The sequence below is a fragment of the Enterobacter sp. BNK-18 genome, from assembly GCF_047456135.1.
Lineage (GTDB): Bacteria > Pseudomonadota > Gammaproteobacteria > Enterobacterales > Enterobacteriaceae > Enterobacter > Enterobacter ludwigii.
In genome coordinates this window covers 3257630-3370845 of sequence record NZ_CP179899.1, presented here as the reverse complement: position 1 = coordinate 3370845, position 113216 = coordinate 3257630, and the positions used below count along the sequence as shown (strand labels likewise).

The window sequence follows — 113216 nt, the reverse complement described above, 5'->3', positions numbered from 1 at the left end:
CACTTACACTTTGCGCATATTTTGAACGGGAGTCTTTATGTACGTTTGTTTATGTAATGGTGTAAGCGACAAAAAAATACGTCAGGCCGTTCGCCAGTTTCAGCCACAGTCCTTCCAGCAGCTTCGCAAATTTGTTCCAGTGGGAAATCAATGCGGTAAATGTGTACGTGCTGCACGTGAGATCATGCAGGACGAATTGATGCAGATCCCGGAATACAAAGAGATTGCGTAAGCGCCCATCTTTTTTTTGACATCCCTGTAGCCCGATCTACGCTTCAATGAGTGGAAGCGGAGGGACTATATAATGAAAGGTGATGTTAAAATCATAAGTTATCTCAATAAATTATTGGGAAATGAGCTTGTCGCGATCAATCAGTATTTTCTCCATGCGAGAATGTTCAAAAACTGGGGCCTGATGCGCCTCAACGATGTTGAATACCATGAATCCATCGATGAGATGAAACATGCCGATAAATACATCGAGCGTATTTTATTCCTTGAAGGCATTCCTAACCTGCAGGATCTCGGCAAACTCGGCATCGGTGAAGATGTTGAAGAGATGCTTCGGTCCGACCTCAGGCTCGAGCTTGAAGGCGCAAAAGATCTCCGCGAAGCCATTGCCTATGCGGACAGTGTTCATGACTACGTCAGCCGCGATATGATGATCCAGATTCTGGCCGATGAAGAAGGGCATATCGACTGGCTTGAAACTGAGCTGGATCTCATCAGTAAAATTGGTCTGCAGAATTATCTTCAATCCCAGATTAAAGTGGCTGACTAAACAGCGTCTGCCAGCCAACGCTTAAACCCGCTGCCGCCAGAAATGGCCCAAAAGGCAGTGGGTTTTTTAATGCCTGTTTATCAGGAGCCGGTAAAGCGAGAATGAGCTGATAAAGAAGCGCCACCAATGCGGCGGTTAACACCAGTGCGGGCAATATGTGCCAACCGTGCCACGCCCCCAGTGCCGAAAGATATTTCACATCGCCATAGCCCATCCCTTCACGTCCAGTCAGAAGCCGGTAGCCCCAGTAGATAATCGCAAAGCTCACATACCCTGCCATCGCGCCAGTCACTGCGTTCGAAAGAAAGTCAGGATGAAGGCAACGCTGGAAGAGCAGGCCGGTCCATAAGAGGGGACAGAGGTATTTATCCGGGAGAAGGCCGGAACGAATATCTTCACGTACCAGTAAACCGGAGAGTGTGAAGTAAACGAGCAGAAAGGGGAGGGGAGTCAGCATACGCAAAGCCTCAAAGATGTTTGGTGCATACTCTTCTCATGATGCAAGGCCAGCAACGTCCGAACACAGGAATTGCGTGAGGGGTTCATAAGAAGAGATGAAAGCAGACAGGTTGCTGCAAATAATGGAATGCCCTACGCATCGCATGTCTTTGGCGCTTAATTTCTAAACGGCACTTGCGTCTTGCTCAGATTTACGTATAATGCGCGGGCTTGTCGTAGTTGACGGCGGGTTCAATCTGAACCGGAGTAGCTAATTTTGTTACTCAACAATGCTCCCAATCGGGGAGCTACGTAAGAACGGTTACACTCTCCCATCAATCGTAATGGGTTTGAGGAGTAATCATTTTCGTTTATAAAATAATTGGAGCTCTGGTCTCATGCAGAACCAAAGAATCCGTATCCGCCTTAAAGCGTTTGATCATCGTCTGATCGATCAATCAACCGCGGAAATCGTCGAGACTGCTAAGCGCACTGGTGCGCAAGTCCGTGGTCCGATCCCGCTGCCGACCCGCAAAGAGCGCTTTACCGTTCTGATCTCTCCGCACGTTAACAAAGATGCGCGTGATCAGTACGAAATCCGCACTCACAAGCGTCTGGTTGACATCGTTGAGCCAACTGAGAAAACCGTTGATGCTCTGATGCGTCTGGATCTGGCTGCCGGTGTAGACGTGCAGATCAGCCTGGGTTAATCAGGTCATCGAGCGATTGAGAGGTTGAAACAATGATTGGTTTAGTCGGTAAAAAAGTGGGAATGACCCGCATCTTCACTGAAGATGGCGTTTCTATCCCAGTAACCGTAATCGAAGTTGAAGCAAACCGCGTTACTCAGGTTAAAGATCTGGCTAACGATGGCTACCGCGCTGTTCAAGTTACCACCGGTGCTAAAAAAGCTAACCGTGTAACCAAACCAGAAGCGGGTCACTTCGCTAAAGCTGGCGTTGAAGCTGGCCGTGGTCTGTGGGAATTCCGTCTTGCTGAAGGCGAAGAGTTCACCGTAGGTCAAGACATTAGCGTTGAGCTGTTTGCTGACGTTAAAAAAGTTGACGTAACCGGTACCTCTAAAGGTAAAGGTTTTGCTGGTACCGTTAAGCGCTGGAACTTCCGTACCCAGGACGCTACTCACGGTAACTCCTTGTCTCACCGCGTTCCGGGTTCTATCGGTCAGAACCAGACTCCGGGCAAAGTGTTCAAAGGCAAGAAAATGGCAGGTCAGCTGGGTAACGAACGTGTAACCGTTCAGAGCCTGGACGTAGTACGTGTTGACGCTGAGCGCAACCTGCTGCTGGTTAAGGGTGCTGTTCCGGGTGCTACCGGTAGCGACCTGATCGTTAAACCAGCTGTGAAGGCGTAAGGGGATAGCAATGGAATTAGTATTGAAAGACGCGCAGAGCGCGCTGACTGTTTCCGAAACTACCTTCGGTCGTGATTTCAACGAAGCGCTGGTTCACCAGGTTGTTGTTGCTTATGCAGCTGGTGCTCGTCAGGGTACTCGTGCTCAGAAGACTCGTGCTGAAGTAACTGGTTCTGGCAAAAAGCCATGGCGCCAGAAAGGTACCGGCCGTGCGCGTTCAGGTTCTATCAAGAGCCCGATCTGGCGTTCAGGTGGCGTGACCTTCGCTGCGCGTCCACAGGACCACAGTCAAAAAGTTAACAAAAAGATGTACCGCGGCGCGCTGAAAAGCATTCTGTCCGAACTGGTACGTCAGGATCGTCTGATCGTTGTCGAGAAGTTCTCTGTAGAAGCGCCTAAAACTAAGCTGCTGGCACAGAAACTGAAAGACATGGCTCTGGAAGATGTGCTGATCATCACCGGTGAGCTGGACGAGAACCTGTTCCTGGCCGCACGTAACCTGCACAAGGTTGACGTACGCGATGCGACTGGTATCGACCCGGTTAGCCTGATCGCCTTCGACAAAGTCGTAATGACTGCTGATGCTGTTAAGCAAGTTGAGGAGATGCTGGCATGATTCGTGAAGAACGTCTGCTGAAGGTGCTTCGCGCACCGCACGTTTCTGAAAAAGCGTCTACTGCGATGGAAAAAACAAACACCATCGTTCTCAAAGTTGCTAAAGACGCGACCAAAGCAGAGATCAAAGCTGCTGTGCAGAAACTGTTTGAAGTCGAAGTCGAAGTCGTTAACACCCTGGTTGTTAAAGGGAAAGTTAAACGTCACGGACAGCGTATCGGTCGTCGTAGCGACTGGAAAAAAGCTTACGTCACCCTTAAAGAAGGCCAGAACCTGGACTTCGTTGGCGGCGCTGAGTAAGTCGGAGGAGTAATACAATGGCAGTTGTTAAATGTAAACCGACATCTCCGGGTCGTCGCCACGTAGTTAAAGTGGTTAACCCTGAGCTGCACAAGGGCAAACCTTTTGCTCCGTTGCTGGAAAAAAACAGCAAATCCGGTGGTCGTAACAACAATGGCCGTATCACCACTCGTCACATCGGTGGTGGCCACAAGCAGGCTTATCGTATTGTTGACTTCAAACGCAACAAAGACGGTATCCCAGCAGTTGTTGAACGTCTTGAGTACGATCCGAACCGTTCCGCGAACATCGCGCTGGTTCTGTACAAAGACGGTGAACGCCGTTACATCCTGGCCCCTAAAGGCCTGAAAGCTGGCGACCAGATTCAGTCTGGCGTTGATGCTGCAATCAAAGCAGGCAACACCCTGCCGATGCGCAATATCCCGGTTGGTTCTACCGTTCATAACGTAGAAATGAAACCAGGTAAAGGCGGTCAGCTGGCGCGTTCCGCGGGTACTTACGTTCAGATCGTTGCTCGTGACGGTGCTTATGTCACCCTGCGTCTGCGTTCTGGTGAAATGCGTAAAGTCGAAGCAGATTGCCGCGCTACTCTGGGCGAAGTTGGCAATGCTGAGCATATGCTGCGCGTTCTGGGTAAAGCTGGTGCTGCACGCTGGCGTGGTGTTCGTCCTACCGTTCGCGGTACTGCGATGAACCCAGTAGACCACCCACATGGTGGTGGTGAAGGTCGTAACTTTGGTAAGCACCCGGTAACTCCGTGGGGCGTTCAGACCAAAGGTAAGAAGACCCGCAGCAACAAGCGTACTGATAAATTTATCGTACGTCGCCGTAGCAAATAATTTTAGAGGATAAGCCATGCCACGTTCTCTCAAGAAAGGTCCTTTTATTGACCTGCACTTGCTGAAGAAGGTAGAGAAAGCGGTGGAAAGCGGAGACAAGAAGCCCCTGCGCACTTGGTCCCGTCGTTCAACGATCTTTCCTAACATGATCGGTTTGACCATCGCTGTCCATAATGGTCGTCAGCACGTTCCAGTCTTTGTTACCGACGAAATGGTTGGTCACAAACTGGGTGAATTCGCACCGACTCGTACTTATCGCGGCCACGCTGCTGATAAAAAAGCGAAGAAGAAATAAGGTAGGAGGAAGAGATGGAAACTTTAGCTCAACATCGCCATGCTCGTTCTTCTGCTCAGAAGGTTCGCCTTGTTGCTGACCTGATTCGCGGTAAGAAAGTGTCGCAGGCCCTGGACATCCTGACCTATACCAACAAGAAAGCTGCGGTATTGGTCAAGAAAGTACTGGAATCTGCCATTGCTAACGCTGAACACAACGATGGCGCTGACATCGACGATCTGAAAGTCGCGAAAATTTTCGTAGATGAAGGCCCAAGCATGAAGCGCATTATGCCGCGTGCGAAAGGTCGTGCAGATCGCATCCTGAAGCGCACCAGCCACATTACTGTGGTTGTGTCCGATCGCTGAGACTCTGGAGACTAGCAATGGGTCAGAAAGTACATCCTAATGGTATTCGCCTGGGTATTGTAAAACCATGGAACTCTACCTGGTTTGCGAACACCAAAGAATTCGCTGACAACCTGGACAGCGATTTTAAAGTACGTCAGTACCTGACTAAGGAACTGGCTAAAGCGTCTGTATCTCGTATCGTTATCGAGCGTCCAGCTAAGAGCATTCGTGTAACCATTCACACTGCTCGTCCTGGCATCGTTATCGGTAAGAAAGGCGAAGACGTAGAAAAACTGCGCAAGGTCGTAGCGGATATCGCTGGCGTTCCTGCACAGATCAATATCGCTGAAGTTCGTAAGCCTGAACTGGACGCTAAATTGGTTGCTGACAGCATCACTTCACAGCTGGAACGTCGTGTTATGTTCCGTCGTGCTATGAAGCGTGCTGTACAGAACGCAATGCGTCTGGGCGCTAAGGGTATCAAAGTTGAAGTTAGCGGCCGTCTGGGCGGCGCGGAAATCGCACGTACCGAATGGTACCGCGAAGGTCGCGTACCGCTGCACACTCTGCGTGCTGACATCGACTACAACACCTCTGAAGCGCACACCACTTACGGTGTAATCGGCGTTAAGGTATGGATCTTCAAAGGTGAGATCCTGGGTGGTATGGCTGCTGTTGAACAACCGGAAAAACCGGCTGCTCAACCTAAAAAGCAGCAGCGTAAAGGCCGTAAATAAGGAGCGTCGCTGATGTTACAACCAAAGCGTACAAAATTCCGTAAAGTGCACAAAGGCCGCAACCGTGGTCTGGCGCAGGGTACGGATGTTAGCTTCGGCACTTTCGGTCTGAAAGCTGTTGGCCGTGGTCGTCTGACTGCACGTCAGATCGAAGCAGCACGTCGTGCAATGACCCGTGCAGTTAAGCGTCAAGGTAAGATCTGGATCCGTGTATTCCCGGACAAACCGATCACCGAGAAGCCGCTGGAAGTTCGTATGGGTAAAGGTAAAGGTAACGTGGAGTACTGGGTTGCCTTGATCCAACCGGGCAAAGTCCTTTATGAAATGGACGGCGTTCCGGAAGAGCTGGCCCGTGAAGCCTTCGGCCTGGCAGCAGCGAAACTGCCTATCAAAACCACCTTTGTAACTAAGACGGTGATGTAATGAAAGCAAAAGAGCTGCGTGAAAAAAGCGTTGAAGAGCTGAACGCTGAGCTGCTGAACCTGCTGCGTGAGCAGTTCAACCTGCGTATGCAGGCTGCAAGTGGCCAGCTGCAACAGACTCACCTGCTGAAGCAAGTGCGTCGCAATGTTGCGCGCGTTAAGACTTTACTGACTCAGAAGGCGGGTGCGTAATGACCGATAAAATCCGTACTCTGCAAGGTCGTGTTGTTAGCGACAAAATGGAGAAATCCATCGTTGTAGCTATCGAACGTATTGTGAAACACCCGATCTACGGTAAATTCATCAAACGTACGACCAAACTGCACGTACATGACGAGAACAACGAATGTGGTATCGGCGACAAGGTTGAAATCCGTGAATGCCGTCCACTGTCCAAGACTAAGTCCTGGACGCTGGTTCGCGTTGTAGAGAAAGCGGTTCTGTAATAGAGTACGCATTCTCAATACGAATAAACGGCTCAGCGATGAGCCGTTTATTTTTTCTACCCATATTGTAGAAGCGGTGTTATAATGCCGCGCCCTCGATATGGGGCTTTTTAACGGCTCTGATTTTAGAGTCTCAGGTAGTAGTTGACATTAGCGGAGCACTAAAATGATCCAAGAACAGACTATGCTGAACGTCGCCGACAACTCCGGTGCACGTCGCGTAATGTGTATCAAGGTTCTGGGTGGCTCGCACCGTCGCTACGCAGGCGTAGGCGACATCATCAAGATCACCATCAAAGAAGCAATTCCACGTGGTAAGGTCAAAAAAGGTGATGTGCTGAAAGCGGTAGTGGTGCGCACCAAGAAGGGTGTTCGTCGCCCTGACGGTTCTGTCATTCGCTTCGATGGTAATGCATGCGTTATTTTGAACAATAACAGTGAGCAGCCAATCGGCACGCGTATCTTTGGGCCGGTAACTCGTGAACTTCGTACTGAAAAGTTCATGAAAATTATCTCTCTGGCACCAGAAGTACTCTAAGGAGCGAATCATGGCAGCGAAAATCCGTCGTGATGACGAAGTTATCGTGTTAACCGGTAAAGATAAAGGTAAACGCGGTAAAGTAAAAAATGTCCTGTCTTCCGGCAAGGTCATTGTTGAAGGTATCAACCTGGTTAAGAAACATCAGAAGCCGGTTCCGGCCCTGAACCAACCAGGCGGCATCGTTGAAAAAGAAGCTGCTATTCAGGTTTCTAACGTTGCAATCTTCAATGCGGCAACCGGCAAGGCTGACCGTGTAGGCTTTAGATTCGAAGACGGGAAAAAAGTCCGTTTCTTCAAGTCTAACAGCGAAACTATCAAGTAATTTGGAGTAGTACGATGGCGAAACTGCATGATTACTACAAAGACGAAGTAGTTAACAAACTCATGACTGAGTTTAACTACAATTCTGTCATGCAAGTCCCTCGGGTCGAGAAGATCACCCTGAACATGGGTGTTGGTGAAGCGATCGCTGACAAGAAACTGCTGGATAACGCAGCAGCTGACCTGACAGCAATCTCCGGTCAAAAACCGCTGATCACCAAAGCACGCAAATCTGTTGCAGGCTTCAAAATCCGTCAGGGCTATCCGATCGGCTGTAAAGTAACTCTGCGTGGCGAACGCATGTGGGAGTTCTTTGAGCGCCTGATCACTATTGCTGTACCACGTATCCGTGACTTCCGTGGCTTGTCCGCTAAGTCTTTCGACGGTCGTGGTAACTACAGCATGGGTGTCCGTGAGCAGATCATCTTCCCAGAGATCGACTACGATAAAGTCGACCGCGTGCGTGGTTTGGATATTACCATTACCACTACTGCGAAATCTGATGAAGAAGGCCGTGCTCTGCTGGCTGCCTTTGACTTCCCGTTCCGCAAGTAAGGTAGGGTTACTGAATGGCTAAGCAATCAATGAAAGCACGCGAAGTAAAACGCGTAGCTTTAGCTGATAAATTCTTCGCTAAACGCGCTGAACTGAAAGCGATCATTTCTGATGTGAACGCTTCCGACGAAGATCGTTGGAATGCGGTTCTCAAGCTGCAGTCTCTGCCGCGTGATTCCAGCCCGTCTCGTCAGCGTAACCGCTGTCGTCAAACAGGTCGTCCACATGGTTATGTGGGCAAGTTTGGGTTGAGCCGTATCAAACTGCGTGAAGCCGCCATGCGCGGTGAAGTACCAGGCTTGAAAAAGGCTAGCTGGTAATTACCAATTGAATCACGGGAGTAAAGACAGATGAGCATGCAAGATCCGATCGCGGATATGCTGACCCGTATCCGTAACGGTCAGGCCGCGAACAAAGTTGCGGTCACCATGCCTTCCGCCAAGCTGAAAGTGGCAATTGCCAACGTGCTGAAGGAAGAAGGTTTTATCGAAGATTTTAAAGTTGAAGGCGACACCAAGCCGGAACTGGAACTTACTCTCAAGTATTTCCAGGGTAAAGCTGTTGTAGAAAGCATTCAGCGTGTCAGCCGCCCAGGTCTGCGCATCTATAAGAAAAAAGATGAGCTGCCTAAAGTAATGGCTGGTCTTGGTATCGCAGTTGTTTCTACCTCTAAAGGTGTTATGACTGATCGTGCAGCGCGCCAGGCTGGTCTTGGTGGCGAAATTATCTGCTACGTAGCCTAATCGGAGGAAAGAATGTCTCGTGTTGCTAAAGCACCGGTCGTTATTCCTGCCGGCGTTGATGTAAAAATCGACGGTCAGGTTATTACGATCAAAGGTAAAAACGGCGAGCTGACTCGTACCCTCAACAAAGCTGTTGAAGTTAAACATGCAGATAATGCTCTGACCTTCGGTCCACGTGATGGTTTCGTGGATGGATGGGCTCAGGCTGGTACCGCGCGTGCCCTGCTGAACTCAATGGTTGTTGGTGTTACCGAAGGCTTCACTAAAAAGCTTCAACTGGTTGGTGTAGGTTATCGTGCAGCTATCAAAGGGAATGCAGTAGGCCTGTCTCTGGGCTTCTCACACCCTGTTGAGCATCCGCTGCCGGCCGGTATCACTGCAGAATGTCCGACCCAGACTGAAATCGTGCTGAAAGGCGCTGATAAACAGCTGATCGGTCAGGTTGCAGCAGATCTGCGCGCCTACCGTCGTCCTGAGCCTTATAAAGGCAAGGGTGTTCGTTACGCCGACGAAGTCGTGCGTACCAAAGAGGCTAAGAAGAAGTAAGGTAACACTATGGATAAGAAATCTGCTCGTATCCGTCGTGCGACCCGCGCACGCCGCAAGCTCAAAGAGCTGGGTGCAACTCGCCTGGTGGTACATCGTACCCCGCGTCATATTTACGCACAGGTCATTGCACCAAACGGTTCTGAAGTTCTGGTAGCTGCTTCTACTGTAGAAAAAGCTATTGCAGAGCAATTGAAGTACACCGGTAACAAAGACGCCGCTGCAGCTGTAGGTAAAGCTGTTGCAGAACGCGCTCTGGAAAAAGGCATCAGCAATGTTTCCTTTGACCGTTCCGGGTTCCAATATCATGGTCGTGTCCAGGCACTGGCAGATGCTGCCCGTGAAGCTGGCCTTCAGTTCTAAGGTAGAGGTGTAAGATGGCTCACATCGAAAAACAGGCTGGCGAACTGCAGGAAAAGCTGATCGCGGTTAACCGCGTATCTAAAACCGTTAAAGGTGGTCGTATTTTCTCCTTCACAGCTCTGACTGTAGTTGGCGATGGTAACGGTCGCGTTGGTTTTGGTTACGGTAAAGCGCGTGAAGTTCCAGCAGCGATCCAGAAAGCGATGGAAAAAGCCCGTCGCAATATGATTAACGTCGCGCTGAACAACGGTACCCTGCAGCACCCAGTTAAAGGTGTTCACACGGGTTCTCGTGTATTCATGCAGCCAGCTTCAGAAGGTACCGGTATCATCGCCGGTGGTGCAATGCGCGCCGTTCTGGAAGTTGCTGGGGTTCATAACGTTCTGGCTAAAGCATACGGTTCCACCAACCCGATTAACGTGGTTCGTGCAACTATTGATGGCCTGGAAAATATGAATTCTCCAGAAATGGTCGCTGCCAAGCGTGGTAAATCCGTTGAAGAAATTCTGGGGTAATTGACCATGGCAAAGACTATTAAAATCACTCAAACCCGCAGTGCAATCGGTCGTCTGCCGAAACACAAGGCAACGCTGCTTGGCCTGGGTCTGCGTCGTATTGGTCATACCGTTGAGCGCGAGGATACTCCCGCTGTTCGTGGTATGGTCAACGCGGTTTACTTCATGGTTAAAGTTGAGGAGTAAGAGATGCGTTTAAATACTCTGTCTCCGGCCGAAGGCTCTAAAAAGGCGGGTAAACGCCTGGGTCGTGGTATCGGTTCTGGCCTCGGCAAAACCGGTGGTCGTGGTCACAAAGGTCAGAACTCTCGTTCTGGCGGTGGCGTACGTCGCGGTTTCGAGGGTGGCCAGATGCCACTGTACCGTCGTCTGCCGAAGTTCGGCTTCACTTCTCGCAAAGCAGCGATTACAGCGGAAATCCGTCTGTCTGACCTGGCGAAAGTTGAAGGCGGCGTTGTAGACCTGAACACGCTGAAAGCGGCAAACATTATCGGTATCCAGATCGAGTTCGCGAAAGTGATCCTGGCTGGTGAAGTTTCTACTCCGGTAACTGTTCGTGGCCTGCGTGTTACTAAAGGTGCTCGTGCTGCTATCGAAGCCGCTGGCGGTAAAATTGAGGAATAAGTAGCAGATGGCTAAGCAACCGGGATTAGATTTTCAAAGTGCCAAAGGTGGATTTGGCGAGCTGAAACGCAGACTGCTGTTTGTTATCGGCGCGCTGATTGTGTTCCGTGTTGGCTCTTTTATTCCGATCCCTGGTATCGATGCCGCTGTACTTGCCAAACTGCTTGAGCAACAGCGAGGCACCATCATTGAAATGTTTAACATGTTCTCTGGTGGTGCTCTCAGCCGTGCTTCTATCTTCGCTCTGGGTATCATGCCGTATATTTCGGCATCGATTATTATCCAGCTGCTGACGGTCGTTCATCCGGCCCTGGCAGAACTGAAGAAAGAAGGGGAGTCTGGACGTCGTAAGATAAGCCAGTACACCCGTTACGGCACTCTGGTGCTGGCAATATTCCAGTCGATCGGTATTGCTACCGGTCTTCCGAATATGCCTGGTATGCAGGGCCTGGTATTAAACCCAGGCTTTGCATTCTATTTCACCGCTGTTGTAAGTCTGGTCACAGGAACAATGTTCCTGATGTGGCTCGGCGAACAGATTACTGAGCGTGGTATCGGTAACGGTATCTCAATCATTATCTTCGCTGGTATCGTTGCGGGTCTCCCGCCAGCCATTGCCCACACTATCGAGCAAGCGCGTCAAGGCGACCTGCACTTCCTCCTGTTGCTGTTGGTTGCAGTATTAGTATTTGCAGTGACGTTCTTTGTTGTCTTCGTTGAACGTGGTCAACGCCGCATTGTGGTGAACTACGCTAAGCGTCAACAAGGTCGTCGTGTCTATGCTGCACAGAGCACACATTTACCGCTGAAAGTGAACATGGCGGGGGTTATCCCGGCTATCTTCGCTTCCAGTATTATTCTGTTCCCGGCAACCATCGCGTCATGGTTCGGGGGCGGTACTGGTTGGAACTGGCTGACAACAATTTCGCTGTATTTGCAGCCTGGGCAACCACTTTATGTGTTACTCTATGCGTCTGCGATCATCTTCTTCTGTTTCTTCTACACGGCGTTGGTTTTCAACCCGCGTGAAACAGCAGATAACCTGAAGAAGTCCGGTGCATTTGTACCAGGAATTCGTCCGGGAGAGCAAACGGCGAAGTATATCGATAAAGTAATGACTCGCCTGACTTTGGTTGGTGCGCTTTATATTACTTTTATCTGCCTGATCCCGGAGTTCATGCGTGATGCAATGAAGGTACCGTTCTACTTCGGTGGGACCTCACTGCTTATCGTTGTTGTCGTGATTATGGACTTTATGGCTCAAGTGCAAACTCTGATGATGTCCAGTCAGTATGAGTCTGCATTGAAGAAGGCGAACCTGAAAGGCTACGGCCGCTAAATGGTCGCCTGAGAAGTTACGGAGAGTAAAAATGAAAGTTCGTGCTTCCGTCAAGAAATTATGCCGTAACTGCAAAATCGTTAAGCGTGATGGTGTCATCCGTGTGATTTGCAGTGCCGAGCCGAAGCATAAACAGCGCCAAGGCTGATTATTTCGCATATTTTTCTTGCAAAGTTGGGTTGAGCTGGCTAGATTAGCCAGCCAATCTTTTGTATGTCTGTACGTTTCCATTTGAGTATCCTGAAAACGGGCTTTTCAGCATGGTGCGTACATATTAAATAGTAGGAGTGCATAGTGGCCCGTATAGCAGGCATTAACATTCCTGATCAGAAACATGCTGTGATCGCATTAACTTCGATCTATGGCGTCGGCAAGACCCGTTCCAAAGCCATTCTGGCTGCAGCGGGTATCGCTGAAGATGTTAAGATCAGTGAGCTGTCTGAAGAACAAATCGACACGCTGCGTGACGAAGTTGCCAAATTTGTCGTTGAAGGTGATCTGCGCCGTGAAATCAGCATGAGCATCAAGCGCCTGATGGATCTTGGTTGCTATCGCGGTTTGCGTCATCGTCGTGGTCTGCCAGTGCGCGGTCAGCGTACTAAGACCAACGCACGTACCCGTAAGGGTCCGCGCAAACCGATCAAGAAATAATCGGGGTGATTGAATAATGGCAAAGGCACCAGTTCGTGCACGTAAACGTGTAAGAAAACAAGTCTCTGACGGCGTGGCTCATATCCATGCTTCTTTCAACAACACCATCGTTACTATTACTGATCGTCAGGGTAACGCTTTGGGTTGGGCAACAGCCGGTGGTTCCGGTTTCCGTGGTTCTCGCAAATCCACTCCGTTTGCAGCTCAGGTTGCAGCAGAGCGTTGCGCAGAAGCCGTAAAAGAATACGGCATCAAGAATCTGGAAGTTATGGTTAAAGGTCCGGGTCCGGGTCGTGAATCTACTGTTCGCGCTCTGAACGCCGCTGGTTTCCGCATCACGAATATTACTGATGTGACTCCGATCCCTCATAACGGTTGTCGTCCGCCGAAAAAACGTCGCGTATAACGCTCGTTTTTTAGGTTAGTTGGAGATAGAAAATGGCAAGATATTTGGGTCCTAAGCTCAAGCTGAGCCGTCGTGAGGGCACCGACTTATTCCTTAAGTCTGGCGTTCGCGCGATCGATACCAAGTGTAAAATTGAACAAGCTCCTGGCCAGCACGGTGCGCGTAAACCGCGTCTGTCTGACTATGGTGTGCAGTTGCGTGAAAAGCAAAAAGTTCGCCGTATGTACGGTGTGCTGGAGCGTCAGTTCCGTAACTACTATAAAGAAGCAGCACGTCTGAAAGGCAACACAGGTGAAAACCTGCTGGCTCTGCTGGAAGGTCGTCTGGACAACGTTGTTTACCGTATGGGCTTCGGCGCGACTCGTGCTGAATCACGCCAGTTGGTTAGCCATAAAGCAATCATGGTAAACGGTCGTGTTGTTAACATCGCTTCTTATCAGGTTAAAGCGAATGACGTTGTTAGCATTCGTGAGAAAGCGAAAAAGCAATCTCGCGTGAAAGCCGCTCTGGAGCTGGCTGAGCAGCGTGAAAAGCCAACCTGGCTGGAAGTTGATGCTGGCAAGATGGAAGGTACGTTCAAGCGTCAGCCAGAACGTTCTGATCTGTCTGCGGACATTAACGAACACCTGATCGTCGAGCTTTACTCCAAGTAAAGCTTAGTACCAAAGAGAGGACACAATGCAGGGTTCTGTGACAGAGTTTCTAAAACCGCGCCTGGTAGATATCGAGCAAGTGAGTTCGACGCACGCCAAGGTGACCCTTGAGCCTTTAGAGCGTGGCTTTGGCCATACTCTGGGTAACGCACTGCGCCGTATTCTGCTCTCATCGATGCCGGGTTGCGCGGTGACCGAGGTTGAGATTGATGGTGTACTTCATGAGTACAGCACCAAAGAAGGCGTTCAGGAAGATATCCTTGAAATCCTGCTCAACCTGAAAGGGCTGGCGGTGAGAGTTCAGGGTAAAGATGAAGTTATTCTTACTCTGAATAAATCTGGCATTGGCCCTGTGACTGCAGCCGACATCACCCACGACGGTGATGTTGAAATCGTCAAGCCGCAGCACGTGATCTGCCACCTGACCGATGAGAACGCAGCGATTAGCATGCGTATCAAAGTTCAGCGCGGTCGTGGTTATGTGCCGGCTTCTGCCCGAATTCATTCGGAAGAAGATGAGCGCCCAATCGGCCGTCTGCTGGTCGACGCATGCTACAGCCCTGTAGAGCGTATTGCCTACAATGTTGAAGCAGCGCGTGTAGAACAGCGTACCGACCTGGACAAGCTGGTCATCGAAATGGAAACCAACGGCACAATCGATCCTGAAGAGGCGATTCGTCGTGCGGCAACCATCCTGGCAGAACAACTGGAAGCTTTCGTTGACTTACGTGATGTTCGTCAGCCGGAAGTGAAAGAAGAGAAACCAGAATTCGATCCGATCCTGCTGCGCCCTGTTGACGATCTCGAATTGACTGTCCGCTCTGCTAACTGCCTCAAGGCAGAAGCTATCCACTATATCGGTGATCTGGTACAGCGTACCGAGGTTGAGTTGCTGAAAACGCCGAACCTGGGTAAAAAATCTCTTACCGAGATTAAAGACGTGCTGGCTTCACGTGGTCTGTCTCTGGGCATGCGCCTGGAAAACTGGCCACCAGCAAGCATTGCTGACGAGTAACCGGATCACAGGTTAAGGTTTTACTGAGAAGGATAAGGTCATGCGCCATCGTAAGAGTGGTCGTCAACTGAACCGCAACAGCAGCCATCGCCAGGCTATGTTCCGCAACATGGCAGGTTCACTGGTTCGTCATGAAATCATCAAGACGACCCTGCCTAAAGCGAAAGAGCTGCGTCGCGTAGTTGAGCCGCTGATTACTCTTGCCAAGACTGACAGCGTTGCAAATCGTCGTCTGGCATTCGCCCGTACTCGTGATAACGAGATCGTGGCAAAACTGTTTAACGAACTGGGTCCGCGTTTCGCGAGCCGTGCCGGTGGTTACACTCGTATTCTGAAGTGTGGCTTCCGTGCAGGCGACAACGCTCCGATGGCTTACATCGAGCTGGTTGATCGTTCAGAATCTAAAGCAGAAGCTGCTGCAGAGTAATCTGTAGTAACGTAAAAAAACCCGCTTCGGCGGGTTTTTTTATATCCGCTGAATCCCCACTTCTCTACAATATCTGTATCTTTTCTGTTCATCTTCTGGAGTTATTCATGTGGTTGCTCGACCAGTGGGCAGAACGCCATATCAGCGATGCTCAGCGAAAAGGCGAATTTGATAACCTTGCGGGACGCGGTGAGCCGTTAGTGCTTGATGATGATTCGCATGTTGCCCCTGAATTACGGGCCGGATATCGCTTACTCAAAAATGCCGGTTGTTTACCACCGGAACTGGAGCAGCGTAAAGAGGCCATGCAACTGGCTGACCTGCTGAAAGGGATTCGCAAGAATGATCCCAGCTACCGTGAAATTAGCCGTCGACTGGCTCTCATCGAACTCAAAATGCGTCAGGCCGGAATGAGCACTGACTTTCTGCACGGTGAGTACAGTGACAGGCTAATGCAGAAAATAAATGAGGAATAACCATGTACCGTATCGGTGAACTTGCCAGGCTTGCTAACGTAACGCCGGACACTATCCGCTATTACGAAAAGCAGCAGATGATTGATCACGAGGTTCGTACTGAAGGTGGATTTCGACTCTATACCGATCATGACCTGCAGCGCTTACGGTTTATCCGCTACGCTCGCCAGCTTGGTTTCACGCTGGACTCGATCCGCGAGTTACTTTCGATCCGCATCGATCCTGAACACCATACTTGCCAGGAGTCGAAGAGCATCGTACAGGCAAGGCTTGATGAAGTTGAAGCGCGTATACAGGAACTGCAGACCATGCAGCGTTCTCTGCAACGGTTGAATGACGCCTGCTGCGGTACAGCTCATAGCAGTATTTATTGTTCAATTCTTGAAGCCCTTGAACAGGGGGCCAGTGGAACCCAGGGCTGTTGATTTTTACTTCATCCGGGACTAGACTCCCGTCGACATACACCATGCTCAGGAGAAATTATGAGCCGCTATCAGCATACGAAAGGGCAAATTCAGGACAATGCCATTGAGGCACTGCTCCACGACCCGCTTTTCAGGCAGCGTATTGAGAAGAATAAAAAAGGAAAAGGGAGTTATTTACGAAAAGGGAAACATGCAAAACGGGGTAACTGGGAGGCCAGTGGCAAGCAAGCGAATCGCTTTTTTACCACTGGCCTTCCTTTTTTCAACGTCTGATTAAGAGCGGTTATTTTGCTCTTTCAACAGATCGCGAATTTCAGTCAATAACACTTCTTCTTTTGTCGGAGCAGGCGGCGCAGCCGGCTCTTCAGCCTTTTTACGGTTAAGCTTATTGATAAGCTTGATAGCCATAAAAATGGCGAACGCCACGATCACGAAATCAAATATGTTCTGAATGAAAACGCCATAATGCATAACAACGGCAGGGACATCACCCTGTGCATCCCGAAGCGTCACGGCAAACTGTTTAAAATCAATGCCCCCGATTAACAGCCCGAGGGGAGGCATAATAATGTCGGCTACCAGTGATGAAACGATCTTACCGAACGCTGCACCGATAATGACACCCACTGCCAGATCCACCACATTCCCGCGCATCGCAAATTCGCGAAATTCTTTAACTAAACTCATTTTCTTCTCCTTGAGCCAACTGACGATTATAAGTTTAACAAATGATTAGTTAATTTCCATTGGGGATAATTAATCGTTATGAAAAATAAAAGGCATGGGAATAAGAGGGTTAATAATCAGGTGCTCTTTTATAAGCACCTGATTGATTACAGGAAGAATGGACTTGGCTGGAATAAACGTTCGACGTCGGTAATAAACTTTTTATCGGTAAGGAACATAATGACGTGGTCGCCTTGCTCGATACGTAAATTATCATTCGCAATCATCACGTCGTTTCCACGCACCACGGCACCAATAATTGTTCCCGGTGGCAGTTTAATTTCATCGATAGCGCGGCCCACAACGCGTGATGTGGTTTCATCACCATGAGCAACGGCCTCAATGGCTTCAGCCACACCGCGGCGAAGGGAGGATACGCCAACAATATCCGCTTTACGGACATGGCTCAGCAGGGCTGAAATGGTTGCTTGCTGTGGTGATATCGCGATATCAATAACGCTTCCCTGCACGAGGTCAACGTAGGCGCGGCGTTGAATAAGCACCATGACCTTTTTTGCCCCCATACGTTTGGCGAGCATGGCGGACATAATGTTCGCCTCGTCGTCGTTAGTAACGGCAATAAACAGATCAACTTGATCAATATGCTCTTCTGCCAGCAGCTCTTGATCTGAGGCATCACCATAAAACACGATGGTGTTTTGCAGCTTTTCAGCCAGCTCAGCCGCGCGCTGTTGATCGCGCTCGATCAGCTTCACGCTGTAGTCTTTTTCCAGCCGGTGCGCCAGTCCCGCGCCGATATTACCACCGCCAACGAGCATAATGCGTTTATACGGTTTTTCGAGACGCTGCAGTTCGCTCATTACCGCGCGAATATGCTGAGATGCCGCGATGAAGAAGACTTCATCACCTGCCTCGACTATGGTTGAACCCTGTGGGCGAATTGGTCTGTCATGGCGAAAAATGGCTGCAACGCGGGTATCAATATGCGGCATATGCTCACGCATGGTGGAGAGCGCATTACCGATCAATGGGCCGCCGTAATAGGCCTTAACGACCGCCAGGCTCACTTTACCTTCGGCGAAGTTCACCACCTGCAGCGCACCAGGATATTCGATCAGGCGGTAGATATTGTCGATAACCAGCTGTTCTGGAGCGATAAGATGGTCGATAGGGACCGCTTCGGAATTAAACAGCTTCTCTGCATCCCGGACATAGTCCGGGGAGCGGATGCGCGCGATCCGGTTCGGTGTGTTGAACAGCGAATAGGCCACCTGACATGCCACCATGTTGGTTTCGTCAGAACTGGTCACCGCAACCAGCATGTCAGCATCGTCGGCGCCCGCTTCACGCAGGACACGCGGGTGCGAGCCATGACCTTGCACGACGCGAAGGTCAAATTTGTCCTGTAAAACACGCAGCCGATCGCCATTGGTATCGACAATCGTGATGTCATTATTTTCGCCAACAAGGTTTTCAGCCAGCGTCCCACCAACCTGTCCGGCGCCCAGAATGATTATCTTCATATCTCGTGACCTGTTCTCAACATCACTCTTTGATTAGCTTAGCGTAAAAGAAGCCATCACCTTCTTCAGCGGCCGGCAGATTCTGCAGGCCTGGGCGTTCAGGCGTGCCCGTGTCGTGTAGCACTGCATCCGGGGTACGTTTAAGGAAGGCTGCAATCTGCTGACTGTTTTCTTCCGGAAGGACCGAACAGGTTGCATAGACCAGCGTGCCTCCTGGCTTCAGGTGTGGCCAAATGGCATCAAGAATGTCGGATTGCAGTTGAGTCAGTTCCTTGATATCGCGATCGCGACGCAACCACTTAATATCCGGGTGGCGACGAATAACGCCGGTTGCCGAGCAGGGAGCATCCAGCAAGATGCGATCGAATTGCGTTTCACCACACCATTCTGCGGGTTTGCGGCCATCGCCTTGCTTAACCTGCGCTTTCATTCCCAGGCGCTTAAGGTTGTCATAGACGCGTGAAAGACGCTGCTCATCGACATCCACGGCCATGACGTTTGCCTGAGGGGCCACTTCCAGAATATGCGTCGTCTTACCGCCTGGCGCAGCGCAGAGATCGAGGATGTGCTCGCCGTTTTTAGGTTCCAGCCAGGCCATGCAGCCCTGCGCGGAAGCATCTTGTACGGTCACCCAGCCTTCATCAAAACCGGGTAAAGCATGTACCGGAGCAGGAGAGGCTAAACGCACAGCGTCAGGATATGCTTCATGTGTGAAGCCGCTCATTCCAGCCTCTTCCAGTAAAGCCAGCCAGGCGTCGCGCGTATGGTGATTACGGTTGACGCGTAACCACATCGGCGGACGCTGATTATTCGCGTCGGCAATTGCCTGCCACTGCTCTGGCCAGGCTTTTTTAAGGCGATTCAGGAGCCAGTCAGGATGCAGATAACGTGCTTCACTTTGCCCGAACTCAGCCAGAAGCTCTTCCTGCTGTCGCTGGAACTGGCGCAGAACGCCATTAATCAACCCTTTCAGCATAGGACGTTTAATCACAACGGCACCTTCCACTGTCTCAGCCAGTGCGGCATGAGGCGGGATACGCGTGTGAAGAAGCTGATAGAAGCCAACCATAATCAAATAATGCACGGTGCGCTGCTTGCCGGCCATTGGACGTGACATCAGCTTATTAACCAGCCACTCGAGCTGAGAAAGCGTGCGCAGGACGCCAAAACAGAGCTCCTGAAGCAGGGCTTTGTCTTTGTCGGACACTTTTTGCTGCAAAGCTGGCAGGATATTGCTCAATGACTGGCCCTGCTCGACAACCTGCTCAACGGCCTGAGCCGCCATACTGCGTAAATTTTGTTTTTTCATAACCGTAAAAATAAAAATGCCCGGAAACACCGGGCGCTAAAATTAAATGAGGTCAGGCAAGGCGATTGCCCGGGATAAACCATTCGCGACGAGAATTTAACAAATCCTGTGCGCTCATCGCCTTCTTACCCGCAGGTTGTAGCGATTCCAGATTCAGGATCCCTTGTGCGGTAGCAACCTGAATACCGTTCTTGCTGGCGTCGATAATCGTACCAGGCTCAGCCGTTGTGTGACCGTCAATAAGGGAGGCTTTCCAGACTTTCACCGGCTGCTCGTCGATAACCATCCAGCTCATCGGCCATGGATTAAAGGCGCGAATGCAGCGTTCAAGTTGAGCCGCAGACAGAGACCAGTCAATCCGGGCTTCTTCTTTACTCAGTTTTTCAGCGTAAGTGACCAGCGCTTCATCCTGAACTTCAGGTTTCGCCGTATTATTCGCAATCTGCTGGAGGGTTTCAATCAGCCCTTGCGGGCCAAGCTCTGCCAGCTTGTCATACAAGGTGGCACTGGTATCCTCGGCCGTGATGGGGCAGGCCAGTTTATAAAGCATGTCACCGGTGTCTAAACCTACATCCATCTTCATGATTGTGACGCCCGTTTCAGCATCACCCGCCCATAAAGAGCGCTGAATAGGTGCTGCCCCACGCCAGCGTGGAAGCAGAGAACCATGCACGTTAATGCAACCCAGGCGAGGCATATCAAGCACAGCTTTTGGCAGAATTAAACCGTAAGCCACCACCACCATTACATCGGCATTCAGGTCAGCGACAAGCTGCTGGTTTTCCTGAGGGCGCAAGGATGCTGGCTGGAAAACAGGTAACCCATGCTCTTCTGCCAGCACCTTAACAGGACCTGGCATCAGTTTTTTACCACGGCCAGCCGGGCGATCCGGTTGGGTAAACACACCAACAACCTGGTGGCCAGAAGATAACAGCGCGTCAAGATGACGCGCTGCAAAATCAGGGGTTCCCGCGAAGATAATACGTAGTGATTTAGACACGATGATCCTTGTATCCGGGGGGACGTTATGCGCGAGAACGCAAACGATCCAGTTTCTCTACTTTCTGACGAATTCGTTGCTGCTTCAGCGGCGAGAGATAATCGATAAACAGTTTACCGACCAGATGATCCATCTCATGCTGAATACAGATCGCCAGCAGGTCGTCAGCTTCCAGTTCGAACGGATTGCCGTCACGATCCAGGGCGCGAATTTTCACTTTTTCGGCACGCGGCACTAAAGCACGCTGTTCCGGAATAGATAGACAACCTTCCTCAATACCTGTTTCGCCACTCTTCTCGAGCAGCTCAGGATTGATTAACACCAGGCGGCCATCGCGATTTTCAGATACGTCGATCACGATAATACGCTTGTGAATGTCGACCTGAGTGGCCGCAAGACCAATACCTTCTTCGGCGTACATGGTATCGAACATATCATCAACGATACGCTGAATTTCTGCATTCACTTCTTTTACCGGTTCAGCGACGATGCGAAGGCGCTCGTCCGGAATATGTAACACTTGCAAAACTGCCATAAATTTCCAGAGTCGTGTTCAGGAGTTGATAAGAATATTATCTCCTATTCTAGACAAAACCCCCATCGATTGACAGCATCAGTGACCAATCGCAATGATTGCGGAGGCCGCTTATGGCAGGGGAAAGGATGACGTCGACTGAGTTATGGCTACGGTTAATACACACCGGTTCTCTTTATGGCGATGTGATGCTGGAAGCGGCAGCACGATTGCACAACCAGACAACCATTGATGGTCCTGTTGTCAGAGACGCCGGTCTGTCTGTCAAACAGGCTGCACGGTTCTTTGCGCTCAGAGAAAGTGAGCTGGAAAGTAGCCTGCTCTGGCTTGAGCAGCCGGGTAACTATCTGATCACGGCGGATCACCCCCTTTATCCCCCCTTACTCCGGACGATCCCGGATTATCCAGGCGCAGTCTTTGTTAAAGGCAACCCTAATGTACTGAATGCAGTTCAACTGGCGGTTGTTGGCAGCCGTGCGCCGTCATGGTACGGCGAGCGATGGGGAAAAATTCTCTGTGAACAGCTTTCTCAAAGTGGTTTAACGATCACCAGCGGGCTGGCCTGCGGTATTGACGGTGTCGCCCACAACGCTGCGCTATCGGCAAAAGGGCGTAGCGTTGCGGTGCTGGGTAACGGTCTCTTTAGTATTTATCCTCGTCGGCATCAGGCGCTGGCTGCGCGGCTTATCGATTCTGGTGGCGCGATAGTGTCTGAGTTTCCGCTATCAGCGCAGCCCCGGCCGGGACACTTTCCCCGGCGTAATCGAATTATCAGCGGGCTAAGTCAGGGGGTGTTCGTGGTTGAAGCAGCGGTACGCAGCGGTTCGCTTGTGACCGCACGGTGCGCGCTTGAGCAGGGGCGAGACGTGTTTGCCTTACCCGGCCCAATTGGTAACCCGGGATGCGAAGGGCCGCACTGGCTGATAAAGCAGGGTGCAACACCGGTAACGGAAGTCAGGGACATTCTTGAAAATTTGCAATATGGATTGCAATGGCTGCAGGAAGATCCCGAAAAGCGACATTATTCATCAGATCAGGGAAAGGTGGCATTGCCATTTCCCAAGCTCCTGGCTAACGTAGGAGATGAGGTAACACCTGTTGACGTTGTCGCTGAACGTGCCGGCCAACCTGTGCCAGTTACGGTAGCACAGCTACTCGAACTGGAGTTAGCAGGATGGATCGCAGCTGTACCCGGCGGCTATGTCCGATTAAGGAGGGCAAGCCATGTTCGACGTACTGATGTATTTGTTTGAGACTTACATCCATAACGAAGCAGAAATGCGAGTGGATCAGGACAAATTGACACAGGATCTTACCGATGCGGGGTTTGAGCGGGAAGATATCTATAATGCGTTGATGTGGCTGGAAAAACTGGCTGATTATCAGGAAGGCCTCGCCGAACCGATGCAGTTAGCTTCTGACCCATTGTCTGTGCGCATCTACACAGCTGAAGAGTGTGAAAGGCTGGACGCGAGCTGCCGGGGATTCATTTTATTCCTTGAGCAGATTCAGGTGCTAAACCTCGAAACGAGAGAGATGGTGATAGAGCGCGTTATGGCGCTGGATACGGCAGACTTCGAACTGGAAGACCTCAAGTGGGTCATCCTGATGGTTCTGTTTAATATTCCAGGCTGTGAAAATGCCTATCAGCAAATGGAAGAATTACTCTTTGAAGTGAATGAAGGTATGCTGCATTAATTCAATGTGTAGCACCAAGAGTTGTTATGGCCAAATCAGCACTATTCACGGTGCATAAAAATGAGCCCTGCCCGCAGTGCGGGGCTGAACTTGTTATTCGGTCCGGGAAACACGGCCCGTTTCTCGGTTGTTCCCACTATCCGGAATGTGATTATGTCCGTCCCCTGAAAAGCCAGGCGGATGGACATATCGTTAAAATTCTGGAGGGACAGCTTTGCCCTCTTTGCGGCAGCGAGTTAGCGCTACGTCAGGGGCGTTTCGGCATGTTTATTGGCTGTAGCCACTATCCTGAATGTGAACATACAGAACAAATTGATAAACCCGATGAAACGGCTATTGCCTGTCCTCAATGCCAGCGTGGACAACTGGTGCAGCGCCGTTCTCGTTTTGGTAAGACCTTTCATTCCTGCGATCGCTATCCTGAATGTCAGTTTGTTATCAATTTCAAACCGGTAGCGGGTGTCTGCTCTCATTGCAATTATCCGCTACTTATAGAGAAAAAAACGGCGCAAGGTTTGAAACGCTTCTGCGCCAGTAAACAATGTGGAAAGCCGGTTCCGGCGGATCAAAACAGTGAAGAATAACCTGCCATCAGGCTCCATTGCTCATGCGGTGGATGTCCTGAAAAATGAAGAAGTCATCGCCTATCCAACTGAAGCTGTTTTTGGGGTCGGTTGCGATCCTGACAGCGAAACGGCCGTTGCCCGACTGCTCACACTTAAACAGAGGCCAGTCGAAAAAGGGCTTATTTTAATCGCTGCTAACTATGAGCAGCTTAAGCCTTATATCGATGATTCCATGCTAACGCCGGAGCAGCGGGAGACTATTTTCTCAGCATGGCCCGGCCCCGTGACCTTTGTTTTCCCGGCGAAGCCGACAACGCCGCGCTGGTTGACCGGGCGCTTTGATTCCCTCGCCGTGCGCGTGACGGACCATCCGCTGGTGGTCGAACTTTGCCTGGCCTTTGGAAAACCACTGGTCTCAACCAGCGCGAATCTGACCGGGCAGCCACCTTGCCGCACAACCGACGAAGTAAGGGCGCAGTTTGGGAATGATTTCCCGGTTGCCGTCGGTGAGACGGGAGGGCGCCTCAATCCGTCTGAAATCCGCGACGCCTTGACCGGCGAACGTTTTCGCCAGGGGTAATCCAATGGAAACCTATGCTGTTTTTGGTAATCCGATAGCGCACAGCAAGTCACCGTTAATCCATCAACTGTTTGCCGAGCAACTGCAAATAAATCATCCCTATGGCCGCGTGCTGGCACCTGTTGATGCATTTATTCCTGCGCTGGAGGGTTTCTTCAACGCGGGTGGCAAAGGTGCGAATGTAACGGTACCGTTTAAAGAGGAAGCCTTCGAACGTGCGGATGAACTCACAGAGCGTGCTTCCCTTGCGGGTGCAGTGAATACCTTAAAACGGCTTGAGGATGGACGCCTGCTGGGAGATAACACTGACGGAATTGGGTTACTGAGCGATCTGGAAAGGCTCTCGTTTATTAAACCTGGTTTCAGGGTTCTGCTGATTGGTGCGGGCGGAGCGTCGCGGGGAGTATTGCTGCCTCTGCTGTCACTGGATTGCGCGGTGACCATTACAAACAGGACCTTCTCGCGGGCAGAAGCGCTGGCTGCGTTGTTCGCACATACCGGCAGCGTGAGCGCGGTCGCCCTGGATGAACTTGCCGATCGTGAGTTTGATCTGATCATCAACGCCACCTCCAGCGGTATCGGTGGTGACGTGCCGGCGATCCCTGCTTCGCTGGTAAGTGCCCATATTTACTTCTACGACATGTTCTATCAGAAAGGGAAGACACCTTTTTTGAACTGGTGTGAACAGCACGGCGGAAAACACGTAGCCGATGGGCTGGGAATGCTGGTGGGGCAGGCGGCACACGCGGTGCTGCTCTGGCACGGTGTATTGCCTTCGGTCGAACCGGTCATTGAAAAGCTGAAAAGGGAGCTCACGGTGTGAATCAGGCAATTCATTTTCCGGACAGGGAAAGCTGGGACGAGAGTAAACAGGCGGTCTGTTTCCCGGTGCTGGTGCATGGAATGCAACTTACCTGCGCCATTCGTGGGGAAACGCTGTTGCGTCGCTTTGGTGGTTCAGACCCGTTAGAGGTGTTTTGTGAAAATCGCTGGGATCTTGAAGAGGAAGCCAGCGATTTAATCCGCGATCAGCAGGAAGACGATCAGGGCTGGGTCTGGGTATCCTGACTCAGATAGTCATTCTTCCATTTAACGTAGTTATTCGCCGAGTATTTTAATCCTTCGATCTCTGCCTCCTTCAGGGGGCGGATCTGTTTTACCGGGCTTCCCAAATAGAGATAGCCGCTCTCCAGTCTTTTGTTCTGGGGAACAAGGCTGCCTGCGCCAATCATCACGTCATCTTCTACAATGACGCCATCCAGCAAAATCGACCCCATGCCAACAAGAACCCGATTACCAATAGTGCAGCCGTGAAGCATCACTTTATGGCCGACGGTGACATCTTCTCCAATGATGAGTGGATTGCCCTGGGGGTTATAGGAGGATTTGTGGGTTACGTGCAGAACGCTACCGTCCTGAATATTGGTGCGTGCGCCAATGGCTACATGGTTTACATCCCCCCGAATAGCGACGAGCGGCCAGATACTGACGTCATCGGCCATTCGAACATCGCCGATGACCACGCTGCTGGCATCGATCATCACGCGATCGCCTTTTTGGGGGAGAAGATCTTTATAAGGACGTAACACTGCGGACATATCTACCTCGAACGATGAGCACTATATAGAAGACTTGATCATATTATTGGATCGAGGCAAGGCAAAAAGCGTCAATATTTAAGCATATTGGGTGGGATTTCAGCGAAAAGCGCGGAAAATCGACAGTTGGAAAAAAAGATCCAAAAAGTACTTGTGCTAAAAATTGGGATCCCTATAATGCGCCTCCATCGACACGGCAGATGTGAATCACTTCACAGTTAACCCGGTCGGTTGAAGAGAAAAAATCCTGAATTTCAGGGTTGACTCTGAAAGAGGAAAGCGTAATATACGCCACCTCGCGACGGTGAGCTGTAAGCCGCGTCGCAACTGCTCTTTAACAATTTATCAGACAATCTGTGTGGGCACTCAAAGTGACATGGATTCTTAACGTCCTCGGACGAAAAATGAATACCAAGTCTCTGAGTGAACATACGTAATTCATTACGAAGTTTAATTCACGAGCATCAAACTTAAATTGAAGAGTTTGATCATGGCTCAGATTGAACGCTGGCGGCAGGCCTAACACATGCAAGTCGAACGGTAGCACAGAGAGCTTGCTCTCGGGTGACGAGTGGCGGACGGGTGAGTAATGTCTGGGAAACTGCCTGATGGAGGGGGATAACTACTGGAAACGGTAGCTAATACCGCATAACGTCGCAAGACCAAAGAGGGGGACCTTCGGGCCTCTTGCCATCAGATGTGCCCAGATGGGATTAGCTAGTAGGTGGGGTAATGGCTCACCTAGGCGACGATCCCTAGCTGGTCTGAGAGGATGACCAGCCACACTGGAACTGAGACACGGTCCAGACTCCTACGGGAGGCAGCAGTGGGGAATATTGCACAATGGGCGCAAGCCTGATGCAGCCATGCCGCGTGTATGAAGAAGGCCTTCGGGTTGTAAAGTACTTTCAGCGGGGAGGAAGGTGTTGTGGCTAATAACCACAGCAATTGACGTTACCCGCAGAAGAAGCACCGGCTAACTCCGTGCCAGCAGCCGCGGTAATACGGAGGGTGCAAGCGTTAATCGGAATTACTGGGCGTAAAGCGCACGCAGGCGGTCTGTCAAGTCGGATGTGAAATCCCCGGGCTCAACCTGGGAACTGCATTCGAAACTGGCAGGCTAGAGTCTTGTAGAGGGGGGTAGAATTCCAGGTGTAGCGGTGAAATGCGTAGAGATCTGGAGGAATACCGGTGGCGAAGGCGGCCCCCTGGACAAAGACTGACGCTCAGGTGCGAAAGCGTGGGGAGCAAACAGGATTAGATACCCTGGTAGTCCACGCCGTAAACGATGTCGACTTGGAGGTTGTGCCCTTGAGGCGTGGCTTCCGGAGCTAACGCGTTAAGTCGACCGCCTGGGGAGTACGGCCGCAAGGTTAAAACTCAAATGAATTGACGGGGGCCCGCACAAGCGGTGGAGCATGTGGTTTAATTCGATGCAACGCGAAGAACCTTACCTACTCTTGACATCCAGAGAACTTTACAGAGATGGATTGGTGCCTTCGGGAACTCTGAGACAGGTGCTGCATGGCTGTCGTCAGCTCGTGTTGTGAAATGTTGGGTTAAGTCCCGCAACGAGCGCAACCCTTATCCTTTGTTGCCAGCGGTCCGGCCGGGAACTCAAAGGAGACTGCCAGTGATAAACTGGAGGAAGGTGGGGATGACGTCAAGTCATCATGGCCCTTACGAGTAGGGCTACACACGTGCTACAATGGCGCATACAAAGAGAAGCGAACTCGCGAGAGCAAGCGGACCTCATAAAGTGCGTCGTAGTCCGGATTGGAGTCTGCAACTCGACTCCATGAAGTCGGAATCGCTAGTAATCGTAGATCAGAATGCTACGGTGAATACGTTCCCGGGCCTTGTACACACCGCCCGTCACACCATGGGAGTGGGTTGCAAAAGAAGTAGGTAGCTTAACCTTCGGGAGGGCGCTTACCACTTTGTGATTCATGACTGGGGTGAAGTCGTAACAAGGTAACCGTAGGGGAACCTGCGGTTGGATCACCTCCTTACCTTAAAGAACCTGCCTTTGTAGTGCTCACACAGATTGTCTGATGAAAAGTAAATAGCAAGGCGTCTTGCGATTGAGACTTCAGTGTCCCCTTCGTCTAGAGGCCCAGGACACCGCCCTTTCACGGCGGTAACAGGGGTTCGAATCCCCTAGGGGACGCCACTTGCTGGTTCGTGAGTGAAAGTCACCTGCCGACATATCTCAAAACTCATCTTCGGGTGACGTTTGAGATATTTGCTCTTTAAAAATCTGGATCAAGCTGAAAATTGAAACGACACACATGTTATGTGTGTTCGAGTCTCTCAAATTTTCGCAAACCGGTGATGAATCGAAAGAAACATCTTCGGGTTGTGAGGTTAAGCGACTAAGCGTACACGGTGGATGCCCTGGCAGTCAGAGGCGATGAAGGACGTGCTAATCTGCGAAAAGCGCCGGCGAGGTGATATGAACCTTTGACCCGGCGATGTCCGAATGGGGAAACCCAGTGTGTTCCGACACACTATCGTTAACTGAATACATAGGTTAACGAGGCGAACCGGGGGAACTGAAACATCTAAGTACCCCGAGGAAAAGAAATCAACCGAGATTCCCCCAGTAGCGGCGAGCGAACGGGGAGCAGCCCAGAGTCTGAATCAGCTTGTGTGTTAGTGGAAGCGTCTGGAAAGTCGCACGGTACAGGGTGAAAGTCCCGTACACGAAAGCACACAGGCTGTGAACTCGAAGAGTAGGGCGGGACACGTGGTATCCTGTCTGAATATGGGGGGACCATCCTCCAAGGCTAAATACTCCTGACTGACCGATAGTGAACCAGTACCGTGAGGGAAAGGCGAAAAGAACCCCGGCGAGGGGAGTGAAAAAGAACCTGAAACCGTGTACGTACAAGCAGTGGGAGCCTCTTTATGGGGTGACTGCGTACCTTTTGTATAATGGGTCAGCGACTTATATTCTGTAGCAAGGTTAACCGTATAGGGGAGCCGAAGGGAAACCGAGTCTTAACTGGGCGTTAAGTTGCAGGGTATAGACCCGAAACCCGGTGATCTAGCCATGGGCAGGTTGAAGGTTGGGTAACACTAACTGGAGGACCGAACCGACTAATGTTGAAAAATTAGCGGATGACTTGTGGCTGGGGGTGAAAGGCCAATCAAACCGGGAGATAGCTGGTTCTCCCCGAAAGCTATTTAGGTAGCGCCTCGTGAACTCATCTTCGGGGGTAGAGCACTGTTTCGGCTAGGGGGCCATCCCGGCTTACCAACCCGATGCAAACTACGAATACCGAAGAATGTTATCACGGGAGACACACGGCGGGTGCTAACGTCCGTCGTGAAGAGGGAAACAACCCAGACCGCCAGCTAAGGTCCCAAAGTCATGGTTAAGTGGGAAACGATGTGGGAAGGCACAGACAGCCAGGATGTTGGCTTAGAAGCAGCCATCATTTAAAGAAAGCGTAATAGCTCACTGGTCGAGTCGGCCTGCGCGGAAGATGTAACGGGGCTAAACCATGCACCGAAGCTGCGGCAGCGACGCTTATGCGTTGTTGGGTAGGGGAGCGTTCTGTAAGCCGTTGAAGGTGTCCTGTGAGGGGTGCTGGAGGTATCAGAAGTGCGAATGCTGACATAAGTAACGATAAAGCGGGTGAAAAGCCCGCTCGCCGGAAGACCAAGGGTTCCTGTCCAACGTTAATCGGGGCAGGGTGAGTCGACCCCTAAGGCGAGGCCGAAAGGCGTAGTCGATGGGAAACAGGTTAATATTCCTGTACTTGGTGTTACTGCGAAGGGGGGACGGAGAAGGCTATGTTAGCCGGGCGACGGTTGTCCCGGTTTAAGCATGTAGGCGGAACGATTAGGTAAATCCGGTCGTTTATTAACGCTGAGGTGTGATGACGAGGCACTACGGTGCTGAAGTAACAAATGCCCTGCTTCCAGGAAAAGCCTCTAAGCATCAGGTAACATCAAATCGTACCCCAAACCGACACAGGTGGTCAGGTAGAGAATACCAAGGCGCTTGAGAGAACTCGGGTGAAGGAACTAGGCAAAATGGTGCCGTAACTTCGGGAGAAGGCACGCTGATATGTAGGTGAAGTCCCTGCGGATGGAGCTGAAATCAGTCGAAGATACCAGCTGGCTGCAACTGTTTATTAAAAACACAGCACTGTGCAAACACGAAAGTGGACGTATACGGTGTGACGCCTGCCCGGTGCCGGAAGGTTAATTGATGGGGTTAGCGGCAACGCGAAGCTCTTGATCGAAGCCCCGGTAAACGGCGGCCGTAACTATAACGGTCCTAAGGTAGCGAAATTCCTTGTCGGGTAAGTTCCGACCTGCACGAATGGCGTAATGATGGCCAGGCTGTCTCCACCCGAGACTCAGTGAAATTGAACTCGCTGTGAAGATGCAGTGTACCCGCGGCAAGACGGAAAGACCCCGTGAACCTTTACTATAGCTTGACACTGAACACTGGTCCTTGATGTGTAGGATAGGTGGGAGGCTTTGAAGCGTGGACGCCAGTCTGCGTGGAGCCAACCTTGAAATACCACCCTTTAATGGCTGGTGTTCTAACGTAGACCCGTAATCCGGGTTGCGGACAGTGTCTGGTGGGTAGTTTGACTGGGGCGGTCTCCTCCCAAAGAGTAACGGAGGAGCACGAAGGTTAGCTAATCCTGGTCGGACATCAGGAGGTTAGTGCAATGGCATAAGCTAGCTTGACTGCGAGAGTGACGGCTCGAGCAGGTGCGAAAGCAGGTCATAGTGATCCGGTGGTTCTGAATGGAAGGGCCATCGCTCAACGGATAAAAGGTACTCCGGGGATAACAGGCTGATACCGCCCAAGAGTTCATATCGACGGCGGTGTTTGGCACCTCGATGTCGGCTCATCACATCCTGGGGCTGAAGTAGGTCCCAAGGGTATGGCTGTTCGCCATTTAAAGTGGTACGCGAGCTGGGTTTAGAACGTCGTGAGACAGTTCGGTCCCTATCTGCCGTGGGCGCTGGAGAATTGAGGGGGGCTGCTCCTAGTACGAGAGGACCGGAGTGGACGCATCACTGGTGTTCGGGTTGTCATGCCAATGGCACTGCCCGGTAGCTAAATGCGGAAGAGATAAGTGCTGAAAGCATCTAAGCACGAAACTTGCCCCGAGATGAGTTCTCCCTGAGACTTTAAGTCTCCTGAAGGAACGTTGAAGACTACGACGTTGATAGGTCGGGTGTGTAAGCGCAGCGATGCGTTGAGCTAACCGATACTAATGAACCGTGAGGCTTAACCTTACAACGCCGAAGATGTTTTGGCGGTGAGAGAGACGATTTTCAGCTGATACAGATTACAGAATTTGCCTGGCGGCTTTAGCGCGGTGGTCCCACCTGACCCCATGCCGAACTCAGAAGTGAAACGCCGTAGCGCCGATGGTAGTGTGGGGTCTCCCCATGTGAGAGTAGGGAACTGCCAGGCATCAAATTTAGCGTGCTGATATGGCTCAGTTGGTAGAGCGCACCCTTGGTAAGGGTGAGGTCCCCAGTTCGACTCTGGGTATCAGCACCACTTTATACTTAGGTTAAAGTTCGGCAAGAAGTAAAAGAATTTGTCTGGCGGCTTTAGCGCGGTGGTCCCACCTGACCCCATGCCGAACTCAGAAGTGAAACGCCGTAGCGCCGATGGTAGTGTGGGGTCTCCCCATGTGAGAGTAGGGAACTGCCAGACATCAAACAAGTGAAGAGGCCATCCGAAAGGATGGCCTTTTTGCGTTATGTTTCCCGGAAAAAGTCAGACCCGGTAAGCGAAACGCCACCGGGCTAAGACACGCTTAATGGATCACTTGTGACAGGAAAGCCCGCGTACGTTCAGATTTAGGTTGTGCGAAGAACTCATCCGGCGGTGCCTGCTCAACGATTTCCCCACGATCCATAAAGATCACCCGATCGGCCACGGTTCTGGCAAACCCCATTTCGTGCGTCACACACAGCATGGTCATCCCGGACTGCGCCAGTCCAATCATGGTATCCAGTACCTCTTTCACCATTTCCGGATCCAGGGCGGATGTCGGTTCATCAAAAAGCATAATTTTCGGTTTCATACAGAGCGAACGGGCGATAGCCACGCGCTGCTGCTGACCGCCTGATATCTGGCCGGGAAATTTATTGGCGTGCTCTGCGATTCGTACCCGTTCCAGGTAGTGCATCGCCAGTGCTTCAGCCTCCTTTTTAGGCATCTTTCGTACCCAAATTGGCGCAAGCGTACAGTTCTGCAGAACGGTCAGATGGGGAAACAGGTTAAAGTGCTGGAACACCATTCCCACTTCCTGGCGCACCCGTTCGATGTTACGAATATCTTCATTCAGCTCGATGCCATCAACAACAATACGCCCCTGCTGATGTTCTTCAAGGTGGTTAATACAGCGAATGGTCGTGGATTTTCCGGACCCGGAAGGGCCACAAAGAACGATCCGTTCTCCCTGCTTAACCTTGAGGTTAATGTCTTTCAAAACATGAAACTGCCCGTACCATTTATTCACGTTTTCCAGCGTAATCATCGCGTCGGCAGGTGTCATAGTAATCTGGCTCATAATTTCCTCAGTGCGGTGTACGCCCGGTGTTAAAGCGCTTTTCCAGATGCTGGCTATAGCGCGACATGCTAAAACAAAAGATCCAGTAGATCAGAGCAGCAAAGACATATCCCTCGGTGGACATACCCAGCCAGGCAGGGTCAACGGTCGCCTGTTGCACGCTGCTAAAGAGATCGAACAGCCCGATGATGATCACCAGGCTGGTATCTTTGAAGAGGGCAATGATGGTATTGACCAGGCCCGGGATAACCAGCTTGAGTGCTTGTGGCAATATCACCAGTCCCTGCGTTTTCCAGTAGCCAAGCGCCAGTGATTCCGCCGCTTCGTACTGACCTTTAGGCAGAGCCTGCAGGCCCCCACGCACCACTTCCGCAACGTAAGCGGACTGGAAAAGGATGACCCCGACCAGGGCACGGATCAGTTTGTCTATCGTTGTCCCTTCTGCCATAAACAGCGGCAACATGACCGAAGACATAAACAGAACGGTGATAAGCGGTACGCCACGCCAGAATTCAATGAAAATAACGGAAAGCACACGTACGACAGGCATTTTTGAGCGCCGCCCAAGCGCGAGCAAAATACCCCATGGCAGTGCGCCGGCTATCCCAACGGACGCGATAATCAGCGTCAGCGTTAACCCACCCCACTGACGTGTTTCAACACGTTCCAGCCCCAGGAAGCCGCCATACAACAGCACCCAAACAATAATGGGATACACCACTGCCCAACAGGCAATATAACGCCCCCGATGAGGCAGTTTTTTCCAGAACATTACGGCGATGGAGAGCAGCCCGATGGCCAGTGCCAGATTAATCCGCCAGCGCTGTTCATGCGGATACAATCCATACATGAACTGGCCAAAACGCTCATGGATAAACACCCAGCAGGCCCCTGCTTTTGTACAGTCTGCGCGAGTGGATCCCGACCAGTTAGCCTGTAAAAAAGCCCAGTTCAGCAGCGGTGGAATTAATTCCCACATAAGCCACAAACATACAATTGTCAGCAGGCTGTTACTCCAGCTGGAGAACAGATTCTTACGTGCCCAGAGAATTAAACGTCCGCCTGTCGAACCGGCAGGGCGCGAGGAGTGCGACAGTATCGCTTTTGTCATCATAGATCCTTAGCGCTCGACCAGTGCTATACGACGGTTATAGAGGTTCATCAGCAACGAAATCACCAGGCTGATGATCAGATAGACAGACATTGTGATGGCAATAGTTTCAATGGCTTGTCCGGTCTGGTTAAGCACGGTTCCGGCAAACAGCGACACCATATCGGGGTAGCCAATGGCGGCCGCCAGCGATGAGTTTTTGACAATATTGAGGTATTGACTGGTCAGCGGCGGAATGATGACCCGTAACGCTTGCGGAATAATGACCTGACGAAGCGTCACCGTATGGGGTAATCCCAGCGAGCGCGCCGCCTCGTGTTGTCCGTAAGGAACGGCCTGGATCCCCGCACGAATAATCTCGGCGATAAATGCAGAGGTATAAATCGAAAGCGCCAGCGTCAGTGCTGCCAGCTCAGGAATTAAAACCATTCCGCCCTGGAAGTTAAAGCCACGCAGCTGCGGAATATCCCAGTGAAGGGCGGCCCCAAACAGCCAGTGTGTCAGAAGTGGCAGGCCAATGATAAGGATGGCGGCGGTTGGCCAGGTTTTACGAAGCTGCCCGGTTTTGAACTGATGCTTGCGGTTATAGCGGAACATGGCGGCTGAGAGAGCAAGCGCTATTACAAGGGCGGCAATGAAGGCATACAACCCTTCACCCGGCTGCGGAGAAGGAATATACAACCCGCGATTACTCAGGAAAAACAGATCAAGAGCATCAATAGCCTGACGTGGCCCCGGCAGGTTGCGCAGCACGGCAAAATACCAGAAAAAGATCTGCAGCAGCGGCGGGATATTACGGAACGTCTCAATATAAAAAGTAGACAGTTTGCGCAGCAGCCAGTTTTCGGACAAACGTGCCAGACCAATAAAGAAGCCCAGTATGGAGGCAAAAACAATACAAAGTGCAGAGACCAGCAGCGTATTCAGTAAACCGACCACGAACACGCGTCCATACGTGTCGCCTTCCTGATAATCAATAAGGTGTTGAACAATGCCAAACCCCGCGCTGCGATCCAGAAAAGCAAAGCCGGAAGTAATACCGCGATTATTCAGGTTGGTTATAGTGTTATGGATGAGATACACGGCGATAAGAACAACCGCAATAATCGCAATAACCTGGAATAGCCAGGCGCGGACCGCGGGATGAGAAAAGGATAGCGATCCTTTTACGGCTGAGCGGCGATGGGACATAAAGAAACCTCGGTAACCATGACTCTGGGGCGGGCACTGCCTTAACAGTGCCCGTTACAGCAATGACTTAACGTACTGGTGGCGCGTACTGAATACCGCCGTTGTTCCAGAGATTGTTCTGGCCGCGTTTGATCTTCAGAGGGCTTTCCGATCCCACGTTGCGCTCAAAGATCTCAGCGTAGTTACCCACCTGTTTGATGATGTTGTAAGCCCACTTGTTATCCAGCTTCAGATCCTTCCCGAAATCGCCCTCTGTTCCCAGCAGATGAGCCATATCCGGCGTGGACGGTTTAGCGGCTTTCTCGTCGACGTTTTTCGAGTTGATGCCCATCTCTTCGGCATTCAGCATGGCAAACAGCGTCCAGCGAACAATGGAGAACCAGTCTTCATCGCCACGACGCACAACCGGTCCAAGAGGCTCCTTGGAGATCACTTCGGGCAGGACAATCCACTCCGCCGGGTTGCTCAGCTTAATACGCAAGGCGTACAGCTGTGACTGGTCAGAAGCCAGCGTGTCGCAACGACCGGATTCCAGCGCTTTGGCCGATTCATCGGAGCGATCGAATGTCACAGGGGTATATTTCATGTTATTTGCTTTGAAATAATCCGCGACGTTCAGCTCGGTATCGGTACCGGCCTGGATACAAACGGTCGCGCCATCCAGCTCTTTGGCGCTTTTCAGGCCCGCTTTATTGTGGGTCAGGAAACCGATACCGTCATAATAGGTCACGCCAGTAAATGCCATTCCCATGCCTGCATCACGGGAGGAGGTCCAGGTGGTATTACGGGAAAGCATGTCAACTTCGCCAGACTGTAATGCGGTGAAACGTTCTTTCGCCGTCAGCGGGGTATATTTTACTTTACTGTCGTCTCCGAAAACGGCGGCGGCGACACCGCGGCAGACGTCAACATCAATACCGGTAAATTTGCCGTTTGCATCGGCATAAGAGAAGCCAGGTAAACCGTCACTGATCCCACATTGAACAAACCCTTTCTTTTTAACGGCATCCAGTGTCGTACCCGCATGGGCCTGACCGGCTACAGCAAACAACATGCCCGCGGCGGCCAGGCTGGCTATCATCGTCTTTTTCATAATGCATCCTGTGTGGCGAAATTTATCGTTATAGAGGCGTTTTAAACGCTTTACCTGTCTGTGGCTTTGGCCAACGTTTATAAAGCAAACGTAATGCCAGGTTTTGCGCTCAACAAAATAGGTGACCAATGAGCGCATAATGCTGAGTGTAGACAGGGTTAAATAAAGAGAGCGCCCCGAAACGGTGCGAAATTACAACCTGTGCCACAAATCGGAGCAAAACTTTCATGGCTATGCCTTAAAAAGAAGAGATAGTTTCTGGGGTGAATATTGGCAGGGTATTAAATGTAATTAATATGTGAAAATCATCACGATAGAATATGTAATTTAACGCTGTGCATTAAAAATATGTGACTGTCCGCAGGATGAAATAAACAGGCTGGGTAAAGACGGGGCTATTTTTTTACTTATCTGAAAACGCTGCACTCTTTAAAAGCAAAAGCGCGGACAGAGCCGCGCTTTCTACACACATGATACGTTCTGATGTTACTTCGTCAGAGCAACGATACCCAGCGTCAAACCTGCCACTGCGGCAGCACCACCGGCGATAGCACCTGCTGTTTCCCAGTTGTCCTGAGTGGTGCCTTTCATACAGGTATTGGTATGAACCAGTCGGCCTTGATCGTCGTATACCGGTACACATGGAGAGTCGTGCGCGCATCCAGCAAGCAGCGCAGCGAGTAGTGCAACGGAAATGAATCTTTTCATGATGTTACCTCAGTATTATTTCTCATTCGCTATACAGCCAGGAGGGCTATTAACGAACTGGAGACTATTTTACCACCGGGATAAGGCAACGTTGCACGGGGAATAATCTCAAATTATGTTGTTTGTAAAAATCGTGGAGAAAAGTCGCTGTCAGGATGAATTAATGGAGAAAATATGAAGACGTAACGCGGCGTTTTTACTTAATGCAAATGGTTAACTATTAATGCTGTGAGTATGACATATCTAATCCATTGTTTATGCTAAAAATAAAAAAGGCACCTGAGGTGCCTTTTTTGAGAAACATTACTCTTTATGTTTCGTAAACCGGCGCCGGACAACCACAAAGAAGACGGGTACGAAGAAAATGGCCAGAAGCGTTGCGGAAAGCATCCCTCCCATAACACCTGTCCCGACAGCATTTTGCGCGCCGCTCCCGGCTCCTCTGCTGATGACCAGCGGCATCACGCCAAGGATAAAGGCCAGCGACGTCATCAGGATCGGTCGAAGGCGCATTCTGGATGCTTCCAGTGTGGCTTCAATGATCCCTTTACCTTCTTTATCCATCAGATCCTTAGCAAACTCGACGATCAGAATGGCGTTTTTCGCCGACAGACCAATCGTTGTCAGCAGGCCGACCTGGAAATAGACATCATTATTTAACCCGCGAATCGATGCGGCGAGAAGCGCGCCCGTGACACCCAGCGGCACAACCAGCATGACCGAGAAGGGAATAGACCAGCTTTCATAAAGCGCAGCCAGGCACAGGAACACCACAATCAGTGAAATGGCGTACAGGGCAGGTGCCTGGTTACCAGACAGTCGTTCCTGATAAGACATTCCCGTCCAGTCATGGCCGATACCGGAAGGCAGTTTTGCGGCGAGGTTCTCCATCAAGGCCATCGCCTCACCGGTACTTTTACCCGGCGCGGACTCACCGAGGATCTCCATCGAAGGCATTCCGTTGTAGCGCTCCAGGCGAGGCGAGCCATACACCCAGTGCGAGCTGCTAAAGGAGGAGAACGGCACCATTTCACCATTCGCGCTGCGCACGTAGAGGTTGTTGATGTCCCCTGGCAACATACGGAAGTGCGCGTCGGCCTGGACGTACACTTTTTTCACGCGTCCATGATCGATAAAGTCGTTCACATAGGTTCCCCCCAATGCCGTCGAGATCGTCTGGTTGACGTCAGAGAGGCTGACGCCCAACGCCTGTGCCTTCTCCTGATCGACATCCAGTTTGAACTGTGGGGTATCTTCCAGACCGTTAGGACGAACGCGAACCAGCAGATCGGGGTGCGCTCTCACCATGCCGAGCAGTTGATTACGCGCCTGGGTCAGTTGGGTATGCCCCAGGTTAGCTTGATCAATCAACTCAAAGTCAAAGCCCGTTGCGGTACCCAGCTCGATAATCGCAGGCAGGTTAAACGGGAACACGAGGCCATCTTTAATCTGACTGAAGGTCTTTGTCGCACGCCTTACAATCGCCTCAACGCTATTTTCTGCTCCGGGACGCGCTTCCCACGGCTTCAGGCTAACGAACGCAATACCGGAGTTCTGACCCTGACCACTAAAGCTAAAGCCGTTCACGGTAAACACCGATTCAACGTTAGCCTTCTCGTTGTTGAGATAATAGTTTTGAACCTGGTCAAGCACCTGCTGGGTACGCATCTGGGTGGCTCCGGCGGGGAGCTGGACCATGGTCATAAATACCCCCTGATCCTCTTCGGGCAGGAAGGAGGTGGGTAAGCGCAGGAACAGTACGGCCATGCCACCGACGATGATGACGTATACCACCAGATAGCGCCCGGTCTTACGCAAAATGCCGCTTACGCTGTTGCTGTAATGCTCCACGCTCCGGTCAAAGAGCGCATTAAACCAGCCGAAGAAGCCACCTTTCTTTTCGTGGCTATCGCTGGCGACGGGCTTAAGCAAGGTGGCGCACAGCGCCGGTGTCAGAATCAGAGCGACCAGCACTGACAGCGCCATAGCCGAGACAATGGTCAGCGAGAACTGACGATAGATGGCTCCTGTTGAACCGCCAAAAAAGGCCATGGGGATAAAGACCGCTGAAAGCACCATGGCGATACCCACCAGTGCGCCCTGTATCTGCCCCATCGACTTCTGCGTCGCCTCTTTTGGCGGCAGCTTGTCCTCAACCATGACGCGTTCGACGTTCTCAACCACCACGATGGCGTCATCAACCAGCAGGCCAATCGCCAGCACCATACCGAACATGGTCAGGGTGTTGATGGAGAAACCGAACGCCGCCAGGATCGCAAACGTACCCAACAGCACGACCGGCACCGCAATTGTCGGGATAAGCGTCGCCCGCAGGTTTTGCAGGAAAAGATACATCACCAGGAAGACGAGAATGATCGCTTCGAACAGCGTTTTCACCACTTCGTGGATAGAGATCTTCACAAAAGGCGTGGTGTCGTAGGGGTAGACTACCTTCAGCCCCTGCGGGAAGAACTGCTGGAGCTGGGCCAGTTTGCTCTTGATGGCGGCGGCCGTGTCCAGTGCGTTTGCACCGGTAGCCAGCTTAATCCCCAGGCCGGTTGCCGCTTGCCCGTTGATTTTGGTGACCATATTGTAGTTTTCGCCACCCAGCTCAATGCGGGCCACATCTTTCAGATGAACCATGGAGCCGTCCTGGTTCACCTTGAGCGTCACGCGGCCAAACTCTTCCGGAGATTTCAGACGCGTTTGTGCAATGATCGAGGCGTTCAACTGCTGCCCCGGTACTGACGGCGTTCCGCCTAACTGGCCGGCCGCTATCTGGTCGTTCTGCGTTTTCAGCTGATTAATCACATCCAGCGGCGTCAGCTGGTATTTGTTCATCGCGTTGCTGTCGAGCCAGATGCGCATCGCATACTGGGCACCAAACAGCTGCACATCACCCACTCCCGTGGTGCGGCTAATGGCATCTTTCACGTTAGACGCGACATAGTCAGAGATGTCATCCTGCGTGAGGTCTTTGTTATCGGAGACAAAGCCTGCGACCAGCAGGAAGCTGCTGCTGGACTTCTCAACACCGATCCCTTGCTGCTGGACCTCTTGGGGGAGCAGCGGCATGGCGAGCTGCAGTTTGTTCTGCACCTGTACCTGCGCAATGTCCGGGTCTGTTCCGGACTGGAAGGTCAGCGTGATGGTGACATTACCTGCGGAATCGCTGGTGGATGACATATACATCAGGTTATCGATACCGTTCATGTTCTGTTCGATAACCTGCGTTACGGTATCCTGCACCGTTTGCGCATCAGCACCCGGATACGTTGCGGTGATAGCCACGGCGGGAGGGGCAATGGTCGGATACTGCGCGATGGGCAGTTTGAGAATGGCCAGCCCGCCTGCAATCATCAAAATGATGGCAAGCACCCAGGCGAAAACCGGCCGTTGGATAAAGAAATTAGCCATGTCGTCGTCCCTTAACCGGCTGGAGTCGTGGTGGTATCAGGCGTCGCGACGACGGTAGCGCCCGGTCTGACTTTTTGTAAGCCGCTGACAATGACGCGGTCGCCATTTTTCAGCCCTTCCGTCACCAGCCAGCGATCGCCAATCGCCTGAGGGGCAACGACGGTACGTGACTCAACCTGGTTTTTATCGTTAACCACCAGAACGGATGCATCACCGCGCGGCGTGCGGGTCACGCCTTGTTGTGGGACCAGAATCGCATCAGGCTGTGTACCTTCATCAATGCGGGCCCGGACAAACATGCCAGGCAACAGCAGGTGCTGTGGGTTTGGGAAAATCGCGCGCAAGGTGATAGAGCCGGTACTTTCGTCGACCGTGACATCCGAGAACTGCAGCGTACCTTTCAACGGGTAGGGCTGACCATTCTCCATCACCAGCTCAACGGTGCTGGTGGCCTCTCCTTTTTGCAGGCTCGTCTGCTTCAGACGCATAAAATCACTGCTGGACTGGGTGACGTCGACATACATCGGATCAAGCTGCTGAACCGTTGCCAGGGCTGCGGCTTGCCCGTTCGTCACCAGTGCGCCTTCGGTGACGCTGGATTTACCGATGCGACCCTCGACGGGAGACGTCACTTTGGTATAGGCAAGATTAATGCGCGCGCTTTCAACGCCTGCCTGTGCGGCAACGACGCTGGCATCTGCTTGCTGCGCTGTCGCCACGGCCTGGTCGTATTCCTGCTTGCTGACATACTGCGTGCCAACCAGCGTGAGATAGCGTTTTACCGTCAGGTGCGCAATGTTAGCCGCCGCCTGGGCCTTCTTGAGTTCACCTTTCGCGTTGTCATACGCGGCCTGATAGGTGGCAGGATCGATCTGATAAAGTGACTCGCCGGCTTTTACATCACTTCCCTCTGTGAAGTTACGACGCAATATGATGCCGCTCACCTGAGGACGAACCTCCGCAACGCGAAAGGCATCTGTTCTGCCCGGGAGTTCGGTGGTGACAGCCAGAGGGGCGCTTTTCACAATATGCACGCTGACCTGAGGTGCCTGCGGTTGCGGTGGTTGGTTTTCCTGACCATCGCATCCAGTGAGCAGTACCGCGCAGACAATAAAACCGGATAAGGGCAAACGTCTGAAATAATTCGTCATTACTGTTCCTTTAAATATCCATGAACCGATATTTGCCGTGAATCGGTAGCAGGGCAGAGGGATAAAAATAAAATGTAGGGCGTATAATAATGAGGGTAATTAATGTTTTTTAATTTATAAGTGCGAATGAACAGGCCTTAAAGCAAAAATCAGAATCAAACCTGGTGTTAGCGGGGATATACTTCTGGCTGGTTAATCAGATAAATGGCATTTAACGTGATTGAATTATTCATCTCATGAATTTAATTATATCTATGCATTTGTCTAAATTATTAATTAAGCGATTTGACTTTTTTTGTGCAAAATTAAAACGCAAAGTAGTGAATACTTTCGTGTACCTGAACCGTGTAAATATAAACCTTGTGAGTAACGAGTAGTTGTCTATGGCGCGTAAAAAGAAAGAAGAGGCTCAACAAACCCGTCAGCAGCTGATTGAAGCGGCTATCGGGCAGTTTGCGACGCGGGGCGTGGCGAATACGACGCTGACGGATATCGCGGATGCAGCAAATGTTACACGGGGTGCCATCTATTGGCATTTTACCAGTAAATCAGAAATATTTAATGCCATCTGGGAACAGCAATTACCGTTTCGTGACATCATTCGTGACAGACTTTCTCTTTCTGCGGGCAGCGATCCGTTGTTAATGCTTCGTGAGCAATTTATTGCTGCGTTGCAATATATTGCACATGAGCCTCGGCAATGCGCTCTTTTGCAAATTTTGTATCATAAGTGTGAATTTAATAGCGATATGATTTCAGAGTGTGAAATCAGAAAACGTATTGGTTTTAATTATGAGTCTTTACGTGCCACGTTGCAGGACTGTATTTCGCGGAACCTCATTTCGTCACAGGTAAATGTTGATCTGACCCTGATTGTTTTCCACGGTTTTTTCAGCGGAATCATTAAAAACTGGTTAATGAATAACAGCAGCTTTAATCTTTATCAGCAGGCTCCTGCGCTGGTCGATAGCATTCTGGCGACACTCCCTGTCGTGCGGGTGTCGCCTCATGAGGATGATTTTAGTTCAACGCCAGGTAACATTTCCCCTTGCGCGCAGAGCGTTTCGATGGTCTGTGCACTGACCGGTTTGCCCAACAGATAGCCCTGAAGCGTGTTGCAGCCCAGCGCCGTCAAAAAGGTTTGCTGTGCTTCGGTTTCCACCCCTTCCGCCACGACTTTCAGATTTAGCGTTTTTGCCAGGGCCACAATCGCTGAGACAATGGTGGCGTCTTCGCTTTCACCGCTTAACTCTTTCACGAACGCTCTGTCGATTTTCAATTCACAGGCCGGCAGGCGCTTGAGATAAAGCAGGCTGGAGTAGCCGGTACCAAAATCATCAATGGAGGCTTTCACGCCCGCGTCCGTCAGCTCTGTCAGTACGCGCACACTCTCATCCGGGTTGCTCATCGCCGTGGTTTCCGTCACTTCAAGGATCAGCATCTCCGGCGGTACGTTGTGACGCGTCAGGCAGTCGAGCACCGTTTTAACCAGTGAAGGTTGTTCAAACTGCAGTGTCGACAGGTTCACCGCCATCGACCAGTTTTGATGACCCTGAAGGTGCCACTCCCGCAACTGACGGCAGGCCTCATTAAGCACCCAGTTACCAATCGGGATGATCAGCCCCGTTTTTTCCGCCAGCGGCAGGAACAGGTCTGGCGTCAGTAATCCCTGTTTCGGGTGTTGCCAGCGCAATAGCGCCTCGAACCCAAGGACAGGACCCGCCGGTGCGTGGAATTTTGGCTGATAAAGCAGGCGCAGTTCATTACGATCGATAGCCAGCCACAGATCGTTCATCAACTGGAGATGGGTCTGCGCCAGGGTGTTCATGGAGGGCTGGAAAAAGTGATAACCGTTTCGGCCCATGTGCTTCGTGTGGTACATCGCCGCATCGGCGTTAAACATCAGCTCGCGCTCGGTTTTACCGTCGTGGGGATAGAGCGCGATACCAATGCTAAGGGTTACCACCAGTTCATAGGGATCCAGATTGAATGGGCTATCGATAGCGCGAACCAGCGAGTTGGCCAGCGAGGCCGCATCATCCGGACCTTCTCCTTCAGCCAGCAGAACAAACTCATCACCACCGATACGGGCAAGGGTGAACTGACCCTTCAGGGGCGTGAGCAGGCGCTGCGTCACGGCGACAAGCAGTCTGTCGCCGACATCATGGCCGTATGCATCGTTGATGGTTTTAAACCCGTCGAGATCCATGAACATCAGTGCAAAATGGGTGCCTTCACGATCAGCTTTGCTGATGGCCTGATCGAGTCGGTCCTCCAGCAAAACACGGTTTGGCAGACGCGTCAGCGTATCCTGCAAAGCCAGTTGAGCGAGTTCGCGGTTCGCTTCTGCAAGGGATGAGGCCAGAAGGGAGGTTCGTGCCTGAAGGCGGGCATCCAGCATCGAGACCAGCAGCGTGATCCCCAGTATGGAGAGTGCGACGACGCTGACCAGTACTGCCAGCCAGCTGCCGTTAATACCTTCATGGTGTGTCATGGTCGACATTGGGAACTGAGCGGCTTTCATCCCGGCATAGTGCATACCGGCAATGGCGATCCCCATCGTAACGGCGGCGGCAAGACGCATCAGAGACACCTGAGACGCTTCATGCCGCAAGCGGAACGTCAGCCATAATGCGGCGAGCGAAGCCGCAAGCGCAATGACAACCGAAATGGCCACCCATGTTTTGTCCCAAATAATACCGGGAGAGACTTCCAGCGCCGCCATGCCAGTGTAATGCATCGCCACAATGCCGCAGCCCATCACTAACGCACCGGGCAGCAGACGGCGCAAACGTAACTGCTCACAGCTTACGAGCCACAGCGCAAACAGTGACGAGCCCACGGCGATAACCATGGATAGCACCGTCAGGGTCGCGTTGTAGCGCATGCTCATGGAGAGGTCCATCGCCAGCATGCCGATAAAATGCATGGCCCACACGCCAATCCCCATGGCAATACCGCCGCCGGCCAGCCAGACGCGCGCAGCCACGCCCTGACTCCCGGCAACACGAGCAGCCATATTCAGCGCGGTATAGGCAGCAAGGATAGCAACAACAAAGGAGAGGACGACGAGGATATGGTTGTATTGGCTAACCAGCATGATCGGTTCTACTCGAGTGTGAGGTTACGCAGGTGCGGTTGAGAAGGGCGAGACATTATCATCGTAAGGTAACGGCTCAAAGGGATTTAAATCCCCGTTTTTAGTGGGTCATAATAGTCAGTTTAGCGACGTCAGGCGGTTAGTCGAGTTCTGAGCAGTTCACTAATTTTAGCGGATTTACGGAATTCATATTGCGACACTTATCGGCTTCAGTGCTCATCAGTTCAATCCACTGCATCAGGAGCGCGTCGAAGAGGAAAACCGAGACAGCAAATACAACTAGCCACCAGTATTTACGAATCATACGTATCGTTCCGGGTGAAGAGGTTCAGTGAGGTGGTGGAAATATACACGAAAAGTCGCGGTTTAAAAGGGGGATAAACGAAGGTTTACACAGCCTTGACGGTGACAGGCGCGGGCAATAAAAAAGGCGCATCCCCATGCCAGGTAGCGCCTTTTTAATCAAGCATTTCGCTAACCGAAATTAGTTCATGCCGTATTTTTTCAGTTTCTTACGCAGTGTACCACGGTTGATACCCATCATCAGGGCAGCGCGGGTTTGGTTACCGCGGGTGTATTGCATCACCATGTCCAACAGTGGCTGTTCAACTTCAGCCAGTACCAGCTCATACAGGTCATTAACATCCTGACCGTTCAGTTGAGCAAAATAGTTCTTCAGTGCCTGTTTAACCGAGTCACGCAGGGGCTTTTGAGTTACCTGATCCTGAGAGTTAACGGTAGAAACGGTCAGTACGTCAGAATTTACGCGTTGTTCGAACATAGTTCTGTCAGCTCTTTATTTCATTACGCAAGATTTTCGAAGTATGCCTCCAACGCCTCCAGCTGTACGCTGGCATCCTCTATGGCGTTGAATGTGCGCCGAAACTGGTCATTTGGAGCGTGCTCCTGGAGATACCAGGATACGTGTTTACGCGCAATTCGGTACCCTTTTGCCTGACCATAAAAGTCATGCAATTCCCGAACATGCGAACAAAGCAAGCGCTTTACCTCTGCCAGTGGCAGTGGGGCAAGCAACTCCCCAGTGTCCAGATAATGCTGGATTTCCCGAAAGATCCAGGGTCTTCCCTGAGCGGCACGTCCTATCATCAGAGCATCAGCTCCCGTATAGTCGAGCACAGCTCTGGCTTTAAGCGGGTCAGTAATGTCACCATTCGCGATAACCGGAATGGAAACTTTCTGCTTAACTGCCCGAATGCTGTCGTATTCAGCTTCACCATTGAACAAACAGGCGCGAGTGCGTCCATGGATGGTCAGGGCCTGAATGCCACAGTCTTCGGCCAGTTGGGCAATCTCTACACAGTTACGGTGTTCCGGCGACCAACCCGTGCGAATCTTCAACGTAACAGGAACGTCCACTGCGCTGACAACCGCGGTCAGGATAGACTTCACCTGGTCGGGGTATTGCAGAAGGGCTGAACCTGCAAGCTTGCGATTCACTTTCTTGGCCGGGCAACCCATATTGATATCAATAATCTGGGCGCCACTTTCCACGTTAATCCGCGCGGCATCTGCCATCTCTTCAGGCACGCTTCCGGCAATTTGCACGGTGCGAATACCTGGTTCATCAACGTGCACCATCCGAAGGCGGGACTTATCGCTTTCCCACACTTGTGGGTTAGACGACATCATCTCGGAAACGGTTAAACCTGCCCCCATCTCATAGCACAGCGTCCTGAACGGCCGGTCGGTAATACCTGCCATTGGGGCTGCGATCAGGCGATTTCTGAGCTGGTAGTGTCCGATGCGCATGAGTTAAGAAATGACCATACTGTGACTGCAAGGCGGCGTATATTACGCATTTTTTGCACGAGATGAAAGGCCAAACTTTGAACAATCCACTGTTGTAGATCAAGGAATCGCCGCTCTGTCCTTCAGGTGAAAATTATAAACCTGTTAAATCATAAAGTTATGATGGAATGATTATTTTATAGCCGCTTACAATTTCCCGTAACTTCTCATCATTTCTGAATAAATGCATCACTTGAGCGGGATAATCTGCTGTTTTTAGCAGCAGATTATCCCGCTTGTTTGCGATCTGAGTCGCATTTTAGAACATGATCTGCATGCGAAAAATGCGCATTATTCGACGACTACGCGACCATGAAGGGGTTGTACCGGGCGGTTATTTTCGTGGTGCATCGTGTGGGAGAATTTCTCAAGCTGCTCTGCAGAGACGGTCAGCGGGTGCTTCAGTACAATCCAGGTTACCCCCTCTGAGCACGGCGGTGTGGTCAGCGAGCCGCTAAAGCGCCAGTACGTTTTATCTTTTGGAATCAGCTTGTTCAGATTGAGATCCTGCTTAATCGAGACGTTCTGTTCGGCCTGCTCAGGCATGACGCTCCACAGCTTATCCAGCTCCGGGTTCGTGGCCCCTTTATCGAACATGACCGCCACCACCGCCAGCTCTCCGGCCGCGTTTTTGTGCACCAGATGCATTTCCATCGCAAATTTCTTGCCATGTACGGTGTTTTCGCTCGGCGCGTGGAAATGGAACTGTTGCAGGGTCCAGGTTTGCTTATCGAGGGTAAGGGTATCGCGGGTTTCCGGCTTTTCGCTTGCCTGAATGGTGTGGCCGTTGTTCGTCAGCGTCACAGGGCCATCAATGTAATGCGTTTGCAGCGGGGAGAGGTGCGCGTTCGCGGTGGATTCAATGTTGATGGGGGACTGGTTCATCCCGCTTTGACAGGTTTTGTAGGCCTCGTCCAGTTCGCCCCAGTGTTCCGGTGCGCCTTCGCCTTCGTAGCTCCAGTGTGATGCGCAGGCTGAAGCCGAGATAATGCTCAGCGCAAAGAGCGCTGCCTTGCCAGTAAAGTGGGTCATAGTATTCTTCCGGTGAATTATTGTGGTTCAAACCATTTTTATCAATATGATTTGTGTGGGTATTTTACCGGAGAAGGGCACGGGAGGAGAGGATTATCGGAGGAAGAGAGGCGTGGTCAGATGACCACGCCAATGGCTTACTTTTTACGGCCAGTAATACGACACCACTCTTCTTTTTCGACCACCGGGTCGAGGGCGAAAAGATCGGCGTAGGCTTCGCAAACGCTGTCAGCCTGGCTTGCCAGGATCCCGGAAAGCCCCAGCAGACCGCCGTCAACGGGCAGCACACTGATTAACGGGGCCAGTTCACGTAATGGGCCGGCCAGAATGTTCGCCACCACCACATCGGCTTTCATGGCTTCTGGCTGCGCATCCGGCAGATACAGTTCAAGACGGTCAGAAACGCCGTTGCGTTCAGCGTTATCACGGCTGGCCTGAATAGCCTGTGGATCGATATCGATCCCAATGGCTTTGGCCGCGCCCAGTTTCAGCGCCGCGATAGCGAGGATCCCGGATCCGCATCCGAAGTCGATCACCGTCTTGCCGTCCAGATCCAGACTGTCCAGCCACTGCAGGCACAGAGAAGTCGTCGGGTGAGTACCGGTCCCAAATGCCAGGCCCGGATCCAGCATCACGTTTACCGCGTTTTCATCCGGAACGTCACGCCAGCTCGGGCAGATCCACAGACGTTTACCGAACTGCATCGGGTGGAAGTTATCCATCCACTCACGTTCCCAGTCTTTGTCTTCCAGCTGTTCGATTTTGTGTGCAAAACCCGCACCCAGCAGCGGATGATTTTCCAGGATCGCGACAACCTCTTTCATGTCAGTTTCTGCATCAAACAGGCCAATAACGTCGGTATCACCCCACAGGCGGGTTTCGCCCGGCAGTGGCTCAAACACCGGCGTGTCATGCGTGTCCTGGAAGGTGATGGAGACCGAACCGGCTTCCATCAGCGCATCGCTTAGCTCTTCGGCGTTAGCGCCGGTTGTATTCAGTTTTAGTTGGATCCACGGCATGGCAAAACTCTTTATTTATCAGTAGAAATCGTAGCGGGCTGTGGGACAGGCTGACCGAAACGGTTCCCGACCACAAACGCCAGTAAACTTAACAGTAACGAAGGCACAATAGGATGGAAGCCCAGGTACTGAATTTTAAATGTAGCTAGCACGGCATACAGCACACCGCCGACAATCATGCCGCTCAGGGCGCCGGCAGCGTTGGCGCGCTCCCAGTAGAGGCCCAATACCAGCGGCCACAGGAAGACGGCTTCAAGGCCGCCAAACGCCAGCAGGTTCAGCCAGATGATCATCTCCGGCGGACGCCATGCGGCTAACAGCAGCAGCGCGCCTAAAACGAGCGTAATCACCGCCGACATACGCTTAAGGCGTCGTTCATTTTGAACCTGCTCAGGACGCAGGTTCAGATAGAGATCTTTAATGATCGTAGCGGAACTCTGCAGTAGCTGGGCGTTAATGGTCGACATTATGGCGGCCATTGGCGCGGCGAGGAATATCCCCGCGGCAAAAGGCGGAAGCACTTTGACCATCAGGGTCGGGATCACCAAATCGGGAACCGTAAGGTCGGGGATCACCGCACGTCCTAACGCACCCGCCAGATGCATGCCGAACATCAGGATTGCAACAACGACCGTCCCGATAATAATACCCCGGTGAACGGCTTTGCTGTCTTTATAAGAGATACAACGCACGGCGGTATGCGGCAGGCCAATAACACCAAAGCACACCAGCACCCAGAACGACGTCATAAATGTTGGCGAAAGGATATCATCCGCACCCTGCGGGGAAATCAGTTTCGGGTCAATCGCTTCCAGAGTTTCAACGGCATGGCTCAGACCACCTGCGGCGTGAACAATTCCCACCAGCAGAACGATTGTGCCGACGAGCATCACCATCCCCTGCAGCGTATCGTTCAGCACGCTGGCGCGAAAACCGCCAAACGCGGTATACAGCGCAATGCTCACCCCAAAGATGATAAGGCCCGTCTCATAGGGGATCCCTGCAGCGGTTTCCAGCAGACGTGCCCCGCCGATGAACTGCACCGTCATTGCACCAATAAACGCGACCAGCAGGCTCAAGCTTGCCAGCCACACCAGCAGACGGCTCTGGTAGCGCGCAAACAGCATATCGTTGAGCGTCACGGCGTTATAACGGCGTGCCAGAATGGCAAACTTTTTACCCAGTATACCCAGCGAGAGCCAGACGGCAGGCAACTGAATCATTGCCAGCAGCACCCAACCTAACCCGTATTTATAGGCTGCACCGGGGCCACCGATAAACGAGCTGGCGCTAATATAGGTGGCGGTAAGCGTCATGGCCAGCACGACACCGCCCATCGAGCGACTGCCGAGGAAATACTCATTCAGGAAAGTGCCGGTTGTCCTCTTACGCATTGCATAAACGGACAAACCAAACACGACCACCAGGTACGCGACCAGCGGCAGAATGACTTCAAGCTGCATCATCATCCTCCAGCGGGATATCCCGGTAGATAAATTTCACCATTGCCCAGCACAGCAGGATAAAGACCAGCGGCACCAGCAGGCAGGCCATTTCGAACCAGTGAGGCAGGCCGGTAATGCCGATAGCCGAGCCAGGTAAGTAAGCGGTCACTAACCATGCAGCAAGATAGAGAAGGGTCAGCCACAGCGCCCATCGCGCTTCTTTATGGGCCTGAACAAAACGCTTGTCCATTTTTTGTCCCTTGTGGATGAATAAAGCGGGGATTGTACATGATGGGGCTTTCCGATCCCCAGAAATAAAAAAAGGCCGGATTATCCGGCCTTTTTGGCGTGACTGCGCGCTTACTTCTCTTGCAGACCGAGTTTTTTCTCCAGATAGTGGATGTTAGTCCCACCATTCTGGAAGTGCTCGTCGCTCATGATACGCATCTGCAGTTCAACGTTGGTTTTGATACCGTCGATGATCAGCTCCTGCAGGGCGTTCTTCATGCGGGCAATTGCCACGTCACGGTTTTCGCCGTAGCAGATAAGCTTACCGATCATGGAGTCATAGTACGGCGGTACGGTGTAACCCGCGTAGATATGAGACTCCCAACGCACACCAAAGCCACCCGGCGCGTGGAAACGCGTGATTTTACCCGGGCTTGGCAGGAAGGTATTCGGGTCTTCGGCGTTGATACGGCATTCCACCGCATGGCCTTTGACCACAACTTCTTCCTGTTTGATGGACAGAGGCTGACCCGCAGCGATACGCAGCTGTTCTTTGATCAGGTCAACGCCGGTAATCATTTCGGTAACCGGGTGTTCTACCTGAATACGGGTGTTCATCTCAATGAAGTAGAACTCGCCGTTTTCGAACAGGAACTCGAAAGTACCCGCACCGCGATAGCCGATATCGACACAGGCTTTAGCACAACGCTCGCCGATGTAGCGACGCAGTTCCGGCGTAATGCCCGGTGCTGGCGCTTCTTCAACCACTTTCTGGTGACGACGCTGCATGGAGCAGTCACGTTCTGCCAGATAGATAGCGTTACCCTGACCGTCAGCCAGCACCTGAATTTCGATGTGGCGTGGGTTTTCCAGGTATTTTTCCATGTACACCATGTCATTGCTGAAAGCTGCTTTCGCTTCCGCTTTGGTCATGGAGATGGACTGGGCCAGTTCAGCATCGCTACGCACAACGCGCATACCGCGACCGCCGCCGCCGCCGGACGCCTTGATGATAACCGGATAGCCAATGCGTTTCGCATGAGCACGGTTAGCATCCATGTCGTCGGTCAGAGGACCGTCAGAGCCCGGTACGGTTGGAACACCGGCTTTTTTCATCGCGGTGATTGCGGACACTTTATCGCCCATCAGGCGGATAGTGTCAGCTTTCGGGCCGATGAAAATAAAGCCAGATCGCTCAACCTGCTCAGCAAAGTTGGCGTTCTCAGAGAGGAAGCCATAACCCGGATGAATTGCCACCGCGCCGGTGATTTCAGCGGCGCTGATGATAGCCGGGATGTTCAGATAGCTTTTTACGGACGGAGCCGGGCCAATACAGACCGTCTCATCCGCCAGCAATACGTGTTTTAAATCGCGATCCGCGCTTGAGTGCACAGCGACGGTCTTGATGCCCAGTTCTTTACAGGCACGAAGAATACGCAGTGCAATCTCGCCGCGGTTGGCGATAACAATTTTATCCAGCATGTTCGCCTCGTTACTCGATGACGACCAGCGGCTCGTCAAATTCAACCGGCTGACCACTTTCGACCAGAATCGCTTTCACAGTGCCTGATTTGTCTGCTTCGATCTGGTTCATCATTTTCATCGCTTCAACGATGCACAGGGTATCGCCTGCGTTGACTTTCTGACCCACTTCGATGAACGCTTTCGCGTCCGGGCTCGGGGTGCGGTAGAAAGTACCAACCATTGGGGAACGTACGATGTGACCACTGATTTCTGCTGCAGCGGCAGGTGCGGCTTCAGCTGCTGGTGCAACGGCTGCGGAAAGCGCAGGCTGCTGCACTGGCGCAGCATAAGCCTGCTGCATTACCGGGAAGCTAGCGGCTGGGGCTGCACGGCTGATGCGTACAGACTCTTCGCCTTCAGAAATTTCCAGTTCGGAGATGCCTGATTCTTCAACCAGCTCGATCAGTTTTTTAATCTTACGAATATCCATGAGTGGGTTCCGTACTCTTGTTTAGTGTGATTGTGACAAGCGTTTTACCGCTGTCTGTAAAGCGTATGAATAGCCGTCAGCGCCCAGTCCGCAAATAACGCCAGCGGCGATATCTGATAGATAGGAATGGTGGCGGAACGGCTCTCGGGCGTGCACGTTGCTCAGGTGGATCTCGATAAACGGGATACTCACTGCGAGCAGTGCGTCGCGAATAGCAACACTGGTGTGCGTAAACGCGGCCGGATTGATCAGGATATAGTCCACAATGTCTTTAGCCTGATGAATACGGTCGATGATTGCGTACTCCGCGTTCGACTGAAAATGATCCAAATCCACATTCAGCGACGTTGCTTCCGTGCTCAGACGGTTAACAATTTCACTCAATGTTAGCGAGCCGTACTTCTCTGGCTCGCGGGTGCCGAGCATGTTCAGGTTCGGTCCGTTTAAAACTAAGATATGGAACTTATCAGCCATTGTGCCGCTATCTCCTGCGATTCTCCGGTAAAAAACAAAATATACCTTCGAAGCACGATTGTCACCTTTTCAGAGGCCTAAAACCGCTGTCGGGTAAACCAAAGTCGCACATTATAACGATTTCGTAGCATTTGGCAGCTAAATACTGGTCTTATCAGGGAAGATTATCAACCGCTATCCGAAAAAGATTCGCGGTTGACAGGGATTCTGCGGGAAAACGCACAGTTTCGCGAATTATCGCAACCACTGACGGAACTTCTTGTAACGCCATGCTAAAAGCGCCACAGCCAGCAGCGCGTAGAGCATGGGCTGCGGGGAGAGGATCTTCACCGACCACAGATAATGGATGGGTGCGAGGATCGCGACAAGATAGACGAAGTTGTGCAGCAGTTGCCAGCGCCTGCCCAATGTACGTTGTGCATATTGCGTTGATGTCAGTGCTAATGCCAGTAACACCAGCCAGCTCACGATACCTAACGTCAGGTACGGACGGGTGACCAGTTCGCGGCCCAGCAGTGCCAGGTTGTTAATGCCCAGTTCCAGCAAGGCGTAGCTGGTCAAATGGAGCGTCGCCCAGGCAAAACACCATAGTCCCAAAAGCCGGCGGGTGCGTATCAATAATGGCTGTTTAGCGTAGCGCGCTAACGGTGACACCAGCAAGGTCGCCAGTAAAAATTTCAGAGCCATCCGACCGGTAAAGTGCTGGATATCCTTTGCCGGATCAGCGCTAAAAAGCCCCTGGCTGGCGGCCCAGAATAACCAGATAAAAGGAAGCAACCCGGCTAAGTGCAACAGCACTTTCAGCCAGGTTATCTGTTTTGCCGTTAAACGCACTCAGAAGTTCTCCCGTAAATTAAGGCCACGGTAAAGCGACGCCACTTCATCAGCGTAGCCGTTAAACAGCAGTGTCGGCTGACGCTTCACATCCAGCGCGCCGCCGGAACCGATAAATCGCTCGGTGGCCTGTGACCAGCGGGGATGATCGACGTGCGGGTTCACATTGGCAAAAAAGCCATATTCGTCGGGCGCCGCCAGGTTCCAGGTCGTGGGTGGACGTTCGCGGGTGAGCTTAATGCTGACGATAGATTTAATCCCTTTAAAACCGTACTTCCACGGCACCGTTAAGCGAACAGGCGCGCCGTTCTGCGGCGGGAGTGCTTTGCCGTAAACACCGACGGTCAGTAGCGTAAGAGGATGCATCGCTTCGTCGAGCCGTAACCCTTCGACATACGGATACGCAAGCCCACCGCCGATAAACCGATCTTTCTGGCCCGGCATCTCGTCCGGGGCGTAGCGCGTCTGGAAAGAGACATATTTTGCGTTGCTGGTGGGTTCAACCATCGCCAGCAGTTTATGCAGCGGGAAGCCTACCCAGGGCACAACCATCGACCAGGCTTCCACGCAGCGCATGCGGTAGATACGCTCTTCCAGTGGGAAACGGGTGGTGAGATCGTGATGGTCCAGCGTCAGCGGTTTTGCCACTTCACCGTCGATTTTCAGCGTCCACGGATCGGTTTTCATACTCCCCGCGTTGGCCGCAGGATCGGCCTTATCGAGACCAAATTCGTAGAAATTGTTATAGCCGGTCACTTTGTCTTCCGGCGTGAGCGTCAGTGTGTTTTGCCACTGAGCGGGCTTCGTAAAGGTGAGCGGGGCGCCGGAAGGGGCTTTGGGGCGATCGTTACCTTTAAACCAGTCGAGCAGGTCGGCATGAGCCGCAGGGGAAAGCGTCAGTGCGGTGGCGCTGATGCCAAGCATTTTCAGGATCTGGCGGCGCTGTAACATAAAGACAGATTCCGACGTTACGTCGGCTTCCGTCAGTTTTCGGGTTTTCATGGCATCCTCCGTCATGCGTTTTTCTAAGCATGACGGAGGAGAGGGATTAGCGCGAATATGTCACGAAAATTTGAAGATTAGGCAATTTTCACCAGCGCGCGGCCGTGGAACTGGTTGTCCATGATCTTGCTGGCATATTCAGGCGCCTGGCTAAGCGTGATTTCGGTTGCGCTCTGAGTAAAGAACGTGTCCGGCAAATCGCGCTGCAGACGTTCCCAGGCCGCAATGCGGCGCGCCGCCGGGGTCATTACGGAATCAACACCCTGCAGGCGAACGTTACGCAGAATAAAGGGCATCACGGTGGTGGGCAGGGCAAAACCGCCCGCCAGACCACAGGCTGCCACGCAGCCGCCGTAGTTCATCTGCGCCAGCACTTTTGCCAGCACTTTGTCACCGACGGTATCTACCGCACCTGCCCAGAGCTGTTTTTCCAGTGGACGGGTTTCGGCAAACTCGTCGCGGCTCAGGATGCGATTAGCGCCGAGCTGACGCAGGTACGCGTGGGTGCTCTCGCGCCCGGAAACTGCCGCAACCTGGTAACCCAATTTGTGCAGCAATGTCACCGCCGTGCTGCCCACACCACCGCTGGCACCGGTCACGACGATCTCACCCGATTCAGGGCGAATACCGGCATCTTCCAGCGCCATCACGCACAGCATGGCGGTAAAGCCTGCTGTACCGATGATCATCGCTTTACGACCATCCAGGCCTTGTGGCATAGGCACCAGCCAGTCGCCTTTCACGCGCGCCTGTGTCGCCAGCCCACCCCAGTGATTTTCACCCACGCCCCAGCCCGTGAGCAGCACCTGCTGGCCGGCATGGAAGCGCGGATCTTCGCTCGCATGAACCCGGCCCGCAAAATCGATACCTGGCACCATAGGGAAATTTCGGATGATTTTACCCTTCCCGGTAATAGCCAGCGCATCTTTATAATTTAAACTGGACCAGTCGATGTCGACGGTCACTTCGCCTGCCGGCAGGCGGCTCTCTTCAACGGCCTGCACCGAGGCAAGCGTTTTGCCGTCCTGCTGTTCTAAGATCAAAGCCTGCATACAGGGTCCTCACGACTCAGTTGATTGGAAAATAGCTCCTGAAGACTATACTCCCTCAGGGAAAAGCAATGCCGATTTAACGCAATAAATTGCCAGATACGCCAGGTTTGATAGTATGCCGCATTTGAAATGCAAGTTAGCGCTTACTCGCTACCCCCTCAACCCACGGAGTTATCTCAAGGATGCGATTAACGACGAAGTTCTCGGCTTTTATCACCTTACTGACGGGGCTGACCATTTTTGTCACGCTCCTTGGCTGTTCTCTGAGCTTTTATAACGCCATTCAGGACAAGCTGGTTAATCGGGTGCAGTCTGTCGCGTCGGTGATTGATAATCGTCTCCTCACCACCCCGCTGCCGGCGCTGTCCCGCGAGCTGGATGAGTTGATGGTGCCTGTCGATATTGTCCAAATCGACATTCTGCAGGGAAAGCATAATGTTTTAAGCCATGCCCGGCAGGACAGCTATCGGCCTGCGGGCGTGGTAAGCCAGTACCGGGAAGTGACGGTGCATTCCCTTAAAAACCCCGGCATGACCATAAACATGGTCTACCTCGATCCAATGGCCAGCTACTTCCGCTCGATGATGACCACCGCGCCGCTCACCGTCGCCGTCGCGTTTATTGTCCTGCTGATTTTCCTCGCGGTTCGCTGGCTGCGCCGTCAGCTCTCTGGTCAGGAACTGCTGGAGATGCGCTCCGTGCGTATACTGAACGGTGAACGCGGCCCGCAGGTGCGTGGCTCGATCCATGAATGGCCTGCACGTGCCAGCAGTGCGCTGGATACGCTGCTCTCAGAAATTCAGTTCGCCAGCGACCAGCGCAGCCGTATGGACACGCTGATCCGCTCTTACGCTGCGCAGGATAATAAAACCGGGCTGAACAACCGTCTTTTCTTTGATAATCAACTGGCCACGTTGCTGGACGATCCGGAAAAAGTCGGGACGCACGGTGTTGTCATGATGATTCGCCTGCCCGATTTCGATCTGCTGCGCGACACCTGGGGACAGCGCGTGGCGGAAGAGAATCTCTTTACGCTGATCAACCTGCTCTCCACCTTTATTATGCGTTATCCGGGTGCGCTGCTGGCCCGTTATCACCGCAGCGACTTTGCCGTGCTGCTGCCTCACCGTACGCTGAAAGAGTCAGAAAGCATCGCCAGCCAGCTGCTGAAAGCGGTGGATGCGCTGCCGCAGAGCAAAATGCTCGACAGGGACGATATGGTTCATATGGGCATCTGTGCCTGGCGCGGCGGCCAGTCGACGGAACAGGTGATGGAACATGCTGAAGCGGCAACCCGCAACGCCGTGTTGCAGGGCGCTAACGGCTGGGCAGTATACGACGATTCGTTACCAGAAAAAGGGCGCGGCAATGTGCGCTGGAGAACGTTAATAGAGCAAATGCTCAGCCGCGGCGGGCCGCGCATTTATCAAAAACCGGCGGTGATGAAAAACGGGAACGTTCATCATCGTGAGCTGATGTGCCGTATTTTTGACGGTACGGAAGAGGTCATCTCCGCGGAATATTTGCCGATGGTGCTGCAGTTTGGGCTTTCTGAAGAGTATGACCGCCAGCAGATCACCCGACTCATGCCGTTTTTATCCTTTTGGCCCGAAGAAAACCTGGCGCTACAGGTTACCGTGGAGTCGTTAATTCGCCCGCGTTTTCAGCGCTGGTTGCGTGATACATTAATGCAATGCGAAAAATCGCAACGCAAACACATTATTTTTGAACTTGCTGAGGCGGATGTGGGTCAACACATCAGCCGGTTACGTCCGGTAGTACGGTTGATTAATGCGCTAGGTGCCCGTGTCGCGGTCACGCAGGCGGGTTTAACGCTGGTCAGTACTAACTGGATTAAGGAACTGGATGTGGAGTTATTAAAGCTGCATCCAGGGCTGGTAAGGAACATTGAAAAGCGCACGGAAAACCAGCTGCTGGTACAGAGTCTGGTGGAAGCGTGCAAGGGAACGCGAACACAAGTCTTTGCCACGGGCGTGCGCTCCAGAAGCGAATGGCAGATGTTGACAGAGCGCGGTGTGACGGGCGGTCAGGGGGATTTTTTTGCCTCCTCTCAGCCGCTTGACACCAATGTGAAAAAATATTTGCAAAGATACTCTGTTTGACCTGCCGTTTAATCCGTTTTCACGTAGAATATCGCGCCTGTAGCTTTGAGTATGACGAGCAAAAAGCCAGTGAACGACCTTTAGCGGGTTACAAATGTCAGTGAGGGACGCTACTGTGTACTCAGCCCTGAGGGAATCAGGGAAAGATTTGTAACATCAGGATACGTACTGCACAAATTTTCACCGCTGCAGATGATTTTTGCGCCTTGTCGCTGCTGCGTGTGGTTGGTAAAGTAAGCGGATTTTGTTTTCCGCCCCAGCTTTCAGGATTATCCCTTAGTATGTTGAAAAAATTTCGTGGCATGTTTTCCAATGACCTGTCCATTGACCTGGGTACCGCGAATACCCTTATTTACGTTAAAGGACAAGGCATCGTATTGAATGAGCCTTCCGTTGTGGCCATTCGTCAGGATCGTGCCGGCTCGCCGAAAAGCGTAGCCGCTGTGGGTCATGACGCGAAGCAGATGCTGGGACGTACCCCTGGCAACATCGCCGCAATCCGCCCAATGAAAGACGGCGTTATCGCTGACTTCTTCGTGACTGAAAAAATGCTTCAGCACTTCATCAAGCAGGTTCACAGCAACAGCTTCATGCGCCCAAGCCCGCGTGTTCTGGTGTGTGTGCCGGTTGGCGCCACCCAGGTTGAACGTCGCGCAATCCGTGAATCAGCCCAGGGTGCAGGCGCGCGTGAAGTGTTCCTGATTGAAGAGCCAATGGCGGCGGCAATCGGTGCGGGTCTGCCTGTTTCTGAAGCGACCGGTTCTATGGTGGTGGATATCGGTGGTGGTACCACTGAAGTGGCCGTTATCTCCCTGAACGGCGTGGTGTACTCCTCTTCCGTGCGTATCGGTGGCGATCGTTTCGACGAAGCCATCATTAATTATGTGCGTCGTAACTACGGTTCCCTGATCGGCGAAGCGACCGCTGAGCGTATCAAGCATGAAATCGGTTCCGCTTACCCGGGCGATGAAGTGCGTGAAATCGAAGTTCGCGGCCGTAACCTGGCTGAAGGTGTTCCACGCGGCTTTACCCTGAACTCCAACGAAATTCTGGAAGCGCTGCAGGAACCTCTGACCGGTATCGTGAGCGCAGTGATGGTTGCCCTGGAACAGTGCCCACCAGAACTGGCGTCTGATATCTCCGAGCGCGGTATGGTTCTGACCGGTGGTGGTGCGCTGCTGCGTAACCTCGACCGCCTGTTAATGGAAGAGACAGGTATTCCTGTCGTAGTTGCAGAAGATCCACTGACTTGCGTCGCCCGTGGTGGTGGCAAGGCGCTGGAAATGATCGACATGCACGGCGGCGACTTGTTCAGCGAAGAGTAGTCATTGTGAAAGGGTAGCGTATCGCTACCCTTTCTCTCTGACACGAGAATACGCATAGCCTATGAAGCCAATTTTTAGCCGTGGCCCATCGCTACAGTTTCGCCTCATTCTGGCGGTCCTGGTTGCGCTTGGGGTCATTATTGCCGATAGCCGCCTCGGTACGTTCAGTCAGATCAGAACGTACATGGATACCGCCGTCAGTCCTTTCTACTTTATTTCAAATGGTCCCCGTGAGTTGCTCGACTCCGTTTCTCAAACGTTGTCTTCACGTGACCAACTCGAACTCGAAAACCGGGCATTACGTCAGGAACTGCTGTTGAAAAACAGCGAGCTGCTGATGCTGGGACAATATAAGCAGGAAAACGCGCGTCTGCGCGAGCTGCTTGGCTCGCCGCTGCGTCAGGATGAGCAGAAGATGGTGACGCAGGTGATCTCCACCGTCAACGATCCTTACAGCGATCAGGTGGTGATCGACAAAGGAAGCGTGAACGGTGTGTATGAAGGTCAGCCTGTTATCAGTGATAAAGGCGTTGTAGGCCAGGTTGTTGCTGTGGCCAAACTGACCAGCCGCGTTCTGCTGATCTGCGATGCCACGCATGCGCTGCCGATTCAGGTACTGCGTAATGACATTCGCGTCATCGCGGCCGGTAACGGGTGTACCGACGATCTCCAGCTGGAACATCTGCCGGCTAACACGGACATTCGTGTGGGCGACGTTCTGGTGACGTCGGGTCTGGGTGGACGTTTCCCTGAAGGGTATCCGGTTGCGGTTGTCTCTTCGGTGAAGCTTGATACGCAGCGTGCCTATACCGTGATTCAGGCGCGTCCAACCGCGGGTTTACAGCGTCTTCGCTACCTGCTGCTGCTGTGGGGCGCCGACCGCAATGGTGCTAACCCCATGACGCCTGAAGATGTTCATCGCGTCGCGAATGAACGCCTGATGCAAATGATGCCGCAGGTTCTGCCGGCACCGGATGCCATGGGACCCCCTGCGCCAGTACCGGCCCCTGCTACGGGGCTAACGCAGCCGCTGCCGGATGCACCGCCACCGCCTAAACTCTCCTCGGGAGGGCAGTAGTGGCAAGTTACCGTAGCCAGGGACGCTGGGTTATCTGGCTCTCATTTCTCATTGCGCTGTTACTGCAAATCATGCCCTGGCCGGACGACATTCTCGTTTTCCGGCCAAACTGGGTATTGCTCATTTTGCTCTACTGGATCCTTGCCCTGCCGCACCGCGTAAATGTCGGCACAGGTTTTGTGATGGGTGCCATACTGGATCTCATTAGTGGCTCTACGCTTGGCGTGCGCGCCTTGTCCATGAGTATTATTGCGTACCTCGTCGCACTTAAATTCCAGCTCTTTCGTAACCTCGCGCTCTGGCAACAGGCGCTGGTGGTGATGTTGTTGTCGCTTGCTGCGGATATCGTTGTTTTCTGGGCAGAGTTTTTAGTGATCAACGTCTCTTTCCGACCGGAAGTGTTCTGGAGTAGTGTAGTAAACGGTGTGCTCTGGCCGTGGCTGTTCCTGCTGATGCGTAAGGTTCGCCAGCAGTTTGCTGTGCAATAAAAGGTTTCTATGACGTCTCTATATCTTGCTTCTGGTTCTCCGCGTCGTCAGGAGTTGCTCACTCAGCTGGGTGTCTCCTTTGAACGCATTGTTACGGGCATCGAAGAGAAACGCGCTGAAGGCGAAAGTGCCCAGCAGTACGTTTCTCGACTGGCGCGTGAGAAAGCGCAGGCAGGCGTGGCGCAAACGCCGCGTGACTTGCCGGTGCTGGGGGCAGATACCATCGTTATTCTTAACGGTGAAGTGCTCGAGAAACCGCACGACGCTGAACATGCGGCGCGTATGCTGCGCAAAATGTCCGGACAAACACATCAGGTAATGACCGCCGTCGCGCTGGCGGACAGCCAGCACGTGCTGGATTGCCTGGTGGTGACGGACGTGACATTCAGAGTGCTTACCGACGACGAGATCGCCGCTTATATCACCAGCGGTGAACCGATGGATAAGGCAGGTGCATACGGTATTCAGGGGCTGGGTGGCTGTTTTGTCAGGAAGATTAATGGCAGCTATCACGCCGTAGTCGGCTTACCGCTGGTGGAAACGTATGAGTTGCTGAGCAATTTTAACTCACTGCGTGAGGGAAGGGATAATTATGACGGCTGAATTGTTGGTAAACGTAACGCCATCGGAAACCCGTGTGGCCTATATTGATGGTGGCATTCTTCAGGAAATTCATATTGAGCGTGAAGCGCGGCGCGGAATAGTAGGCAATATCTACAAAGGTCGTGTCAGTCGTGTACTACCGGGTATGCAGGCGGCTTTTGTAGATATTGGACTGGATAAGGCGGCATTTTTACATGCCTCCGACATTATGCCGCATACCGAATGCGTCGCGGGCGAAGAGCAAAAGCAGTTTGCCGTGCGCGATATCTCCGAACTGGTGCGTCAGGGCCAGGATCTGATGGTGCAGGTCGTCAAAGATCCGCTGGGCACGAAAGGCGCCCGTCTGACTACCGACATTACATTGCCTTCCCGTTATCTGGTCTTTATGCCTGGCGCGTCGCACGTGGGCGTTTCGCAGCGCATTGAGAGCGAAAGCGAGCGCGAGCGTCTTAAAAAAGTGGTCAGCGCTTACTGCGATGAACAGGGCGGGTTTATCATCCGTACCGCCGCAGAAGGGATCAGTGAAGACGATCTGGCGTCTGATGCGGCTTATCTCAAGCGCGTCTGGACCAAAGTCATGGAGCGTAAAAAACGCAACCAGACCCGCTACCAGCTTTACGGCGAACTGGCGCTGGCTCAGCGCGTCCTGCGTGATTTTGCTGATGCACAGCTCGACAGAATTCGCGTGGATTCCCGCCTGACCTATGAAGCACTGCTGGAATTTACCGCCGAATACATTCCCGAAATGCCTGGCCTGCTGGAGCATTACACGGGGCGTCAGCCTATCTTCGATCTCTATGACGTAGAAAATGAGATCCAGCGAGCGCTGGAACGCAAGGTTGAACTGAAGTCCGGCGGCTATCTGATCATCGATCAGACCGAAGCGATGACGACGGTGGATATCAACACCGGCGCGTTTGTCGGCCATCGCAACCTGGATGACACCATCTTTAATACCAACATCGAAGCCACGCAGGCCATCGCCCGCCAGCTTCGCCTGCGCAATCTGGGTGGCATTATCATCATCGACTTTATCGATATGAGTAATGAAGACCATCGCCGTCGTGTGCTGCACTCGCTGGAGCAGGCGCTGAGTAAAGATCGCGTGAAAACCAGCATCAACGGCTTCTCACAGCTGGGGCTGGTGGAAATGACGCGTAAGCGTACCCGCGAAAGCGTGGAGCACGTGCTGTGCAATGAATGCCCAACCTGCCACGGACGTGGCACAGTAAAGACGGTTGAGACCGTCTGCTACGAGATCATGCGTGAAATCGTTCGCGTTCATCATGCCTACGACTCCGATCGTTTTCTGGTCTATGCTTCCCCTGCGGTGGCTGAAGCGCTGAAAGGCGAAGAGTCGCACGCGCTGGCGGAAGTGGAAATCTTTGTCGGCAAACAGGTAAAAGTTCAAATCGAACCGCTCTATAACCAGGAGCAGTTTGACGTCGTGATGATGTAAGACGCGGTACGCCGCGTGACCAAAGCTGACAAGGAGAGATGAGTGAGGCGATTGCCGGGGATTTTATTGCTTACAGGGGCAACGCTGGTCGTGATTGTCGCGTTGCTCGTGAGCGGGCTGCGCCTCGTTTTACCACATCTGGACAGCTGGCGTCCGCAGCTGCTGGCAAAAATCGAATCCACCACCGGTGTCCCGGTGGACGTGAGCCAGATAAGCGCCAGCTGGCAGAATTTTGGCCCGACGCTTGATGTCCGGGATATCAATGCCAGCCTGAAAGATGGCGGCTATCTGAAAATCAAACGCGTCACCCTGGCGCTGGATGTCTGGCAAAGCCTGCTCCATTTTCGCTGGCAGTTCCGCGATCTCACCTTTTATCAGCTTCAGTTTCTGACCAATACCCCGCTGTCCGGCGGCGATAGCAATCAGAGCCTTGAAACCAACCGCTTCAGCGATCTCTTCCTGCGTCAGTTTGATCATTTCGATCTGCGCGACAGCGAAGTGAGCTTTATTACCCTCTCCGGGCAGCGCGCTGAACTGGCGATCCCACAGCTGACCTGGCTCAACGGCAAAGAACGCCATCGCGCGGAAGGACAGGTGAATCTCTCCAGCCTGAACGGCCAGCACGGCGTGATGCAGGTTCGTATGGATCTGCGCGACGACGACGGTTTGTTAAATAACGGCAAGGTATGGCTGCAGGCCGACGACGTGGATGTTAAGCCGTGGCTCGGCGACTGGTTACAGCAAAATATGCAGCTGGAAACCGCCCGTTTTAGCCTTGAAGGCTGGATGACCCTGACGAAAGGGGAATTTGCCAGCGGCGATATCTGGCTTAAGCAGGGGGGCGCAAGCTGGAAGGGCGAAAAACAGCAGCATCAACTTTCGGTCGATAACCTCACCGCGCACGTGACGAAAGAGAGAGAGGGGTGGCAGTTTGCCATTCCGGACACACGCATCACCATGGATAACAAACCCTGGCCGCGCGGTGCTCTGACGCTGGCCTGGATGCCGGAGCAGGATGTCGGTGGGGCGACCAGCAAACGCAGTGACGAGCTGCGTATTCGCGCCAGCAACCTTGATCTGGCCGCAATAGAAGGTCTGCGCTCGATGGCCGCCAAGCTCTCTCCGGACCTGGGTGAGATCTGGCTGGCAACGCAGCCAAGCGGAAAGATAGATTCGCTGGCGCTGGATATCCCGCTTCAGGCCACGGAAAAGACCCGTTTTCAGGCCGCATGGAAAGGTCTGGCCTGGAAGCAGTGGAAGATGTTACCGGGGGCGGAAAACTTCAGCGGTAAGCTGGAAGGGAGCGTTGAGAACGGCAGGCTAACGGTCGATATGCATGACGCCAAAATGCCTTACGAAACGGTCTTCCGTGCGCCGCTGGAAATTGAACAAGGCAATGCGGTGCTCAACTGGCTGCGTAACGATAAAGGTTTCCAGCTGGATGGGCGCCATATCGATGTGAAAGCCAAAGCGGTGCATGCGCGTGGCGATTTCCGCTATCTGCAGCCTGAAGGTGAAGAGCCGTGGCTGGGTATTCTGGCCGGGATCAGCACTAACGACGGTTCTCAGGCCTGGCGCTACTTCCCCGAGAACCTGATGGGCAAAGCGCTGGTGGACTATCTGAGCGGCGCGATCCAGGGCGGTCAGGCGGATAATGCCACCCTGGTCTACGGCGGTAATCCGCATCTTTTCCCGTACAAGCACAATGAAGGTCAATTCCAGGTGCTGGTGCCGCTGCACAACGCCACCTTCGCCTTCCAGCCGGGCTGGCCTGCGCTGAAAAATCTCGACATTGAACTTAATTTTATCAATGACGGATTATGGATGAAGGCAGACAACGTGGCGCTGGGCGGCGTAACGGCCAGTAACCTGACGGCAAACATTCCGGATTACTCAAAAGAGAAGCTTTTGATTGATGCCGACATTAACGGCCCCGGGAAAGCAGTCGGCCCCTATTTTGAAGACACGCCGCTGAAAGAGTCACTGGCAGCCACCCTTCAGCAGCTGCAGCTGGATGGCGATGTGAGTGCTCGCTTACATCTTGATATCCCGCTCGACGGTGAAATGACCACCGCCAAAGGCGACGTCCGTCTCAATAACAACAGCCTGTATATTAAGCCGCTTGAAAGCACCCTGAAGAACCTCAGCGGGCAGTTTAGCTTTGAGAACGGTAACCTGAAGAGCGAGCCGCTCACGGCCAGCTGGTTTAATCAGCCTGTGAATATTGATTTCTCGACCACCGAGGGCGAGAAAGCTTATCAGGTAGCCGTCAACCTGGACGGCAACTGGCAGCCATCGCGCATGGATGTTCTGCCAAAGCCGATTGAGGAGTCCGTTAACGGTGCAGTCTCCTGGAATGGCAAGGTGGCAATTGAACTGCCTTATCACGCCGGTGCGCGCTATAAAGTTGATATCACCGGCGATCTGAAAAACATTCAGAGCCAGTTGCCTGCACCGCTGGATAAATCGTCCGGTCAACCGCTGCCAATAAAGGTTAACGTCGATGGCAATCTTAACAGCTTCGCGCTGACCGGCAGTGCGGGTGAGAAAAACCATTTCAACAGCCGCTGGCTGCTTAACCGTAAGCTCACGCTCGACAGAGCCATCTGGACGACGGACAGCCGCACCACGCCGCCGCTGCCCGATCACACCGGCATTGAGCTTAATCTGCCGCCAATGGACGGGGCCGAGTGGCTGGCCCTGTTCCAGAAGGGCGTGGGCCAAAACGTTGATGAGGCTGCCCAGTTCCCGCAGAGCATTACTGTTCGTACGCCGTCGCTGATGCTGGGTGGACAGCAGTGGAATAACCTGAGCATTGTTTCGCAGCCAACGGCGAACGGGTCAAAAGTCGAAGCCCAGGGCCGCGAGATCAATGGCACGCTGACCATGCGCGACAATGCGCCGTGGCAGGCGGCGATTCGCTATCTCTACTACAACCCGGCCACCGCGAGCGGAAAAGATCATCCGTCAAATACGGCGCCGTTGAATAACCCAACCCGTATCGACTTCAGCGGCTGGCCCGATCTCCAGCTACGCTGTGCTGAGTGCTGGCTTTGGGGTCAAAAGTATGGCCGTATTGACGGCGATTTCGCCATTAAGGGGAATACGCTGAGCCTTGCGGGCGGACTTATCGACACCGGCTTTGGCCGTCTGAGGGCCGCCGGGGAGTGGGTTAATAACCCGGGCGAGCAGCGAACCTCTTTGAAGGGCGACATCAAGGGCAATAAACTGGATTCCGTGGCTAACTTCTTTGGCATCAGCACGCCGCTGCGGGGGTCATCATTTGACGTGAATTACGATCTCCACTGGCGTGCGGCACCGTGGACGCCGGATGAAGCCTCGCTGAACGGCATTCTGAAAACCCGCTTTGGCAAGGGTGAGATTGCCGATGTGAGTACCGGGCATGCGGGCCAGATACTGCGTCTGTTGAGCTTTGATGCCCTGCTGCGTAAGCTGCGTTTCGACTTTAGCGATACCTTCAGCGAAGGTTTCTATTACGACTCCATCCGCAGTACGGCATGGATCAAAGACGGGGTGCTGCATACCGACGATACGCTGGTGGACGGCCTGGAAGCGGATATTGCGATGAAAGGCTCGGTCAACCTCGTGCGCCGCGAACTGGATATGGAAGCGGTGGTGGCACCTGAAATTTCTGCCACCGTCGGCGTGGCGGCGGCTTTTGTGGTGAACCCGATTGTCGGTGCGGCGGTGTTTGCCGCCAGTAAAGTGCTGGGGCCGCTGTGGAGCAAAGTCTCTATTCTGCGCTATCGCATCACCGGGCCGGTGGATAAACCGCAGATTAATGAAGTGCTGCGCCAGCCGCGCAAAGATGCACAGCAATGATTTGACGTGGGCAGGTAATTGCCTCACTCTCAATAAATACGATTTATATACCGCCACGGGCGGCAACGAACGAGTAGCAATACGATGAGTCTGAACCTGGTAAGTGAACATTTGCTCGCAGCGAACGGCCTGAGCCATCAGGACCTGTTCTCCATTCTTGGTCAACTGACCGAACGCCGTCTCGACTACGGCGATCTCTATTTCCAGTCGAGCTATCACGAATCCTGGGTTTTAGAAGACAGCATCATTAAAGATGGCTCTTATAACATTGACCAGGGTGTCGGTGTACGTGCCGTCAGCGGCGAGAAAACCGGTTTTGCTTATGCCGACCAGATTAGCCTGGCCGCACTAGAGCAGAGCGCGCTGGCTGCGCGGACTATCGTGCGCGAAACCGGTGACGGTCGCGTGAAGACGCTGGGTGAAGTGCAGCACTCTGCACTCTATACCAGTATCGATCCCCTGCAGAGCATGAGCCGTGAAGAGAAACTGGATATCCTGCGTCGCGTGGATAAAGTCGCACGCGCTGCGGATAAACGCGTGCAGGAAGTCTCTGCCAGCCTGAGCGGTGTCTATGAACTGATCCTGGTCGCGGCGACAGACGGCACGCTGGCAGCGGATGTGCGTCCGCTGGTACGTCTTTCTGTCAGCGTGCAGGTTGAAGACGACGGTAAACGTGAGCGCGGTTCAAGCGGTGGCGGCGGTCGTTTTGGTTATGACTGGTTCCTGGGCGATGTTGACGGTGAAGCACGCGCTGACGCGTGGGCAAAAGAAGCCGTGCGCATGGCGCTGGTGAACCTGTCTGCCGTGGCGGCACCCGCCGGTACATTGCCGGTGGTACTTGGTGCAGGCTGGCCTGGCGTGCTGCTGCACGAAGCGGTGGGCCATGGCCTGGAAGGCGATTTTAACCGTCGCGGCACCTCCGTATTCAGCGGCCAGATGGGACAACGCGTCTCTTCTGAACTCTGTACCGTGGTTGATGACGGCACGATGCAGGATCGCCGTGGCTCGATTTCAATCGACGATGAAGGTACGCCCGGGCAGTACAACGTGCTGATCGAAAATGGCGTACTGAAAGGCTACATGCAGGACAAACTCAACGCGCGTCTGATGGGCGTTGCGCCAACGGGCAACGGCCGTCGTGAATCCTACGCGCATCTGCCGATGCCGCGTATGACGAACACCTACATGTTGCCGGGTAAATCCACACCGCAGGAGATCATCGAGTCCGTTGATTACGGCATCTTCGCGCCAAACTTTGGTGGCGGTCAGGTAGATATCACCTCTGGTAAGTTCGTCTTCTCCACTTCAGAAGCGTATCTGATTGAGAAAGGCAAAGTGACCAAAGCGGTGAAAGGGGCGACCCTGATTGGCTCCGGTATTGAAGCCATGCAGCAAATCTCCATGGTCGGTAACGATCTGAAACTGGATAACGGCGTTGGTGTTTGCGGTAAAGAGGGCCAGAGCCTGCCGGTTGGCGTCGGTCAGCCAACGCTGAAAGTGGATAACCTGACGGTGGGCGGCACCGCCTGATCTGAACCAATCTGAAAAAATGGCGCGACTGTAAAAGTCGCGCCATTTTTTTTAACGTGCGTTACCCAGCGGGATCTCCGGGTCTGGCTCGTGCGTGATGCGGTTGCGTAGGTCACGACGAATGATTTCAATCGACCAGAACCAGATCAAATGCCCCACGATCTCTGAGACGTGTTCGTACCAGGGCAGTTCGAACAGCGGGGGTGTCAGCCCCATCAGCGGGAAGGAGATCATGTGAACAAAAAGCTGCGCTAACGCACCCGCCAGTAAACCTTGCCAGAGTTTAATTTTCGGGAAGACTTCAGCAACTACACAATACCCTACAGCAAAGACGATAGAGAAAATAATATGTGTTACGCCGACCGCGTTAAATATATGGCCGGCAAAGGTATAAACCGCGGCGTTAGGGTCAGCAATGTCCAGCCAGTCGCGTAAAAATACATAAGGAGGATTTAAAAAATTGCGGGAACAATCAATCTGACCTGCGGCTCTTATTAATTGCTCCGGTCCGCATGCGCTGGTGAATAAATCGGTAGGGCTTCGCGGCGGAAGCGGCACCTCTGCTCCCCATTTTACGAAGGCGGAGACAATCCCTGCAATCAAACCAATGAACGCGGCGAGTCCATAGCGCCTGCGTGAAGGCGGTGTTTGTTCAAATAGATTCATTTCTTTTCCTTGTTTAACGTCATCCTGAGAAATACATTTTATTATTCATATCGGTAACAAATTAATAACAGCCTGACTGTCAGACTGTTTATAAGGTAAGGCGCAGATGGCGGCAGTGTCAATTCGCTATTCCTGGCAGGGGTGAAGGAATATTCCTGAATGACGGTCTGTATCATCCTGGAATATTCATCACAAATATACATTTCGGAAATTAAAGGTTATTCCTTTCGTCTTTCGCGCATTCCCTGAAACAACTCCGCCACGTCCACAAAATACTCGGTCAGATAGTTTATGCACACCTGAACCTTGAGCGGCAGTTTGTCTTTCTCGGTATACAACGCGTACACCGGACGCGGATCGGACTGATAGCGCGGGAAGAGGATCTCCAGTACACCGCTGTTGATCTCGTTGATTACCCACATTAACGGCACATACGCGATCCCGGCGCCGGCCACCAGCCAGCGCGAGATGGTCATCGGATCGTTGGTGACGAACCGTCCTTCCGGCAGCAGTCTGGTGGAAATCCCTTCCGGGGCAATCAGCTCAAATTCATTGTCGGGGCGAACGCTGTACTCCAGCCAGGAGTGGTTGGTGAGATCAGCGGGTTTCTCCGGTACCCCGTACTGAGCCAGATAGCTTTTCGAGGCGCAGACCACCATTGGCATACTGCCCAGCCGCCGGGAGAAGAGGCTGGAGTCCTGCAATGCCCCCACGCGGATCACCACGTCCAGCCCGTCGGCAATCAGGTCCGGGGCGGGAATGCCCGTGACCAGATTGACGGTTAATCCCGGGTACTCTTTCAGCATGTCAGCGGTCATGGCGGCGAGAACATTTTGTGCCATAGTTGAAGAACAACCGATGCGCAGCGTACCGATAGGCGTGTTGTTGAAGGCGTAAAGTTGTTCGTGCACATCCTGCACTTCAAGCAGCATGCGGCGACAACCCTGATAGTAAATCTTACCCGCTTCCGTCAGCCCAATGCTGCGGGTGCTGCGGTTGAGTAGCTTGACCTGCAGCTCATCTTCCAGTTTGGACACGGTCTGGCTGATGGAAGAGACGCTCATCTGAAGCTGACGTGCAGCGGCGGTAAAAGAGCCAAGTTCAACCACTTTGGCAAAGACCGACATCCGTTTTAGACGTTCCATTGTTAACTCTGACTTAAAAGTGATTTAGATCACATATTATAGATAACAGCATAACAGTTACGTTAATATATTATTAATTACATAACGGCTGCGCCATTCTCGCCCGGCGTTTCTTGCTCTCCTGCGGTGGCGTGCGCTAAAAAAGTCTGAAGCCTGCACTCTCTCTAATCAAGGTCAACATGAGTCTGTTTCCCGTTATCGTGGTGTTCGGTTTGTCGTTCCCACCGATATTTTTCGAGCTTCTTTTATCACTGGCGATTTTCTGGCTGGTGCGCAAGGTGCTGGTCCCCACCGGGATCTACGATTTTGTCTGGCATCCTGCATTGTTCAATACCGCGCTGTATTGCTGCCTGTTTTACCTGATATCGCGCATGTTTGTCTGAGGTTGATGTGAAAACGCTAACAAGAAAAATCTCCCGCACTGCCATCACCATGGCGCTCGTTATCCTCGCGTTCATCGCTATTTTCCGCGCCTGGGTCTACTACACCGAATCACCGTGGACGCGTGATGCACGCTTTAGCGCCGATGTCGTGGCAATCGCCCCCGACGTGGCGGGTCTCATCACTGCGGTCAATGTCCACGATAACCAGCTGGTGAAAAAAGATCAGGTACTGTTCACCATCGACCAGCCGCGTTATCAGAAAGCGTTAGAAGAAGCCGAAGCGGATGTGGCCTATTATCAGGCGCTGGCTTCCGAGAAACGTCGTGAGGCAGGTCGCCGTAACCAACTGGGTGTTCAGGCGATGTCCCGCGAAGAGATTGACCAGTCCAATAACGTCCTGCAAACCGTGCTGCATCAGCTGGCCAAAGCGCAAGCGACGCGCGATCTTGCCCGGCTCGATCTTGAGCGCACCGTGATCCGCGCACCAGCCGATGGTTGGATCACCAACCTGAATGTTTATGCCGGGGAGTTTATCACCCGCGGCTCAACCGCCGTGGCGCTGGTTAAACAGAACTCCTTCTACGTGCTCGCCTATATGGAAGAGACCAAACTGGAAGGCGTGCGTCCGGGGTTCCGGGCTGAAATTACGCCGCTTGGCAGTAACCGAGTGCTGAAAGGTACCGTCGACAGCGTAGCCGCGGGGGTCACTAACTCCAGCAGCTCTAACGATACTAAAGGGATGGCGACGGTGGATTCCAACCTGGAATGGGTACGTCTGGCCCAGCGTGTGCCGGTGCGTATCCACCTGGATGAACAGCAGGGCAATCTGTGGCCTGCCGGGACCACAGCGACGGTGGTGATCACCGGTGAAAAAGACCGTGACGCCAGCCAGGACTCCATCTTCCGTAAAATTGCCCATCGCCTGCGCGAGTTTGGTTAATCGTTATGGGTATCTTTTCCATCGCCAGCCAGCACATTCGCTTCGCCGTTAAGCTGGCGTGTGCCATTGTGCTGGCGCTGTTTGTCGGCTTCCACTTTCAGCTGGAAACCCCCCGCTGGGCCGTACTGACGGCGGCGATTGTCGCGGCAGGGCCTGCCTTTGCTGCGGGCGGGGAACCTTACTCCGGGGCGATCCGTTACCGTGGGATGCTGCGCATCATCGGGACATTTATTGGCTGTTTCGCCGCACTGACCATCATCATATTGATGATCCGCACGCCGCTGCTGATGCTGATGGTGTGCTGTATCTGGGCGGGCTTCTGCACCTGGCTCTCGTCGCTGGTGAAAGTGGAGAACTCCTACGCCTGGGGGCTGGCCGGTTATACCGCGCTGATTATTATCATCACCATTCAAAGCGAACCGCTGCTTGCCCCACAGTTTGCCGTAGAGCGCTGCAGTGAGATTGTCATCGGTATTGTCAGTGCCATTGTCGCTGACCTGCTTTTCTCTCCTCGCTCCATTAAGCAGGAAGTGGATCGTGAACTGGATGCGCTGATTGTTGCCCAGTATCAGTTGATGCAGCTCTGTATTAAGCATGGTGACAGCGAAGAGGTGGATAAAGCCTGGAGCGCTCTGGTGCGCCGCACCACGGCGCTGGAAGGGATGCGCAGCAATCTGAACATGGAGTCTTCGCGCTGGGCCCGTGCCAACCGCCGCCTTAAAGCCATCAACACCGTCTCCTTAACGCTGATTACCCAGGCGTGTGAAACCTATCTGATCCAAAACACCCGCCCGGACGCGGTAACCGATACCTTCCGCGAGCTGTTTGCGGAGCCGGTGGAAACCGTGCAGGACGTACACAAACAGCTTAAACGCATGCGCCGGGTCATTGCCTGGACCGGGGATCGTGATACGCCAGTGACGATCTATACCTGGGTCGGGGCCGCGACGCGCTACCTGTTGCTGAAACGCGGTGTGATCAGTAACACCAAAATCAGCGCGGTGGAGGAAGAGGTGCTGCAGGGTGAAGTGGTGATCAAGGCAGAATCCGCCGAACGCCATCACGCAATGGTTAACTTCTGGCGTACAACGCTTGCCTGTATGCTCGGCACGCTGTTCTGGCTGTGGACCGGCTGGACCTCCGGCAGCGGCGCGATGGTGATGATCGCCGTCGTTACCGCGTTGGCGATGCGTCTTCCGAATCCGCGCATGGTGGCCATTGATTTCCTGTTCGGCACAATTGCTGCACTGCCGATTGGCGCGTTCTATTTTCTGGTGATCATTCCCTCAACCCAGCAGAGCATGTTACTGCTCTGTATTAGCCTCGCGGTGATGGCGTTCTTTATCGGAATCGAAGTGCAAAAGCGCCGGCTGGGTTCATTGGGTGCCCTGGCCAGTACGATTAACATCATTGTGCTGGATAACCCGATGACCTTCCATTTCAGCCAGTTCTTAGACAGCGCCTTAGGTCAACTGGTGGGTTGTTTCCTGGCGATGATGGTCATTCTGCTGGTGCGGGATAACTCTCAGGCACGGACGGGCCGCGTGCTGTTGAATCAGTTTGTTTCGGCTGCCGTGTCGTCCATGACCACCAATACCGCGCGTCGCAAAGAGAACCACCTGCCGGCGCTCTATCAGCAGCTGTTTTTACTGCTGAACAAGTTCCCGGGTGACATCGCCAAGTTCCGTCTGGCCTTGACCATGATTATCGCGCACCAGCGTTTGCGTAATGCCCCCGTGCCCATCAATGACGATCTGTCGGCTTTCCACCGCCAGCTGCGTCGTACGGCCGACCACGTGCTTTCCGCCTCCAGCGATGACAAACGACGTCGTTACTTTAAGCAACTGCTTGAAGAGCTGGATATCTACCAGGAGAAGCTGAAAGTCTGGGAAGCGCCACCTCAGGTGACAGAGCCGGTAGGACGGCTGGTGTTTATGCTGCATCGCTACCAGAACGCCCTTACGGATAACTGACTGAAGTAAAAAAGCCGACGCCAAAAGCGTCGGTTTTTTTGTGGCTATACTTATTCCAGCATGCTCTTACATTCAGGAAGGGAGGACACATGACAACCCAGGCGCTTCAGGACAATCACCTTTTTCAGACCGGTTATCTGGTCAACGGCATATGGAAAACGCTGGACACGACGTTTGATGTGCTGAACCCGGCTACCGGTGAGGTCATCGCCAGAGTAGCCAAAGCCGGCAAAGCAGAAACCGAAGACGCCATTGCCGCGGCGGCCAAAGCCTTCCCGGCATGGCGCGCCAAAACCGCGAAAGAGCGTTCGGCAATTCTCTACCGCTGGTACGAACTGATCATTGAGAACAAAAGCTGGCTCGGGCGTTTAATGACCACCGAACAGGGCAAGCCCCTGAAAGAAGCGGAAGGCGAGGTGGAATACGCCGCGAGTTTTATCCAGTGGTTCGCCGAAGAGGCCAAGCGCGCGAACGGCGAAATTATTCCACCGATCAAACCGGGCTCCCGCATCCTGGCGACCCGCGAGCCCATCGGCGTGGTTGCGGCGATTACGCCGTGGAATTTCCCGATGGCCATGCTCACCCGTAAATTAGGTCCGGCGCTGGCGGCAGGGTGTACCGGGGTAATCAAACCGGCAAATAACACACCTCTCAGCGCCTTCGCGCTGCTTACGCTGGCAAAACAGGCCGGCGTACCGGATGGGGTACTCAACGCCGTAGCCGGGAATACGCATGAAATCAGTGACGCGATTATGGCGAGCCATGAGGTGCGGAAAATCTCCTTTACCGGCTCGACTTCCGTCGGCAAAACGCTGGTGCGTAACGCCGCAGAAACCATGAAGAAAGTGTCGATGGAGCTGGGAGGCAATGCGCCGTATATCGTCTTTGAAGATGCGGATATCGAGGCTGCCGTTAAAGGGGCTATCGCCAATAAATTCCGCAATGCCGGCCAGGTCTGCGTCAGCGTTAACCGTTTCTATATTCAGGAAACCGTCTACGACAAATTTGTGAATAAGCTTGCCGATGCGGTGAAGGCCCTGAAGGTCGGGAATGGTCTGGAAGAGGGCGTCATCGTGGGGCCGCTGATCGAATCCTCCGCCGTCGATAAGGTGCGTGAACACGTTGAAGATGCCGTGGCCCGGGGCGCGACCGTTCTGGCGGGCGGTAAACCCCATTCGCTTGGCGGCAATTTCTGGATGCCAACTGTCCTGGGCGATTGCCATGAAGGCATGAAACTGGCTGAAGAAGAGACGTTTGGCCCGGTTGCGGCCTGCTTCCGTTTCACCTCGGAAGATGAGGTTATCCAGCGTGCCAACAACACGCCATATGGCCTGGCGGCTTACTTCTATACCCAAAATCTGGCACGTGTCTTCCGCGTGTCGCAGGCCATCGAAAGCGGGATGATAGGAATTAACGAATGTGCCGTCTCCACAGAGCTGGGGCCGTTTGGTGGGGTAAAAGAGTCTGGCCTTGGGCGTGAAGGGTCCGTGCTGGGACTGGAAGAGTATCTGGAAGTCAAAACCCTGCATATTGGGGGATTATAATAATCAGGGCGGCGCAGGCCGCTCGCCTGGACTGGGTGACTGGCAATGAAAACCTATACCTTTGATTTTGACGAGATCGACAGTCAGGATGACTTCTATCGTGAATTTATCCGGGTGTTTGATCTTGAACGGGAAAGCGTCACCAATCTGGATACGCTGTGGGACGTGGTGACCGGCAGCCTGCTGCCGTTACCGCTGGAAATTGAGTTTATCCATCTGCCTGAAAAGTTGCGCAGACGGTTTGGCGCACTCATTTTGCTGTTTGATGAAGCGGAAGAAGAGCTGGAAGGGCAGCTACGTTTCAACGCGCGCCATTGATCAAGCCATAAAAAAGCCCCTGACCAGAAGGCCAGGGGCAAGTCGTATGATGAGATACGACGAGGGTTTATTTATACAGTTGAGCCGTTGCATGCCAGTGGTCACCCTGGTTCAGCTCGGTGACGCGATAGCTGCTGGCGCCTGCTTTTTCAGCTTTAGCGGCCAGTGCCTGACGGATATCCATTGGAGAGCCGGTAACGGATGTCACAGACACACTCCCCATAGACTGCAGATTCTGCGCCTGGTCAGCGTTCACTTGCTGTACGGCGGCACTTGCGCCGAAAGAGAGAACGGATGCCAGACCGAGGGTTGCGATGATGAATTTGGTTTTCATAGTTTTTGCTCCTGAATAGGGTTTTTGCTCAACGGCGAGAAGGGTTGAACTGCTATTTTTATGCCTGGTGCCGTTGAGTAGAGATTTTGGTCTTCAGTTATTACTAAAACTTATTTGTACAGCTCAGCGGTTGCGTGCCAGTGGTCACCTGAACGCGCTTCAATGATGCGATAAGATGACGCACCTTGTTCTTCCGCTTTTTTGTTCAGCATCTCATGCATGTCCATTGGAGACGTGCCGATTGCGCCCACGGAAACCGTACCGATTGCCTGGCGGGATTGTGCCTGCTCGGCATTGATAGCGTCAGCGGCGAAAGCACCGAATGACAGGACAGACAGGACGCTGAGCGCCGCTACAGTAGTTTTGATTTTCATGATTCTTTACCTCGTCGAATTTTTAGTGGGGTCTTTGTTTCGTGACCCTCATCACAAAATCAAGTATACACTAATAACGGTAAAAATTAATACCAGACTAATTGTTTCTGTTGTTATTACGTATTAACTAACCTGTTTTTTATAACCTAATGGCATAAAATTGTACGTTTATTGTTCATAGTGTGGCTGTATATCTAAGAAAATCATATGGATATCAGCTTTTGATTTTTTGTGCGATTTTTTGATTTATCATTCACCAAATGAATGTTAATGGGCGGTAAAAAGCACTATTTGTTAAAGTAAAGGGCGGGATAAAATAGGGGTAAACGCGGCAGAAGCAGAATGATCCCCGCAGCAGGACGCCACGGGGAGGGTAATCAGAGTTCCTGCTCGAACAGGTCCAGAATCGCTTCGTAGAGATCTTTCACTGAGAAGCCATTGGCGGGGGTAGTGAAGATGGTATCGTCACCCGCAATCGTCCCAAGGATGCCTTTGGGCTTACCCAGCGAGTCCAGCATACGTGCAATCAACTGTGCAGCACCCGGGCTGGTATGGATCACGACAACGGCATCGTTGTAATCGATATCGAGAACCAGATTCTTTAACGGACTGGAGGTGGTTGGCACGCCAAGTTCTGCAGGCAGGCAGTAGACCATCTCCATTTTGGCGTTACGCGTACGTACCGCACCAAATTTGGTTAACATGCGGGAGACTTTCGACTGGTTGATGTTATCGAAGCCTTGTTCCTGTAAAGCCTGAACAATTTCTCCCTGAGAACTGAATATCTCTTCTTTGAGTAGCGCTTTAAACGCCTTCACTAAATCTTCTTGCTTAGACGAGCTTCGCATAAGTCACCCGGAATATGACGAAAGAAACAACATTATTATGCATGTGGATGAATTTTTATGCAAATTATCTGCCAGCGGTTAGGCTGAAATAATGTTATGAAAGGGAGTGATTTTATCAGATTTCGTTATCAGAAAACATGCCTGGGTCACGGCAAGCAAATAAGCTTAAAAGTAAATTAAATGTTATCAAAATGATGTTGTTTTGGTGGCGTGGCAGGGTGTATTGTAACCCCCTCTTAATTCGTTGTCGTCTGTCGTCAGATAGCCTTCTGGTGAGAGATAAAGTCGCGCGACCTCAAATTATTTAGTGACGAAAATTGTAATTAATTACCTGCTGAATTATGGTCGCCGCAACGGAGTTACAGATACTTAAGTTAACCATAATAAGGAGTTTAGGATGAAAGTCGCAGTCCTCGGCGCTGCTGGTGGTATCGGCCAGGCGCTTGCCCTACTACTGAAAACCCAACTGCCTTCAGGCTCAGAACTCTCCCTGTACGATATTGCTCCGGTAACCCCAGGTGTGGCGGTTGACCTGAGCCACATCCCGACAGCTGTGAAAATCAAAGGCTTCTCCGGTGAAGATGCTCGTCCTGCCCTGCAGGGCGCGGACGTGGTGCTGATCTCCGCTGGCGTGGCGCGTAAGCCAGGCATGGATCGTTCAGACCTGTTCAACGTCAACGCGGGTATTGTGAAAAACCTGGTGCAGCAGATTGCTGAAACCTGCCCGAAAGCGTGCATTGGTATCATCACTAACCCGGTGAACACCACGGTTGCTATCGCGGCAGAAGTGCTGAAAAAAGCCGGTGTTTACGATAAGAACAAACTGTTCGGCGTAACCACGCTGGACATCATCCGTTCCAACACCTTCGTGGCTGAACTGAAAGGTAAACAGCCTGCAGAAGTTGAAGTGCCGGTTATCGGCGGTCACTCTGGTGTCACCATTCTGCCTCTGCTGTCGCAGATCCCTGGTGTTAGCTTCACCGAGCAGGAAGTGGCTGACCTGACCAAACGCATCCAGAACGCGGGCACCGAAGTGGTGGAAGCGAAGGCGGGTGGCGGTTCTGCAACCCTGTCTATGGGTCAGGCGGCGGCACGTTTTGGTCTGTCACTGGTTCGTGCACTGCAGGGCGAGAAAGGCGTTGTTGAATGCGCGTATGTTGAAGGCGACGGCGAACACGCTCGTTTCTTCTCTCAGCCGCTGCTGCTGGGTAAAAACGGTATCGAAGAACATCAGCCGATTGGCAAGCTGAGCGCGTTTGAACAGAACGCGATGGAAGGCATGCTGGATACGCTGAAGAAAGATATCACTCTGGGCGAAGAGTTCGTTAACAAGTAAAACGGATGTCCCCACAGGCCGGGTAAGCCGTCATGCCGCCCGGCAAAAAAAACGGAGCAATGCGCTCCGTTTTTTTATGCCTGTCAGTTGGTGGCCGGGTATTCCTGAATCGTCACCTGCAGCGTCAGCTTCTTATCGTTACGCATGACTTCAACCGGGATGATAGAGCCAGGACGTATCTCCGCAACCTGATCCATGGTCTCCAGCGCCGATACCGCTGGTGTGCCGTTGACCGACACGATGACATCATTAACCTGAATTCCCGCGTTAGCCGCCGGGCCGCTAGGCGACACTTCGTTGACCACGATGCCCTGAATCTGATCGATACCGCCGCCCTGCGAATGCATAGGCGCAATTTCACGACCGCCAATACCAATATAACCGCGGATCACACGGCCATCGCGGATAAGCTTATCCATGATCTTGGTCGCCAGCTGGAAGGGAATGGCGAACCCAATCCCTTCCGGCGTCTCACCGTCATTGCTCTTATCGAACGAGAGGGTATTGATACCCATCAGTTCGCCCAGCGAGTTGACCAGCGCACCGCCGGAGTTACCGTGGTTGATGGACGCATCGGTTTGCAGGAAGTTCTGCCGTCCCGACGGGTTGAGGCCAATGCGACCGGTGGCACTGATAATCCCCTGCGTGATCGTCTGGCCCAGGTTATAAGGGTTACCGATAGCCAGCACGACGTCGCCAATATGAGGGGTTCGTTTACGGTTGATAGGAATAACCGGTAAACCGCCCGTGGCGTTGATCTTCAAAACAGCCAGGTCAGTCAGGCTATCCGAGCCCACCAGCAGGGCCTCAAACACGCGGCCATCCTGCAGGGCAACGATGATCTGGTCGGCATCGTTAATCACGTGTTTGTTGGTAATGATGTAGCCGCGCTCGTCCATAATTACCCCTGAGCCGAGAGTGCGGATCTCCAGCTGGTTATGGGCTGAGCTATTGAGGCCACGGTTATAAACGTTAACCACGGCAGGCGCGGCACGGCGAACGGCCTGGTTGTAGGTCGCAGGCGTTTCATCCGCACTGTCGAACTGAGGCGCCGACAGCTTATTGAACTGGCGTAAAGACGGCATGACGACCAGCAGCAGGCCGGCAACAATCAAACCGATGACAATTGAACGAAAGAGCTTTAAAAGCATGATGCGCGTGTCGTTAATAAAGGAACGATTTGCAGCATAACATGAGTTATCCGGACATCACACGCAGCGGTGATGTCCGGAATCGCAAATGCTTAGCGCAACAGAATATAGATAGACTCGTTGCCGCGCATAACCTGCAGGGCAATGACCGCCGGTTTGCTTTCCAGCACCTTGCGCAGTTCTGCGATGGATTGCACGCGATTGCGGTTCACGCCGATGATCACATCATCCTGATGCAATCCGGCCTGCGCGGCAGGGGTGCTCTTCTCGACGGTATCGACGCTAATTCCTTTCGTCCCGTCTTTCAGCTGCCCATCGCTCAGCGTTGCCCCTTGCAGCGCCGGGGCGATAAGCTCCGCGCTGGCAGAGGATGAGGTGCTCTTATCAAGCGTCACTTCGACATCCAGCGGCTTACCATCACGAATCAGGCCTAACTTCACTTTGGCACCCGGTTCGGTGGTGGCAATACGCGAGCGCAGTTCCGCAAAGCTGCTCAGCGGTTTATCGTTCAGGCTGACAATCACATCGCCCGACTTCACGCCAGCTTTTGCCGAGCCGGAGTTTGGCAGCACTTCACTGACAAACGCACCGCGCTGCACATTGATGTTGAACGCTTTCGCGATGTCAGCGCTCATCTCCATCCCTTTGATGCCCAACAGCCCGCGTTTGACCTCACCGAACTGAATGAGCTGCTGCGCCAGCGTTTTGGCCATATTGCTGGGGATAGCAAAACCGATGCCGATACTGCCGCCGCCCGGCGCCAGGATAGCGGTGTTAATCCCTATCAGCTCGCCGTTGAGGTTGAGTAAGGCCCCGCCGGAGTTCCCGCGGTTGATTGAGGCATCGGTCTGGATAAAGTTTTCCAGGCCTTCCAGATTCAGACCGCTGCGACCCAGCGCCGAGATTATCCCGGAGGTGGCGGTTTGCCCTAAACCAAACGGATTTCCCACGGCGACAGCAAAATCACCAACACGCAGTTTATCGGAGTCCGCAATGGCAATCTGAGTCAGATTGCTCGGGTTTTGCACCTGCAGCAGCGCGATGTCACTCTGGTCATCGCCGCCAATCAGTTTGGCCTCAAACTCACGCCCATCGTTCAGCTGTACGCTGATTTTATCGGCCTGACTGATAACATGATTGTTGGTCAGAATATAACCTTTGGCCGCATCAATAATGACGCCAGAACCCAGACCTTCAAAAGGCTGCGCCTGCTGGTCGGGCGACTCATCGCCAAAATATTTTTTCAGTTCTTCAGGTACGCGTTGATTTTGTAATGCCGTGCCTTCTACCTGCACGCTCACTACCGCAGGCAGAACTTTTTCCAGCATTGGCGCAAGGCTTGGAATTGCCGCCTGGCCGGGTACCTGGGAAGGCAGGGCGGCAGATGCAGGGAAGGACGCCGAGAGAGATAACCCGACACTTAACGCTATAGCGCTCAACAGCTGGTTTTTTTTCTTCATCGATGCTGACTCTCGTAACCTGGAATAAAGGAAAAACGGCCCTAAAACACGTTGATGTTATTGAATTTTAAACCGCTGAACAATGAAGTGCTTACTCAATAATAGCTGGGGTCATGAAGAAAGGACGGGCGCAATAGCAGCGCCCGTAAAATAAATTCAGGTTGTGCGATTAATCGCGTTTTGCACCGCCGCGCAGCAGGCCAGACGCGCCATCTGAATAGTCGCGTGGCATCTGAACAGGGGCCTGATCGTTACCGGCTTCAGAGTCGGCCAGACGGTTACGGAATGGATTGGATTCCGCGGTCATTTCTGGCAGCAGGCTGCTGGAGCTTTTTGCCATATGTTGATAGAGCTGACGATAGTCGGTCGCCATGTTGTCCAGCAGCTCGGCGCTACGGGCAAAGTGGCTGACCAGCTCTTCACGATACTCTTCCAGCTCGGCTTTGTTCTTTTCCAGTTCGTACTGCAGTGACTGCTGCTGACGCAATTTGCGATTACCGAAACGCATGGCCACAGCACCAATGACGATGCCGACGACTAAACCGATTAGCGCATATTCCCAGGTCATGAACTTCTCCCGTTGTCTTGTTGTTCCGTAGGGTGTTGGCTCGGCTCCTGCCTGTGCCTGATATTGCCACTATAACCGCTATTTCCGCAGAAGTGGAATCCTGACGTATCATCGCGTAGTGTAGAACGGCCTTTTTTTCATCAGTCACGTCTGCTGGTGAGTATTATTTGAAGGAATAACAATACGTTTATGCAAAACCTGTCCCCTGCATCGCGATACCAACTTGCCCTAAATGAGGGTACACATCAGCCGGATGACGTTCAGCGTGAAGCGGTGAATCGTCTGGATACGATTTATCAGGAGCTCACGGCAAAACCTGCAGAGGGTGAACAGAGCGGTGGGTTGAAGGCGGCTCTGGGGCGGTTGCTCGGAAAAAAAGAGCCACAGACTCATGCGCCGGTGCGCGGTTTGTATATGTGGGGCGGCGTCGGGCGTGGGAAAACCTGGCTGATGGACCTCTTTTATCTGAGCCTGCCGGGGACCCGTAAGCAGCGTCTGCATTTCCACCGCTTTATGCTGCGGGTTCACGAAGAGCTGACGGCACTGCAGGGCAAAAGCGATCCGCTGGAGATTGTGGCCGACAGGTTCAAGGCGGAAACGGACGTACTCTGTTTTGACGAGTTTTTTGTCTCCGATATTACCGACGCCATGCTGCTGGGTGGCCTGATGAAAGCGCTGTTCGCACGCGGGATAACGCTGGTGGCGACCTCGAATATCCCGCCGGATGAGCTTTACCGCAATGGCCTGCAGCGCGCGCGTTTCCTGCCTGCTATTGATGCCATCAAACAGCACTGCGACATCATGAATGTTGATGCCGGGGTGGATTACCGCCTGCGTACCTTAACTCAGGCGCATCTGTGGCTCTCTCCCTTAAACGATGAGACCACGCAGCAGATGGATAAACTGTGGCTGGCGCTGGCGGGGGCAAAACGGGCTCATGCCCCTGAGCTCGAGATTAACCATCGCCCGCTGCAAACCCTGGGTGTCGAAAATCAAACCCTGGCCGTCTCCTTTGCAACGCTCTGTGTGGATGCCCGCAGTCAGCATGACTACATCGCGCTCTCGCGCCTGTTCCATACCGTGATGCTGCTCAACGTGCCGGTCATGACGCCGCTAATGGAAAGCGAAGCGCGCCGCTTCATTGCGCTGGTCGATGAGTTCTATGAGCGTCACGTGAAGCTTGTGGTCAGCGCCGAGGTACCTTTATATGAGGTGTATAAAGGCGAGCGGCTGAAGTTTGAGTTCCAGCGCTGTCTGTCGCGCCTGCAGGAGATGCAAAGCGAGGAGTATCTTAAGCTTCAGCATATGCCATAAATGCGACCTTCTCCCTGTGGGAGAGGGGCTGGGGGTGAGGGCGGCAGACTGCAAAAACCTTACCCCCGAAAAACCCGCCTCGAATCACATTTAAGGGTCGATCTTTGACCTCAACTTCTCTATAATCTTGCGACCCCACGTTACGAGAAGGTTTTTTTCCCGAAACTTTCTATGTGTCGGCATTAGCTATTCGAAGGGGTAGGTTTGCCGGACTTTGTCGTGTGAACCTCAACTGACTAAACGTTTGGGTGTTCACCAACGTGTAACTTATTATTTGGGTAAGCTTTTAATGAAAACTTTTACAGCTAAACCAGAAACCGTACAGCGCGACTGGTATGTTGTTGACGCGACCGGTAAAACTCTGGGCCGTCTGGCTACTGAACTGGCTCGTCGCCTGCGCGGTAAGCATAAAGCGGAATACACTCCGCACGTTGATACGGGTGATTACATCATCGTTCTGAACGCAGATAAAGTTGCTGTAACCGGCAACAAGCGTACAGACAAAATGTACTACCATCACACTGGCCACATCGGTGGTATCAAAGAAGCGACCTTTGAAGAGATGATTGCTCGCCGTCCTGAGCGTGTGATTGAAATCGCGGTTAAAGGCATGCTGCCAAAAGGCCCGCTGGGTCGTGCTATGTTCCGTAAACTGAAAGTTTACGCAGGTAACGAGCACAACCACGCGGCACAGCAACCGCAAGTTCTTGACATCTAATCGGGATTATAGGCAATGGCTGAAAATCAATACTACGGCACTGGTCGCCGCAAAAGTTCCGCAGCTCGCGTGTTCATCAAACCGGGCAGTGGTAAAATCGTAATCAACCAACGTTCTCTGGAACAGTACTTCGGTCGTGAAACTGCCCGCATGGTAGTTCGCCAGCCGCTGGAACTGGTTGATATGGTAGAAAAACTGGATCTGTACATCACCGTTAAAGGTGGTGGTATCTCCGGTCAGGCAGGTGCGATCCGTCACGGTATCACCCGCGCTCTGATGGAGTACGACGAATCCCTGCGTTCTGAACTGCGTAAAGCTGGCTTCGTTACTCGTGACGCTCGTCAGGTTGAACGTAAGAAAGTGGGTCTGCGTAAAGCACGTCGTCGTCCACAGTTCTCCAAACGTTAATCCTTTTCTGCTTACGCAGAAACGATTGGCGAAAAACCCGCTTCGGCGGGTTTTTTTTTATGGATAATGTGCAGGTTATCCACAGCATCACTGCATATATCTTCTCTTTTTCCACATTTCCAGAATCCCCTCACCACAAAGCCATCAAAATCTGGTAAACTATCATCCAATTTTCTGCCCAAATATCGGTGAATACTCGTTTTTTGTTCGATTCTTGAACAATGTGTTTTCTCTGGGATGGGCGATACAACATCTGGCTGGCCCTGTTTGGGCTGGTAGCAGTAAAAATTCTGAATATACCTGGAGGTTTTCATGGCTGTCGCTGCCAACAAACGTTCGGTAATGACGCTGTTTTCTGGTCCTACTGACATTTATAGCCATCAGGTTCGTATCGTGCTGGCCGAGAAGGGTGTCAGTTTTGAGATCGAGCATGTGGAAAAGGATAACCCGCCTCAGGATCTGATCGATCTCAACCCGAGCCAAAGCGTACCGACGCTGGTGGATCGCGAGCTGACCCTGTGGGAATCCCGTATCATTATGGAATATCTGGATGAGCGTTTCCCGCATCCACCACTGATGCCTGTTTACCCTGTTGCACGTGGTGAAAGCCGCCTGTACATGCAGCGTATCGAAAAAGACTGGTACACGCTGATGAACGTTATCGTCAACGGTTCCTCTTCTGAAGCAGACGCTGCACGTAAGCAACTGCGTGAAGAGCTGCTGGCGATTGCCCCTGTGTTTGGTCAGAAACCATTCTTCCTGAGCGATGAGTTCAGCCTGGTAGATTGCTACCTGGCGCCGTTGCTGTGGCGTCTGCCAACCCTGGGCGTAGAGTTCAGCGGTCCGGGCGCGAAAGAGCTGAAGGGCTACATGACTCGCGTATTTGAACGCGATTCTTTCCTGGCATCTTTAACTGAACCGGAACGTGAAATGCGTCTCGGCCGAGGCTAATGACTGTGGAAATGTCACAACTTACCCCACGCCGTCCGTATCTGCTGCGCGCCTTCTATGAATGGCTGCTGGATAACCAGCTCACGCCGCACCTGGTTGTGGATGTGACGTTGCCGGGCGTGCAGGTTCCTATGGAATATGCACGTGACGGGCAGATCGTACTGAACATCGCGCCGCGCGCGGTGGGTAACCTTGAACTGGCCAACGACGAAGTGCGCTTTAACGCGCGTTTCGGCGGTGTGCCGCGTCAGGTTTCTGTACCGCTGGCTGCGGTGCTGGCGATTTATGCGCGTGAAAACGGTGCAGGCACCATGTTTGAGCCGGAAGCGGCTTATGACGAGGATGTTGTCGGCCTGAATGACGAAAACGGCGCTTCGGAAAACGAAAGCGAAACGCTGATGTCGGTCATTGAGGGTGACAAGCCCGATCACAATGACGATCCTGATGACGATCCGCCGCCGCGCGGAGGCCGTCCGGCACTGCGCGTTGTGAAGTAGTAAAAGCATTTTTATCGACTATCCAGTTAGTTATTCAGACTAGCTGGATTTTTTATGTCTTTTTATGTCAAAACGTTTAATAAAGTAAATTATATACATCCCTTCTTTTTTTCCTGTCCCCACCGTTCGGATAATTTCAAGCTATATCTCCGCTGAATATAATATGTCATTTTAAAGCTATATACACTCTTATAAATAAATATCACTTATTGATAGCGTTATTCTAAATCCATAAATTAATTTTTCTAAATTGCTTGTATTTATAAAGATTATATTATCTACGCATGCTCTCAAGCATGACGATAAACAGTATGGGATAAATTTATTTATCCCTGCTGTATTTAATATTGCAATTACTCATATGTTAAGGAATAACAAGTGAAAAAGGTTTTACTCGCTACTGCGCTCTCTCTCTGTGTGACATCCGCTTTTGCGGCTAACCCGACTGCCGTTCTGAAAGTCAAAGGTACGCTGACTAATTCAGCCTGTACGCCTCAGTTAAGCAACGGCGGAACGGTTGACTACGGCACAATTAGTTTGGGTGGTTTAAGCTCAACGGCAGTTAACCAGCTGGGCCAGAAAGACATCGATCTGACTATTACCTGCACCGCAGCAACAAAAGTGTCCTGGAATATGATTGACGATCGCGCTGATTCTAACGCGAAACTCACCGTTGAGAATGGCGCGTTTGGTGGTGGTTCTAATTCGTCTGAAAGCCAGACTTACGGTGTAGGTAAAACAACAGGTGCAACACCAGTGAACATCGGAACTTACTCGCTGTTCGTTAAAACTGACAGCGTAATGGCTGACGGCGCTAAAGTTGACCCAATTTACCAGCAGAATGCTACGGGTAACTGGTCGAAGAGCACCAACGGTACAACTCAGGGCGATAACTATCGTGATTTCACCGTTGCAACTGTTGGCACCCTGGCTCCACTGGCGTTCCAGACCGCAACCTTCCCACTGGTGACCTCTCTGGCAATCCAGGATACCACCACGCTGGCGATCACTGATGACACCCAGCTTGATGGTCAGGTGACTATCAGCCTGCGTTATCTGTAAGACTTTTAATCGAGTAAACGTAATTTAATTAACCGGAGAGTAAATGCGCTGCATTTACTCTCTTTTTAACGGCGCGATAAACATGGACTGTTCTGTTGTTGCTTTCAAGGAGATATTATTATGCATTGTTTAAAATCCACTTTATTTAACACGCTGATTACTGCCGCGTTATTATCTTCCAGTGTTGCTGTACATGCAGAAGGCATGGTGCCTGAAACCAGTCTGTTAATCATTGATGAAGCGACGCACAGTGGAACGATTAACGTCAAGAATACCGATTCGCATCCTTCACTTTTATATACAAATGTCGTTGACCTGCCGGACGATACCGGTCTTAAGCTTATTGCAACGCAGCCGGTGGTACGTCTTGAGCCAGGTCAGACGCAGCAGCTGCGCTTTATTCTTCAGAACAAACAGCCATTGGATGTAGAGCATTATAAACGCGTCACATTCGACGGTATTCCGCCTAAAAACGATGATAAAAAAATAAAGATTGGCATTAACATTCGCCAGGATATTCCCGTGCTTATTCGTCCGGCATCCCTGGGAGTGGTCACTGATGCCTGGAAGTTCCTGAAGTGGTCCTCAAACGGCACATCCGTCACCGTGAACAATCCCAGCAAATATGTGGTCCGTCTTGGGCAGAACGTGATGCTGCTGCCTTCAGGGGTGAGTGCCTCTCTGTCCAAAACCTACATTCTTCCTGGCGAAACGCTAACGGCTGATATGAGTAAGAAAGTCAGTGGTGACAGCAGCGTTAAGTTTTTCCCGGCCAGCCGCTATGGCGTTGAGGTCCCGAGCTTTACGTCGGAATTAAATAAATAAAATAGGGATATGACGGTGAGTAAACAAAGCCGCCTTGCACTTTGTGTCCGCGCCATTCTTTGCGGCACATTACCTCTGGTGTTACTTGATTCAACATCCGTACTGGCGAGGGAGGTCACCTTCGACACGGGGATAATGCAAACGCTGGGGTTGAATAAAGATCTCAACCATTACTTCGCAGAAGCACCGCGCTTTTTACCCGGAACCCACTCCGTTTCGGTGAAGGTCAACGGGAAAGAGCGAGGAATGGCTGCAGTTCGTTTCAACAAAGACGGCATGCTTTGCTTTGATAACGATCTCATGGAGTTTGCTGGGCTGATGCCTGTGTCAATAAAGTCCGGTGAGGAGTGTCATGATATTCGGGATAACTATCCTAAAGCCGTCATCAACGCCTTGCCTAACCAGGAGGCCGTTGAACTCTATCTGCCAGCTGAAGCGGTGAACAGTCTGTCGTCGGATATCAAAAACTTCCAGCATGGCGGAACGGCGGCGCTGCTGAACTATTCATTGTTCAGCACCCATAACGACTATGGTGACAATGACAGCAGCCGCTACTCTCAGGCCAGCCTGGAAGCCGGTTTCAACACGATGGACTGGGCGCTGCGCAGCCGTTATATCCTGACGGATGACGACGGTAGCCGAAATGCCGAAAGCATTTACACCTATGCAGAGCATGTCTTTACCGCGCAAAAAATGACGATGCAGGTGGGTGAAATCAACGCCATGTCCAATGTGTTGAGCGGGGTGCCGATTACCGGCGTTCAGTTTATGCCGACCAGCGGTCTGGCGAGAGCAAGCTCTGGCGTGAGCGTTTCCGGTATTGCACAGTCTTCCCAGGCACGTGTCGAAATCCGCCAGAATGGTCAACTGGTCTTCAGTACCCTTGTGCCAGCCGGCCCCTTCACGCTGGATGACGTGCCCGTGGTTCGCAACAATGTGGATCTGGACGTCTCGGTGGTGGAATCCGACGGCGCAACTAACCGTTTCATCGTCCCGGCGTCTCAGGTAAGGGCGCGCAACCTTTCACGCCCGCAGGGTCTAACCCTTTCTGTAGGTCAGGTGCGCAGCATCGACAGCGACTATAACGATCCGCTGGTGATGAACATCTCTGACGGCTGGCGTGTCTCTCCGTGGATGAATCTCCTGGCTTCAGGTGCCGCTGCGGAAAACTATCAGGCGGCAGGCGGCAGGACAGAGTTCCTGATAAGCGATGACTGGACCGTTTCAACGGGTGCGGCAGTCAGCAATGCGAGCTTTGGTGACAGCAGCAGCGGGGTAAAAACCGAGCTGCAAAGTGATTACATCCTGAACGAGTACGTCGGTCTTTCAGGCAGTGCGACGCATTACAGCGGAGAGTACCGCGAACTGGCTGATGCGATGGATGATGATTATCAGGGATACGACAACACCTATTCCGGCAACGTTCGTTTCTCCTCCCCTCTGGCGGGGGTGTTTAGCGCAGGGTTCAACTACAACCAGACCAGCGGTGACGGTGAAGATTCACGTTATCTCTTGCTGTCATGGGGAAAGACCTTTACGTACGCGTCAGTATCCATGAACTGGCAAAGTGCGGTCGGTAATGTCGATGACGATCAGGACAATGAGATGTTCTACGTCAACGTGAGCATCCCGCTCGGCGGCAGTCAGTCCATCAGTACCTATATGCGTAAACAGGGTGATAGCACCACCTATGGCGCGTCTAACAGCGGCTCGCTGGGAGACAATACGAACTATTACATCTCAGCCGATCGCGATCAGGATTCGAAAGACAACAGCTTCAACGGCAACATCAACACTAACCTGCGCTATACGCAACTGAGCGTGGGGGGCGGAACCAGTGGGGATAATCAGCGGAACTACAATGCGACATTGTCGGGTGGCGTGGCCATGCATAAAGAGGGTGTGACTTTCTCGCCGTATACGATTCAGGACACCTTCGCGATTGCCAGACTGAGCGAGAAGAAGAGCGGCGTTGAAATCTCCACTCCGCAAGGTACCGTCTGGACCGATCCATGGGGCCAGGCCGTGGTACATTCACTCAACGAATGGCATAACTCCCGCATAGAAATTGATGCTAATAAGCTGCCGCAGAGTATGACGCTGGCTAACGGCACGAAATATATTGCCGCAGGCCATGCCTCGGTCAGCGAGATTGATTTCAAAGTACTCAACAGCCGCCGCGTCATGCTAAGTGTTAAGCAGGCTGACGGTCAGCCCCTGAGTAAAGGGATCTCGATTGTTGATGAGAAAGGTAACTATATCGTGACCACGGTTGATGATGGCCACGTCTTTATTAACGATGCCGATCAGCTGAGTGCGCTCTACGCGCTAGACGGTGACAATAACCGACTGTGTAAGATTGATTACACCCTGGCTGATAAGCGTGACGAAAATGCCTTCTATGAAGAAGTGAACGGAGTCTGCCGATGAACAGTCGACACTTATCGGGCTTAGTGGCCTTGCTGATGCTCGGTGTGACAGGAATAACCCATGCTGAAGAGTGCCAGCTCAGTCTCTCACAGCCGGTGGTGGATTATCATGAGATGCGCCGGGATACGATCGAAACGACGCAGCAGGACTGGCATAAAATGGCCGATCGTGACATCACGGTAAATGTTTTTTGCCCTCAGTCTCAGCAGATGGCGGTGATACTGCGCGGTACAGCGGGAGATAAGGGGCGGTTTCTTTTTGGGCAGTCCGGCGGTGTCGCAGTCAAAATTGACAACATGACCGTCGATGGCAAAAGTTACACCGTGGGTAAAACGGTCGATCAGCTGAATTTTACGCCAGAAAACGGTACACCGACGCCGTTCTATCTGCGTAATAACGAGGCGGTGATTGCGCTTGAGAATAACCAGGTCCCTTCAGGCCAGCAGATGAGTTTCAACGTAACGCTCTCACCGGTTCTCAACGAAAGCGCGTTCAGCCATCTGACAGATCAAACTACGCTGGAAAGTGATTTGACCTGGAGCTTATTGACGAAGTAACCCTTCTTTTCGCAGCACCACAGAAAAGCGGAGCTGCAGGGGGAGAATCAACGGCGGTTAGCCGCATAAAAAAAGCCGGATGGTATTTGCCATCCGGCTTATTTCTTACACTTCCAGGTAGTTCAGAATACCGTCAGCGGCTTTACGGCCTTCGGCAATCGCGGTAACGACCAGGTCGGAACCGCGAACGATATCACCGCCAGCAAAGATTTTCGGGTTGCTGGTCTGGAACGCGTTTTCGTTGCCTTCCGGCGCAATAACACGACCCTGAGAGTCCAGCTCTACGCTGTGCTTCGCCAGCCACTCCATGCTGTGAGGACGGAAACCGAACGCCATTACTACGGCATCGGCCGGGATCACATGCTCTGAGCCTGCCACGATCTCTGCGCGACGACGACCTTTCGCATCCGGTGCACCCATCTCAGTGCGCGCCATTTTCACGCCGCTCACTTTGCCGTTGGCATTCACTTCAATACCCAGAGGCTGGATGTTGAACTGGAATTCCACGCCCTCTTCACGCGCGTTTTTCACTTCGCGTTTAGAGCCCGGCATGTTTTCTTCGTCACGACGATAGGCGCAGATCACGTGTGCCGCATTCTGGCGAATGGAGGTACGCACGCAGTCCATCGCGGTATCACCCCCGCCCAGCACCACCACGCGTTTGCCTTCCATGCTGACATACGGCTCATCGGCGGTTTCGCCATAGCCCATGATCTGTTTGGTATTGGCAATCAGGAACGGCAGTGCGTCGAATACGCCCGGCGCATCTTCGTTTTCCAGACCACCGCGCATGGACTGATAGGTTCCCACGCCCAGGAAGACGGCGTCGTAATCCTTCAGCAGGTCGTCGAGCTGCACGTCGCGACCGACTTCCACGTTCAGTTTGAACTCAATGCCCATACCGGTGAAGATTTCACGGCGGCGGGTCATGACCTCTTTTTCCAGCTTAAAGGCCGGAATACCGAAGGTCAGCAGACCGCCGATTTCCGGATGGCGGTCAAAGACCACCGCCTTGACGCCGTTGCGGGTCAGAACGTCCGCACAGGCCAGGCCCGCCGGGCCCGCACCGATGATCGCCACACGCTTGTCGGTTTGCTTCACGCCGGTCATATCCGGACGCCAGCCCATTTCGAAGGCTTTATCGTTGATATAGCGTTCGATATTACCGATGGTCACCGCGCCAAATTCGTCGTTCAGCGTACAGGAACCTTCACACAGACGGTCCTGAGGACACACGCGGCCGCATACTTCCGGCAGGGTGTTTGTCTGGTGAGACAGCTCGGCAGCTTCAAAAATACGTCCTTCGTTGGCCAGTTTCAGCCAGTTCGGGATGTAGTTATGGACCGGACATTTCCATTCGCAGTAAGGGTTACCGCAGGACAGGCAGCGGTCTGCCTGTGCTTTGGCCTGGCCTTCTGAAAACGGCTCATAGATTTCTACAAATTCAATTTTACGGATCTTCAGCGGTTTCTTTGGCGGATCAACACGCTGCAGGTCGATAAACTGGTATACGTTCTGGCTCATCTGAATTCCTTACTGCGCCTGCACACGCAGCTCTGCTGCGCTACGACTACGGTGACCCAACAGGGCTTTAACATCGCTGGACTTCGGTTTAACCAGCGCGAATTTCGCAGAGAACGCCGGCCAGTTGGCCAGGATTTCTTCGCCGCGCGAAGAACCGGTATGCTGCACGTGTTCGGTAATCAAACCGCGCAGGTGTTCTTCGTGGATAGCCAGCGTTTCAACGTCCAGCACTTCCACCAGTTCAGGGTTCACGCGTTTGCGGAACTCACCGTCTTCATCCAGGACGTAAGCAAAACCGCCCGTCATGCCTGCGCCAAAGTTCACGCCGGTTTTACCCAGGACGCACACAATCCCGCCCGTCATGTATTCACAACCGTTATCACCGATACCTTCAACTACGGTGATGGCACCGGAGTTACGTACGGCAAAACGTTCACCTGCACGACCCGCTGCAAACAGACGACCACCGGTCGCGCCGTACAGACAGGTGTTACCGATGATGCTGGCATCGCAGCTACGGAAGGCAGAACCGACCGGCGGACGCACCGCCAGCAGACCACCCGCCATGCCTTTACCGACATAGTCGTTGGCATCACCGGTCAGATACAGTTCAACGCCGCCGGCGTTCCACACGCCGAAGCTCTGACCCGCGGTACCGCTGAAGTGCGCGGTAATCGGGTCGGCTGCCAGGCCCTGGTCACCGTGCGTTTGCGCGATGTAACCGGAAAGCGATGCACCGACAGAACGGTCAGTGTTGCGAATATCAAACCAGAACGTTTTGCTCTGCTTGTCATCCACGTACGGCTTCGCTTGCTGCAGCAGCTGCGCGTTCAGCACGCCATTGTCGAACGGCGGGTTGTTCTCGGTGCAGTAGACTGCTTTGCCAGGATGTGGCTCGGCAGTTTCCAGCAACTTAGACAGCTCCAGCTTCTGCTGTTTGGCTGTGAAACCTTCCAGCTCTTTGAGCAGGTCGGTACGGCCAATCAGATCCACCAGGCGTTTCACGCCCAGCTGTGCCATCAGCTCACGGGTTTCGCGGGCGATGAAATCAAAGTAGTTCGTCACTTTGAACGGTAGGCCGTGGTAATGGTTCTTACGCAGCTTCTCGTCCTGGGTTGCAACACCGGTTGCACAGTTGTTCAGGTGGCAAATACGCAGGTATTTACAGCCGAGCGCGACCATAGGGCCCGTGCCGAAACCAAAGCTTTCCGCACCCAAAATCGCCGCCTTGATAATGTCGAGGCCGGTTTTCAGGCCGCCATCCACCTGCAGACGGATCTTATGACGCAGACCGTTAGCCACCAGCGCCTGCTGGGTTTCCACCAGGCCAAGCTCCCACGGACAGCCCGCGTATTTCACGGAGGAGAGTGGGCTTGCCCCGGTACCACCGTCATAACCGGCGATGGTGATCAGGTCCGCATAGGCTTTTGCCACACCGGTCGCGATGGTGCCAACGCCCGGTTCGGAAACCAGCTTCACGGAGATCATCGCTTTCGGGTTGACCTGTTTCAGGTCGAAAATCAGCTGCGCCAGATCCTCGATAGAGTAAATATCGTGATGCGGTGGCGGAGAAATCAGCGTCACACCCGGTACGGAGTAGCGTAATTTGGCGATATACGGCGTGACTTTATCACCCGGTAACTGGCCGCCTTCGCCCGGTTTTGCACCCTGAGCGACTTTAATCTGAATCACGTCGGCGTTAACCAGATACGCTGGCGTGACGCCAAAGCGACCGGATGCAACCTGCTTGATACGTGAGACTTTGTTGGTGCCATAACGGGCAGGGTCTTCACCACCTTCACCGGAGTTTGAATTGCCGCCGATGCTGTTCATTGCTTCAGCCAGCGCTTCGTGAGCTTCCGGGCTGAGCGCACCGATGGACATTGCCGCGGTGTCAAAGCGTTTAAACAGTTCAGTGGCAGGCTCAACGTCGTCAATGCTGACGGCTTCATCACCCGGGTTCAGCGCCAGCAGGTCGCGCAGCGTCGCCGCCGGACGGCTGTTCACCAGTTCAGCATACTGCTGGTAATCGCTGTACTCGCCGCTCTGAACGGCCTGTTGCAGCGTACGCACCACGTCCGGGTTATAAGCGTGATATTCACCGCCGTGGACATACTTCAGCAGACCACCTTGATCCAGCGGCTTACGTGCCAGCCAGGCGCGTTTCGACAGGTTCATCAGATCCTGCTGGAAGTCAGCGAATCCGGCACCGCCGATACGGCTGATAACGCCCTGGAAGCAAAGTGTCGTCACGTCGTCATGCAGACCGACCGCTTCAAACAGCTTCGAGCAGCGGTAGGAGGCGATGGTCGAGATGCCCATTTTGGACATGATTTTGTACAGGCCTTTGTTGATGCCGTTACGGTAGTTCAGCATCACCGTGCGGTAATCTTTGTCGATAGCACGGGTATCCACGAGACGCGCCAGCGTTTCGTAGGCCAGGTACGGGTAAATAGCCGTCGCACCAAAGCCTAACAGCACGGCAAAGTGGTGCGGATCGCGGGCGCTGGCGGTTTCAACAATGATGTTGGCGTCGCAGCGCAGGCTCTTATCGACCAGACGCGTCTGGATAGCACCTACCGCCATTGGGGCCGGTACCGGCAGACGGTTTTTCGCAATATTGCGGTCAGAGAGCACCAGCAGAACGGTACCGTTACGCACCATCTGTTCCGCTTTGTCACACAGCGCATTCACCGTCTCTTCGAGGGTCGCTTCGGTCACGTCGAAAGTGATATCGAGCGTGTCGGCTCGGTAGTGATCCTCTTTCAGGGTGGTGAGCTGTTTGAAATCAGAGTACAGCAGGATCGGCGATTTAAAGGTCAGGCGGTGCGCCTGGCCTTCAGCTTCGCAGAAGACGTTCATCTCGCGACCGATGCTGGTGGCCAGTGACATCACGTGTGCTTCACGCAGCGGATCGATTGGCGGGTTGGTCACCTGCGCAAACTGCTGACGGAAGTAGTCATAAATGATGCGTGGCTGGCTGGAGAGCACGGCAAACGGGGTATCGTCACCCATGGAGCCGACCGCTTCCTGGCCATTTTCACCAAGTACGCGGATCACGGAATCCAGCTCTTCGGCGCTGTAGTTAAACTGTTTCTGGAAGCTGGCGAGCGTATCGTCGTCCAGCTCACGACTGCCCACTTCTTCATCCGGCAGATCTTCGAATGGCACCAGGCGACGAACGTTTTTCTCCATCCACTCTTTGTACGGATGGCGGCTCTTCAGATCGTTATCGGTTTCAGCAGAGTGCAGAATGCGCCCACCGCGGGTGTCGATAACCATCAGCTCGCCCGGGCCAACGCGGCCTTTCTCTACCACTTCGTCAGGCTGGTAATCCCAGATACCGACTTCAGAGGCACAGGTGATGAGCTTATCTTTGGTGATGACGTAGCGTGCCGGACGCAGACCGTTACGGTCCAGGTTACAGGCAGCAAAGCGACCGTCGGACATAACGATGCCCGCCGGGCCATCCCACGGCTCCATGTGCATGGAGTTAAAGTCGAAGAACGCGCGCAGCTCTGGATCCATATCCGGGTTGTTCTGCCATGCCGGTGGCACGAGCAGACGCATGGCGCGCACGATATCCATACCGCCTGCCAGCAGCAGCTCCAGCATGTTATCCATGGAGCTGGAGTCAGAGCCGGTTTCGTTAACGAACGGCGCGGCATCGTGCAGGTCAGGGATCAGTGGCGTCTGGAACTTATAGGTACGAGCACGCGCCCACTGGCGGTTACCGGTAATGGTATTGATCTCGCCGTTGTGTGCCAGGTAGCGGAACGGCTGAGCCAGCGGCCAGCGAGGGACGGTGTTGGTGGAGAAGCGCTGGTGGAAGAGGCAGATGGCCGATTCCAGACGCAGGTCCGCCAGGTCCAGGTAGAAGCGCGGCAGGTCAGCCGGCATACACAGACCTTTATAGATGTTCACCAGGTTAGAGAGGCTACAGACGTAGAACTCCTTGTCGTCCTGGAGACGTTTTTCAATGCGACGACGGGCGATAAACAGACGGCGTTCCATATCACGCGGACGCCAGCCCGCAGGGGCATTAACAAAAATCTGTTCAATTCGAGGCAGCGAGGAGAGGGCGATTTCGCCGAGTACCCCTTCGTTGGTTGGCACATCGCGCCAGCCAACAATAGACAGGGTTTCACGTTGAAGTTCTTCTTCGACGATGCGGCGTGAGGCGGCAGCTTTTTCAGGATCCTGATTCAGGAACAGCATACCGACAGCGTAGTTTTTGGCTAAACGCCAGCCGCGCTCTTCCGCAACGATACGGAAGAAACGATCCGGTTTTTGCAGCAGCAGACCGCAACCGTCGCCGGTTTTACCATCAGCAAGGATGGCACCACGGTGCTGCATGCGGGCCAGTGCGTGAATAGCAGTACGCACTACCTTGTGGCTAGGTTCGCCTTCTATGTGGGCGATCAGGCCGAAACCACAGTTATCCTTCTCAAGGGATTTATCGTACAACATATCAGTGAACCTCCCCAGGCTCGTCGGGCTTCCCACTGAACCGTGGCGCACAGGCACAGAAAGAGCATGGCGACGGGGTTTGCGTTTCATACGCGTACCTCGCATTCGCCCTCTTTTTCATCCTTTCGCGCAGGTAAACAAGTTTGAGGACTTGCTTCAGAGGGAATCTCAATTACTGCATAAATATGATGAGCAGGCTGCTCATCCAGAAAGCTTCCAGCGGATTTCCAACTTATCGGGAATTGGTACACAGGTCAAATGGCAATCTTATTTATACAAAAATGTGCTAAAGAGCTCTTAACCATTTGTATATAAAAGAAATTCAACTCTATTTACAACGTTTGTAAGCTGTGGTGAGACGCAGCGGAGTGTGATCTGACTCACTATATGAAAGCGGTATTATCGATGTAGCGTGCTGAATAGCCGTTTTTTAGCAGAATAATTCTCTACGATGAAATGCAAACCCGCATAAAGTCACTGTTTTTCAGTGCTGACGCTATAAGTGAAAAAAACAATCAGAACATAAGGAAAAGTAATCACAACTGGCGTGAATGAAATTGCAGTAATCCTGAGTATTTATTCATAGAGATAAAGGCCGTCCAGGGCGATTGATCCAGGTCATCGCCGACAGAGGCTAAAAATGGCAGGCTTGTCCCCTTTCTTTGGGACGGTCTATCAGATTATGCAGTTACAGAAATTAGTCAACATGTTTGGTGGGGATCTTTTGCAGCGTTATGGGCAAAAGGTTCACAAGCTGACGCTGCATGGCGGTTTTAGCTGCCCGAACCGTGACGGGACGATCGGGCGCGGGGGCTGTACTTTCTGTAATGTGGCGTCTTTTGCTGACGAAGCGCAGCAGCATCGTTCTATCATCGAACAGCTGTCCCATCAGGCGAGTCTGGTCAACCGTGCGAAACAGTATCTGGCCTATTTCCAGGCCTACACCAGCACATGGGCGGAAGCACAGGTCTTGCGCTCCATGTATCAGCAGGCGGTAAGTCAGGCCAGTATCGTAGGGCTGTGTGTGGGCACCCGCCCGGACTGCGTGCCGGAAGCGGTACTGGACCTGCTCAGCGAGTACAAGGAACAAGGGTATGAGATCTGGCTGGAGCTGGGCCTGCAAAGTGCGCACGACAAAACTCTGCACCGCATCAACCGTGGACATGATTTCGCCTGTTACCAGCGCACCACACGTCTCGCGCGTGAGCGTGGGCTGAAGGTGTGCTCACACCTGATTGTCGGCCTGCCAGGCGAAGGGCAGCAGCACGGTCTTGAGACACTGGAAAAGGTGATCGAGACCGGTGTGGACGGAATTAAGCTGCATCCACTGCACATCGTGAAGGGCAGTATCATGGCCAAAGCCTGGGAAGCCGGGCGCTTAACCGGTATTGAGCTTGATGCGTATACGATGACGGCGGGGGAGATGATTCGGCACACCCCGCCGGAGATTGTCTACCACCGCATCTCCGCCAGCGCCCGCCGTCCAACGCTTCTTGCACCGCTCTGGTGTGAGAACCGCTGGACGGGGATGGTGGAAATCGACCGTTATCTGCAAGAGTACGGCGTACAGGGATCGGCGCTTGGTCGCCCCTGGGTTCCCCGCTTACCGGCGACGACCGCCTAACAGGCTCCCCAGCATGCCGCGTACAATCTGATTCGTGACCTGACGCGCTGCACTTTTCGCCATGGTCTGCACGACGCCATCGCGTTTGCCGCCGCGTGGTCCGGTTGTACCAAACAGGATATCCTTAAGCCCGCTCAGGATGCCGTCGTCAACGGCAACAGACTGGCCTTTGGCGGCAGGCGCGTCCTGGGATTCGGTGGTGGCCTGTACCCCTTTTTGCAGCATCTCGAATGCCGACTCGCGATCCACGTCGTCCTCATACTTACCATACAGCGGGGAGCGGTTAATCAGGCCGTTGCGTTCATCGTCCGTCACGGGCCCCATCCGGGAGCAAGGGGCAATCACCATTGCGCGCTCCACAACGGACGGGCTGCCTTTTGCATCCAGGAAAGAGATAAGCGCTTCACCGGTGCCCAACGCCTGGATGGCCGCTTCGGTATCAAATGCCGGGTTCGCTCGCATGGTTTGCGCGGCGGCTTTGACGGCCTTCTGATCTTTCGGTGTAAAGGCGCGCAGGGCATGCTGTACGCGGTTGCCAAGCTGTCCCAGCACGTTGTCAGGAATATCGGACGGGTTTTGCGAAACAAACCAGACGCCGACGCCTTTTGAGCGGATCAGGCGGATCACCTGTTCAATCTTATCCAGCAGAACCTGTGGCGCATCGTTAAACAGCAGGTGCGCTTCGTCGAAGAAGAAGATCAGCTTGGGTTTGTCGAGATCGCCGGCTTCAGGTAACTGCTCGTACAGTTCAGAGAGCATCCACAGCAGGCTGGCGGCGTAGAGCTTCGGCATCTGGTAAAGCTTCTCTGAGCTCAGAATATTGATGATGCCTTTCCCGTTGCTGTCGGTGCGCATCCAGTCCTTGATATCCAGCATCGGCTCGCCAAAGAAATGTTCGGCACCCTGTTGCTCCAGGGTCAGTAACCCGCGCTGGATGGCACCGACTGAGGCGCTGCTGATATTACCGTACTGGTTCTGGAACGATTTGGCGTTATCACCGATGTACTGGGTAATGGCCCGCAGATCTTTGAAATCAAGCAGCAGCAGACCCTGGTCGTCGGCAATACGGAAGATGATGTTCAGTACACCGGACTGCACGTCGTTGAGGTTGAGCAGACGAGCCAGCAGCAGCGGACCGAGATCGGAGACGGTTGCACGTACCGGGTGACCTTTCTCACCAAAGATATCCCATAACACGACCGGATTGTTCTGCGGTGTCCAGTCCGTGATGCCGATATTTTTGAGTCGGTCGAGCAGTTTTTCGGACGGAGTGCCTTCCTGAGCAACACCGGTTAAATCGCCTTTTACATCGGCCATAAAGACCGGTACGCCGATCTCTGAAAGCGACTCTGCCAGTTTCTGCAGGGTCACGGTTTTCCCCGTCCCGGTGGCCCCGGTGATGAGACCGTGACGGTTGGCCATCGCGGGCAGTAAAAACAGCTCTTTGTCCAGCGTGCGGGCAATTAACAATGGTGTACTCATAATGCGCTTCCTCTCTTAGTCCTCGGTCGAGTATAGGCAACCTGACGGCAAAATGGCTGAGTAAATTGCTGACTTTGCGGCGCATTATCCAGCGCGGACTATGCTTTTGCATACGGTTCACAAAATTTTGGAAAACTATGTCCAGATTCTTCTTTAACGATCGCAAACAGCTGGTCAATGACGCCATCGAAGGCATACTGATTTCGGCACCACACGCTAATCTCGTCAAACTTGATATCGACCCGGCCATTCGGGTGGTGGCGCGCAGCGACTGGGATAAAAGCCGGGTGGCGGTTATTTCAGGCGGTGGCTCTGGTCACGAACCTGCACACGCCGGGTTTGTCGGCAAAGGGATGCTCACGGCAGCGGTGTGCGGTGATCTTTTTGCTTCGCCGAGCGTTGATGCGGTGCTGAACGCTATTGTGGCGGTAACGGGCGATCGGGGTTGTCTGCTGATCGTGAAAAATTACACCGGCGACCGGCTTAATTTCGGCCTGGCGGCAGAAAAAGCCAAGCGTTATGGCCTGAAGGTCGAGATGGTCATTGTCGCCGATGATATTGCCCTGCCGGATAACAAGCAGCCGCGCGGTATCGCCGGTACGGCACTGGTTCATAAAATCGCGGGCTATGCGGCAGAGCACGGCAAATCACTGACCGAGGTGCGCGATATCGCGCAACAGGCTTGCGATAATCTCTGGAGCCTGGGCGTGGCAATGCAAACCTGTAACCTGCCGGGCAGTGATGATGAAGAGGGGCGGATCAGGCAGGGGCACGTGGAGCTGGGGCTCGGGATCCACGGCGAGCCTGGTGCCTCGGTTGTCGATACGCAAAACAGCAAAGCCATTATCGACACGCTGGTCGAGCCGCTCAAAGCGCAGGCCGGTAACGGGCGTTTTGCGGTGCTTATCAATAACCTCGGCGGCGTGTCGGCGCTGGAGATGGCGTTGCTCACCAAAGAGCTGGCCCACTCGGCGCTGAAAGAGAATATCGCTTATCTGCTTGGTCCGGCACCGCTGGTGAGTGCCCTGGATATGAAAGGCTTTTCGCTGACGTTGCTGAAGCTTAACGATCTGTTCGAAAAAGCTCTCCATGAAGAGGTGGAGACGTTGGGCTGGCAGAAGCCGGTGGCGTTTGCGCCGCTGCGCGTGCAGGAACATAGCGCGATCCATGACCGCGTGGAATATACCGCCTCGGACAATCCACGGGTCGCAGAGATCGTCTCCACGGTCACGCAGACGCTGATCCAGCTGGAAAACCGCCTCAATGCGCTGGATGCCAAAGTGGGTGATGGCGATACGGGCTCTACCTTTGCGCAAGGGGCGCGGGATATTGCGCAGCGTCTGGAGAAGAAACAGCTTCCGCTAAATGATGTGTCGACGCTGTTGCTGCTGGTTGGCGAGCGGCTGGCAACGGTTATGGGGGGCTCAAGCGGTGTGCTGATGTCGATCTTCTTTACCGCTGCCGGGCAGACGTTGCACGACGGTCAGCCGTTGCCGGAAGCGCTCTTAAGCGGGCTGGCGCAGATGAAGCAGTATGGTGGGGCAGATCTTGGCGATCGCACCTTGATCGATGCCCTGCAACCGGCGCTGGAGGCATTGCAGAAAGGCGACCTTCAGGCTGCTGCGCAGGCTGCGAACGCGGGCGCTGAGGCGACAGCGAATATGGTGAAAGCGGGTGCCGGACGTTCGTCGTATGTCAACAAAGAGAACCTGGAGGGTGTGACCGACCCGGGGGCCGTGGCGGTGGCAGAGGTGTTCAAGGCAATGACCGCAGCAAAACGGTAGCGTTTTGAGTATTCCACCCTCTCCCGACGGGAGAGGGTGGAGATGCGTGCAATCAGGCCGCACGCACCCCGCGCGTTCACATCAAAAATCCGCTTTCAACACCACGCGATAACGGGCTTTACCGTCACGCACATGCTGGATAGCTTCGTTGATTTTAGACATCGGATACAGTTCGGTGGTGGGCGCCACTTTAGTGCGTCCGGCAAACTTCATCAGTTTGCGCAATTCGAACGGCGTACCGGTTGCGGAACCGGAGACGCTGCGATCCCCCCCGATCAGCGTAAACGCAGGCACCGGCAGCGGCTTCATCACCGCACCGACGGTGTGGAAGTTACCGCCGTGGGCCAGCGCTTCAAAGTACGGTTGCCAGTCGAGATCGACGTTAACGGTATTGATGATCAGATCAAACTGACCTGCCAGCGATTTGAGCGCTTGCGGATCGCGGCTGTTGACTACCTTATCCGCCCCCATCGCCAGCACTTCTTTCTCTTTGGCCGGGTTCGAGCTAAACGCCGTGACTTCACAGCCCATCGCGTGCAGCAGTTTAATTGCGATATGGCCCAGACCACCAATCCCGATGACACCCACACGGCTGGTGGCGGTGACATGATGCATCAGCAGCGGTTTGAATACGGTGATACCGCCGCACAGCAGCGGACCGGCAGATTCGATATCAATGCTGTCCGGCAGGGGAATAACCCATTGCCAGTCGGCACGCAGTTTATCGGCGAAACCGCCTTTGTTCAGAATGGTAGGGACTGCGCCTTCGAGGCAGTTGATTTGGTTACCGCTGATACAGGCATCGCAGTGACCACAGCTGCGCGCCGTCCAGCCAATACCCACGCGCTGGCCGACCTTCAGCCCTTTGTCCTGTGCGGCGCTACCGAGCGCCACAACGCGGCCAATGACTTCGTGGCCCGCAATCAGTGGATACTGTGAGAAGCCCCATTCATTGTCGATCATGGAGAGATCGGAGTGGCAGATCCCGCAGTAATCAACCTGCACTTCGACGTCTTCTGCTTTTAGGTCGCCCGCATCGTATTCGTACAGCTCAAGTTCTGCACCCGCCTGCGGTGCGGCGTAGCTTTTTATCTTCGACATCGTGTTTCCCCCGTTATGGTGTGAACTGAGAGTGTAGAGCATTCAGTTTACAGTCGCTTAACAGAAGAGGGCAGGAATGCCCTTTACAGAGTTTTCAGCATCCTGACTTCGCAATCGACGTGGCCGGTACAGCCCAGCGGCGCATCAATATGCGTAAAGCCCAGATGTTCATACAGGCCAATGGCCTCTTTGAGGAAGGCGGTTGTTTCCAGGTAACAGCGTTTAAAACCCTGAAAACGCGCATGTTCAAGGGCGATAAGCGCCAGCTTTTTCGCCAGCCCTTGCCCGCGTACCGACGGCAGAAAATACATTTTTTGCAGTTCGCAGATATCCGGCTCGCTGCAGCTTAAAGGCGCCACGCCACCGCCGCCCACCACCTGACCGTTCTGCTCAATAACCCAATAGGCGTAGCCCGGCTGGCTGTACAGCTGAAACAGCTCATCCAGATTCGGGTCGGCAACGGTATAGCCTTTGTCGGCGGTCAGGCCATACTCAGCGGAAACCGTTCGGATAACGGCGGCAATAGCCGGGTTGTCCTGCTCAGTGATCCGACGCATCGTCGTCGCGACGGGGGTAATCACGCTCATAGTCTTACTCATTACAAAAATTGACACACAACTGCTGTTAATAGCACCGCAGTAAAGGGAGCGCAAGCGAGGAGTTTTCAGGAAGGATACCCCTTACGCCCTGAAGCGTAAGGGGTAAAAGCATTACAGGGCTGCAATAACCGCCTGCTGCTCGATCAGTTTGGTCTTAGCATCGGCGAAGGCAACCAGACGCTCACGCTCTTTCGCGATAACCGCTTCCGGCGCGCGGGCAACAAAGCCTTCGTTCGCCAGTTTGCTTTCGATTTTGCCAATTTCCACATCGACCTTAGCCACTTCTTTTGCCAGACGAGCCAGCTCAGCGTCTTTGTCGATAAGACCTGCCATCGGGATCAGCAGCTCGGCGCCGTCGATGATTTTGGTCACGGATACCGGACCTTTGTCATCCGCAGGCAGCACGGTGATGCTTTCCAGACGCGCCATGGTTTTCAGGAAGGTGTTGTTCTCGGTGACACGGCGAACAGCAGCCTCACTGCAACCGCGCAGCAGCAGCTCCAGAGGTTTACCCGGGGCGATGTTCATTTCGGCACGGATATTACGTACCGCCACGATCGCCTGTTTCAGCCATTCGGTATCGGCTGACGCCGCTTCATCGACCTTCGCTGCATCGAATTCCGGGAACGGCTGCAGCATGATGGTGTCGGCGTTGATGCCGGCAATCACTTTCACACGCTGCCAGATGGTTTCGGTGATGAATGGAATAATCGGGTGCGCCAGACGCAGCAGACCTTCGAGAACGGTAATCAGCGTGTTGCGCGTACCGCGCAGTTCCGCTTCAGAACCGCCGTTCATTACCGGTTTTGCCAGCTCCAGGTACCAGTCACAGAACTGGTTCCAGGTGAATTCATACAGAATGCCCGCCGCGATATCGAAGCGGTAGCTGTCCAGCGCTTCGCGGAAGGCTTTTACCGTCTGGTTGAACTCTGCCAGGATCCAGCGATCGGCCAGAGACAGGGTCATCTCGCCGCCGTTGAAGCCGCAATCCTGATCTTCGGTGTTCATCAGCACGAAGCGGCTGGCGTTCCACAGCTTGTTACAGAAGTTACGGTAACCTTCCAGGCGCTTCATGTCCCAGTTGATGTCACGACCGGTTGAAGCCAGTGCCGCCAGAGTGAAACGCAGGGCATCAGTACCGTGTGGTTCGATCCCATTCGGGAACTGTTTCTCAGTACGCTTGCGGATCTTCTCTGCCAGCTGCGGTTGCATCATGTTGCCGGTACGTTTTTCCAGCAGCTCTTCGAGGGAGATACCGTCAACCATGTCCAGCGGGTCGATAACGTTACCCTTGGACTTGGACATCTTCTGGCCTTCGTCGTCACGAATCAGACCGGTCATGTAGACGGTATGGAACGGAACCTGTGGCTTGCCGTTTTCATCTTTGATGAAGTGCATGGTCATCATGATCATGCGGGCGATCCAGAAGAAGATGATGTCGAAGCCGGACACCATCACGCTGGTTGGGTGGAACTGACGCAGCGCGTCGGTGTTCTCCGGCCAGCCCAGCGTGGAGAAGGTCCACAGTGCGGAGGAGAACCAGGTGTCCAGTACGTCTTCGTCCTGACGCAGGGCGACATCGGCACTCAGGTTGTTTTCCTGACGAACTTCATCTTCGCTGCGGCCAACATAGACGTTGCCTTCACTGTCGTACCAGGCCGGGATACGGTGGCCCCACCACAGCTGACGGGAGATACACCAGTCCTGAATATCACGCATCCAGGAGAAGTACATATTTTCATACTGCTTCGGCACGAACTGGATGTCGCCGTTCTCAACCGCTTCAACAGCCGGTTTCGCCAGCACGTCGGCGCGCACGTACCACTGGTCGGTCAGCATTGGCTCGATAACAACACCACCACGGTCACCGTACGGCACGGTCAGATCGTGAGGTTTGATCTCTTCCAGCAGGCCGAGTGCATCCACTGCAGCGACAATCGCTTTACGCGCGGCAAAACGTTCCATTTTCTGGAATTCAGCCGGAATGTCGCTGGAGTAAACGTCGGATTCGTTACCTTTGGTGTCATACACTTCCGCGCTTTCACGGATATCACCGTCGAACGTCAGAATGTTGATCATTGGCAGGGCGTGACGACGGCCCACTTCGTAGTCGTTGAAGTCGTGTGCCGGGGTGATTTTCACACAGCCGGTGCCTTTTTCCATGTCGGCGTGTTCATCGCCCACAACGGGAATGCGGCGGTTAACCAGCGGCAGCACCACGAATTTGCCAATCAGATCTTTATAACGCGGATCTTCCGGGTTAACGGCCACGCCGGTATCGCCCAGCAGGGTTTCCGGACGGGTGGTCGCTACCACTAGGTAATCTTTACCATCTGCCGTTTTAGCGCCGTCGGCCAGCGGATAGCGGATATGCCACATGGAGCCTTTAGACTCACGGTTTTCCACTTCCAGGTCGGAGATAGCGGTGCGCAGTTTAGGGTCCCAGTTTACCAGGCGCTTGCCACGGTAAATCAGATCTTCTTTGTACAGACGGACAAACACTTCTTTAACGGCGTTGGAAAGGCCTTCGTCCATGGTGAAGCGCTCGCGCTCCCAGTCCACGGAGTTGCCAAGACGGCGCATCTGACGGGTGATGGTACCGCCGGATTCTGCTTTCCACTGCCAGATTTTATCGATGAACGCGTCGCGACCGTAGTCGTGGCGGGTTTTACCTTCTTCAGCGGCAATTTTACGCTCAACCACCATCTGGGTCGCGATACCCGCGTGGTCAGTCCCCGCCTGCCACAGGGTGTTTTTGCCCTGCATGCGCTGGTAGCGGATCATGGTATCCATGATGGTCTGCTGGAAGGCATGACCCATATGCAAACTGCCGGTGACGTTCGGCGGTGGGATCATGATGCAGAAGGACTCTTTGCTTTCATCGCCGTTAGGCTTGAAATAGCCCTGCTGTTCCCAGTGCTCGTAAAGCGGCTGTTCGATATCGCGTGGGTTATATGTCTTTTCCATTATTTCCAGGTTGCCGTATTCAGGTTAAAACCAGCCAGGCGGTACGCTTTATAGCGTTCGCGCGCCAGTTGTTTCAAAGATTCTTCGTAAGGGACAAAGTCTACCACTTCTGTGAAAGCGGTGGCAAAATCTGCAAAATCTATCCGCAGGCTAATCAGAATATCGCGCGCGCTGCTGTTGCGCTTTTGCGGCCAGGCAATCTCTACCGGTGCGCCGCCACGAGGGCCTTCGCCAGACAGATTATGCGGGACAAAACTCTCCGGCGGGCGTGCCCAGAGTGCTTCGTCAAGGCGGATGGCCTGCTGCTCATCTTCGCAGGCAATCAGAACGCGTTTACCTGCGCGCCAACGTTCTGCGGCAATTTCACACACCAGCTGTTCAACTGCGCTGAGGCCGTCCTGATGGGTGTCGTTGTCCAGAAGGTAGAACGTTGCATTCTTCATATATGGGGCTTCTTGTTGTGGATTTAAATGTAAGGCCGGGCTGACCCGGCCTACAAACGGCATCTTTCCGTAGGCCCGGTAAGCGTAGCGCTACCGGGCATCTGACGGCAATTACTCTTCGCCGTTAAAACCCGCACGATTGAGCAGGAACTGCGACAGTAACGCGACCGGACGACCGGTTGCGCCTTTGGCCTTACCGGAACGCCAGGCGGTACCTGCGATATCCAGATGCGCCCAGTTGTACTTACGGGTAAAGCGCGCCAGGAAGCAGCCCGCAGTAATTGCCCCGCCAGGACGACCGCCGATGTTCGCCATATCGGCGAAATTAGACTCCAGCTGTTCCTGGTACTCGTCACCCAGCGGCAGACGCCATGCGCGGTCACCGGCCTGTTCGGACGCGCCAATCAGCTCGTGCGCCAGAGGATTGTGGTTCGACATCAGCCCGGTGATGTGATGGCCCAGCGCAATCACACAGGCACCGGTCAGCGTGGCCACGTCAATGACCGCTTCAGGCTCGAAGCGCTCAACGTAGGTCAGCACGTCGCACAGCACCAGACGGCCTTCGGCGTCGGTGTTCAGCACTTCAACGGTCTGGCCGGACATGGTCGTCAGAACGTCACCCGGACGGTACGCACGACCGCCAGGCATGTTTTCACAGCCCGCCAGCACGCCAATGACGTTTATCGGCAGCTGAAGTTCCGCCACCATACGCATCACGCCATACACTGCTGCTGCACCACACATGTCGTACTTCATCTCGTCCATGCCTTCGGCAGGCTTGATGGAGATACCGCCGGAATCGAAGGTCAGACCCTTACCAACCAGAACAATCGGACGCGCATCTTCAGACGGGTTACCTTTGTACTCGATAACCGACATCAGCGACTCATTCTGGGAGCCGTTGCCGACTGCCAGATAGGAGTGCATTCCCAGCTCTTTCATCTGCTGTTCGCCGATGACGCGGGTGATGACATTCTTACTGTAGGCGTCAGCCAGCTGACGTGCCTGAGAGGCCAGATAGGCTGCGTTACAGATGTTAGGCGGCATATTGCCCAGATCTTTTGCGGCTTTAATCCCGGCAGCAATCGCCAGACCGTGCTGGATAGCGCGTTCACCGCTGGTCAGCTCGCGACGGGTCGGTACGTTAAAGACCATCTTACGCAGCGGACGACGTGGCTCGCTTTTGTTGGTTTTCAGCTGGTCGAAGCTGTACAGGCTCTCTTTTGCCGTTTCGACCGCCTGACGCACTTTCCAGTAGGTGTTACGGCCTTTGACGTGCAGCTCGGTCAGGAAGCAAACGGCTTCCATTGAGCCGGTATCATTCAGCGTATTAATCGTTTTCTGAATAACCTGCTTATACTGACGTTCATCCAGCTCGCGCTCTTTACCGCAGCCAATCAGCAGAATACGTTCGGACAGTACGTTTGGAACATGGTGCAGTAACAGCGTCTGCCCAGGTTTGCCTTCCAGTTCGCCACGGCGCAGCAGGGCGCTGATGTAGCCATCACTGATCTTATCGAGTTGCTCGGCGATCGGGGAGAGTCGGCGTGGTTCAAAGACGCCCACAACGATGCAGGCACTCCGCTGTTTCTCCGGGCTACCGCTTTTTACACTGAACTCCATGCACTACGCTCCTGAATCTTAAAGACAACAGCGGCTGCTACAGATAGAATTGAAACCTTTCGTAACTCATGTCCGCTGTTGTGGTGACTTCGTGTTAATCTTACGTTACTACGGTTTCGACACGTCAGAAAAAGTCCTGAAGCGTGAATCCGCCGGATGTTTTAATCTTAGCGATGATTTCGACGACTCAAGAGAATAAATGACGTTTAAGCCATGAAACAAGCGATTTTCCAGCAAAGAGACGGGTTTTTACGGGCGTATTTAAAGTGATAATCATAAGATATCTGGTGCGGGAGACGCTCAAAAGCCAGCTGGCGATCCTCTTCATCCTGCTGCTGATTTTTTTCTGTCAGAAGCTGGTCAGGATCCTCGGTGCGGCCGTTGACGGCGAAATTCCTACGAATCTGGTGCTTTCCCTGCTTGGTTTAGGGATCCCGGAAATGGCGCAGCTTATCCTGCCGCTAAGTCTTTTCCTCGGTCTGCTCATGACGCTCGGCAAGCTTTATACCGAGAGTGAAATCACCGTGATGCACGCCTGCGGCTTGAGTAAAGCCGTACTGGTGAAAGCCGCTATGGTTCTGGCGCTTTTCACAGGTATCGTTGCGGCGGTGAATGTGATGTGGGCGGGCCCAACGTCTTCCCGTCACCAGGATGAAGTGCTGGCAGAAGCCAAAGCAAACCCGGGTATGGCCGCACTGGCGCAGGGCCAGTTCCAGCAGGCGACGGACGGGAATTCTGTTCTCTTTATCGAAAGCGTGGATGGTAGCCGCTTTAACGATGTGTTCCTTGCGCAGCTCCGCACCAAAGGGAATGCCCGTCCTTCCGTCGTGGTGGCCGATTCGGGTCAACTGTCACAGCGTAAAGATGGCTCTCAGGTGGTGACGCTCAATAAAGGCACGCGCTTCGAAGGCACTGCGATGCTGCGCGATTTCCGCATCACCGATTTCCAGAACTACCAGGCCATTATTGGTCACCAGACCGTGGCGCTCGATCCAAGTGATACCGAGCAAATGGATATGCGTACCCTGTTCAATACGGACAACAACCGTGCGCGTGCCGAACTGCACTGGCGTATCACGCTAGTATTCGCCGTATTTATGATGGCTCTGATGGTCGTTCCGCTGAGTGTGGTTAACCCACGTCAGGGACGCGTGCTGTCAATGTTGCCAGCCATGCTGCTGTACCTGGTGTTCTTCCTGTTGCAGACCTCAATCAAGTCTAACGGTGGTAAGGGTAAAATTGACCCGTTCGTCTGGACCTGGGTGGTCAATGGTCTGTATCTGCTGCTGGCGGTGGGACTCAACCTGTGGGATACGGTGCCTGTGCGCCGCATTCGTGCCCGCTTCTCGCGTAAAGGAGCCCTCTAATGCAGGCGTTTGGCGTTCTTGACCGCTATATCGGTAAAACTATTTTTTCCACCATCATGATGACGTTGTTCATGTTGGTGTCGCTCTCCGGCATTATCAAATTTGTCGATCAGTTGAAAAAAGCCGGGCAGGGGAGCTATGACGCGCTGGGTGCGGGCATGTATACCCTGCTCAGCGTGCCAAAAGATGTGCAGATCTTCTTCCCAATGGCGGCCCTGCTGGGTGCGCTGTTGGGCTTAGGGATGCTGGCACAGCGCAGTGAACTGGTTGTTATGCAGGCTTCGGGCTTCACCCGTATGCAGGTTGCGCTGTCGGTGATGAAAACCGCGATCCCGCTGGTGCTGTTGACCATGGCAATTGGCGAGTGGGTGGCACCGCAGGGTGAGCAGATGGCGCGTAACTATCGTGCGCAGGCGATGTACGGTGGCTCACTGCTCTCAACGCAGCAAGGGTTGTGGGCAAAAGATGGTGACAGCTTCGTCTATATCGAACGTGTGAAGGGCGATGACGAACTGGGGGGCGTGAGTATTTACACCTTCAATGACGATCGTCGTTTGCTCTCCGTGCGTCACGCCTCTTCGGCCAAGTTTGACGCCGAGCATAAGCAGTGGCGGTTGTCGCAGGTGGATGAGTCAGACCTGACCGATCCAAAACAGATCTCCGGCTCTCAGACGGTGTCGGGCATGTGGAAAACCAAACTCACGCCGGACAAACTCGGCGTGGTGGCGCTGGATCCTGACGCTCTCTCCATCAGTGGTTTGCACAACTACGTGAAATACCTGAAGTCGAGCGGACAGGACGCCGGACGTTATCAGCTCAACATGTGGAGCAAAATCTTCCAGCCGTTGTCCGTGGCGGTGATGATGCTGATGGCCCTGTCGTTTATCTTTGGCCCGTTGCGTAGCGTGCCGATGGGCGTGCGCGTGGTGACCGGGATCAGCTTCGGCTTTGTATTCTACGTTCTCGATCAGATCTTCGGCCCGCTGACGCTGGTTTATGGCATTCCGCCTGTTATCGGCGCGCTGCTGCCGAGCGCCAGCTTCTTCCTGATCAGCCTCTGGCTGATGCTGAAACGCTCCTGACAGACCTCTCCTCGCTTCCGGAGAACCGGAAGCGAGGCTAATCTCCTGTTTCACCCCGCACTTTTTCTCACAACCTTCAACGCCCCGCCGCGAATTTGAGTATTATTGAGCGATAAAGTCGTGAAGGGATCCTCTATGAAGCAAATTCGAATGCTGGCCCAGTACTACGTCGATCTGATGATGAAGCTTGGGCTGGTGCGTTTCTCCATGCTGCTGGCACTGGCGCTGGTCGTTCTGGCCATTGTCGTGCAGATGGCCGTAACCATGGTTCTGCACGGTCAGGTCGAGAGTATCGACGTGATCCGCTCTATCTTCTTTGGCTTGCTGATTACACCCTGGGCGGTCTATTTCCTCTCCGTGGTGGTTGAACAACTGGAGGAGTCCCGTCAGCGCCTGTCAAAACTGGTCGATAAACTGGAAGAGATGCGCGACCGCGATCTGAAGCTCAACGTTCAGCTAAAGGATAATATCGCCCAACTGAACCAGGAGATTTCGGATCGTGAGAAGGCGGAGGCTGAGCGCCAGGCGACGCTGGAGCAGCTGAAAATCGAAATGAAAGAGCGCGAGGTGACGCAGATCCAGCTTGAGCAGCAATCCTCTTTCCTGCGCTCGTTCCTTGATGCATCGCCGGATCTGGTTTTCTACCGTAATGAAGATAAAGAGTTTTCCGGCTGTAACCGGGCGATGGAACTGCTGACCGGGAAGAGCGAGAAGCAGCTGATTCACCTGAAGCCGCAGGACGTATACTCCGAAGAGGCGGCCGCCAAAGTGATGGAGACGGACGAAAAAGTGTTCCGTCATAACGTCTCACTGACCTATGAACAGTGGCTGGATTACCCCGACGGGCGCAAAGCCTGCTTTGAGATCCGTAAGGTGCCGTACTACGACCGCGTGGGGAAACGCCACGGTCTGATGGGGTTTGGCCGTGATATCACCGAACGTAAGCGCTATCAGGATGCCCTTGAACGTGCCAGCCGCGATAAAACCACCTTCATCTCCACCATCAGCCATGAACTGCGTACGCCGCTTAACGGAATTGTCGGCCTGAGCCGCATTCTGCTGGACACCGATCTCACCGCAGAACAGGAAAAATACCTCAAAACCATCCATGTCTCAGCGGTCACGCTGGGGAATATCTTCAACGATATTATCGATATGGATAAGATGGAACGCCGCAAAGTGCAGCTTGATAACCAGCCGGTTGATTTCACCGGTTTCCTTGCCGATCTGGAAAACCTGTCGGGTTTGCAGGCGCAGCAGAAGGGGCTGAGCTTTGTCATGGATCCCTCGCTGCCGCTGCCGCACAAGGTGGTTACCGACGGCACGCGTCTGCGCCAGATCCTGTGGAACCTTATCAGCAATGCGGTCAAATTTACCCAGAAGGGGCAGGTCTCGGTACGTATCCGCTATGACCAGGGCGACATGCTGCACTTTGAGGTGGAAGACTCCGGCATTGGTATTCCGCAGGAAGAGCAGGACAAAATATTTGCGATGTACTATCAGGTGAAGGACAGCAACGGTGGCAAGCCCGCTACCGGCACGGGAATTGGTCTGGCGGTGTCTAAACGCCTTGCGAAGAGCATGGGCGGTGATATTACCGTCGCCAGCCATCCGGGCAAAGGCTCAACCTTCACGCTGACGGTGCACGCGCCGGCGGTGGCGGAAGAGGTGGAAGATACCTTCGAAAACGACGATATGCCGCTGCCCGCGCTGCATGTCCTGCTGGTGGAAGATATTGAGCTTAACGTAATTGTCGCACGCTCTGTCCTGGAAAAACTGGGCAACAGCGTGGATGTGGCGATGACCGGTAAAGCCGCGCTGGAGATGTTTAAGCCGGGTGAATATGATCTCGTTCTGCTGGATATTCAGTTGCCGGACATGACCGGGCTGGATATTTCCCGTGAACTGACGAGCCAGTACGCTGCCGACGAACTGCCGCCACTGGTGGCGTTGACGGCGAACGTGCTGAAAGATAAAAAAGAGTACCTCGATGCCGGTATGGATGATGTACTTAGCAAGCCGCTGGCGGTGCCTGCCCTGACCGCCATGATCAAGAAGTTCTGGGATACCCATGATGAAGAGGAGAACACCATGACGTCTGTGGATAGCGCGAAAGCCCAAACGATACTCGATACCGCGATGCTGGAGCAGTACATCGATCTGGTTGGTCCAAAACTGATTACCGACGGTCTGGCGGTATTTGAAAAAATGATGCCGGGCTATCTGAGCGTGCTGGAGTCAAATCTGACAGCGCGGGATCAGAAAGGCATTGTGGAAGAAGGGCATAAAATCAAAGGTGCGGCCGGCTCGGTCGGCTTACGTCACCTGCAGCAGCTGGGACAACAGATTCAGTCACCTGATTTACCTGCCTGGGAAGATAACGTAGGTGATTGGGTTGAAGAGATGAAACAAGAGTGGCAGAACGATGTGGCGGTGCTTAAAGCCTGGGTGGACGCCAGAAAAAAATGACCCCGGCTTAACCGGGGTGCGCGAATACTGCGCCAACACCAGGGAAATTGTGGCTGCGCCTGTTTTTTTGTGTTGTTTTCGTATGGACGCCGCCTGAAAATTTAGGCCGCACGCAAATAAGATAGCAAATCTTAAATGGTTTGTTACAGGAATCAGTGAAATGTGTGAAGCATAGCGTTTTAATCAAAATTAATTATGTGCTTCAGCGAGTTGCAGAGAAGGATCGTCATGATGAAAAAGATTGGTGTCGTACTGAGCGGATGTGGCGTTTACGATGGTTCTGAGATACACGAAGCCGTCATCACATTGCTGGCCCTGGCAAGAGAGGGGGCTGAAGTCATTTGCTTCGCGCCAGACAAAAATCAGGCTGATGTCATTAATCATCTGACCGGGGAGCCGATGGCGGAAACCCGTAACGTCCTGATTGAAGCCGCGCGTATTGCGCGTGGCGAAATTCATCCTCTGATTCAGGCGGACGCCGCAGAGCTTGATGCGTTAATTGTGCCGGGCGGGTTTGGGGCGGCTAAAAACCTCAGCACGTTTGCCACGCAAGGCGCCGGGTGTCAGGTTGATCCGCATTTAAAAGCGTTATCACAGGCCATGCATGCGGCGGGTAAACCGCAGGGCTTTATCTGCATCGCTCCGGCCATGCTTCCGACAATTTTTGATTTCCCGCTGCGCCTGACCATCGGGACCGATATTGATACAGCGGAAATCATCGAGGAGATGGGAGGCGAGCACATCCCTTGTCCGGTGGATGACATTGTGGTGGATGAAGACAATAAAATCGTCACCACACCCGCGTATATGCTGGCGCAGACTATCGCGGAAGCCGCTTCAGGCATTGAAAAACTGGTGGCCAGAGTGCTGGTGCTGACTGAATGAGGCGTCAATTCGCCGCAGGCGCCTGGGTAAAACGTATTCTTTGGCGTGCCGTGCTGGTGCTGGCGGTGTTCTGGGGCGGCGGACTGGCATTATTCAGCATTCTGCCGGTTCCGTTTTCTGCCGTGATGGTTGAGCGTCAGCTGAGCGCGTGGTTCACCGGTGACTTCAGCTATGTTGCCCACTCTGACTGGGTGAGCACAGATGAAATCTCCCCGTGGATGGGGCTGGCGGTGATAGCGGCGGAGGATCAGAAATTCCCGGAGCACTGGGGGTTTGACGTGGCGGCAATCGAGAAAGCGCTCGCCCATAACGAACGCCATGAAAACCGCGTGCGCGGCGCATCGACGCTGTCACAACAGACGGCCAAAAACCTGTTTTTGTGGGATGGCCGTAGCTGGGTGCGAAAAGGGCTGGAAGCCGGATTGACCCTGGGGATGGAAACGGTCTGGAGCAAGAAACGTATTCTGACGGTCTATCTGAACATTGCCGAGTTTGGTGATGGCGTGTTTGGTGTCGAAGCCGCGTCGCAGCGATATTTCAATAAACCTGCCAGCCGGCTGAGCCTTTCTGAAGCTGCGCTGTTGGCCGCGGTCTTGCCTAACCCAATTCGCTTTAAAGCCGATGCACCCTCAGGCTATGTGCGAAACCGACAGGCGTGGATCATGCGCCAGATGCGGCAGCTGGGAGGGGAA

115 protein-coding genes, 2 tRNA genes and 4 rRNA genes (1 of these 121 cut by a window edge) are annotated in these 113216 nt (G+C 53.2%); 76 read left to right on the top strand and 45 right to left on the bottom strand.

Annotated features, from left to right (window positions below; translation table 11 throughout):
• The first annotated feature begins 37 nt into the window (after positions 1-37).
• Positions 38-232: a bacterioferritin-associated ferredoxin gene (bfd, locus tag ACMGG3_RS16290; protein ID WP_008503493.1), complete on the top strand. Its 195-nt coding sequence runs from the start codon at positions 38-40 to the stop codon at positions 230-232.
• Positions 233-304: 72 nt separating this feature from the next.
• On the top strand, positions 305-781 hold the full coding sequence (gene bfr / locus ACMGG3_RS16285) for a bacterioferritin (RefSeq protein ID WP_014171902.1): 477 nt from the start codon (positions 305-307) through the stop codon (positions 779-781).
• Here the strand turns inward: bfr and ACMGG3_RS16280 are convergent.
• Positions 765-1238 carry a prepilin peptidase gene (locus ACMGG3_RS16280; protein ID WP_414149314.1) on the bottom strand — a complete coding sequence of 158 codons (474 nt, stop codon included), beginning with the start codon at positions 1236-1238 and terminating at the stop codon, positions 765-767. The two genes, bfr and ACMGG3_RS16280, sit on opposite strands and share 17 nt — an antisense overlap.
• A 379-nt stretch (positions 1239-1617) precedes the next feature.
• Here ACMGG3_RS16280 and rpsJ point away from each other — a divergent pair, with 379 nt between their 5' ends.
• The 31 genes from rpsJ (at position 1618) to ACMGG3_RS16125 (ending at position 16447) form a co-directional block, all read left to right on the top strand.
• The gene (gene rpsJ / locus ACMGG3_RS16275; protein ID WP_001181005.1) at positions 1618-1929 is read left to right on the top strand and encodes a 30S ribosomal protein S10; all 312 of its coding nucleotides are present in this window, start codon (positions 1618-1620) and stop codon (positions 1927-1929) included.
• A gap of 32 nt (positions 1930-1961) precedes the next feature.
• Complete coding sequence (gene rplC, locus ACMGG3_RS16270) at positions 1962-2591, top strand: 50S ribosomal protein L3 (protein ID WP_006178923.1); 630 nt, start codon at positions 1962-1964, stop codon at positions 2589-2591.
• Positions 2592-2601: 10 nt separating this feature from the next.
• Positions 2602-3207 carry a 50S ribosomal protein L4 gene (gene rplD, locus ACMGG3_RS16265; RefSeq protein WP_000424395.1) on the top strand — a complete coding sequence of 202 codons (606 nt, stop codon included), beginning with the start codon at positions 2602-2604 and terminating at the stop codon, positions 3205-3207.
• A complete protein-coding gene (gene rplW / locus ACMGG3_RS16260; RefSeq protein WP_000617546.1) occupies positions 3204-3506 on the top strand; it encodes a 50S ribosomal protein L23 in 303 nt (100 codons plus the stop codon). The genes rplD and rplW overlap by 4 nt, the downstream gene beginning before the upstream one ends.
• 17 nt (positions 3507-3523) lie before the next feature.
• Positions 3524-4345 (top strand): 50S ribosomal protein L2, encoded by an 822-nt coding sequence (rplB, locus tag ACMGG3_RS16255; RefSeq protein WP_000301859.1) that lies wholly within the window; start codon positions 3524-3526, stop codon positions 4343-4345.
• Between the two features lie 16 nt (positions 4346-4361).
• On the top strand, positions 4362-4640 hold the full coding sequence (gene rpsS, locus ACMGG3_RS16250; protein WP_001138117.1) for a 30S ribosomal protein S19: 279 nt from the start codon (positions 4362-4364) through the stop codon (positions 4638-4640).
• 14 nt (positions 4641-4654) lie between these two features.
• A complete protein-coding gene (gene rplV, locus ACMGG3_RS16245) occupies positions 4655-4987 on the top strand; it encodes a 50S ribosomal protein L22 (RefSeq protein WP_002919773.1) in 333 nt (110 codons plus the stop codon).
• Positions 4988-5004: 17 nt separating this feature from the next.
• Positions 5005-5706, top strand: a complete 702-nt coding sequence (rpsC, locus tag ACMGG3_RS16240) for a 30S ribosomal protein S3 (RefSeq protein ID WP_000529945.1) — start codon at positions 5005-5007, stop codon at positions 5704-5706.
• A gap of 12 nt (positions 5707-5718) precedes the next feature.
• Positions 5719-6129 (top strand): 50S ribosomal protein L16, encoded by a 411-nt coding sequence (gene rplP, locus ACMGG3_RS16235; RefSeq protein WP_002919759.1) that lies wholly within the window; start codon positions 5719-5721, stop codon positions 6127-6129.
• Positions 6129-6320, top strand: a complete 192-nt coding sequence (gene rpmC, locus ACMGG3_RS16230; RefSeq protein WP_003863282.1) for a 50S ribosomal protein L29 — start codon at positions 6129-6131, stop codon at positions 6318-6320. Before rplP ends, rpmC begins: the two co-directional genes overlap by 1 nt.
• Positions 6320-6574, top strand: a complete 255-nt coding sequence (gene rpsQ / locus ACMGG3_RS16225) for a 30S ribosomal protein S17 (RefSeq protein ID WP_008503489.1) — start codon at positions 6320-6322, stop codon at positions 6572-6574. Before rpmC ends, rpsQ begins: the two co-directional genes overlap by 1 nt.
• Positions 6575-6740: 166 nt before the next feature.
• Positions 6741-7112, top strand: coding sequence for a 50S ribosomal protein L14 (gene rplN / locus ACMGG3_RS16220; RefSeq protein WP_002919748.1), 372 nt, complete (start codon positions 6741-6743; stop codon positions 7110-7112).
• 10 nt (positions 7113-7122) lie between these two features.
• Positions 7123-7437 carry a 50S ribosomal protein L24 gene (gene rplX / locus ACMGG3_RS16215; RefSeq protein ID WP_000729185.1) on the top strand — a complete coding sequence of 105 codons (315 nt, stop codon included), beginning with the start codon at positions 7123-7125 and terminating at the stop codon, positions 7435-7437.
• 14 nt (positions 7438-7451) lie between these two features.
• Entirely contained in the window at positions 7452-7991 is a 540-nt protein-coding gene (gene rplE / locus ACMGG3_RS16210) for a 50S ribosomal protein L5 (RefSeq protein WP_001096206.1), read from the top strand.
• Positions 7992-8005: 14 nt separating this feature from the next.
• A complete protein-coding gene (gene rpsN / locus ACMGG3_RS16205; protein WP_003863291.1) occupies positions 8006-8311 on the top strand; it encodes a 30S ribosomal protein S14 in 306 nt (101 codons plus the stop codon).
• A 30-nt stretch (positions 8312-8341) separates the two neighbouring features.
• Positions 8342-8734 carry a 30S ribosomal protein S8 gene (rpsH, locus tag ACMGG3_RS16200; RefSeq protein ID WP_006178918.1) on the top strand — a complete coding sequence of 131 codons (393 nt, stop codon included), beginning with the start codon at positions 8342-8344 and terminating at the stop codon, positions 8732-8734.
• 12 nt (positions 8735-8746) lie between these two features.
• Positions 8747-9280 carry a 50S ribosomal protein L6 gene (rplF, locus tag ACMGG3_RS16195; RefSeq protein ID WP_003863296.1) on the top strand — a complete coding sequence of 178 codons (534 nt, stop codon included), beginning with the start codon at positions 8747-8749 and terminating at the stop codon, positions 9278-9280.
• Between the two features lie 9 nt (positions 9281-9289).
• Positions 9290-9643, top strand: a complete 354-nt coding sequence (rplR, locus tag ACMGG3_RS16190) for a 50S ribosomal protein L18 (RefSeq protein WP_013099023.1) — start codon at positions 9290-9292, stop codon at positions 9641-9643.
• Between the two features lie 14 nt (positions 9644-9657).
• Complete coding sequence (gene rpsE, locus ACMGG3_RS16185) at positions 9658-10158, top strand: 30S ribosomal protein S5 (RefSeq protein ID WP_003863299.1); 501 nt, start codon at positions 9658-9660, stop codon at positions 10156-10158.
• A gap of 6 nt (positions 10159-10164) precedes the next feature.
• Entirely contained in the window at positions 10165-10344 is a 180-nt protein-coding gene (gene rpmD, locus ACMGG3_RS16180) for a 50S ribosomal protein L30 (protein ID WP_003863301.1), read from the top strand.
• Positions 10345-10347: 3 nt separating this feature from the next.
• A complete protein-coding gene (rplO, locus tag ACMGG3_RS16175) occupies positions 10348-10782 on the top strand; it encodes a 50S ribosomal protein L15 (RefSeq protein WP_003863304.1) in 435 nt (144 codons plus the stop codon).
• Between the two features lie 7 nt (positions 10783-10789).
• Complete coding sequence (gene secY / locus ACMGG3_RS16170; protein ID WP_014171896.1) at positions 10790-12121, top strand: preprotein translocase subunit SecY; 1332 nt, start codon at positions 10790-10792, stop codon at positions 12119-12121.
• Between the two features lie 31 nt (positions 12122-12152).
• Positions 12153-12269, top strand: a complete 117-nt coding sequence (rpmJ, locus tag ACMGG3_RS16165) for a 50S ribosomal protein L36 (RefSeq protein WP_000868187.1) — start codon at positions 12153-12155, stop codon at positions 12267-12269.
• Positions 12270-12415: 146 nt separating this feature from the next.
• Positions 12416-12772 carry a 30S ribosomal protein S13 gene (gene rpsM, locus ACMGG3_RS16160; RefSeq protein ID WP_003863308.1) on the top strand — a complete coding sequence of 119 codons (357 nt, stop codon included), beginning with the start codon at positions 12416-12418 and terminating at the stop codon, positions 12770-12772.
• A gap of 16 nt (positions 12773-12788) precedes the next feature.
• Positions 12789-13178 (top strand): 30S ribosomal protein S11, encoded by a 390-nt coding sequence (rpsK, locus tag ACMGG3_RS16155; RefSeq protein ID WP_003863312.1) that lies wholly within the window; start codon positions 12789-12791, stop codon positions 13176-13178.
• 32 nt (positions 13179-13210) lie between these two features.
• Positions 13211-13831 carry a 30S ribosomal protein S4 gene (gene rpsD, locus ACMGG3_RS16150; protein ID WP_004868345.1) on the top strand — a complete coding sequence of 207 codons (621 nt, stop codon included), beginning with the start codon at positions 13211-13213 and terminating at the stop codon, positions 13829-13831.
• Between the two features lie 25 nt (positions 13832-13856).
• Positions 13857-14846, top strand: a complete 990-nt coding sequence (locus tag ACMGG3_RS16145) for a DNA-directed RNA polymerase subunit alpha (RefSeq protein WP_002919219.1) — start codon at positions 13857-13859, stop codon at positions 14844-14846.
• A 40-nt stretch (positions 14847-14886) separates the two neighbouring features.
• Entirely contained in the window at positions 14887-15273 is a 387-nt protein-coding gene (gene rplQ / locus ACMGG3_RS16140) for a 50S ribosomal protein L17 (RefSeq protein WP_001216372.1), read from the top strand.
• Positions 15274-15380: 107 nt separating this feature from the next.
• Positions 15381-15749: a DUF1992 domain-containing protein gene (locus ACMGG3_RS16135; protein ID WP_333098880.1), complete on the top strand. Its 369-nt coding sequence runs from the start codon at positions 15381-15383 to the stop codon at positions 15747-15749.
• 2 nt (positions 15750-15751) lie between these two features.
• Positions 15752-16174 carry a Zn(2+)-responsive transcriptional regulator gene (gene zntR / locus ACMGG3_RS16130; RefSeq protein WP_014171894.1) on the top strand — a complete coding sequence of 141 codons (423 nt, stop codon included), beginning with the start codon at positions 15752-15754 and terminating at the stop codon, positions 16172-16174.
• Positions 16175-16231: 57 nt separating this feature from the next.
• Positions 16232-16447: an alternative ribosome-rescue factor A gene (locus tag ACMGG3_RS16125; protein WP_014171893.1), complete on the top strand. Its 216-nt coding sequence runs from the start codon at positions 16232-16234 to the stop codon at positions 16445-16447.
• Here ACMGG3_RS16125 and mscL read toward each other — a convergent pair whose 3' ends face one another.
• The 5 genes from mscL to def all read right to left on the bottom strand — a co-directional run bounded on the left by mscL (position 16448) and on the right by def (position 21228).
• Complete coding sequence (gene mscL, locus ACMGG3_RS16120) at positions 16448-16861, bottom strand: large-conductance mechanosensitive channel protein MscL (protein WP_014171892.1); 414 nt, start codon at positions 16859-16861, stop codon at positions 16448-16450.
• Positions 16862-17007: 146 nt separating this feature from the next.
• On the bottom strand, positions 17008-18384 hold the full coding sequence (gene trkA / locus ACMGG3_RS16115; protein WP_014171891.1) for a Trk system potassium transporter TrkA: 1377 nt from the start codon (positions 18382-18384) through the stop codon (positions 17008-17010).
• A gap of 22 nt (positions 18385-18406) precedes the next feature.
• Positions 18407-19693 (bottom strand): 16S rRNA (cytosine(967)-C(5))-methyltransferase RsmB, encoded by a 1287-nt coding sequence (gene rsmB / locus ACMGG3_RS16110; RefSeq protein ID WP_251859159.1) that lies wholly within the window; start codon positions 19691-19693, stop codon positions 18407-18409.
• A gap of 52 nt (positions 19694-19745) precedes the next feature.
• The gene (gene fmt / locus ACMGG3_RS16105; protein ID WP_014171889.1) at positions 19746-20693 is read right to left on the bottom strand and encodes a methionyl-tRNA formyltransferase; all 948 of its coding nucleotides are present in this window, start codon (positions 20691-20693) and stop codon (positions 19746-19748) included.
• A gap of 25 nt (positions 20694-20718) precedes the next feature.
• Positions 20719-21228, bottom strand: coding sequence for a peptide deformylase (gene def / locus ACMGG3_RS16100; RefSeq protein WP_008503479.1), 510 nt, complete (start codon positions 21226-21228; stop codon positions 20719-20721).
• A 128-nt stretch (positions 21229-21356) separates the two neighbouring features.
• Between def and dprA the strand changes: the two genes are divergently transcribed.
• From dprA to ACMGG3_RS16070, 6 genes are read left to right on the top strand one after another with little or no spacing between them, the layout of a single operon-like run.
• Positions 21357-22481, top strand: a complete 1125-nt coding sequence (dprA, locus tag ACMGG3_RS16095) for a DNA-protecting protein DprA (protein WP_032680169.1) — start codon at positions 21357-21359, stop codon at positions 22479-22481.
• Positions 22453-22926 (top strand): DUF494 family protein Smg, encoded by a 474-nt coding sequence (smg, locus tag ACMGG3_RS16090; RefSeq protein ID WP_014171887.1) that lies wholly within the window; start codon positions 22453-22455, stop codon positions 22924-22926. The genes dprA and smg overlap by 29 nt, the downstream gene beginning before the upstream one ends.
• A gap of 26 nt (positions 22927-22952) precedes the next feature.
• Positions 22953-23510 carry a type I DNA topoisomerase gene (locus ACMGG3_RS16085; protein ID WP_032680170.1) on the top strand — a complete coding sequence of 186 codons (558 nt, stop codon included), beginning with the start codon at positions 22953-22955 and terminating at the stop codon, positions 23508-23510.
• Positions 23500-24072: an L-threonylcarbamoyladenylate synthase type 1 TsaC gene (tsaC, locus tag ACMGG3_RS16080; protein WP_032680171.1), complete on the top strand. Its 573-nt coding sequence runs from the start codon at positions 23500-23502 to the stop codon at positions 24070-24072. The genes ACMGG3_RS16085 and tsaC overlap by 11 nt, the downstream gene beginning before the upstream one ends.
• Positions 24073-24076: 4 nt before the next feature.
• Positions 24077-24895 (top strand): shikimate dehydrogenase, encoded by an 819-nt coding sequence (aroE, locus tag ACMGG3_RS16075; protein ID WP_032680173.1) that lies wholly within the window; start codon positions 24077-24079, stop codon positions 24893-24895.
• The gene (locus ACMGG3_RS16070) at positions 24892-25140 is read left to right on the top strand and encodes a DUF1488 domain-containing protein (RefSeq protein ID WP_014171883.1); all 249 of its coding nucleotides are present in this window, start codon (positions 24892-24894) and stop codon (positions 25138-25140) included. The genes aroE and ACMGG3_RS16070 overlap by 4 nt, the downstream gene beginning before the upstream one ends.
• Here ACMGG3_RS16070 and ACMGG3_RS16065 read toward each other — a convergent pair.
• Positions 25116-25670 (bottom strand): gamma carbonic anhydrase family protein, encoded by a 555-nt coding sequence (locus ACMGG3_RS16065; protein ID WP_014171882.1) that lies wholly within the window; start codon positions 25668-25670, stop codon positions 25116-25118. The genes ACMGG3_RS16070 and ACMGG3_RS16065 overlap by 25 nt on opposite strands.
• A 472-nt stretch (positions 25671-26142) precedes the next feature.
• Between ACMGG3_RS16065 and ACMGG3_RS16060 the strand changes: the two genes are divergently transcribed.
• The 6 genes from ACMGG3_RS16060 (at position 26143) to rrf (ACMGG3_RS16035) (ending at position 31371) form a co-directional block, all read left to right on the top strand.
• A 16S ribosomal RNA gene (locus ACMGG3_RS16060) occupies positions 26143-27682 on the top strand.
• A gap of 85 nt (positions 27683-27767) precedes the next feature.
• A tRNA-Glu gene (locus tag ACMGG3_RS16055) sits at positions 27768-27843 on the top strand.
• A gap of 192 nt (positions 27844-28035) precedes the next feature.
• A 23S ribosomal RNA gene (locus tag ACMGG3_RS16050) occupies positions 28036-30941 on the top strand.
• 65 nt (positions 30942-31006) lie between these two features.
• A 5S ribosomal RNA gene (gene rrf, locus ACMGG3_RS16045) occupies positions 31007-31122 on the top strand.
• Between the two features lie 14 nt (positions 31123-31136).
• Positions 31137-31212, top strand: a tRNA-Thr gene (locus ACMGG3_RS16040).
• A gap of 43 nt (positions 31213-31255) precedes the next feature.
• Positions 31256-31371: ribosomal RNA gene (rrf, locus tag ACMGG3_RS16035) — 5S ribosomal RNA — on the top strand.
• The 16S, 23S and 5S rRNA genes sit together here with 2 tRNA genes alongside, the layout of an rRNA operon.
• A 103-nt stretch (positions 31372-31474) precedes the next feature.
• Here rrf (ACMGG3_RS16035) and ACMGG3_RS16030 read toward each other — a convergent pair.
• The 7 genes from ACMGG3_RS16030 to ACMGG3_RS16000 all read right to left on the bottom strand — a co-directional run bounded on the left by ACMGG3_RS16030 (position 31475) and on the right by ACMGG3_RS16000 (position 40904).
• Complete coding sequence (locus tag ACMGG3_RS16030; RefSeq protein ID WP_047743810.1) at positions 31475-32233, bottom strand: amino acid ABC transporter ATP-binding protein; 759 nt, start codon at positions 32231-32233, stop codon at positions 31475-31477.
• A gap of 7 nt (positions 32234-32240) precedes the next feature.
• Positions 32241-33344: an amino acid ABC transporter permease gene (locus ACMGG3_RS16025; protein ID WP_040018710.1), complete on the bottom strand. Its 1104-nt coding sequence runs from the start codon at positions 33342-33344 to the stop codon at positions 32241-32243.
• 9 nt (positions 33345-33353) lie between these two features.
• Positions 33354-34535, bottom strand: coding sequence for an amino acid ABC transporter permease (locus ACMGG3_RS16020; protein ID WP_014171878.1), 1182 nt, complete (start codon positions 34533-34535; stop codon positions 33354-33356).
• 67 nt (positions 34536-34602) lie between these two features.
• Positions 34603-35628 carry an amino acid ABC transporter substrate-binding protein gene (locus ACMGG3_RS16015; RefSeq protein ID WP_014171877.1) on the bottom strand — a complete coding sequence of 342 codons (1026 nt, stop codon included), beginning with the start codon at positions 35626-35628 and terminating at the stop codon, positions 34603-34605.
• Positions 35629-36114: 486 nt separating this feature from the next.
• Positions 36115-36336 carry a lipoprotein gene (locus ACMGG3_RS16010; RefSeq protein ID WP_008502867.1) on the bottom strand — a complete coding sequence of 74 codons (222 nt, stop codon included), beginning with the start codon at positions 36334-36336 and terminating at the stop codon, positions 36115-36117.
• A gap of 303 nt (positions 36337-36639) precedes the next feature.
• The gene (locus ACMGG3_RS16005) at positions 36640-39753 is read right to left on the bottom strand and encodes an efflux RND transporter permease subunit (protein ID WP_414149313.1); all 3114 of its coding nucleotides are present in this window, start codon (positions 39751-39753) and stop codon (positions 36640-36642) included.
• 11 nt (positions 39754-39764) lie between these two features.
• Entirely contained in the window at positions 39765-40904 is a 1140-nt protein-coding gene (locus tag ACMGG3_RS16000) for an efflux RND transporter periplasmic adaptor subunit (RefSeq protein WP_414149312.1), read from the bottom strand.
• Positions 40905-41287: 383 nt separating this feature from the next.
• On the opposite strand from ACMGG3_RS16000, the gene envR reads away from it, so the two are divergent.
• On the top strand, positions 41288-42007 hold the full coding sequence (envR, locus tag ACMGG3_RS15995) for an acrEF/envCD operon transcriptional regulator (RefSeq protein WP_025202898.1): 720 nt from the start codon (positions 41288-41290) through the stop codon (positions 42005-42007).
• Here envR and ACMGG3_RS15990 read toward each other — a convergent pair.
• The 14 genes from ACMGG3_RS15990 to ACMGG3_RS15925 form a co-directional block, all read right to left on the bottom strand.
• Positions 41911-44004: a putative bifunctional diguanylate cyclase/phosphodiesterase gene (locus ACMGG3_RS15990; RefSeq protein ID WP_414149311.1), complete on the bottom strand. Its 2094-nt coding sequence runs from the start codon at positions 44002-44004 to the stop codon at positions 41911-41913. The two genes, envR and ACMGG3_RS15990, sit on opposite strands and share 97 nt — an antisense overlap.
• A gap of 139 nt (positions 44005-44143) precedes the next feature.
• Positions 44144-44308 (bottom strand): DUF2556 family protein, encoded by a 165-nt coding sequence (locus tag ACMGG3_RS15985; protein ID WP_020883498.1) that lies wholly within the window; start codon positions 44306-44308, stop codon positions 44144-44146.
• Between the two features lie 180 nt (positions 44309-44488).
• Positions 44489-44785 carry a DNA-binding transcriptional regulator Fis gene (fis, locus tag ACMGG3_RS15980; protein WP_000462905.1) on the bottom strand — a complete coding sequence of 99 codons (297 nt, stop codon included), beginning with the start codon at positions 44783-44785 and terminating at the stop codon, positions 44489-44491.
• Between the two features lie 23 nt (positions 44786-44808).
• The gene (gene dusB, locus ACMGG3_RS15975; RefSeq protein WP_014171871.1) at positions 44809-45774 is read right to left on the bottom strand and encodes a tRNA dihydrouridine synthase DusB; all 966 of its coding nucleotides are present in this window, start codon (positions 45772-45774) and stop codon (positions 44809-44811) included.
• A 330-nt stretch (positions 45775-46104) separates the two neighbouring features.
• Positions 46105-46845, bottom strand: a complete 741-nt coding sequence (locus ACMGG3_RS15970; protein WP_063156911.1) for a carbonic anhydrase — start codon at positions 46843-46845, stop codon at positions 46105-46107.
• A gap of 137 nt (positions 46846-46982) precedes the next feature.
• Entirely contained in the window at positions 46983-47864 is an 882-nt protein-coding gene (gene prmA, locus ACMGG3_RS15965; protein WP_014171869.1) for a 50S ribosomal protein L11 methyltransferase, read from the bottom strand.
• A gap of 11 nt (positions 47865-47875) precedes the next feature.
• Positions 47876-49327, bottom strand: coding sequence for a sodium/pantothenate symporter (gene panF / locus ACMGG3_RS15960; protein WP_020883501.1), 1452 nt, complete (start codon positions 49325-49327; stop codon positions 47876-47878).
• Positions 49317-49559 carry a YhdT family protein gene (locus ACMGG3_RS15955; protein WP_078774112.1) on the bottom strand — a complete coding sequence of 81 codons (243 nt, stop codon included), beginning with the start codon at positions 49557-49559 and terminating at the stop codon, positions 49317-49319. The genes panF and ACMGG3_RS15955 overlap by 11 nt, the downstream gene beginning before the upstream one ends.
• A 110-nt stretch (positions 49560-49669) precedes the next feature.
• Positions 49670-51019 carry an acetyl-CoA carboxylase biotin carboxylase subunit gene (accC, locus tag ACMGG3_RS15950; protein WP_020883502.1) on the bottom strand — a complete coding sequence of 450 codons (1350 nt, stop codon included), beginning with the start codon at positions 51017-51019 and terminating at the stop codon, positions 49670-49672.
• 10 nt (positions 51020-51029) lie between these two features.
• Positions 51030-51491, bottom strand: coding sequence for an acetyl-CoA carboxylase biotin carboxyl carrier protein (accB, locus tag ACMGG3_RS15945; protein ID WP_014171866.1), 462 nt, complete (start codon positions 51489-51491; stop codon positions 51030-51032).
• 21 nt (positions 51492-51512) lie between these two features.
• Positions 51513-51965, bottom strand: a complete 453-nt coding sequence (gene aroQ, locus ACMGG3_RS15940) for a type II 3-dehydroquinate dehydratase (RefSeq protein WP_047956178.1) — start codon at positions 51963-51965, stop codon at positions 51513-51515.
• Between the two features lie 234 nt (positions 51966-52199).
• Positions 52200-52799: a protein-methionine-sulfoxide reductase heme-binding subunit MsrQ gene (msrQ, locus tag ACMGG3_RS15935; protein ID WP_047956177.1), complete on the bottom strand. Its 600-nt coding sequence runs from the start codon at positions 52797-52799 to the stop codon at positions 52200-52202.
• A complete protein-coding gene (gene msrP, locus ACMGG3_RS15930) occupies positions 52800-53801 on the bottom strand; it encodes a protein-methionine-sulfoxide reductase catalytic subunit MsrP (RefSeq protein WP_020883504.1) in 1002 nt (333 codons plus the stop codon).
• 77 nt (positions 53802-53878) lie between these two features.
• Positions 53879-54853 (bottom strand): MDR family oxidoreductase, encoded by a 975-nt coding sequence (locus ACMGG3_RS15925; protein WP_020883505.1) that lies wholly within the window; start codon positions 54851-54853, stop codon positions 53879-53881.
• A 182-nt stretch (positions 54854-55035) separates the two neighbouring features.
• Between ACMGG3_RS15925 and csrD the strand changes: the two genes are divergently transcribed.
• The 8 genes from csrD to tldD all read left to right on the top strand — a co-directional run bounded on the left by csrD (position 55036) and on the right by tldD (position 67302).
• Entirely contained in the window at positions 55036-56976 is a 1941-nt protein-coding gene (gene csrD / locus ACMGG3_RS15920; protein WP_014171861.1) for an RNase E specificity factor CsrD, read from the top strand.
• 281 nt (positions 56977-57257) lie between these two features.
• Positions 57258-58301 (top strand): rod shape-determining protein MreB, encoded by a 1044-nt coding sequence (gene mreB, locus ACMGG3_RS15915; RefSeq protein ID WP_000913396.1) that lies wholly within the window; start codon positions 57258-57260, stop codon positions 58299-58301.
• A gap of 61 nt (positions 58302-58362) precedes the next feature.
• Entirely contained in the window at positions 58363-59379 is a 1017-nt protein-coding gene (gene mreC / locus ACMGG3_RS15910; RefSeq protein ID WP_014171860.1) for a rod shape-determining protein MreC, read from the top strand.
• Positions 59379-59867 (top strand): rod shape-determining protein MreD, encoded by a 489-nt coding sequence (mreD, locus tag ACMGG3_RS15905; protein WP_014071997.1) that lies wholly within the window; start codon positions 59379-59381, stop codon positions 59865-59867. The genes mreC and mreD overlap by 1 nt, the downstream gene beginning before the upstream one ends.
• A gap of 9 nt (positions 59868-59876) precedes the next feature.
• Positions 59877-60470, top strand: a complete 594-nt coding sequence (locus tag ACMGG3_RS15900) for a Maf family protein (RefSeq protein ID WP_014171859.1) — start codon at positions 59877-59879, stop codon at positions 60468-60470.
• Positions 60460-61929 (top strand): ribonuclease G, encoded by a 1470-nt coding sequence (gene rng / locus ACMGG3_RS15895; protein ID WP_014885432.1) that lies wholly within the window; start codon positions 60460-60462, stop codon positions 61927-61929. The genes ACMGG3_RS15900 and rng overlap by 11 nt, the downstream gene beginning before the upstream one ends.
• A 42-nt stretch (positions 61930-61971) precedes the next feature.
• Positions 61972-65772 (top strand): AsmA2 domain-containing protein YhdP, encoded by a 3801-nt coding sequence (gene yhdP / locus ACMGG3_RS15890; protein ID WP_214580636.1) that lies wholly within the window; start codon positions 61972-61974, stop codon positions 65770-65772.
• Between the two features lie 84 nt (positions 65773-65856).
• The gene (tldD, locus tag ACMGG3_RS15885; RefSeq protein ID WP_014171856.1) at positions 65857-67302 is read left to right on the top strand and encodes a metalloprotease TldD; all 1446 of its coding nucleotides are present in this window, start codon (positions 65857-65859) and stop codon (positions 67300-67302) included.
• Positions 67303-67353: 51 nt separating this feature from the next.
• On the opposite strand, the gene ACMGG3_RS15880 is transcribed toward tldD, so the two are convergent.
• Together ACMGG3_RS15880 and aaeR are read right to left on the bottom strand one after the other, a co-directional pair.
• Positions 67354-67968 (bottom strand): YagU family protein, encoded by a 615-nt coding sequence (locus ACMGG3_RS15880; protein WP_414149310.1) that lies wholly within the window; start codon positions 67966-67968, stop codon positions 67354-67356.
• A 218-nt stretch (positions 67969-68186) separates the two neighbouring features.
• Positions 68187-69113 (bottom strand): HTH-type transcriptional activator AaeR, encoded by a 927-nt coding sequence (aaeR, locus tag ACMGG3_RS15875; protein WP_014171854.1) that lies wholly within the window; start codon positions 69111-69113, stop codon positions 68187-68189.
• Between the two features lie 179 nt (positions 69114-69292).
• On the opposite strand from aaeR, the gene aaeX reads away from it, so the two are divergent.
• The 5 genes from aaeX (at position 69293) to ACMGG3_RS15850 (ending at position 74271) form a co-directional block, all read left to right on the top strand.
• The gene (aaeX, locus tag ACMGG3_RS15870) at positions 69293-69496 is read left to right on the top strand and encodes a p-hydroxybenzoic acid efflux pump operon protein AaeX (protein ID WP_003860416.1); all 204 of its coding nucleotides are present in this window, start codon (positions 69293-69295) and stop codon (positions 69494-69496) included.
• A 7-nt stretch (positions 69497-69503) separates the two neighbouring features.
• Positions 69504-70436, top strand: coding sequence for a p-hydroxybenzoic acid efflux pump subunit AaeA (gene aaeA, locus ACMGG3_RS15865; protein ID WP_020883509.1), 933 nt, complete (start codon positions 69504-69506; stop codon positions 70434-70436).
• A 5-nt stretch (positions 70437-70441) separates the two neighbouring features.
• Positions 70442-72409: a p-hydroxybenzoic acid efflux pump subunit AaeB gene (aaeB, locus tag ACMGG3_RS15860; protein ID WP_014171852.1), complete on the top strand. Its 1968-nt coding sequence runs from the start codon at positions 70442-70444 to the stop codon at positions 72407-72409.
• An 89-nt stretch (positions 72410-72498) separates the two neighbouring features.
• Positions 72499-73953 (top strand): NAD-dependent succinate-semialdehyde dehydrogenase, encoded by a 1455-nt coding sequence (locus tag ACMGG3_RS15855; protein ID WP_086532057.1) that lies wholly within the window; start codon positions 72499-72501, stop codon positions 73951-73953.
• Positions 73954-73998: 45 nt separating this feature from the next.
• Positions 73999-74271 (top strand): barstar family protein, encoded by a 273-nt coding sequence (locus ACMGG3_RS15850; RefSeq protein WP_014171850.1) that lies wholly within the window; start codon positions 73999-74001, stop codon positions 74269-74271.
• A gap of 67 nt (positions 74272-74338) precedes the next feature.
• Here the strand turns inward: ACMGG3_RS15850 and yhcN (ACMGG3_RS15845) are convergent, their stop codons facing one another.
• The 3 genes from yhcN (ACMGG3_RS15845) to argR form a co-directional block, all read right to left on the bottom strand.
• Complete coding sequence (yhcN, locus tag ACMGG3_RS15845; RefSeq protein ID WP_014171849.1) at positions 74339-74605, bottom strand: peroxide/acid stress response protein YhcN; 267 nt, start codon at positions 74603-74605, stop codon at positions 74339-74341.
• Between the two features lie 110 nt (positions 74606-74715).
• Complete coding sequence (yhcN, locus tag ACMGG3_RS15840) at positions 74716-74979, bottom strand: peroxide/acid stress response protein YhcN (RefSeq protein WP_014171848.1); 264 nt, start codon at positions 74977-74979, stop codon at positions 74716-74718.
• Positions 74980-75356: 377 nt separating this feature from the next.
• A complete protein-coding gene (gene argR / locus ACMGG3_RS15835; protein ID WP_014171847.1) occupies positions 75357-75827 on the bottom strand; it encodes a transcriptional regulator ArgR in 471 nt (156 codons plus the stop codon).
• Between the two features lie 397 nt (positions 75828-76224).
• On the opposite strand from argR, the gene mdh reads away from it, so the two are divergent.
• Positions 76225-77163, top strand: coding sequence for a malate dehydrogenase (mdh, locus tag ACMGG3_RS15830; RefSeq protein WP_410394283.1), 939 nt, complete (start codon positions 76225-76227; stop codon positions 77161-77163).
• Between the two features lie 83 nt (positions 77164-77246).
• Here the strand turns inward: mdh and degS are convergent, their stop codons facing one another.
• The 3 genes from degS to zapG form a co-directional block, all read right to left on the bottom strand.
• Positions 77247-78314 (bottom strand): outer membrane-stress sensor serine endopeptidase DegS, encoded by a 1068-nt coding sequence (gene degS / locus ACMGG3_RS15825; RefSeq protein ID WP_414149309.1) that lies wholly within the window; start codon positions 78312-78314, stop codon positions 77247-77249.
• Positions 78315-78406: 92 nt separating this feature from the next.
• On the bottom strand, positions 78407-79774 hold the full coding sequence (gene degQ / locus ACMGG3_RS15820) for a serine endoprotease DegQ (RefSeq protein WP_414149308.1): 1368 nt from the start codon (positions 79772-79774) through the stop codon (positions 78407-78409).
• A gap of 169 nt (positions 79775-79943) precedes the next feature.
• Positions 79944-80342 (bottom strand): Z-ring associated protein ZapG, encoded by a 399-nt coding sequence (gene zapG / locus ACMGG3_RS15815; protein ID WP_014171843.1) that lies wholly within the window; start codon positions 80340-80342, stop codon positions 79944-79946.
• Between the two features lie 189 nt (positions 80343-80531).
• Between zapG and zapE the strand changes: the two genes are divergently transcribed.
• The 3 genes from zapE (at position 80532) to rpsI (ending at position 82782) form a co-directional block, all read left to right on the top strand.
• Complete coding sequence (gene zapE / locus ACMGG3_RS15810) at positions 80532-81656, top strand: cell division protein ZapE (protein ID WP_040018734.1); 1125 nt, start codon at positions 80532-80534, stop codon at positions 81654-81656.
• 289 nt (positions 81657-81945) lie between these two features.
• Positions 81946-82374 carry a 50S ribosomal protein L13 gene (rplM, locus tag ACMGG3_RS15805; protein ID WP_003860434.1) on the top strand — a complete coding sequence of 143 codons (429 nt, stop codon included), beginning with the start codon at positions 81946-81948 and terminating at the stop codon, positions 82372-82374.
• A gap of 15 nt (positions 82375-82389) precedes the next feature.
• Entirely contained in the window at positions 82390-82782 is a 393-nt protein-coding gene (rpsI, locus tag ACMGG3_RS15800) for a 30S ribosomal protein S9 (RefSeq protein ID WP_003860436.1), read from the top strand.
• An 11-nt stretch (positions 82783-82793) separates the two neighbouring features.
• Here rpsI and ACMGG3_RS15795 read toward each other — a convergent pair whose 3' ends face one another.
• Entirely contained in the window at positions 82794-83096 is a 303-nt protein-coding gene (locus tag ACMGG3_RS15795) for a hypothetical protein (RefSeq protein ID WP_136342246.1), read from the bottom strand.
• Here ACMGG3_RS15795 and sspA point away from each other — a divergent pair.
• The 6 genes from sspA to ACMGG3_RS15765 all read left to right on the top strand — a co-directional run bounded on the left by sspA (position 83095) and on the right by ACMGG3_RS15765 (position 89104).
• Entirely contained in the window at positions 83095-83733 is a 639-nt protein-coding gene (sspA, locus tag ACMGG3_RS15790) for a stringent starvation protein SspA (RefSeq protein WP_014071978.1), read from the top strand. The genes ACMGG3_RS15795 and sspA overlap by 2 nt on opposite strands.
• A 5-nt stretch (positions 83734-83738) precedes the next feature.
• Positions 83739-84230 carry a ClpXP protease specificity-enhancing factor gene (gene sspB / locus ACMGG3_RS15785; RefSeq protein WP_025202910.1) on the top strand — a complete coding sequence of 164 codons (492 nt, stop codon included), beginning with the start codon at positions 83739-83741 and terminating at the stop codon, positions 84228-84230.
• Between the two features lie 378 nt (positions 84231-84608).
• Positions 84609-85292: a DUF1120 domain-containing protein gene (locus ACMGG3_RS15780; RefSeq protein ID WP_410375173.1), complete on the top strand. Its 684-nt coding sequence runs from the start codon at positions 84609-84611 to the stop codon at positions 85290-85292.
• Between the two features lie 120 nt (positions 85293-85412).
• Positions 85413-86117 carry a fimbria/pilus chaperone family protein gene (locus ACMGG3_RS15775; protein WP_032680186.1) on the top strand — a complete coding sequence of 235 codons (705 nt, stop codon included), beginning with the start codon at positions 85413-85415 and terminating at the stop codon, positions 86115-86117.
• Positions 86118-86126: 9 nt separating this feature from the next.
• Entirely contained in the window at positions 86127-88547 is a 2421-nt protein-coding gene (locus tag ACMGG3_RS15770) for a fimbrial biogenesis usher protein (protein ID WP_414149307.1), read from the top strand.
• Positions 88544-89104 (top strand): hypothetical protein, encoded by a 561-nt coding sequence (locus tag ACMGG3_RS15765; RefSeq protein ID WP_032680188.1) that lies wholly within the window; start codon positions 88544-88546, stop codon positions 89102-89104. The genes ACMGG3_RS15770 and ACMGG3_RS15765 overlap by 4 nt, the downstream gene beginning before the upstream one ends.
• Positions 89105-89209: 105 nt before the next feature.
• Here ACMGG3_RS15765 and ACMGG3_RS15760 read toward each other — a convergent pair whose 3' ends face one another.
• Both ACMGG3_RS15760 and gltB read right to left on the bottom strand, forming a co-directional pair.
• Entirely contained in the window at positions 89210-90628 is a 1419-nt protein-coding gene (locus tag ACMGG3_RS15760; protein WP_014171835.1) for a glutamate synthase small subunit, read from the bottom strand.
• A gap of 9 nt (positions 90629-90637) precedes the next feature.
• Positions 90638-95098 (bottom strand): glutamate synthase large subunit, encoded by a 4461-nt coding sequence (gltB, locus tag ACMGG3_RS15755; protein ID WP_333097039.1) that lies wholly within the window; start codon positions 95096-95098, stop codon positions 90638-90640.
• A gap of 682 nt (positions 95099-95780) precedes the next feature.
• Between gltB and ACMGG3_RS15750 the strand changes: the two genes are divergently transcribed.
• Positions 95781-96722, top strand: coding sequence for a TIGR01212 family radical SAM protein (locus ACMGG3_RS15750; RefSeq protein WP_414149922.1), 942 nt, complete (start codon positions 95781-95783; stop codon positions 96720-96722).
• On the opposite strand, the gene ACMGG3_RS15745 is transcribed toward ACMGG3_RS15750, so the two are convergent.
• Entirely contained in the window at positions 96702-98204 is a 1503-nt protein-coding gene (locus ACMGG3_RS15745; protein ID WP_414149306.1) for a helicase HerA-like C-terminal domain-containing protein, read from the bottom strand. The genes ACMGG3_RS15750 and ACMGG3_RS15745 overlap by 21 nt on opposite strands.
• A 137-nt stretch (positions 98205-98341) precedes the next feature.
• Between ACMGG3_RS15745 and ACMGG3_RS15740 the strand changes: the two genes are divergently transcribed.
• Entirely contained in the window at positions 98342-99988 is a 1647-nt protein-coding gene (locus ACMGG3_RS15740; RefSeq protein ID WP_414149305.1) for a dihydroxyacetone kinase subunit DhaK, read from the top strand.
• Positions 99989-100069: 81 nt separating this feature from the next.
• On the opposite strand, the gene ahr is transcribed toward ACMGG3_RS15740, so the two are convergent.
• From ahr to pepA, 5 genes are all read right to left on the bottom strand, one after another.
• The gene (ahr, locus tag ACMGG3_RS15735; protein WP_020883520.1) at positions 100070-101089 is read right to left on the bottom strand and encodes an NADPH-dependent aldehyde reductase Ahr; all 1020 of its coding nucleotides are present in this window, start codon (positions 101087-101089) and stop codon (positions 100070-100072) included.
• An 83-nt stretch (positions 101090-101172) separates the two neighbouring features.
• A complete protein-coding gene (locus ACMGG3_RS15730) occupies positions 101173-101676 on the bottom strand; it encodes a GNAT family N-acetyltransferase (protein ID WP_044868046.1) in 504 nt (167 codons plus the stop codon).
• A gap of 123 nt (positions 101677-101799) precedes the next feature.
• Entirely contained in the window at positions 101800-104655 is a 2856-nt protein-coding gene (locus ACMGG3_RS15725; RefSeq protein WP_020883522.1) for a valine--tRNA ligase, read from the bottom strand.
• Positions 104655-105098, bottom strand: coding sequence for a DNA polymerase III subunit chi (gene holC / locus ACMGG3_RS15720; RefSeq protein ID WP_008502815.1), 444 nt, complete (start codon positions 105096-105098; stop codon positions 104655-104657). Before holC ends, ACMGG3_RS15725 begins: the two co-directional genes overlap by 1 nt.
• 111 nt (positions 105099-105209) lie before the next feature.
• On the bottom strand, positions 105210-106721 hold the full coding sequence (gene pepA / locus ACMGG3_RS15715; RefSeq protein WP_014171826.1) for a leucyl aminopeptidase: 1512 nt from the start codon (positions 106719-106721) through the stop codon (positions 105210-105212).
• Positions 106722-106987: 266 nt separating this feature from the next.
• Between pepA and lptF the strand changes: the two genes are divergently transcribed.
• The 5 genes from lptF to mtgA form a co-directional block, all read left to right on the top strand.
• A complete protein-coding gene (lptF, locus tag ACMGG3_RS15710; RefSeq protein WP_014171825.1) occupies positions 106988-108088 on the top strand; it encodes an LPS export ABC transporter permease LptF in 1101 nt (366 codons plus the stop codon).
• Positions 108088-109170, top strand: coding sequence for an LPS export ABC transporter permease LptG (lptG, locus tag ACMGG3_RS15705; protein WP_020883523.1), 1083 nt, complete (start codon positions 108088-108090; stop codon positions 109168-109170). Before lptF ends, lptG begins: the two co-directional genes overlap by 1 nt.
• Before the next feature lie 135 nt (positions 109171-109305).
• The gene (arcB, locus tag ACMGG3_RS15700; RefSeq protein WP_414149304.1) at positions 109306-111639 is read left to right on the top strand and encodes an aerobic respiration two-component sensor histidine kinase ArcB; all 2334 of its coding nucleotides are present in this window, start codon (positions 109306-109308) and stop codon (positions 111637-111639) included.
• Between the two features lie 231 nt (positions 111640-111870).
• Positions 111871-112524 carry an isoprenoid biosynthesis glyoxalase ElbB gene (elbB, locus tag ACMGG3_RS15695; protein ID WP_032670144.1) on the top strand — a complete coding sequence of 218 codons (654 nt, stop codon included), beginning with the start codon at positions 111871-111873 and terminating at the stop codon, positions 112522-112524.
• On the top strand, positions 112521-113216 hold the 5' portion of the coding sequence (gene mtgA, locus ACMGG3_RS15690) for a monofunctional biosynthetic peptidoglycan transglycosylase (RefSeq protein ID WP_014171821.1). 30 nt of this gene lie beyond the right edge of the window; the window shows 696 of its 726 coding nt (coding positions 1-696); its start codon is at positions 112521-112523; its stop codon lies off the right edge, out of view. Before elbB ends, mtgA begins: the two co-directional genes overlap by 4 nt.

Coding starts and splice junctions, on each gene's coding strand:
- rpsJ (WP_001181005.1), top strand. CDS start 1,618: ATGCAGAACCAAAGAATCCGTATCCGCCTTAAAGCGTTTGATCATCGT.
- ACMGG3_RS15855 (WP_086532057.1), top strand. CDS start 72,499: ATGACAACCCAGGCGCTTCAGGACAATCACCTTTTTCAGACCGGTTAT.
- msrP (WP_020883504.1), bottom strand. CDS start 53,801: ATGAAAACCCGAAAACTGACGGAAGCCGACGTAACGTCGGAATCTGTC.
- ACMGG3_RS15985 (WP_020883498.1), bottom strand. CDS start 44,308: ATGATTCGTAAATACTGGTGGCTAGTTGTATTTGCTGTCTCGGTTTTC.
- rpmC (WP_003863282.1), top strand. CDS start 6,129: ATGAAAGCAAAAGAGCTGCGTGAAAAAAGCGTTGAAGAGCTGAACGCT.
- bfr (WP_014171902.1), top strand. CDS start 305: ATGAAAGGTGATGTTAAAATCATAAGTTATCTCAATAAATTATTGGGA.
- aaeR (WP_014171854.1), bottom strand. CDS start 69,113: ATGGAACGTCTAAAACGGATGTCGGTCTTTGCCAAAGTGGTTGAACTT.
- rsmB (WP_251859159.1), bottom strand. CDS start 19,693: ATGAAAAAACAAAATTTACGCAGTATGGCGGCTCAGGCCGTTGAGCAG.
- arcB (WP_414149304.1), top strand. CDS start 109,306: ATGAAGCAAATTCGAATGCTGGCCCAGTACTACGTCGATCTGATGATG.
- yhcN (WP_014171849.1), bottom strand. CDS start 74,605: ATGAAAACCAAATTCATCATCGCAACCCTCGGTCTGGCATCCGTTCTC.
- ACMGG3_RS15925 (WP_020883505.1), bottom strand. CDS start 54,853: ATGCAGGCTTTGATCTTAGAACAGCAGGACGGCAAAACGCTTGCCTCG.
- rplF (WP_003863296.1), top strand. CDS start 8,747: ATGTCTCGTGTTGCTAAAGCACCGGTCGTTATTCCTGCCGGCGTTGAT.
- rpsN (WP_003863291.1), top strand. CDS start 8,006: ATGGCTAAGCAATCAATGAAAGCACGCGAAGTAAAACGCGTAGCTTTA.
- ACMGG3_RS15730 (WP_044868046.1), bottom strand. CDS start 101,676: ATGAGCGTGATTACCCCCGTCGCGACGACGATGCGTCGGATCACTGAG.
- ACMGG3_RS15745 (WP_414149306.1), bottom strand. CDS start 98,204: ATGAGTACACCATTGTTAATTGCCCGCACGCTGGACAAAGAGCTGTTT.
- ACMGG3_RS16125 (WP_014171893.1), top strand. CDS start 16,232: ATGAGCCGCTATCAGCATACGAAAGGGCAAATTCAGGACAATGCCATT.
- ACMGG3_RS15795 (WP_136342246.1), bottom strand. CDS start 83,096: ATGAAAACCTCCAGGTATATTCAGAATTTTTACTGCTACCAGCCCAAA.
- secY (WP_014171896.1), top strand. CDS start 10,790: ATGGCTAAGCAACCGGGATTAGATTTTCAAAGTGCCAAAGGTGGATTT.
- mreC (WP_014171860.1), top strand. CDS start 58,363: ATGAAGCCAATTTTTAGCCGTGGCCCATCGCTACAGTTTCGCCTCATT.
- ACMGG3_RS16025 (WP_040018710.1), bottom strand. CDS start 33,344: ATGACAAAAGCGATACTGTCGCACTCCTCGCGCCCTGCCGGTTCGACA.
- gltB (WP_333097039.1), bottom strand. CDS start 95,098: ATGTTGTACGATAAATCCCTTGAGAAGGATAACTGTGGTTTCGGCCTG.
- zntR (WP_014171894.1), top strand. CDS start 15,752: ATGTACCGTATCGGTGAACTTGCCAGGCTTGCTAACGTAACGCCGGAC.
- rpsI (WP_003860436.1), top strand. CDS start 82,390: ATGGCTGAAAATCAATACTACGGCACTGGTCGCCGCAAAAGTTCCGCA.
- accC (WP_020883502.1), bottom strand. CDS start 51,019: ATGCTGGATAAAATTGTTATCGCCAACCGCGGCGAGATTGCACTGCGT.
- dusB (WP_014171871.1), bottom strand. CDS start 45,774: ATGCGCATCGGACACTACCAGCTCAGAAATCGCCTGATCGCAGCCCCA.
- ACMGG3_RS16135 (WP_333098880.1), top strand. CDS start 15,381: ATGTGGTTGCTCGACCAGTGGGCAGAACGCCATATCAGCGATGCTCAG.
- rpmJ (WP_000868187.1), top strand. CDS start 12,153: ATGAAAGTTCGTGCTTCCGTCAAGAAATTATGCCGTAACTGCAAAATC.
- fis (WP_000462905.1), bottom strand. CDS start 44,785: ATGTTCGAACAACGCGTAAATTCTGACGTACTGACCGTTTCTACCGTT.
- envR (WP_025202898.1), top strand. CDS start 41,288: ATGGCGCGTAAAAAGAAAGAAGAGGCTCAACAAACCCGTCAGCAGCTG.
- rpmD (WP_003863301.1), top strand. CDS start 10,165: ATGGCAAAGACTATTAAAATCACTCAAACCCGCAGTGCAATCGGTCGT.
- aroQ (WP_047956178.1), bottom strand. CDS start 51,965: ATGGCTGATAAGTTCCATATCTTAGTTTTAAACGGACCGAACCTGAAC.
- rng (WP_014885432.1), top strand. CDS start 60,460: ATGACGGCTGAATTGTTGGTAAACGTAACGCCATCGGAAACCCGTGTG.
- rpsK (WP_003863312.1), top strand. CDS start 12,789: ATGGCAAAGGCACCAGTTCGTGCACGTAAACGTGTAAGAAAACAAGTC.
- mreB (WP_000913396.1), top strand. CDS start 57,258: ATGTTGAAAAAATTTCGTGGCATGTTTTCCAATGACCTGTCCATTGAC.
- holC (WP_008502815.1), bottom strand. CDS start 105,098: ATGAAGAATGCAACGTTCTACCTTCTGGACAACGACACCCATCAGGAC.
- rplW (WP_000617546.1), top strand. CDS start 3,204: ATGATTCGTGAAGAACGTCTGCTGAAGGTGCTTCGCGCACCGCACGTT.
- ACMGG3_RS16085 (WP_032680170.1), top strand. CDS start 22,953: ATGGCCAAATCAGCACTATTCACGGTGCATAAAAATGAGCCCTGCCCG.
- ACMGG3_RS15880 (WP_414149310.1), bottom strand. CDS start 67,968: ATGAATCTATTTGAACAAACACCGCCTTCACGCAGGCGCTATGGACTC.
- ACMGG3_RS15765 (WP_032680188.1), top strand. CDS start 88,544: ATGAACAGTCGACACTTATCGGGCTTAGTGGCCTTGCTGATGCTCGGT.
- rplX (WP_000729185.1), top strand. CDS start 7,123: ATGGCAGCGAAAATCCGTCGTGATGACGAAGTTATCGTGTTAACCGGT.
- rpsS (WP_001138117.1), top strand. CDS start 4,362: ATGCCACGTTCTCTCAAGAAAGGTCCTTTTATTGACCTGCACTTGCTG.
- rplC (WP_006178923.1), top strand. CDS start 1,962: ATGATTGGTTTAGTCGGTAAAAAAGTGGGAATGACCCGCATCTTCACT.
- csrD (WP_014171861.1), top strand. CDS start 55,036: ATGCGATTAACGACGAAGTTCTCGGCTTTTATCACCTTACTGACGGGG.
- mdh (WP_410394283.1), top strand. CDS start 76,225: ATGAAAGTCGCAGTCCTCGGCGCTGCTGGTGGTATCGGCCAGGCGCTT.
- smg (WP_014171887.1), top strand. CDS start 22,453: ATGTTCGACGTACTGATGTATTTGTTTGAGACTTACATCCATAACGAA.
- rpsC (WP_000529945.1), top strand. CDS start 5,005: ATGGGTCAGAAAGTACATCCTAATGGTATTCGCCTGGGTATTGTAAAA.
- zapE (WP_040018734.1), top strand. CDS start 80,532: ATGCAAAACCTGTCCCCTGCATCGCGATACCAACTTGCCCTAAATGAG.
- ACMGG3_RS15725 (WP_020883522.1), bottom strand. CDS start 104,655: ATGGAAAAGACATATAACCCACGCGATATCGAACAGCCGCTTTACGAG.
- ACMGG3_RS15850 (WP_014171850.1), top strand. CDS start 73,999: ATGAAAACCTATACCTTTGATTTTGACGAGATCGACAGTCAGGATGAC.
- rplQ (WP_001216372.1), top strand. CDS start 14,887: ATGCGCCATCGTAAGAGTGGTCGTCAACTGAACCGCAACAGCAGCCAT.
- rpsQ (WP_008503489.1), top strand. CDS start 6,320: ATGACCGATAAAATCCGTACTCTGCAAGGTCGTGTTGTTAGCGACAAA.
- ACMGG3_RS16065 (WP_014171882.1), bottom strand. CDS start 25,670: ATGTCCGCAGTGTTACGTCCTTATAAAGATCTTCTCCCCCAAAAAGGC.
- rpsD (WP_004868345.1), top strand. CDS start 13,211: ATGGCAAGATATTTGGGTCCTAAGCTCAAGCTGAGCCGTCGTGAGGGC.
- rplV (WP_002919773.1), top strand. CDS start 4,655: ATGGAAACTTTAGCTCAACATCGCCATGCTCGTTCTTCTGCTCAGAAG.
- degQ (WP_414149308.1), bottom strand. CDS start 79,774: ATGAAGAAAAAAAACCAGCTGTTGAGCGCTATAGCGTTAAGTGTCGGG.
- rplN (WP_002919748.1), top strand. CDS start 6,741: ATGATCCAAGAACAGACTATGCTGAACGTCGCCGACAACTCCGGTGCA.
- rplE (WP_001096206.1), top strand. CDS start 7,452: ATGGCGAAACTGCATGATTACTACAAAGACGAAGTAGTTAACAAACTC.
- rplB (WP_000301859.1), top strand. CDS start 3,524: ATGGCAGTTGTTAAATGTAAACCGACATCTCCGGGTCGTCGCCACGTA.
- tldD (WP_014171856.1), top strand. CDS start 65,857: ATGAGTCTGAACCTGGTAAGTGAACATTTGCTCGCAGCGAACGGCCTG.
- ACMGG3_RS15775 (WP_032680186.1), top strand. CDS start 85,413: ATGCATTGTTTAAAATCCACTTTATTTAACACGCTGATTACTGCCGCG.
- ACMGG3_RS15740 (WP_414149305.1), top strand. CDS start 98,342: ATGTCCAGATTCTTCTTTAACGATCGCAAACAGCTGGTCAATGACGCC.
- ACMGG3_RS15760 (WP_014171835.1), bottom strand. CDS start 90,628: ATGAGCCAGAACGTATACCAGTTTATCGACCTGCAGCGTGTTGATCCG.
- ACMGG3_RS16280 (WP_414149314.1), bottom strand. CDS start 1,238: ATGCTGACTCCCCTCCCCTTTCTGCTCGTTTACTTCACACTCTCCGGT.
- rpsH (WP_006178918.1), top strand. CDS start 8,342: ATGAGCATGCAAGATCCGATCGCGGATATGCTGACCCGTATCCGTAAC.
- sspA (WP_014071978.1), top strand. CDS start 83,095: ATGGCTGTCGCTGCCAACAAACGTTCGGTAATGACGCTGTTTTCTGGT.
- rpsE (WP_003863299.1), top strand. CDS start 9,658: ATGGCTCACATCGAAAAACAGGCTGGCGAACTGCAGGAAAAGCTGATC.
- rplP (WP_002919759.1), top strand. CDS start 5,719: ATGTTACAACCAAAGCGTACAAAATTCCGTAAAGTGCACAAAGGCCGC.
- yhcN (WP_014171848.1), bottom strand. CDS start 74,979: ATGAAAATCAAAACTACTGTAGCGGCGCTCAGCGTCCTGTCTGTCCTG.
- elbB (WP_032670144.1), top strand. CDS start 111,871: ATGAAAAAGATTGGTGTCGTACTGAGCGGATGTGGCGTTTACGATGGT.
- aroE (WP_032680173.1), top strand. CDS start 24,077: ATGGAAACCTATGCTGTTTTTGGTAATCCGATAGCGCACAGCAAGTCA.
- ACMGG3_RS16020 (WP_014171878.1), bottom strand. CDS start 34,535: ATGTCCCATCGCCGCTCAGCCGTAAAAGGATCGCTATCCTTTTCTCAT.
- zapG (WP_014171843.1), bottom strand. CDS start 80,342: ATGACCTGGGAATATGCGCTAATCGGTTTAGTCGTCGGCATCGTCATT.
- aaeB (WP_014171852.1), top strand. CDS start 70,442: ATGGGTATCTTTTCCATCGCCAGCCAGCACATTCGCTTCGCCGTTAAG.
- ACMGG3_RS15900 (WP_014171859.1), top strand. CDS start 59,877: ATGACGTCTCTATATCTTGCTTCTGGTTCTCCGCGTCGTCAGGAGTTG.
- lptG (WP_020883523.1), top strand. CDS start 108,088: ATGCAGGCGTTTGGCGTTCTTGACCGCTATATCGGTAAAACTATTTTT.
- ACMGG3_RS15990 (WP_414149311.1), bottom strand. CDS start 44,004: ATGCTGGTTAGCCAATACAACCATATCCTCGTCGTCCTCTCCTTTGTT.
- ahr (WP_020883520.1), bottom strand. CDS start 101,089: ATGTCGAAGATAAAAAGCTACGCCGCACCGCAGGCGGGTGCAGAACTT.
- mscL (WP_014171892.1), bottom strand. CDS start 16,861: ATGAGTTTAGTTAAAGAATTTCGCGAATTTGCGATGCGCGGGAATGTG.
- rplM (WP_003860434.1), top strand. CDS start 81,946: ATGAAAACTTTTACAGCTAAACCAGAAACCGTACAGCGCGACTGGTAT.
- rplO (WP_003863304.1), top strand. CDS start 10,348: ATGCGTTTAAATACTCTGTCTCCGGCCGAAGGCTCTAAAAAGGCGGGT.
- ACMGG3_RS15970 (WP_063156911.1), bottom strand. CDS start 46,845: ATGACCCACTTTACTGGCAAGGCAGCGCTCTTTGCGCTGAGCATTATC.
- prmA (WP_014171869.1), bottom strand. CDS start 47,864: ATGCCGTGGATCCAACTAAAACTGAATACAACCGGCGCTAACGCCGAA.
- ACMGG3_RS15770 (WP_414149307.1), top strand. CDS start 86,127: ATGACGGTGAGTAAACAAAGCCGCCTTGCACTTTGTGTCCGCGCCATT.
- bfd (WP_008503493.1), top strand. CDS start 38: ATGTACGTTTGTTTATGTAATGGTGTAAGCGACAAAAAAATACGTCAG.
- ACMGG3_RS16145 (WP_002919219.1), top strand. CDS start 13,857: ATGCAGGGTTCTGTGACAGAGTTTCTAAAACCGCGCCTGGTAGATATC.
- ACMGG3_RS15955 (WP_078774112.1), bottom strand. CDS start 49,559: ATGGACAAGCGTTTTGTTCAGGCCCATAAAGAAGCGCGATGGGCGCTG.
- ACMGG3_RS16005 (WP_414149313.1), bottom strand. CDS start 39,753: ATGGCTAATTTCTTTATCCAACGGCCGGTTTTCGCCTGGGTGCTTGCC.
- accB (WP_014171866.1), bottom strand. CDS start 51,491: ATGGATATTCGTAAGATTAAAAAACTGATCGAGCTGGTTGAAGAATCA.
- aaeX (WP_003860416.1), top strand. CDS start 69,293: ATGAGTCTGTTTCCCGTTATCGTGGTGTTCGGTTTGTCGTTCCCACCG.
- dprA (WP_032680169.1), top strand. CDS start 21,357: ATGACGTCGACTGAGTTATGGCTACGGTTAATACACACCGGTTCTCTT.
- degS (WP_414149309.1), bottom strand. CDS start 78,314: ATGCTTTTAAAGCTCTTTCGTTCAATTGTCATCGGTTTGATTGTTGCC.
- ACMGG3_RS16030 (WP_047743810.1), bottom strand. CDS start 32,233: ATGAGCCAGATTACTATGACACCTGCCGACGCGATGATTACGCTGGAA.
- def (WP_008503479.1), bottom strand. CDS start 21,228: ATGGCAGTTTTGCAAGTGTTACATATTCCGGACGAGCGCCTTCGCATC.
- ACMGG3_RS15750 (WP_414149922.1), top strand. CDS start 95,781: ATGCAGTTACAGAAATTAGTCAACATGTTTGGTGGGGATCTTTTGCAG.
- rplR (WP_013099023.1), top strand. CDS start 9,290: ATGGATAAGAAATCTGCTCGTATCCGTCGTGCGACCCGCGCACGCCGC.
- trkA (WP_014171891.1), bottom strand. CDS start 18,384: ATGAAGATAATCATTCTGGGCGCCGGACAGGTTGGTGGGACGCTGGCT.
- ACMGG3_RS16010 (WP_008502867.1), bottom strand. CDS start 36,336: ATGAAAAGATTCATTTCCGTTGCACTACTCGCTGCGCTGCTTGCTGGA.
- ACMGG3_RS16015 (WP_014171877.1), bottom strand. CDS start 35,628: ATGAAAAAGACGATGATAGCCAGCCTGGCCGCCGCGGGCATGTTGTTT.
- panF (WP_020883501.1), bottom strand. CDS start 49,327: ATGCAGCTTGAAGTCATTCTGCCGCTGGTCGCGTACCTGGTGGTCGTG.
- argR (WP_014171847.1), bottom strand. CDS start 75,827: ATGCGAAGCTCGTCTAAGCAAGAAGATTTAGTGAAGGCGTTTAAAGCG.
- ACMGG3_RS16000 (WP_414149312.1), bottom strand. CDS start 40,904: ATGACGAATTATTTCAGACGTTTGCCCTTATCCGGTTTTATTGTCTGC.
- pepA (WP_014171826.1), bottom strand. CDS start 106,721: ATGGAGTTCAGTGTAAAAAGCGGTAGCCCGGAGAAACAGCGGAGTGCC.
- rplD (WP_000424395.1), top strand. CDS start 2,602: ATGGAATTAGTATTGAAAGACGCGCAGAGCGCGCTGACTGTTTCCGAA.